The organism is Haemophilus sp. SZY H68 (genome assembly GCF_018829685.1).
GTDB lineage: Bacteria > Pseudomonadota > Gammaproteobacteria > Enterobacterales > Pasteurellaceae > Haemophilus > Haemophilus haemolyticus_K.
This window is the reverse complement of the sequence record NZ_JAHKKB010000001.1, coordinates 173,015-288,357: the sequence shown is the minus strand read 5'-3', so window position 1 is coordinate 288,357 and position 115,343 is coordinate 173,015. Positions and strand designations below refer to the sequence as shown.

Genomic DNA, 115,343 nt, shown 5'->3' with positions numbered 1-115,343 from the left:
GCGGCACATCCCGACATTGAACTTTACTGTGCTTCTATTGATAGCCACCTAAATGAACATGGTTACATTATTCCGGGTCTCGGTGACGCGGGTGATAAAATTTTTGGGACTAAATAATCCCAAAACAAAAGACGGTATTCATGCCGTCTTTTTTCGGTGCATGAAATATTAAAAATATATTGACCGCACTTTCAGTTAATTCAAACAGAGAGTTGAAACTAAATGACACATCAAAATTCTTCCGTGGTAGAAAACCAGAGTAAACTTAAACAATCTTTTGTTGGCCTACAAATGCTCTTCGTCGCATTTGGTGCGCTCGTTCTTGTACCATTAATTACTGGTCTTGATTCCAATACAGCATTATTAACTGCTGGCGTTGGCACCCTACTCTTCCAACTTTGCACTGGCAAACAAGTTCCTATTTTCTTAGCCTCATCTTTTGCCTTTATCGCACCGATTCAATATGGTATTCAAACATGGGGGATTGCAACCACTATGGGGGGATTAGCATCGGCGGGTCTTGTATATTTAGCACTAAGTATATTGGTAAAATTACGTGGAACTGAAGCATTACAACGCATTTTCCCACCGATTGTTGTAGGCCCAGTGATTATTATTATTGGGATGGGGCTTGCCCCTGTGGCAGTTGATATGTCATTAGGCAAAAACAGTGTTTATGCTTATAACGACGCTATATTAGTTTCAATGGTAACACTCCTCACTACTTTATCTGTAGCAGTCTTTGCCAAAGGATTGATGAAACTCATCCCAATTATGTTTGGTATTACTGCGGGCTATATTTTATGCTTATTCCTTGGTTTAATTAATTTCCAACCAGTGATTGATGCGCCTTGGTTTAGCTTACCAAAATTAACTGCGCCTGAATTTAACCTAGAAGCTATTCTTTATATGTTGCCAATTGCTATTGCACCGGCGGTAGAACACGTTGGCGGTATTATGGCGATCAGCTCAGTTACCGGTAAAGACTTTTTAAAAAAACCAGGATTACACCGCACTTTATTAGGCGATAGCTTAGCAACTGCAGCTGCATCTTTAGTGGGTGGCCCACCAAATACAACTTATTCTGAGGTAACTGGTGCCGTAATGTTAACCCGAAATTTCAATCCTAATATTATGACATGGGCTGCCGTTTGGGCTATTGCAATTTCATTCTGTGGAAAAGTAGGCGCCTTCCTATCAACAATTCCAACTATTGTAATGGGAGGAATTATGATGCTTGTTTTCGGTTCAATTGCAGTGGTGGGCATGAGCACTTTAATTCGTGGAAAAGTTGATGTTACCGAAGCACGTAATCTGTGTATTATTTCTGTCGTCATGACATTTGGTATCGGCAATATGTTTGTAGATGTGGGCAATGTATCACTAAAAGGTATCAGCTTATGCGCAGTTGTTGCTATCATCTTAAACCTTGTTTTACCGAAAGCAAAAAATGAAGTAGAATAAGAGTTATTTTAAAAGGGTTAAATCCCAATTTAGCCCTTTTCTTACTTATAATCTGTAATATATAAATATTTGAATAAGCAGCTTCCCTTACCTATTCATCAAATTGATGATGCCACATTAGAAAACTTTTACAGCGATAATAATCTTTTATTGCTCGATTCTTTACGCAAAAATTCATCTGAGTTAAAACAACAGTTTTTCTATATTTGGGGAAATAAAGGTTCTGGAAAAACTCATCTGCTTAGAGCATTCAGTAACGAATATTTAATCAATCAACGTACTGCTATTTATGTACCGCTCAGAAAATCTCAATATTTTTCTACCGCGGTTCTTGAAAATCTAGAACAGCAAGAATTAGTGTGTCTAGATGATATACAAGCCGTGATCGGCAATGACGAATGGGAATTAGCTCTTTTTGATCTATTCAATCGAATTAAAGCGAGCGGAAAAACGCTTTTGCTTATTAGTTCAGATAAATCGCCTTCTGCACTTTCTGTAAAATTGCCTGATTTGAACTCTCGCTTGACTTGGGGGGAAATTTATCAATTAAATTCCTTAACTGACGAGCAAAAAATTAGTGTGCTACAACATAACGCTTATCAACGAGGAATTCAATTACCCGATGAGACGGCTAATTTTTTACTTACACGATTAGCTCGAGATATGCACACATTATTTGAAGCACTTGATCTACTAGATAAAGCCTCGTTGCAAGCACAAAGAAATCTTACGATTCCTTTCGTTAAAGAAATTTTAAATCTTTAACAAAAAAGGCGCTAATGCGCCTTTTTAATCATCCACCTGATAATTTAACGGTAAACCCTTTTTGCTCTAACAATTGCTTGAGCAAATCACGCTTTTCGCCTTGAATCTCAATCATTCCATTTTTAACTGAGCCACCACATCCACAACGTTTTTTTAATTCAGCCGCTAATTTTTTCAATTCCTCATCAGATAAATCTAAACCAGTTATAACCGATACTCCAGCACCTTTTCTACCACTTGTTTGTTTTTGGATACGTACAACACCGTCTCCTTTTGGGCGCACTAAGGAAACCTTTTCCTCTTTAATTCGCCCCACATCAGTTGAATACACTAAAATAGAATCTGACATCATTCTCTTACCTAATAGACGCGTTAATAGAACGAAGAACCTCTACTGGATTATCAGCTTTAGTAATAGGACGCCCTATTACTAAATAATCTGAACCAGCACGAATCGCAGCAGTAGGAATCATCACTCGTCTCTGATCACCAAAATCAGCCCCAATTGGACGAATACCTGGGGTCACTAATTTAAAGTCTTCTCCACAAGCGTTACGTAAAATTTTAACCTCTTGCGGAGAACAAACTACCCCATCCAAGCCTGCGCGTTGGGTTAAATGAGCTAAGCGTAAAACTTGTTCCATTAGCGATGCATTAATCCCAATTTGTAATAAATCCAAATCTTCCATACTGGTTAATACCGTCACAGCAATAAGCAATGGCGCATCTTTCCCATAAGGTTCAAGAATTCTCTTAGCTTCTTCCATCATTCGTAGCCCACCGCTGGCGTGCAAATCGACCATCCATACCCCCAAATCAGCAGCAGATCGGACCGCTCTTGCTACCGTATTTGGAATATCATGATATTTAAGATCTAAGAAAACATCGAAATTACGTTGATGTAATTGTTTTACAAAATTAATACCAAGTGTAGTAAACATTTCTTTACCCACTTTTAATCGACACAAACTCGGATCAATTTGATCAACTAAAGCAAGAGCATCTGATTCTTTCTCATAATCCAATGCCACAATAATTTTGTTTGTCATAATGTTACCTCACAGAGTATCAATTAATTATGTTCTTGACTTGAAACTGGTTTAATACTTTCCCATTGACGGCAAGATGGACAATTCCACAACAACTTGTGAATTTGATAACCACAATTTGTACAACGATAAGCTGACGTTTGCTTAATTCGTTCCCCCACCATTTTATGTAATAAAATTAGACTTTCTTTTCCACGTCCGTCTTCTGCCTCATCAATTTGATACTGCATAAAACGATGGAAAATTAAAGTACTTGGCTTTTTCGTGAGTTGCTGATAAAGCTTAGCTTGAGCAGCAGGTTTTCCATCTTTTTCTTCAATTAATTTAACTAGGGCTAACTCTACCTCATCATTATTAGTAATTTGGCCAGCACGAATTAAGAATAACTCAAAGTTATCTAACTGATTTAATTCTTCATAACAATGTTTTAAAGGTGACAAAATTTCACCCGTATAATCTGGATTTTGCTCCAAAACATTTTCTAGTATTTTTGCTGCTTGTTGATATTGACCTTCAAGCATTTCTAAATTTGCGAGTAATAAAGAAGCACGGACACAAGAAGGAGAAACCAACAAAGCCTTTTGTAAAATACTGCATTTTTCGACCACACTTTCAGGCTCTAAACTTTGTGAATATTCACAATAACATTGCGCAAGTTCAATATTATTCTCTTGTGGTTTGATTTTTGCGAGTTTTTCAGCAATATTAACCGCTTTTTTCCATTCTTTAGTTTTCTGATAAATCACTAAAAGTTGCTGCAAAGCATTTTCTGCAAATTCAGGTTCATCCACTAGTAAAATATAAAGACTTTCAGCTCGGTCAAAAAAACCAACCGTCATAAAATCTCGAGCAAGCTGCTGCTTAGCGAGCAGTTTTTGTTCAAAAGTATAATTTTGGCTACGATCTAAAGCCTGATGAATGCGAAGAGCACGATCAACTTCGCCTCTAGAACGGAATAGATTGCCAAGAGTCAGTTCAGCTTCAAATTGGGAGTGGCTTTCGATTTCATTTTCGGCTTCTTGCTTTTGTAGCATATTCAAAAATAGATCTACAGCCTTATCAGTTTGATTGGAAAGTAAGAAGTTTACCCCCGTAACATAATCTCGGGAGAGTTTATTACTAATGTCATCTTGATCTTTCTTTACACTACGCTGCCCCATGTACCAACCATAGGCTGCAGCGATAGGCAATAGTAGAAAGAGTAATTCTAGCATTAGACAGCCTTATCGCGGGTAGTCGTTAATTCATGAAGTTGTAATGTTTGACGTTTAACTTGGCGCGCTAAAACTATATTCTTGAATTTTAATTTTAAATAGAAAAATCCACTAATTAACCAACCAAGAATTAACCCAAAACCAAATAAAATTGCGACAAGTGTAGAAAGTTGAAGCTGACTTTCTGCCACAATATAGTTAAAGATTATTATTTGATCGTTATTGGCTCCAACAGTAATCGCAACAAGTACAATAGCAATAACAATCACAAAACCTAAAATATACTTAATCATAATTCCCCTCTCAACTTACGCCACTATTATGCCAAACTTTCTAATAAAAAACGACACTTACGCGCCGTTTGTACTAATGAACTATAAACAATTTACTCGTTCTTTTAATTCTTTACCCGCCTTGAAATGTGGCACTGATTTCTCATCTAATTTTACTGAATCACCTGTTTTGGGATTACGTCCTAAACGAGGCTGACGATAATGTAACGAAAAACTACCAAACCCACGAATTTCAATACGATCACCATTTTCGAGAGACTGAGACATAAACTCAAGAATATCTTTTACAAAATTTTCAATCATTTTCAGAGGTAACATTGGATGCTTTTCTGATAATTTTTCGATAAGTTCTGATTTAGTCATCGTCTTTTCTCCCCTCATATTATTCAAATTAAGATCTATTGCTAATACATTATTTCAATACATTAGCAATAAGCCCTAACAAATAAGGCTGGACATGAGCCCAGCCTTATTATGTAAATTAATTATTCACCTTTAGCTGCTTTAAATGCTTCAGCCATTGCGTTTGGAATAGCAACTTCTTCTTGTTTGTTATTCACATTTGCAACTGCTGCAGCTTCTTCAGCTTGATCTTTTGCTTTCACTGATAAGTGAACGATACGAGATTTACGATCTACACCAGTGTATTTAGCTTCAACTACGTCACCTGCAGTAACTTCATTTGTTAAATCAGCTGCGCGAATATAACCTTCAACGCCGCCCGCTAATTCAACTTTAGCACCTTTTGCATCTGCTTCAACTACTGTTGCTGATACTACAGCACCTTTTTTGTTAATTGCTACGAAGTTATTGAATGGATCTTCTTCAAGTTGTTTGATACCTAAAGAGATGCGCTCTTTCACTGCATCAACTGCTAATACTACTGCAGAAACTTCGTCACCTTTTTTGTAGTTACGAACTGCTTCTTCACCTGATACATTCCAAGAAATATCAGATAAGTGAACTAAACCATCGATACCACCTTCAAGACCGATGAAGATACCGAAATCAGTGATAGACTTGATTTTACCAGTTACTTTATCGCCTTTATTGTGAGTTTCAGCAAATTGAGTCCATGGGTTAGCTTTGCATTGTTTTAAGCCTAAAGAAATACGACGACGTTCTTCATCAATTTCTAATACCATTACTTCTACAGTATCGCCTAAGCTAACAACTTTAGATGGATGGATATTTTTGTTAGTCCAATCCATTTCAGAAACGTGAACTAAACCTTCAACGCCATCTAAGATCTCAACGAAACAACCATAGTCTGTTAAGTTGGTCACTTTACCAGTCAATTTGCTGTTTACTGGGTGATTTTCAGCAATTGCGGCCCATGGATCTTGACCTAATTGTTTTAAGCCTAAAGATACACGAGTACGATCTTTATCAAATTTTAATACTTTAACAGTAACTTCATCGCCAACATTCACGATTTCGCTTGGATGTTTAACACGTTTCCAAGCCATATCTGTGATATGTAATAAACCGTCAACACCGCCAAGATCAACGAATGCACCGTACTCAGTTAAGTTTTTAACGATACCTTTAACTTCTGAACCTTCAACAAGGTTTTCTAATACTTGTTCACGTTCTTGGCTGTTTTCAGATTCAATCACTGCACGACGAGAAACAACAACGTTGTTACGTTTTTGATCTAATTTGATTACTTTGAATTCTAATTCTTTACCAAGTAAATGATCTGCTTCACGCGCTGGACGAGTATCAACTAAAGAACCTGGTAAGAATGCACGAACACCGTTTAACTCAACTGTGAAGCCACCTTTCACTTTGCCGTTGATTAAACCGATAACGGTCGCTTTTTCTTCGTAAGCTTTTTCTAATTCAATCCAAGATTCGTGACGAACAGCTTTCTCACGAGAAAGTTTAGTTTCGCCGAAACCATCTTCAACTGCATCTAATGCAACATTTACAGTATCGCCAACTTGGATTTCAAGTTCGCCTTGTGCATTTAAGAATTCAGCAACTGGGATTGCAGACTCAGATTTTAAACCTGCATCAACAAGCACAAAGCCTTTTTGGATAGCTACTACAGTACCGCTAACGATTGAACCTTGACGAGTTTCAAGGCCTTTTAATGATTCTTCAAAAAGTTGAGCAAAAGATTCTGACATATAAATAATCTTCTTAATTTAAGTTAATAACATCCACATTAAAATCCATAAAATGCGGGGTTGAGGATAAATGTTTATTCTTCCTTGAACAAACAGTTAAATCGAAACTGATACCTTTTCTTGAATATAAGCTAACGCCTGATCAATAACTTCACCAATACTCAACGTTGTGCTATCCAATAACAGAGCATCATAAGCCGGTTTTAGAGGCGCAACCTCTCGATTTCTATCACGAAAATCACGCTCTTTTATCTCGGCTAAAATCTGCTCAAAGTTACCATTTATTCCTTTATTTTGCAACTGTTTATAACGTCTTTTTGCACGTTCTTCAGCACTCGCATCTAAAAATAACTTCACTTGAGCATTTGGAAATACCACAGTGCCCATATCTCTACCATCAGCAATTAATCCATCATTTTTCGCAAAATCTTGCTGAAGTTGTAGCAAAGCTGACCGCACTTCTGGAAACACAGCGACTTTAGATGCGGCATCAGCGACTTCTTGAGTGCGAATTAAATGGCTTACATTCATGCCAGCAAGCAAAATATTCACCTCGCCATTTTGAGGAATAAATTGAATATCTAAGTGACGAGCTAATTCAGCTAGCGCCGACTCATTTGTTAAATCAGTTTTACGTTGTAATGCTGCTAATGCTGTAACACGATAAATCGCTCCACTATCCAACAACGCATAACCTAGCTTTTCAGCTAAAGCGTAACAAAGCGTCCCCTTCCCAGCACCGCTCGGACCATCAACAGTAATAATCGTTCCCATGCTACTTATCTCTTACTTAATTATGACAATTTATCGTATTATAGAGATAAACGAGTCATTTCGCTAAAAATTCTTTTGCTAACTCATATAAGTAATAAGCGGTTGGAAACAACACCCTATCATCTACACGGAATTTAGGGTGATGTAATGCATAAGGCCCACCTGAACCTATCATAACAAATACACCTGGCACTTCTACTTGATAAAAAGCAAAGTCTTCGCCAATGGGACTTGCTTCCACAATTTTAGTCTCAAATCCAATAGCACCTGCTACATTTAAAACAAAAGGAACCAACTGCTCATCATTATTTACAGAAGGCGGGCCAGCATGCCAATCTAGTTCTATTTCAACATCAAACGCAGTCGCAATGCCTTGCAATAACATACGTAAACGCTGTTCAATCTGAGTTCTTACATTCGCATTAAAACTTCGAACAGTTCCTTCTAAATAAGCATTGTCAGGGATGACGTTCCAAGTATTACCACTTTCAATATGAGTTATGGAAATAACCGCATTTTCATTAGCCGGAATATTTCGACTGATAATAGTTTGAACAACACTAATAATCTGAGCAAGTACTACTATGGGATCTTTACCATCCTCTGGGCGAGCCGCATGAGCTCCCTTTGCTAAAATACGAATTTCAAAACGATCCACTCCTGCTGTTAATGCATGTGACTTGGTACCTACTGTACCTACAGGCAACGTGGGATCATTATGTAAACCAAAAATAGCATCTACATTTTGTAAAGCACCAGACTTTAATACGTTCAATGCACCTAAACCTGTTTCTTCTGCAGCCTGAAACAATACTCTAACAGTCCCCTCTAATTCATTTTGATGCTGTTTTAATAAAATTGCAGCACCAAGTGCAGCTGACATATGAAAATCATGTCCACAGGCATGCATAATACCAACTTTTTTTGAGCTAAATTCAACACCTGATTCTTCCTCTATTGGTAATGCATCTATATCTGCACGCAGCATTACGGTTTTTCCAGCTTTAAGGCCTTTAATCTCTGCCACTAATCCTGTTTGAAGTGGAAATGGTAAAATATCAATATGATGTTTTTCTAAAACTTCCCTAATTTTCGCCGTTGTTTCAAATTCTTCATTGGAAAGCTCTGGATATTGATGGCGTTCTTGACGAAATTGACGTAAAAAATCTGCCAAGATTTGATATTGTTGTGTCAATTGATTTAATTTTTCCATATTACATCTCATAATATTGATTGATAAGCTTGAATAAAATCCTGAATATTAATTCCATTTTTTAAATTGCTAATATCTTGATAAAGTTGCTGAGATAAGGAATTATTACCTATAGCTAACTCAAGTTTCTCTTTTAATTGAGTATTGGAATAAGGGTTCATAGGACTTCCTTTTGGAAAATTAGAACTAGCCTCTAAAATAGCCCCATTTTTTAACTGTACTCTAATTTTCACTTTTTTAGGATTTACTTCATTATTTTGATAAGTTCGATGAATTTTAGACATAACCTCGCAAATACATGGTTCAACTTGAGACTGCTCAAAATGTTGAAAATCCAATTTTTTATTTAGCAAAATTGAAGCTAAAATATATTCTGCAGAAAATTTTCCCTGGCTAGCAATATCTACTTTTTGATAAATTAATGCAGCATCTGAGTTAACATAAAAACAAATCTCAATTTGAAGAATATCACTTATATTTGAAATCTTATTTCTTAACTTATAAGAAATATCAGCAATTCCTGCTGCGGCTGAACAATAAGGATAATTTTTAAACCAAAGCTGATGAATTTGCCAATTTTTCTCCCAATCATATCCCCAGTCTTCAACCGAACATTGGTCTCCAAATAACATAAAAAAACCAATTTTTTCATCAAATGGATTTTGTGGTAAAGACAAGCTTGTTTTAATCCAATCAATAGATTGAATCGCATTTTGTGCAGCAATTCCTGCATGTAAAGCCTTAATAGGAGAACCAAATACAAAACGCATTCCTGACGATTGTGTTGCAGCCAATGAGATAGCATCAGATAGAAAAAAATATTGGTGTAAATAGCCTATAGCACAAGTTGCGGCAATTCCTCCTAAAGTGATTGTGCTATGCCATCCCCTGATATAGAGTTTAGGATTTAGTATCTGCCCCAAACGAGCCATAACCTCTACACCAATAACATAAGCAGTTAAAAAACGCCTACTGTCAATTATCTGTATACTTTTATCAATGCTGGCAAAAAGCGCACTTAAAATCACAGATGAAGGGTGTCCACGTACAGTCGCATGCACATCATCATAATCTAAGTAATGTGCTTGAAAACCGTTAAATAAGGCCGCCTGTCTTGCGGTCACTAACTGTTTTTGTCCAATTAACCATGCCTTCTTATTTCCTCCCTCTAGCATAATCCAATCTTTAAATTGTTGTAATTCAACTTGATTTTTAGCTTGGAGTGAAGAGGCAAAATAATCTACAACCCCTCTTGTAGCCTGTTTTAATGTATCTTGTTCATTAATTAAGGGGGTATTTAGAATTTTATTTGCCAATTCTTGTGCATTCATTCCCCTCCCCCTAAATATAAAATTCAATGGGATCTGAAAATTGCTTTACAAAACGTTTTGTTTGTTCTTGCTTAGGAAAATCAATAAGCTGCTTAGCAGGTCCTTGTTCTATGATGTTTCCATCTGCCATAAAAATAATACGATCAGCCACATGTTTTGCGAATTCCATTTCATGAGTAACAATAACCATTGTAATTTTTTGTTTAGCTAACTGTTGTATCACTTGTAAAACTTCATTTACACGCTCTGGATCCAACGCAGATGTAGGCTCATCAAAAAGCAAAACTTTAGGTTTTACAGCCAAAGCACGAGCTATCGCAATACGTTGTTGCTGCCCTCCCGAAAGCGTAATAGGATACTGGTGGGCCTGCTCGGAAAGTCCGACCCGTTTTAGTAAATCCAAACCTAATTTTTGCGCTTCAATTTTACTCATTTTCTGATTAACCAACGGTGTTAGTGTAATGTTCTCAAGTGCAGTTTTATTTTTAAATAAATTATAACTTTGAAACACCATTGCTGATTGATGACGTAATGAGACTTCATCCTGACGAGAATGCCCTTTAACATCAAACTCTTTAGATGCTATTTTAATTTTCCCTTCATCAGGTTTTTCCAATAAATTTAAACACCGTAATAAAGTAGATTTCCCTGATCCTGAAGGTCCAATAATTGCGACAACCTCCCCTTTTTGAATAGATAAATCAATTGATTTTAATACTGTATTTTTTCCAAAGGATTTTGAAAGTTTTTCAACAGAAATCATTGTAGTCATAATACATCCTTAACGTTTATAAGGGGAAGATAAAGCCACTTCTAATCGTTTTTGGGCCCAAGAATAAAGAACAACCACAAGCCAATAAACAATACCTACAGCTAGATAGGTTTCAAAGAATTTATATGATTCTACCGTTAATAACTTACCTGCAGCTAATAATTCTGGCACCCCAACAAAGAATGCTACTGATGAATCCTTTAATAAAGAAATAAACATATTCCCTGTACTTGGTAAGGCATTAACAAAAGCCTGAGGTAAAATAATATGACGATAAACATTTATAAGAGATAATCCCATCGCCATACCTGCCTCTTTCTGACCATTGTCTACAGACTCTAAACCTGCTCGAAAAATTTCAGCCAAATAAGCTGAATATTTCAAACTAAAACAAAGTAGTGCAGCGTTCATTGCTGACATTTCTTTTAAACTAGGAAATAACTGTGGTGAACCATAATAAATGATAAATAACAACACTACCGTTGGCATCCCACGAAACAATGAAATATATAAAGCAAGTACCCCATCTATCATAAAACTTTTATTCACACGAATTAGAGCAATAAATAAACCAATAAAAATTGCTATAAAAATTGACACTACCGCAATAAATAATGTAGTTGGCAAATATGAAATAATATTAGGAAAAACTGAAATAAAATATACAAAATCAAAACTCATATATAATCCATTAGGTAAACCCAAGAAATATCCTATCAAAAACCGGGAGGTTGAACCTCCCAATTCTTATTTATCTGATGCAGTAATATCCTCGCCATAATATTTAATAGAAAGCTCTTTTAATTTCCCACTTTCTTTTAATTTTTTTATAGCTTGGTTAAATTCTTTACGTAGTTCTTCTCCTTTTTCATTTTTAGCAAATGGAAATGCTACTTCTTCAATTACTAATGGTTCTCCTACTAATTTAAATGGTAAATTACCGCGTTTAATCTCAGCCAATAAGATTGGTTTAGAATTTACATAACCATCAACACGTTTATATACCAAATCATACATTGCCCCATCGCGAGTTTCATAAGTTTTCACATTTACTTCATTATTAGGAAAGCGTTTCTGCAAATTTTTCAAATGATTAGAACCCAATACCCCTGAAATCGTTTTTCCTTTAAAATCATCCAAAATATTAATTGTGCTATTATCTTTATGAGCTACAAGTTGACTACCATAATAACTGTAAGGTTGTGTAAAATCATATTTAGTTTTACGCGCCTCAGTTACTGCGACTGCATTAGCAACAGTATCTAAACGGCCTGAATCAAGTTGGCCCATAAGTCCTGAAAATTCAGCTGTCGTCCATTCAATGGTATAGCCTAATTCTTTTGCTATTGCCTCAGTTGTCTCTACATCAAACCCAACTAATTTACCATTCTGTTTAAAACCATTTGGATAACTTTGTCCAGTAGATCCTATTTTTAATATCTTAGGTGAAACTATCTTTGAACTATCATTGTCCTTATCATTACAACCAGCTAAAACAACTGTTGTTGCTAAAATAGTGAAAAGTGCGGTATGTTTTAAAATCATTTTTAACTCCTTATTTAATTAATGATGATGTTTTTGATACTCTTGAAATAATGTTGTGTTTAAAATTTTTCGATAATAAATTGTCGTATGATCATCGGTTAAATTTGCTTTACCAATTTCTTCAAAACCTTGTTTTATATAAAAGGAATTTAACCAAGGATGATTTTCTGCCGTACCTAGTGTCACAAAAGGCACTTTAAGTTGCTTTAATAAAATATTCTCCTCTGTCCACTTTATAAGCTCTACCGCTAGACCTTGCTTTTTATAATCTGGATGAGTTGCCAACCAGCCAATATGAGGTACACCATAAGGTCCTGGATTATTCCCCCAAGGCAAACGTAAACTAATAGAACAAACAAGATTGCCATCAATAAATCCACCAAAGACTAAATTAGCGCATAAATGCTGCTCAATTTCAGACTTAGAAACCGTTGATGCAGAAAAATGAATTCCTAAAGCTAATATAGGTTGATAAGCACGATGTAATAAACTTTGATATGATTCAATATCAACAAGCGTTAGTGTTCTAATATCCATTAATCTAATAACCCCGATAGCTCTGCATAACGAATAACGATATCTACTTTATCTGGAGCACTTCCTAAATAATTTTGTGGAACAAGCCATTCTGTTATTTCAGACTCATTAAATTCTTTCTTAATAATAGGGTTTTCTAACAATACATCTTTAAATGATCGAGCTTCTTCAAAAGCTTTCATTGAACATTCATATACTAAGCTATGACTACTTTGTTTTCCTAAACGTTTACCTAATTCAAACATCACTTTTTCAGAAAGAAGTAGCCCATTCTGCAACTCCAAATTTTTTAACATTTGCTCAGCATTCACTTTCATTCCGCGTAAAATAGATAAACCAATTTGTAATTGAGCTGAAAGATAAATATTCATCTCAGGCAAAGCAATCCACTCTGCTCGCCAACTCATGGCATCACGTTCGTGCTCAACTCTCATTGATTCATGAATTAATGCAACACTTTTAAAAATAGGTGAGGTAAGGCTAGCCATTCCCTCTAATGCAGCAGGATTCCGTTTATGAGGCATTGTTGATGAACCAATTTTTCCACTAGAAAAAGGCTCCTCAATTTCATTAATCTCTGTACGCATTAAGTTGTAAAACTCATTAGCAATTTTACCCAACGTTCCACTGATTAAGGCTACAACCGAAGCATATTCAGAAAAGCGATCCCGTGCGGCTTGCCATCCGATATTCGGTGCATTTAATCCTAATAATGCTAATGCTCTCGCTTCCACTTCAGGACCTTTTTTACCAAATGATGCATAAGTACAGATCGCACCACTAATATTGCCGACCAACACACGATCACGAATCTCATTTAAACGTTGCAAATGGCGAACAAATTCATCTAACCACACCGCTAATTTAAAACCAAATGTTGTTGGTAAAGCTTGCATTCCATGAGTCCGCCCCACCATAGGTAAATATTGATATTTTTTAGCTAATGTCTTTAATTCTTGCGCAACAAGACGTGTATCACGTAGTACAATCTCAAAAGCTTCTTTTAACTGAAGCACTGTTGCCGTATCAACAATATCTTGTGTTGTCGCACCATAATGAATATATTCCCCAGCATCACCGGATTGACGCTGTAAAGCATTAATGGTCGCCATAAAAGTATGTCTTAAGCGAACAGCTTCCTCTGCAAGTTCATTAAAATTAAGCGCCTCAACCTTCACCAATTGAGCAATTTTATTTGCCGCTTCTGATGGAATAACCCCTAATTCCCCCTCAGCTTTTGCTAAAGCAATTTCGACTTCAATTTGCTTACGAAAACGATTTTCCTCTGACCATATAGATCTCATCTCAGGAGTACCAAAATTATTCCCCAATGTAAGAAAATCAATTACATGTGCTGCCATTTTGCTTCCCTTTTATAAAATAACTAATTTGGAATGACGATGATTCTATAAATCTTTTATCTCCCCATCTAATAATTAATCCCCACATCATATTCCATTTTAGTCTATTAAGATTTTAATCAGAGAAGATTGGTAATAAAAATGTAAAAAATGAAAATAAAATGTTAATTTTTATGAGATATTGATCACATTTTCCCCAAAGAGGTATATTCTTTTATGCCTAAATCCATACAATGCACAAGTCTTTTTTATTATAAATTTAAGGATATTTTCTAATGTCTTTTGTTCTGAGTATTTTTCCTATTGTTTTGCTGATTTATCTAATGGTAAAACGAAATGCCTTGCCTTCTTATGTCGCATTACCTTGGATTGCAACATTAGTAATGGGTGTCCATCTTCTTCACTTTAATACCGATATTGTCACAATTAGTGCCAATGTTGTTTCCGCTATTATTGCTGTACAAACCCCAATTACAGTTATTTTTGGCGCGATCTTATTTAATCGCTTTTCAGAAATTTCAGGTGCGACAGATACCATGCGTAAATGGCTAGGGAATATTAATCCCAATCCTGTAGCTCAATTAATGATTATCGGTTGGGCATTTGCTTTTATGATTGAAGGAGCAAGTGGTTTTGGTACACCTGCAGCCATTGCGGCACCTATTTTAGTCGGGCTAGGTTTTCATCCATTAAAAGTCGCCATGTTGGCACTAATCATGAACTCCGTCCCAGTCTCTTTTGGGGCTGTGGGAACGCCTACATGGTTTGGTTTCGGTCCACTAAAACTATCAGAAGATATAATTTTGGAAATTGGTTCTATTACAGCATTTATCCATTCTATTGCCGCATTTATTATTCCATTATTAGCATTACGAGTCTTAGTAAGTTGGAACGATATTCGTAAAAATATTCTATTTATCTATATCAGTGTCTTTGCCTGTGTCATTCCTTATTTCTTACTTGCCCAAGTTAATGATGAATTTCCATCATTAGTAGGCGGAGCAATTGGTTTATTTATTTCTGTATGGGCTGCAAATCGCAATATTGGCTTAACAAAAGTAGAAAATAGTCTGGATAATAATGCGGTAACAACTAAGCAAGTAATGAAAGCATTATTCCCAACAGGTTTATTGATTGCATTCCTAATCATTACACGTATCCATCAATTACCTTTCAAAGCAATGATGAATGACGCTACAATGTGGTTCTCAACAACCCTAGGATCATTAGGTACATTTGAAATTAGTAAAGGATTAATCTTTACCTTAAAAGATATTTTTGGTTCTGATGTATCATCAAGCTACAAATTGCTTTACGTACCAGCGTTAATTCCATTTGTAATTACAGTTTTAATTGCAATTCCTATATTTAACGTCTCAATTAGCAATGTTAAAAACGTTTTTACTTCAAGTTTACAACAATCAAAAAATCCATTTATAGCCTTAGTGGGAGCCTTGGTTATGGTGAACTTAATGTTAGTCGGAGGTGAACACTCCATGGTGAAAATTATTGGTCGCACCTTTGCAGAAATATCCGGCAGTAACTGGACAATTTTCTCCTCTTTCTTAGGGGCTATAGGGGCATTCTTCTCTGGATCAAACACCGTATCTAACCTAACATTTGGTAGTGTTCAACTTTCTACAGCGGAAACAACAGGAATTTCAGTAGCGCTAGTCCTAGCTTTACAATCTGTTGGAGGCGCAATGGGAAATATGGTATGTATTAATAATATCGTTGCTGTCAGTTCAGTATTAAATATTTCTAACCAAGAAGGTACCATTATTAAGAAAACCATTATCCCTATGATGATTTACGGTATTATTGCGGCACTCTGTGCGCTTTACTTAGTACCTTTACTTTATAATCTATAAATTTACTTGGAAAAATGACCGCACTTTTGCGGTCATTTATTACTTTTCTCTTATTGGAGTGATTAAAAATGAACGTAAATTTCTACGTAACCTGCATTGCAGACGTAGTAAAAAGTGATGTGGCCAAAAACACCGTTTTACTGCTTGAGAAACTTGGTTGCAATGTTACTTTCCTTGAAAAACAAGGTTGTTGTGGGCAGCCTGCATTAAATAGTGGCTATACAAAACAAGCTATCCCTGGCATGAAAAACTTAGTCGAAACCTTTGAAGTAAATGATTACCCAATCGTAGCACCTGCCGGTTCTTGTGTTTATGCGATCAAAAATTATCCCAACTACTTCACTAACGCAGGGGAATTAGACTGGGCTAAACGAGCCCAAAAAGTAGCTTCACGTTTCTGTGATTTAACCGATTTTATCGTGAATAAACTTGGAATAACTGATATTGGTGCCTATTTGCCAGGTAAAGCGGTTTATCACCCTTCTTGTAGTCTTACACGTAAACTGGGCATCGTAAATGAACCTATCGCACTGTTAAAAAATGTGAAAGGATTAGAACTACTTCCTATTCATAATCAACAAACCTGCTGTGGCTTCGGTGGGACTTTCTCTGTGAAAATGGCAGAGATTTCTGGCGAAATGGTGAAAGAAAAGGTTGAGCATATTGAAGAGGTTGAACCACAATATTTAATCGGTGCAGATGTAAGTTGTTTATTAAATATTGGTGGTCGTTTACAACGCGAAGGCAGCAAGATTAAAGTGATGCATATTGCGGAAGTATTAATGCAAGGGGAGAAATAAGATGTCATTAAAAACCAGTAATCTTCCTTTTAAAGCGCGTGTCGATCATGAAGTGCACAACACTATCATGCGTAAAGCGGTAGTGAAAGCCCAAGAAACTATTGGGGCTAACCGTCAAAAAATGGTGGACGAATTAGGTCATTGGGAAGAATGGCGTGATTTATCTAAACAGATTCGTAACCATGTTTTAGCTAATTTAGATGCTTATTTGTATCAATTGAGCGAAAAAGTGATGGAAAATGGCGGTAAAGTGTATTTTGCTGAAACGGCCGAAGAAGCGAGTGCTTATATTCGCAAAGTTGCATTAGAGAAAAATGCGAAGAAAATCGTAAAATCCAAATCCATGGTGACTGAAGAAATCGGTTTAAACGAAGTGCTTGAAAAAGAGGGCATGCAAGTGATCGAAACCGATTTGGGTGAATATCTATTACAAATTTCAGGTGATAAACCATCCCATATCGTTGTGCCTGCAATTCACAAAGATCGTCACCAAATCCGCAAAGATTTATCTGAAAAACTCGGCTATGAAGGTGAGGAAACGCCTGAAGATATGACGCGTTTCGTACGTGAAAAAATTCGTCAAGATTTTTTAGAGGCTGATATCGGTATCAGTGGTTGTAACTTTGCTGTAGCGGAAACCGGCTCAGTTTGTTTGGTGACAAACGAAGGTAACTTACGTTTAGCGACGACCTTACCAAAAACACATATTGCCGTGATGGGAATGGAGCGTTTAGCGCCAACTTTCCAAGAGGTGGATGTGTTAATTACGATGCTTGCTCGTAGTGCGGTAGGTGCAAAATTAACTGGTTATAACACTTGGTTAACTGGTCCTCGTCTTACTGGTGAAACTGACGGTCCTGAAGAATTCCATTTGGTTATTGTGGATAATGGCCGTTCAGATATTTTAGCGTCTGAATTCCAAGAAGTTTTACGTTGTATCCGCTGCGGTGCTTGTTTGAATACTTGTCCGGCATATCGTCAAATCGGTGGTCATGGGTATGGTTCTATTTACCCAGGTCCAATTGGTGCAGTAATTTCTCCATTACTAGGTGGCTATGATGAATTCAAAGAATTGCCGTATGCTTGTTCATTATGTAACGCGTGTAATTCTGTCTGCCCGGTGCGTATTCCATTAGCACAGTTAATCTTAAAACACCGTGAGAAAATGGTAGAGTTAGGTAAAACTCCTGCGATGGAACGTTTATCTATTTTTGGTTTCACCACAGCCAATGCTAACCCAACGCTATGGAAAACAGGTGTGAATATCGGTGCGAAATTAGCGGGTAAGCTGATCAAAAATGGGAAAGCACCAATTACATTTGGGGCATTGGGTGAATGGACAAAAGCACGAGATTTACCACAAGCAGATGGCGAAAGCTTCCGTCAATGGTTTAATAATAGAGAGAGAGGGTAATAAGCATGGATTTACAAAATCGCGAAAATTTTCTTAATAAATTAGCGGCGAAAATGGGTAAAGCCCGTGCTATCGTACCTGAACCGATGGAAGCACCTGTCAATACGTACCCTACTGAGCGTTTAACCCATTTAAGTGCGGTTGATTTAGCGAATGAATTTACCAATTCTGCTAAAACCATGATGGTGGACGTAAATGTGTGTAAAGAGTCTGATGCAGTGCAAACTTTACTTGCTCTTTGTGAAAAATATGGTGGCGGTGATGTTGTGCTTAATTCCGATGAAAGATTGAGTGCGCTTGGTATTCCTGCGGCGCTTGAAGCGAAATATACTTGTCATACATGGTCACCAGAAACGGCACAAGATAATATTAGTTTTTCTGAAAAAGCTAATCTTGGTGTGGTTTATGCAGAATATGGTTTGGCGGAAACTGGCGGAATCGTCTTATTCTCTAGCGCAGATCGTGGACGTTCAGTGAGTTTATTACCTGAAAAATCGATTGTTGTTGTACGTAAAAGCCAAGTACTTCCACGTGTTGCACAAGTGGCGAAGGTATTACACGATAAAGCACAACAAGGCGAGCGTATGCCATCTTGTATCAATATTATCTCAGGTCCAAGCTCAACGGCGGATATTGAATTGATTAAAGTGATTGGTGTCCATGGACCCGTAGCAAAAATCTATTTAATAATTGATGATCTATAATGCAGAAAGGGGTAAATGCCCCTTTTTCTTTCCCCTATCAAGACATTTTTCTACCTTCATCTGAAATTAGTTTTTTTCATTATTTTTTGTTATTTCATTAATTTTATTAAATTACCTCTTGAGTTTTTTAGTTAAAATGAAATAATGATAATCTTTCTCAATAAAAAAGGATATGATAATGAAGAAAGTTATTAAATTAAATTTAATCACACTCTGCTTAATCAATACCCTAAGTGTTTCTATCGTTGATGCAAAAGCTGAAGAAACATTAGATCAAATTGATGTAGTAGAAAAAAATGTCGCCAACGATAAAAAACCTTTTACGGAAGCGAAAGCAAAAAGCACCCGAGAGCATATTTTTAAAGAAACCCAAACTATCGATCAAGTTATTCGAAGTATCCCTGGTGCTTTTACTCAACAAGATAAAGGCTCTGGCGTAGTTTCTGTGAATATTCGTGGCGAAAATGGGTTAGGTCGTGTCAATACAATGGTCGATGGGGTTACACAAACCTTCTATTCCACCTCAATGGATTCAGGTCAATCAGGTGGTAATTCTCAATTCGGTGCATCGCTTGATCCTAACTTCATTGCTGGTGTCGATGTCAATAAAAGTAACTTTTCAGGTTCTAATGGCGTAAATACCTTATCTGGTAGTGCCAATTTTAGAACGCTAGGTGTTAATGATGTTATTACTGATGACAAACCATTTGGGCTTATCGTAAAAGGAATGACGGGGAGCAATGCAACTAAATCGAATTTTATGACAATGGCTGCAGGCAGAAAATGGCTTGATAATGGTGGTTATGTTGGTGTGGTATATGGTTACAGTCAACGTGAGGTGTCTCAAGATTATCGTATCGGTGGAGGAGAACGATTGTCTTCGCTAGGACAAGATATTCTTGCTAAAGAAAAAGAAGCCTATTTCCACAATGCAGGTTATGTTTTAAATTCAGCTGGACAGTGGACACCTGATTTAAACAAAAACCATTGGTCTTGCAATGCACCTAATCCAACATTTCATGGAAGTACAGAAAAAACGACAAGCTCTAATGATTTAACAGGAGAAACAGAAACAATATGGACCGATTCAAATTGTATTACTCATATTGAAAAATCCAATATATACGATCCTGAAGAAACAGAGACCAGTGTAAAAAATATTTATAAAAATCAAGCTAGAAAAAATATTCTACAACAATTAGGAGCAGGAAAAAAACCTGAGGATATTGAAGAGCTCCAAAAAGGTGATGATGGAATTGAAAAAACTGACAAATCATTTGAACGTAATAAAGATCAATATAGTGTCGCTCCTATTGAACCAGGCAGCTTACAATCTCGCTCACGTAGCCATTTGTTAAAATTTGAATATGGAGATGATCACCATACTCTAGGAGCTCAACTACGCACATTGGATAATAAAATTGGTTCTCGCAAAATTGAAAACCGTAATTACCAAGTCAATTATAACTTCAATAATAACAACTATCTTGATCTTAATTTAATGGCAGCACATAACATTGGCAAAACCATTTATCCTAAGGGTGGCTTTTTTGCTGGTTGGCAAGTTGCAGATAAACTTATCACAAAAAATGTGGCAAATATCATTGATATTAATAACAGCTATACCTTCTTATTGCCAAAAGAAATCGATTTAAAAACCACATTAGGGTTTAACTATTTTACTAACGAATACAGTAAAAACCGTTTTCCAGAAGAATTAAGTTTATTTTATAATGATGCTTCACATGATCAAGGTAACTACAGTAATTTAGGACGATTTAAAGGTAGTCGTAATTTACTGCCACAACGTTCAGTGATCTTACAACCTTCAGGTAAGCAGAAATTTAAAACAGTATATTTTGATACCGCACTTTCTAAAGGAATTTACCATTTAGACTATAGTGTCAATTTTACGCATTATGCATTTAACGGTGAGTATGTAGGTTACGAAAATACACCAACACAAATTAATGAGCCGATTTTGCATAAATCAGGTCATAAAAAAGCATTCAATCATTCTGCTACATTAAGTGCAGAACTGAGTGATTATTTTATGCCATTTTTTACTTATTCACGAACACACAGAATGCCGAATATTCAAGAGATGTTTTTCTCTCAAGTGTCTGATGCTGGAGTGAATACGGGATTAAAACCTGAGCGAGCTGAAACTTATCAACTTGGTTTTAATACCTATAAAAAAGGCGTTTTCACTAAAGAAGATGTATTAGGTTTAAAATTAGTGGGCTATCGTAGTTTTATCAAAAATTATATTCATAATGTATATGGTGTATGGTGGAGAGATGGCATTGTTCCTGACTGGGCTTCTGAGAATGGATTTAGATTTACCATTGCTCATCAAAATTATAAGCCAATTGTGAAAAAGAGCGGTGTTGAATTAGAAGTAAATTATGACATGGGACGTTTCTTTGCAAATCTGTCTTATGCATACCAACGAACAAATCAACCAACCAATTATGCAGATGCTAGTCCACGTCCTAACAATGCGTCAAAAGAGGATATTCTGAAACAAGGTTATGGTCTATCCCGTATCTCAATGCTACCTAAAGATTATGGAAGATTAGAACTTGGATCTCGCTGGTTTGATCAAAAATTAACTCTTGGTATCGCAGCACGTTACTATGGGAAAAGTAAACGAGCAACCATTCAAGAAGATTATATTAACGGTTCTCAATTTGAATTAAATACGAGCCATGAACGAACTTATTATGCAATCAAGAAAACAGAGGAAATTAATAAACAACCGATTATTTTAGATTTGCATGTAAGTTATGAACCTGTTAAAGATTTAATTATCAAAGCTGAAGTACAAAACCTACTAGATAAACGTTATGTTGATCCTTTAGACTCAGGCAATGATGCTGCTTCACAGCGCTATTATTCAAGCTTAAATGATTCAATTTGTAGTAAAAATAATACTTGTGAAGATGGAGGAAAAGATAAATCTGTACTTTATAACTTTGCACGTGGAAGAACTTATATTCTAAGTTTGAACTATAAATTCTAATTGGCTCATATAAAAAGGCATAGCTAATAAGCTATGCCTTTTAAATAATATTTATGATTTAATTGTAAAATTTATTATCTGATTAAAAGATTATTACTACAGTCTATCAATCATCCCTAATACTAATGATGAAGACTGTTTTGCAGCCAACGGTAAGAACTCTTCAAAAGACATACTTGCTTCACCATTGCCTGCATCAGAAATTGCTCGAACCACTACAAAAGGCACATTAAAAGCATAGCAAACTTGTGCAATCGCTGTGGCTTCCATTTCAACCCCCGTCACATTCGGGAAGTCAGCTTTTATTTGTGCAATTTTGTCTTCACTATTAATAAAACTATCGCCAGAGCAAATTAAACCACGTTTTACTGATTGTCCTTGCTTTTCTGCAATTTCTTGAGCGAGGTCAGCTAGTTTTTGGTCTGATAAAAATGCCGCGGGATTAGCGGGCAGCTGCCCTTTTTCATAGCCAAAAGCTGTCACATCCGCATCGTGGTAGCGTGTTTCATCAGAAATCACAATATCCCCCACTTTCAAGCCTTTTGCTACCCCACCCGCAGAACCAGTATTGATCACAAAATCTGGCTTGGCTAATTGCAACAATGCAGTCGTACCAATTGCGGCAGCCACTTTTCCAATACCTGATTGCAATAATGCAACATTTTTACCATTAATTTTGCCTTCAAAAATGACCGCACTTGCTACTCGAGTTTCAGTTCTCTCTGCCATTAAATTTTTTAAAATTTCTACTTCTTGCGCCATTGCGCCAACAATTCCGATTTTCATCACTTTTGTTCCTGTTCTATTTTATTTACCAAAAAATCTAACACCGCCACGCTATAATCATCGTTATAAAGGGTGCTCGCCGTGAGTACATATTTTCCCCCAATGACAACGTAAGGATAGGTAAACACACCATATTCTTCCGTCAATTCAATCGCATCTTGAATTTGCTCTTTTACTCTTTCTGAATTTTCAGCCTGAATAAATAACTGTTTATCTAGAGCTTGTTCTTCCGCCCATTGTTGAATTTTATTTGTCGCAGACAACTCTGCATAACGGGATTTTTCTGAAGTTTCAAATAATAAAACATTAGATAATTCACCCGCACTTAGTGCTTGCAAGGTATAAAAAACGCGTGCGCTAAACTGACTATCCGCAGTTGCAATAGGATATTGCTCCAACGCAACTTTATTTGTACGCATTTGACTATAAAGCTCTAAAATATCTTGCGCTGACGAACATACGCGGCAATCGTAATCAAAAAAGAATTGAATACGTATTTTTTTGTCTGCTCTAGGCGCTTGTTCAATAGGTTCTTGATAAGAAAAATAATCCCGCCCATCTTCAAAATGCATGACATCAGAAGATGGTAAGTGCGGTGGATTTTGAGTAGAAAATTCTTTTTGATTTACTTCAGCTAAAACCGATGATGTAAACCCAAATAAGCCTAATACGAATAATCCATAAAATTTCAAAACATTACTCATCAATCGCTTCAATATATTCTACTAAAAGCTGTACATTTCGGTTACCACGAAACTCATTAACATCCAATTTATATGCAAATCTTGCCTGTTTAATTGAAAGATCGGGATATAATCTTGTGTCAATATTAAACGCAACCGCATCTAATAAAGGGCCACCTTGTTTTGGCTCCACTAACATTTTGAGATGATTTTGATTTTGTCCAATTGCACGCTGATCTAAAATTTTGAATTCACCATCAAAACAAGGCTCTGGGAAAGCTTGTCCCCAAGGGCCTGCTGATTTTATCAATTCCGCCGTTTCAAGATTAAATTCATTTGAATTTAATTCGCCATCGGTCCAAATTACACCTTGTAAATGTTCTTCATCAAGCCAATCGGCAACAGTTTGATTAAAAATATGTTGGAAATCGTCAAAGTGTTCTTCTCGAAGGCTTAATCCTGCAGCCATCGCATGGCCACCAAATTTTAAAATCATATTAGGATGTTGCGAATGAATACGCTCCAAAACATCACGCATATGTAAGCCTTCAATAGAACGCGCGGAACCTTTCAAAACTCCCTCACCATCTTTCGCGAAGGCAATGACTGGACGGTGATATTGCTCTTTAATCCGAGAGGATACTATTCCCAACACACCTTGATGCCAATCGGGTTGATAAAGTGTAATCCCCGAAGGTAACTCTTTAAAAAGTGCGGTGAGATTTTGGCAAATTTCTAGCGCCTCAAGTTTCATGCCTGCTTCAATTTCTTTACGCGTTTGGTTAAGTTGGTCAAGCTCTAAAGCGAATTCTCTGGCTTTTAGCATATCGTCCGCCAGTAAAAGCTCTACCCCAATCGACATATTGTCTAAGCGCCCTGCTGCATTTAAACGAGGCCCGATACAAAAACCGAGATCACTTGAAGTAAACTGTTCAACATTACGGTTAGCCACTTCAGCCAACGCAACAATACCTGGACGGCAACGCCGTGCACGAATCCGCATTAAGCCTTGATAAGCAAGGATACGATTATTTTGATCTAAAGGCACCACATCTGCGACAGTACCCAATGCTACTAGATCGAGCAAATCAGTAAAATTAGGTTGTGTTTCTGCAGTAAAAATACCGAGCTCACGAAATTTTGCTCGTACGGCTAACATCAAATAAAACGCAACACCAACGCCCGCTAAGGATTTTGAAGGAAAACCACACTGGCTTAAATTAGGGTTAACAATAGCATCGGCTGGCGGCAAAGTTTCGGGTGGTAAATGGTGATCCGTCACTAAAACACGGATACCTTTCTCTTTCAAAAATGCAACGCCTTCAAAAGATGAAACGCCGTTATCCACCGTCATTAAAAGCTGTACACCCTTTTCAATCGCCATTTCAGCCATAGGAATACTCAAACCATAACCTTGTTCAAATCGATTTGGTACAAGATAATCCACGTCAGCAAAACCAAGTTGTTTTAAAGCCAGCACACTCAATGCTGTACTAGTTGCACCATCAGCATCAAAATCCCCAACAATCACTATTTTTTGCTGTTGTTGGTAAGCTTCCACTAATAAATTTACGGCTTGATCAATACCATATAGCTGATTTGGATTCAGAATTGATTTTAAAGTGCGGTCTAATTCTTCAGTGTTTTGAATATGGCGTGCGCGATAAAGGCGATCTAATAACGGATGGTTTGAAACAGAATTTCCAACTGGAATTTCACGGCGTTTGATAAGTTTTTTCACTGGATATTAATTCATATCTAAAAGCAAAAAGCTGTTGAAATCAACAGCTTTTTTATCTATACTTTTTCCTGTCGGTCAGGGCTTTTAACCCTGAATGCTGACAGGGGTTAAAAGCCCTACTGACCATTAGTCTAACTATTGTGTCAGCTAAGGATTTTAATAATGCCTAAATTATGTATCTATATCATAGTCTTAGTATTGTTAATGCTTTTAAGCTCCCCAGCATATTAAGCATAACCGACTAAATACAAGGGGTAGACATCTGCCCCTTGGTTTTCATTATAAAATTATTTCGCTGTTTCTTCAAGTGCGCTCAATAAATCAGCTGGTTTTAAATAACCGCCAATAAGCTCACCAGTTGAGGTAACAATACTTGGTGTACCATTTACGCCAAATTGCGCGCCTAATTCATAATGTTTTTTCACAACATTTGGGGTTTTAACTTCTTTCGGTAAATTGCCTTTTTCTGCTTCATTTAAAGCAAAAACAGGATCTTTTGCCGTCCAAATTGCTTCCATTTGTTTTGCAGTTTGGTTATTCATGCCCGCACGAGGGAAAGCTAAATAACGCACGGTAATACCAAGATCATTATATTCTTTTAATTGCTGATGTAATAAATGGCAATAATGGCAAGTAATATCCATAAATACCGTCACAACATGCTTTTCATTTTTTGCGGGATAAACAATCATCTCGTTTTTATAAGAATTAAGTTTATCCACTAAAATTTTACCCGCGACATCAACAGGGCCATTATTTGTGAGTTCGTAAAGTTTACCTTGGAAAGCATATTTTCCATCTTCCGTCACATAAAGTACGCCTTGATCTGTTACGGCAGTTTTGATGCCTGAAATTGGCGAGGATTTCACATCAATATTTGATGCGCCAAGAGACTGTAATTTGCTTTTAATCGTGGCATCGTTTGCCATTGCATTAGCCGCAGCCACGCACAAAAGTGCGGTAAGAATTTTCTTCATTTTTTGTTCCTAAATTAGCTTGAGTAAGAAAGTCTGAAATTATAGAGAGATTGCTAATTTCTGCAAGGTCAAACTATCCAAAAATCAGAAAATAGCATATAATTCCACACTTTATCACACAGTGAATTTATTATGTTTGAAATCAATCCTGTAAAAAATAAAATCACCGACTTAACCGACCGCACTTCGGTGCTTCGGGGGTATCTTTGACTTCGATGCCAAAGTTGAGCGTTTAGAAGAAGTCAATGCGGAATTAGAACAGCCTGATGTTTGGAATGATCCAGATAAAGCCCAAGCGCTTGGTAAAGAACGCGTTTCTTTAGAACAAGTTGTAAATACCATCAAAAATTTAGAACAAGGCTTAGAAGATGTTGATGGGTTGTTAGAACTTGCCATCGAAGCAGAAGACGAAGACACCTTCAATGAAGCAGTTGCTGAGTTAGCTGAACTCGAACAACAACTGGAAAAATTAGAGTTCCGTCGAATGTTTAGTGGAGAACATGATGCTTGCGATTGCTATGTCGACTTACAAGCTGGTTCTGGCGGCACGGAAGCTCAAGATTGGACAGAAATGTTACTGCGTATGTATCTCCGTTGGGCAGAAAGCAAAGGTTTTAAAACAGAACTGATGGAAGTATCTGACGGTGATGTAGCTGGATTGAAATCGGCAACGATTAAAGTGAGTGGTGAATATGCCTTTGGTTGGTTACGAACAGAAACTGGTATTCATCGTTTAGTGCGTAAAAGTCCATTTGATTCCAATAACCGTCGTCATACATCATTCAGCGCAGCATTTGTCTACCCTGAAATTGATGACGATATTGATATTGAAATCAATCCTGCTGATTTACGTATTGATGTTTATCGTGCATCGGGAGCAGGTGGTCAGCACGTAAACAAAACTGAAAGTGCGGTGCGAATTACCCATATGCCAAGTGGCATTGTTGTACAATGTCAGAACGATCGTTCACAGCACAAGAACAAAGATCAAGCGATGAAACAATTAAAAGCAAAATTGTATGAGCTTGAATTACAGAAGAAAAATGCGGATAAGCAAGCAATGGAAGATAATAAATCCGACATTGGTTGGGGAAGCCAAATTCGCTCTTACGTATTAGACGATTCACGCATTAAAGATTTGCGGACTGGCGTGGAAAACCGTAACACCCAAGCCGTATTAGACGGTGATTTAGATCGATTTATTGAAGCGAGTTTAAAAGCTGGGCTTTAAGCATGATTTGCTGGATAAGTAAAGACGCATTACTTATCCAATCATAAGAAATAACCCCAAAGTGCGGTTATTTTTGAAGGTATTTTTAAAGTTAAAATGAAAGGTAAAAAACATGTCAGAACAAGAAGTTAAAGAATTAGATCTCAATGGCGAAATGCTCGTTCGTCGTGAAAAATTAGCCGCATTGCGTGCAAAAGGTAATGCATTTCCAAACAAATTTCGTCGTGATGCTCTCGCACAAGATTTGCACAATCAATATGATGCAGAAGACGGTGAAATCTTAAAAGAGAAAGGCGTTGAAGTACAAGTTGCTGGCCGTATTATGACTCGCCGCGCAATGGGTAAAGCGACGTTTATCACCATTCAAGATATGAGCGGTAAAATCCAGCTTTATGTTGCACGCGACAATTTGCCTGAAGGAGTTTATAAAGATGACGTTGGTACTTGGGATTTAGGCGACATCATTGGCGTTAAAGGCACTTTATTTAAAACAAAAACAGATGAACTCACCGTTAAAATCACTGAAGTTCAACTTTTAACTAAAGCACTTCGCCCATTACCAGACAAATTCCATGGTTTAACCGACCAAGAAGTTCGTTATCGCCAACGTTATTTAGATTTAATTTCTAACGAAGAATCTCGCCGCACTTTTATTATTCGTTCTAAAGTTGTCGCGGGTATTCGTGAATATTTCATTTCTAAAGGCTTTATGGAAGTGGAAACACCAATGTTACAAGTCATTCCAGGCGGTGCATCTGCACGTCCTTTCGTGACTCATCACAATGCATTAGATGTGGATATGTATTTACGTATCGCACCTGAACTTTATTTAAAACGCTTAGTAGTGGGTGGCTTTGAACGAGTATTTGAATTAAACCGCAACTTCCGTAATGAAGGGGTTTCTGTTCGTCATAATCCAGAATTTACCATGCTTGAATACTACCAAGCTTATGCGGACTACCATGATTTAATGGATAACACCGAAGAACTTCTTCGTAAATTAGCAATTGATATTCTTGGTACCACTATTGTGAAATACGGCGAATACGAATTTGATTTTGGTAAACCATTCGAACGTATTACGTTACACGATGCAACGATTAAATATGGTGCAGACAAAGGTATCGTAAAAGAAGATTTATATGACTTTGATCGTGCAAAAGCCACGGCAGAACGCTTAGGTATTGAAGTACAAAAATCTTGGGGCTTAGGCAGCATTGTGAATGCAATCTTTGAAGAAGTAGCGGAACATCACCTAATTCAACCAACATTCTTAATGGCTCACCCAGCGGAAATTTCGCCTCTTGCACGTCGTAATGATGAAAACCCAGATGTAACAGATCGTTTTGAGCTATTTATCGGTGGTCGTGAAATCGGTAATGGTTTCTCAGAGTTAAATGACGCGGAAGACCAAAATGAACGTTTTGATGCACAAGTCGCTGCGAAAGAAGCGGGTGATGATGAAGCGATGTTTAAAGATGAAGACTTTGTTGTTGCGCTAGAACACGGCTTACCACCAACAGCTGGTGAAGGTTTAGGTATCGACCGTCTAGCAATGCTTTATGCAAATGCACCGTCAATTCGTGATGTTATCTTATTCCCTGCAATGCGTCAGAAATAATAAAGACACAAACAAAAGCCACCATTTGGTGGCTTTTTTATCGAAACATAAAAAAGGGAGCTAATGCTCCCCTCATTTTTTAATGATTAACCATTAATAAATTTTTCACCTAATTCAATATCTGCACGTAAAGTCGGCAACATATTTTCTAGAGCTTGTTGTTCAAAATTGCTTAATGGACCAATTGGTAAAATTTCTTCTACACCTTCTTTACCTAAACGAACTGGTTGAGAGAAGAAACGAGCATATTTGCCATCGCCTTCAACATAAGTACATTCAACAACTGTCTCGCCACTCAATCCTTTCACTAAAGAACGAGCAAAACGCGCTGCAGCTTGCGCCATTGAAAGAGTTGCAGAACCGCCACCCGCTTTTGCATTGACCACTTCTGTACCTGCATTTTGGATACGTTTTGTTAATGGTTCGATTTCATCTTCATTCCATTCAGCATATTGAACCTGAGAAAGTAATGGAAGAATAGTCACACCTGAGTGACCACCAATAACAGGAACGCTAGTACGAGAAACATTTAAACCTTTTAATTCAGCCACAAAAGTTTCAGAACGTAACACGTCTAAAGTTGTCACACCAAATAATTTACGTTTGTCGTAAACGCCTGCTTTTTTCAATACTTCAGCCGCAATCGCAACGGTAGTATTTACTGGGTTAGTGATGATACCAACACAAGCTTTCGGGCAAGTAACCGCGACTTTTTCAATTAAACCACAAACAATGCCTGCATTAATATTGAATAAATCAGAGCGGTCCATACCAGGTTTACGTGCAACACCAGCAGAAATTAATACAACATCCGCACCTTCAAGTGCTGGAGTTGGATCTTCACCAGAAAAACCTTTCACATTCACTGCGGTTGGAATATGGCTCACATCTACTGCAACACCTGGGGTAACAGGGGCAATATCATATAATGCTAAATCTGAACCAGCAGGCAACTGAAGTTTTAGTAATAACGCTAATGCTTGACCAATACCGCCTGCGGCGCCTAATACTGCAACTTTCATAAATACTCCTTATGTGTTAGTTAATTTAAGATAACCTGATTTTAAAATTTTCATCTCACAATTACAAACAGAGAAATATCATTCTATGATCTAGTTCACATTTCTTAGGTAATTTTTTCCTTCTCTTTGCTTTTATTCACATTCAAGTTGATGAAAATGAATTTTTATGCAATTCTTATGCAAATTTTTAACTATTGAAATATAAAATGGCTGATAATTTAACTCGCGCTTTTAAAGAATTACTCAATCAAGAACGCTTTGGCTCTCAAAGTGAGATTGTCGATGCCTTAAAAAAACAAGGCTTTACAGGCATTAATCAATCAAAAATATCAAGAATGCTCACCAAATTTGGCGCTGTTCGCACCCGTAATACCAAAATGGAAATGGTCTATTGCTTACCGGGTGAATTAAGTGTTCCTAATACTAGCAGTCCATTAAAAAATCTTGTATTAGACGTTGATTACAATGATATGTTAATTGTCATTAAGACTTCTCCAGGTGCGGCACAACTCATCGCTCGCTTACTCGATTCAATTGGAAAATCAGAAGGCATCTTAGGCACTATCGCAGGCGATGACACAATTTTTATCACACCAACGCGTGGCACAAAAATTGTCGATTTACTCAAAAATGTTCAACGTTTATTTGAAAATGCGTTGTAATGAACATTTTATTAACTGGAGGCACGGGGCTTATCGGTAAAGCACTTGTCGAACAACTCTGCTTACGCAATGAACAAGTGACGGTCTTAACCCGCTCAAGTACGCCGCCCACTATCTCAAAACAAAAAAACATCAAATTTATTACTGCACTTTCCCAACTCAATTTGCAGGAGCAGTTTGACGCGATCATCAATCTTGCTGGCGAGCCTATTTTTCACAAAGCTTGGACGACAAACCAAAAATCGATTTTACGAGAAAGTCGTTTAAGCCTCACTACTCAACTGGTTGAATTCATTAATCAATATCAGCAACACCCTATTTTTATTTCAGGTTCAGCGAGTGGAATTTACGGCGATCAAGACGAACAAATAATTACCGAAGCAAGCAAAACAGCAAAAACCTTCACCGCACAATTATGCCAAGATTGGGAAGATATTGCGCGACAAGCTAATGCGAGGGTTTGTTTGATTCGAACAGGCATGGTCTTTTCTAAGAAAGGAGGCGCACTAGCTCAAATGTTGCCTCTATACAAATGGGGACTTGGCGGCAAACTGGGCAATGGAGAGCAATATTTTCCCTGGATTGCTTTGGAAGATATGGTAAATGGCATTTTATTTTTACTCGATCATTCAGAGTACCAAGGCTCATTTAACTTCACCGCCCCGAATCCCATAGAACAACATAAATTTAACCGCACTTTGGCTCGAATATTAAAACGTCCTGCCTTTGCAACCATTCCCAAATGGATATTACATTTCATTCTTGGCGAACGAGCGAATCTATTACTAGAAAGCCAAAATGTTGTGCCTGAAAAATTACTCAACGCAGGATTCCAATTTCAATATTCTGATTGCGAAAACTATCTAAAAGATATCCTAAAAAACAAATAAAAAAATCACCGCACTTTTTTAATGTAGTGATTTTTATCGGACTAAATATCTCGCCTTATCGCAATTTATTGTTCATTATAAATTTCAAGATTAGATGCTTGTTTTTCACGTTTTTTCTTTGCACTGTCGTTCCGTTGACTTGCAATTTTGTCTAAATATTCTGGCGTGATGTCACCTGTAATATATTCGCCTGTGAACACTGAACAATCAAATCCTCGAATAGCCGGATTTTCTAATTGAACAGATTCGGTAAGTGCGGTCAAATCTTGGAAAATTAGTTTATCTACACCAATCAAATGTGCAATTTCATCAACATCTCGACCGTAAGCGATCAGTTCATCGCGACTCGGCATATCAATACCATATACATTCGGATAACGAATTTCTGGAGCAGCCGAGGCAAAGTAAATTTTCTTCGCGCCAGCTGAGCGAGCCATTTCAACAATTTGCTCAGAGGTTGTGCCGCGAACAATAGAATCGTCCACCAATAAGACGTTTTTATCTTTAAATTCAGCTTTAATGGTATTCAATTTGCGACGAACAGAACTAATACGCTGTGCTTGTCCTGGCATAATAAACGTACGACCAACATAGCGATTTTTCACAAATCCTTGGCGATAAGGTTTCCCTAGTACACGAGCTATTTGTAACGCAATATCTGTGGAGGTTTCAGGAACGGGAATCACCACGTCAATATTATCACTTTCATCCGCCCATTGTTTTGCAATTTTTTGTCCGAGTTTTTCCCCCATGTGAACACGTGCAGCATAAACAGAGACACCATCAATTGTTGAATCTGGGCGTGCAAAATAAACATACTCAAAAATACAAGGATTTAACACCGCACTTTCGGCACATTGCTGCGAATAAAGCTCGCCATCAAAAGTGACATAAACGGCTTCACCAGGGGCAATATCACGAACAAAGTCAAAACCCACAATATCTAAGGCTACTGTTTCAGAGGCAAACATATACTCAGTTTTGCCATTTTCTTCGCGTTTACCCAACACCAAAGGACGAATACCAAAAGGATCACGAAACGCAATCATGCCATGTCCAATAATCATCGCTAAACAAGCATAAGCACCACGAACATCGTTGTGAGTTTGACGAACAGCATTAAAAATATCTTTTGGATCAAGTTTCTCTTGAGGAATGTGATCAAGGTGATTTGCAAGAATATTTAGAAGAAGTTCGGAATCTGAATTGGTGTTTACATGGCGGCGGGCAGTTTTAAAGACTTTTTCTTTTAACTCGACTGAGTTGGTTAAATTGCCGTTATGCACCAAAGTGACACCATAGGGAGAGTTCACATAAAAAGGCTGCGCTTCTGAGACGCTAGAACTCCCCGCTGTAGGATAGCGAACATGCCCCAATCCAGCATTTCCTTGCAACCGTAGCATATGCTCTTGATGGAACACATCACTCACTAAACCATTAGCTTTGCGTAAGCGGAAACGATTTTCATCGTCAACCGTCACAATGCCCGCAGCATCTTGCCCACGATGTTGCAAAAGCGTCAATGCCGCATAAATAGATTCATTAACCGGACTTTGACTAACAATACCGACAATACCACACATTTTGTGTCCCTTATTGATTAAGCGTTGGATTTAAAAAACTTGAACTAGCCTGAAGTTGTTGAAAGAACCATTCAATAATAAAACCAAAGTGCGGTATTAATTGAGATTCTTTCCACCAATCAGTTTGTTCAAAATTGGTGAAAGTATCCATGAAAAATAATAATGCAGCGACAATCAGTGCACCGCGTACTAAACCAAAAATCGCACCTAAAACACGATCAGTGCCGCTTAAACCAGTTTTATCTACTAATTGGCTAATCACATAATTTACTATGGCACCCACGATTAAAGTCAGTACAAATAAAATCCCGATTGCGGTTCCATTACGAATATACATTGATTCAATTTGCGTAAGATAAGCGGCAAGATAAGGATAGAACTGGCTTGCTACAATAAATGCTACAACCCAGCTACCGAGTGAAAGCACTTCGCGAACAAAACCGCGTAATAAACTGACAAGAATAGAAAAAGCGATAATGCCAATAATAATGTAATCGATCATTAAAAAATCTCTCAATGAAAAACGGCCGTTTAAAACGACCGAGGTATTCTACAAAAATAAAGCCAAAAAGAAAACGTTTGCGTAAACTAAATTTCCTGCCAAAAAGCACGTTCAAATTTGCTTTGAGCTTTCTTTAAAACTTCTGCTAAATGTTGGTATGTCGGTTGATCTTGCACAAAAGGCAAGGGCTCATGTAGTTGTTTTAAGCGTTCACAAATATCATAAAACCATACCGCACTTTGATTTTCTAATGGCGAACTCGCACGCTTACCAAGCCAATAAAGACCTTGAAAAGGAATAAGCAAGGCAAAAAGTGCGGTCAAAATTGCAATAGAAAACGCCATCAAATCATTTTTTGCATAAACCTGTTGCCACACCACTGCAAATACAGCAACAAAGGGCATGAGTTTTTGTGCAAAACTCGTGGCTTTCATAATACGGTTTTCAGGGAAAATCATGCCTAACTTAGCCTCTAGCGGCCAAGTATTAAGATAAATTTGTCCCTGTTTTAAAATGGAAAAAAATGCCATAAAAATGCTCGTTAAAATAACCGCACTTATCATACCCCACTTTATATTCTTTTGTCACCTTACCCAAAAAGTTTAAATTTTCAAAAAATTTAATAACCTGATGAATTTTTATGCATAGACGAATTTATTTTATTTACCAAAAAGTGTATCCTATGTTCAATTTTTTCAGTCCATTCAACTGAGTGGATTTTCATTAACTTTAATCAAATATAGGGTTCCTATGTCAAAACTTGTTCTAATCCTTAACTGTGGTAGTTCTTCATTAAAATTTGCAATCCTTGATCCAGCAACAGGTGAAGAAAAATTATCTGGTTTAGCTGAAGCATTTTTCCTTCCAGAAGCTCGCATTAAATGGAAACTTAACGGTGAGAAAGGGAGCGCAGATTTAGGTGCAGGTGCAGCACATACTGAAGCACTTGACTTCATTGCATCAAACATTATGACTGATGAGCTTAAAAACTCAATCACATCGATTGGTCACCGTATCGTTCACGGTGGTGAAAAATACACTCAATCCGTTGTAATCACAGATGAAGTGGTTAAAGGTATTGAAGATGCAGCACAATTTGCCCCACTTCACAACCCTGCTCACCTAATCGGTATTCGTGAAGCCTTTAAAACCTTCCCACATTTAAAAGATAAGAACGTTGCCGTATTTGATACTGCTTTCCACCAAACTATGCCTGAAGAAGCATTCTTATATGCGCTTCCATATTCACTTTATAAAGAGCACGCTGTTCGTCGCTATGGTGCTCACGGTACAAGCCACTACTTCGTTTCTCGTGAAGTCGCTGAATATGTCGGTAAGCCTGCAGACCAAGTCAATACGATTATTTGTCACTTAGGTAATGGGGGTTCTGTTTCTGTTGTTCGTAACGGTAAATGTATCGATACATCAATGGGCTTAACTCCGTTAGAAGGTTTAGTCATGGGTACGCGTTGTGGTGATATCGACCCTGCAATCGTATTCTACCTATACAAAAACTTAGGTATGTCAATGGAACAAATTGAAGAGACTTTAGTGAAAAAATCCGGTCTTTTAGGTTTAACTGAGGTAACCAGTGACTGTCGTTATGCAGAAGATAACTACGACGATCTGTCTAAGCCTGAAGCAAAACGTGCATTAGACGTCTATAGTTACCGTTTAGCAAAATACATCGGTGCTTATATGGCGGTATTAGGTGATGATCACTTAGATGCCATTGCATTTACTGGTGGTATCGGTGAAAACTCCGCTCATGTTCGTGAATTAGCATTAAATCACTTAAAATTATTTGGTATTAAAGTGGATAACGAACGCAATCTTGCAGCACGCTTCGGTAAAGATGGCGTAATCACTACTGATGATTCTGCATTTAAAGCGATTGTACTTCCAACTAATGAAGAGTTAGTCATCGCTCAAGATACCGCACGTTTAGCGGGCTAATCAACTTCCATCAAACCTGCTGAAAAATCAGCAGGTTTTTTTCATTTATTAAAAGGTATATCAAAATGACTAAAGCAGTTATTCTTATTCCAACTAGCACAGAAGCCAATTTAGCATCAGCATTAGAAATTGCTAAAACAACAAATGCGGTTATATTCAATGCAATAGAAGATGTAAAAGCCGCTCAAGCATTCATCGCAAATAATCAAAAAGACGTGTTGTTAGAAAAAATCGTTGCTGATTTCCAAGCATTAAATGCAAATCTAGTGGTTGTTAAAGGTGTTCAACCTTCAGCTCAAGCGCCTTTTGCAAACAGCTTAAACTTCTCGATTGCACAAACCTTAGATGCACAAATCATCTTAGTAGCAAACAATGAAGAAGGCACATTAGTAGAAGCCATTGCTTCAGAATTTGGTGGTGTGAACAACGCTGATATATTAGGTGTATTTGGTGCACAAGCAGGAAAAATTAAAACCTTCGATGCACAAGCATTAGTTGCGGCAATCTCTGCACCACTTACTCGTGAAGCACGTATTTCTCCAGCTGCATTCCGTTTCAAATTAACTGATTTAGCACGCAAAGCAGGCAAAACTATCGTATTACCAGAAGGTGACGAACCTCGAACTGTTAAAGCAGCTGCAATCTGTGCTGAACGAGGTATCGCAAAATCAGTATTATTAGCGGATCCTGAATCAGTGAAAAAAGTCGCCGCAGAACAAGGCGTGACTTTAAGTGCTGACGTAACAATCATCAATCCAGCTGACGTACGCGAAAACTACGTTGCTCGTTTAGTTGAATTACGTAAATCTAAAGGCTTAACTGAAGAACAAGCTCGCGCACAATTAGAAGACACCGTTGTATTAGGCACCATGATGTTAGAAGCTGGCGAAGTTGATGGTTTAGTTTCTGGTGCCGTTCATACAACGGCAAACACTATTCGCCCACCGATGCAAATCATCAAAACAGCGCCTGGCAGTTCAATTATCTCATCTGTATTCTTTATGTTATTACCAGACCAAGTATTAGTCTATGGCGACTGCGCGGTAAATCCAGAACCTACAGCGGAACAATTAGCTGAAATCGCAATCCAATCAGCCGAATCTGCAAAAGCATTTGGTTTAGAACCAAAAGTGGCAATGCTTTCTTATTCAACTGGTACTTCTGGTGCGGGTCAATCAGTCGAGAAAGTAAAAGAGGCAACCCGTATTGCACAAGAAAAACGCCCTGATTTATTAATTGATGGTCCATTGCAATACGATGCAGCTGTGATGAAAGATGTGGCAGCTTCTAAAGCACCAAATTCTAAAGTAGCGGGTCAAGCAAATGTATTTGTATTCCCTGATATCAACGCGGGTAATATCGGCTATAAAGCAGTTCAACGCTCTGCTGATTTAGTTGCGGTGGGTCCAATGCTTCAAGGTATGCGAAAACCAGTTAATGACTTATCTCGTGGCGCATTAGTCGATGACATTGTTTACACTATTGCATTAACTGTAATTCAAGCAACACAATAGTCTAGACAAGCTAAAAAAATCCCGCACTTTTAAAAGAATGCGGGATTTTTTATTGATTAATCAATTATGCATGTTTTGCAGAAACTTCATTTAATAAAGTTTGCAACTCCCCAGATTGATACATTTCCAAAATAATATCACACCCACCAATTAACTCTCCCTCGACCCATAGTTGTGGGAAAGTAGGCCAATTCGCATAAACAGGCAATTCAGCACGAATATCAGCATGTTGTAAGATATCAACATAACCAAAAGGTACTTTACAATTCATCAGTGCTTCTACTGCTCGCGCCGAAAAACCACAAGATGGTAATTTAGGTGACCCTTTCATATAGATAAGAATTGGATTTTCACTAATTTGTTTTTTAATTTTGTCTAAGGTTTCCATAATGTTCCCCACGAATAAAAGAGGATTGAATTCTACCACAAGTTAAAACTTGAGTGAAATTCTAGGATTATTATCTTAATAAAACAAAAGGCCTAAACCGAAGTTTAAGCCTTTTTTTCTGTATTTAATCTTTCGTTAAACGAATACTAAAATTATTTAGTACCGTTAACTGCGATTTCAACACGACGGTCTGGTGCTAAACAAGCGATAAGCGCTTTACGACCTTTAACTTGGTCACAAGTTGCGCCAGTCACTGGGTTTGCTTTACCGTAACCAGTTGCAGAGATTGCGTTAGTTGCTACACCTTTTTGTACTAAGTAGTTAGCTACTGTGTCTGCGCGGCGTTGAGAAAGTTTTAAGTTACCAGCATCAGAACCGATACGGTCAGTATAACCAGCAACAGCTACTTTAGCGCTATGAACTTGTGCGATTTCACCGTAGATACCATCTAAAGTTGCTTGAGCTTGTGGTTTTAAGTTTGCTTTACCAAAAGCGAAAGTTACATCAGAGTTTAAGTTGAAAGTTTTGCTTACAACTTCAGGAGCCATAGCTGGTGCAGCCACTGCGCCTTGACCGAAACGGTAAGAAACGCCAGCGTTGATAGAACCAATCCATGGGTTATAATCTACAGAGCTGTTGTTAGTTGTTTGAGTACGGTATTTACCTACACGAGTTAACCATTGATATTCTAAACGAACTGCTAATTCTGGTAATACTGCATATTCTGCACCGACTGCGAATAAACCAGAGGTACGTAAGCTGTGACGACCTGCTTTGTGATCACGAGCGCCATTTGTCTTATCGTAGAATTTATAGTCAGAACGTACTAAAGCCACACCTGCTTTACCGTAAACATCTAAACCATTTAACACTTCGTAGCTACCTTTAAAGCTTAAGTGAGTACCGTGGTTAGTGTGTTTAGCAACAGTTTTACCAGCTTCACGCGCTTTTGCACGACCAAAATCATCGTAACCTAATTCCACTGCTAAACCTAAGTTATCACGATTTAAGATTTGGTAACCACCAAATACACCATAAGTGAAAGAATTACGGTTATAACCATAATCATTAACACTTAATTTGTTAGCAATAACACTGTTTTTGTTAATACCATCGTGGAAAGATGCTTGACCTGCTTTAACACCTGCATAGAAAGTGTTTTCTTGTGGTGCAGCTTGAGCTACTGAAGCCGCTGCTAAACCAGCAACTACTAATGCGATTGCAGTTTTTTTCATTTTGATGTCCTCTATTTAGTCATCGTTTATTAATAAGAAAAGTTTCCTTGCTTATAATGGAACTTTTAGGGAAAGTTACACTCAAAGCATTTGCTTAACTAGGGTTTTGAATTTGCCCTATTGTTACCTTTTGACAAATTCAATTCCTTTGTTTACGCCAAAGGAACGTTCAAAAGTGCGATTATTATCCTATAAAAATTCAAAAGATCAAATTTTTTTTGAACTTTTTGTTTATTTTTTATCCAAAAATACACTATTCTTGACTAATTTACTCCACAAAACGCTTCTTCAAAACGCTCAAAATCTAATTCGACATTGTGCGCTCCTTAAGATATTATCGAGAACACCCTGTATTTATAGCTTTAAATGAGTTAAATGCTATGTTGCCAAGTCTAAATCGCACTCCACAAATTGAACAAGATGTCCTTAACTATCTCCAAGCACTAAAAAAACAACATTTTGAAGGGGATATCGCTACAAATTATGCAGATAGATTAAGTCTTGCTACGGATAACAGCGTTTACCAACAGCTTCCTCAAGCGATTCTTTTTCCGAAAACTGTTGCTGATATAGTACGTATAACCAAATTGGCAAATTTACCTGAATATCAATTCCTCACCTTTACTCCTCGTGGTGGAGGCACTGGCACAAATGGACAATCCATCAATAACAATATAATAGTGGATCTTTCTCGCCATATGACTGCTATTTTAGAACTCAATGTCAAAGAACGTTGGGTTCGTGTACAAGCAGGCGTAGTAAAAGATCAACTTAATCAATTTTTAAAACCACATGGTTTATTCTTTGCCCCAGAGCTATCCACCAGCAATCGAGCAACGTTAGGTGGAATGATTAATACGGATGCCTCTGGGCAAGGTTCATTGCAATATGGTAAAACCTCTAATCATGTTTTGGCATTACGCGCAGTATTAATGAACGGTGAGATTTTAGATACCAGTGCTGTCAATTCTGTTGATGTTTTAGAAAACATCGATACGCTTGAATTAAGTGATAGTAGCAAAAGACTCCATCAAACCATTGCACAACACTGTAAAGAAAAAAGAGCGGCAATCATTAAAGATCTGCCACAACTTAACCGTTTTTTAACGGGATACGATCTGAAAAATGTATTTAATGAAGATGAAAGTGAATTTAATCTCACCAGAATTCTCACTGGTTCTGAAGGTTCTCTCGCATTTATTTGTGAAGCCAAACTCAATCTTCTGCCTATTCCGCAGTATCGCACGCTCATCAATATTAAATATCGTTCTTTTGATGCAGCATTACGCAATGCACCTTTTATGGTGAAAGCCAATGCGCTTTCTGTGGAAACCGTTGATTCCAAAGTCTTAAATCTCGCTAAACAAGATATTATTTGGCACTCGGTGAATGAACTTCTTACAGAAGATGAAGAAGATCCAATTCTTGGTTTAAATATTGTGGAATTTGCTGGTAATAATAAAGAAAAAATAGACCGCCAAGTCACCGCACTTTGTCGCTCACTTGATGAAAAAATCGAACACAACCAAGATCACATTATTGGCTATCAAGTTTACTCAGATTTACCTTCTATTGAACGTATTTATGCAATGCGCAAAAAAGCAGTAGGCTTACTTGGTAACGCAAAAGGCGCAGCCAAACCGATTCCGTTTGTAGAAGATACTTGTGTCCCCCCAGAAAATCTTGCGGATTACATTAGTGAATTTCGCACTTTATTAGACAAGCACCATTTACAATATGGCATGTTTGGTCACGTGGATGCGGGCGTATTACACGTTCGCCCAGCGCTTGATTTATGCGATAAAGAACAAGTGAAATTATTCAAACAAATTTCAGATGAAGTCGCCGAACTTACGATTAAATATGGTGGATTACTCTGGGGAGAGCACGGAAAAGGCGTGCGTTCCCATTACGGCGAAAAATTCTTTACCCCAGAACTCTGGCACGAACTTCGTTATATCAAAACCTTATTCGATCCAAACAATCGTTTAAATCCCGGCAAAATCTGTACGCCTTTGGATTCCGAAGAGGAACTTTATTCTATTCTTTCGCCAATGCGGGCTGATAAGGATCGCCAAATTCCTATCCAAATACGAGATGAATTTAAGGGGGCGATGAACTGCAATGGAAACGGTTTATGTTTCAATTTTGATGAACACAGCATCATGTGCCCATCGATGAAAGTCAGTAAAAATCGTGTATTTTCGCCGAAAGGTCGCGCAGCTATGGTTCGAGAATGGCTTCGATTGATGGCAAATGAAAATGTTTCGCCCGAACAATTAGACTTCTGTAAAACAGAAATAAAATTAACCGCACTTGTGAAAAGACTAAGCAATACGGTTCAAAAATGGCGAGGGGATTATGATTTTTCTCACGAAGTGAAAGCTGCAATGGATACTTGTCTTGCTTGTAAAGCCTGTGCTAGTCAATGCCCGATTAAAATTGATGTACCAAGTTTCCGTGCGAAATTCTTTCATTTTTATCACAGCCGCTACTTACGCCCAGTAAAAGATCACGTTGTGGCAAATTTAGAAATCGCTGCGCCTTATATGGCAAAGCAGGCAAAATTCTTTAATTATTTTACCAAGCTAAAAGTCACGCAAACATTAGTGGAAAAAACACTAGGCATGACTGATTTGCCCTTGCTTTCTGAACCCAATTTGCAACAACAGCTGGTGGAAATTCATTATCAAGGCAAATCCTTGGAAGAATTGGAAGGTCTAAGTGCGGTAGAAAAAAACGATATTTTATTTATTGTGCAAGATCCTTACACATCTTACTATGATGCGAAAGTGGTACGCGATTTTGTTATGCTTACGCAGAAATTAGGCTTCACACCAATTCTGTTGCCATTTAAACCAAACGGCAAAGCAATGCACATTAAAGGTTTCTTAAAACGCTTTAGCAAAACAGCACAAAACCAAGCCGAGTTTTTAAATCGAATGGCAAAATTAGGCATTCCACTTGTAGGCGTTGATCCAGCCATCGTGCTGTCTTATCGAGATGAATACAAGGAAGCACTACAAGAAAAACGTGGCGATTTCCACGTTCTCACTGCTCACGAATGGTTAAAACAACGCTTACAAAATACGACATTACAAGATAAACTGAAAAACATCGCAAAAACTGACCGCACTTCCGATTGGTATTTATTCCCGCATTGTACGGAATCTACCTTTATGCCGAACAGCCCAAAAGAATGGCAAGAAATTTTTGGAAGATTTGGGCAACAACTGAATGTAGAAAAAGTAGGATGTTGCGGTATGGCAGGTGTATTTGGACATGAAGTGCAAAATCAAAAAATGAGCCGAGAAATCTACGATGTATCGTGGCATAAAAAACTGCACGGAAAAGATCCGCACTTTTGTTTAGCAACCGGTTATTCTTGCCGCAGTCAGGTAAAACGTTATGAACATGTGGTGCTAAAACACCCTGTGCAGGCATTATTAGAAATTTTAGCGTAATGAAAGGAATATCATGATTTGGCAAAAAAACTTCACGCTCGAAAACTTAAATCAACTTTGCTCCAACAGTGCCGTTAGCCATCTTGGCATTGAAATTTCTGCTTTTGGCGAAGATTGGATTGAAGCGACAATGCCTGTGGATCATCGTACAACCCAACCTTTTGGTCTATTACATGGCGGAATATCTGTTGCATTAGCAGAAACGATAGGTTCATTGGCTGGATACCTTGCAATAGAAGAAAATAAAATTGCAGTGGGACTTGATATTAATGCCCATCACCTACGTTCAGTAAAGCAAGGCATTGTTACAGCAAAGGCTACGCCTATTAGTTTAAATAGAAATATCCACGTATGGCAAATTGACATTCGTGATGAACAAGATAAACTTTGCTGCGTTTCTCGACTTACACTTTCTATTCTAAACTTATGATAGCAAATCAAAAAATAGGGATTATTTTAGCCAATTTAGGGACACCCGATGCGCCCACCTCATCTGCTATATCCCGTTATTTATGGAAATTTTTAACCGACCCAAGAGTAGTCGATTTATCTCCTTACAAATGGTATCCATTACTCAAGGCTGTTATTTTGCCATTACGTTCAAAACGTATCGCTAAAAATTACCAAGCAATTTGGACAGAGCAAGGTTCGCCTTTACTTGCCATTTCACGACAACAAAAAGATGCATTACAAGCCTATTTAAATAAGCAAAATATTGATGCTCAAGTAGAAATTGCGATGACATACGGCAACCCATCAATGCAAAGTGCGGTGAAAAATTTACTTAAAAATAAAGTTGAACGAATTATTGTACTCCCCCTTTACCCACAATATTCTAGTACAACAACAGGCGCGCTATTTGATGCCTTTGCCCATGCCCTTAAAGAAGAGCGGGGAATGGTACCGTTCGATTTTATTCATTCTTATCATGTTGATGAAAATTACATTAACGCCTTAGCCAATTCCATAAAAGCGCGGTTAAAACCCGATGAGTTTTTGCTATTTTCTTATCATGGTATCCCATTACGTTATGAAAATATGGGTGATTACTACCGTGAACACTGCAAACAGACAACGCTTGCTATTGTAGATAAGTTGGGATTGACCGAAAACCAATGGGGAATAACCTTCCAATCACGTTTTGGGCGAGAAGAATGGTTACAACCTTACACGGATAAATTTCTCCAAAATGCAGCATCACAAGGTATTCATAAAATAGCCGTCATTTGCCCAGGTTTTTCGGTTGATTGTTTAGAAACTATTGAAGAAATTGATGAGGAAAACCGCGAGAATTTTCTCACTAATGGCGGACAATTTTACCAATATATTCCGGCACTCAATGCAGAACCACAACATATTGAAATGATGGGAAAACTGCTCCTGGCAAAAATCTTTCCCTCATTGAAAGAGTAAAACATTTCTAAAATCGACCGCACTTTGTTAAAATCAGCCATTATTTTTTCACAAGGATAAAACATGGCTGATTTTCCTTTTATCGTTGACATCAACGAACAAAATCTTACTGAAATACTGCAACAATCCTTAGAAAAACCACTTGTCATCAATTTTTATGCTCCAACGCATAAAGAATCATCAGATTTCTTGACTTTACTTGAGCAAGTTGCAGAACAATATCAAGGACAATTTGTTCTTGGAAAAGTAAATTGTGAAAAAGAGCAAATGATTGCCGCACAATTCCGCATCCAAGCATTGTCAACCACCTATTTGTTTAAAGAAGCACAGGCATTAGATGCATTTCCAGGTGCGCTTGATAAAGCGTCATTAATCCAACGATTAAGCATTATTTTACCGAAAGAAGAAGATTTAAAATTCCAACAAGCATTAGATTTCTTGCAAGTAGAAAATTATGAGGCTGCATTGCCATTATTGAAAGACGCATGGGAACTTTCAGATAAGAAAAATAGTGATGTCGCCCTGCTCTACGCTGAAACCTATATTGCAATGAAAAAAACGGAGCCAGCACAAGAAATTCTAAAACAAATTCCGTTGCAAGATCGTGATAGTCGTTGGCACGGATTACAGGCACAAATTGAGCTACAAATTCAAGCTGCCGACACACCTGAAATCCAACAATTACAGGCCGATTATGCTAAAAACCCAACAGCTGAAATTGCAATAAAACTTGCTATACAACTTCATCAAGCTGGACGAAATGAAGAAGCGTTGACACTACTTTTCGATATTTTAAAAACCGACTTAGGTGCGCAGAATGGTGAAGTTAAACAACAATTTTTATCCATTTTAAGTGCAATGGGCAATGCTGATCCGTTAACAAATAAGTTTCGCCGATTGCTTTATTCACTGCTCTATTAATCGAAAGGTTTATAATTGATAAGGTGTATGGAACAATTTCATACATAGCAATCATCAGAATAAACTTAAATTCAATTAATTCTCTCTTTACAAAAAACAAGGATTCTTTATGTCAGATATCAAACACGCAAAACTTTTAATTTTAGGCTCAGGCCCTGCTGGTTATACAGCTGCCATTTATGCAGCACGTGCAAACTTAAAACCAGTATTGGTGACGGGTTTGCAACAAGGCGGCCAGCTTACCACCACAGATGAAATCGAAAACTGGCCAGGTGATTTTGAGATGACTACTGGTTCAGGTTTAATGCAACGTATGTTGCAACATGCAGAAAAATTTGAAACAGAAATCGTCTTCGATCATATCAATCGAGTCGATTTATCCTCTCGTCCATTCAAACTTTTTGGCGATGTGCAAAATTTTACTTGTGATGCGTTAATTATCGCAACAGGCGCTTCTGCACGCTATATTGGCTTACCGTCAGAAGAAAACTACAAAGGTCGTGGAGTTTCTGCTTGTGCAACCTGTGATGGTTTCTTTTATCGTAATAAACCAGTCGGTGTAATTGGTGGTGGAAATACTGCGGTGGAAGAAGCGCTTTACTTAGCCAATATCGCAAGTACAGTGCATTTAATCCACCGTCGCGATAGCTTCCGTGCGGAAAAAATTCTTATCGACCGTTTGTACAAAAAAGTGGAAGAAGGAAAAATCGTTCTGCATACTGATCGCACTTTAGATGAAGTGTTAGGTGACAACATGGGCGTAACCGGATTACGTTTAGCCGACACTAAAACTGGAGAGAAAGAAGAACTCAAATTAGATGGTTTATTCGTAGCCATTGGTCACTCGCCAAATACGGACATTTTCCAAGGGCAACTAGAATTGAATAATGGCTATATCGTTGTAAAATCTGGTCTTGAAGGAAATGCAACAGCCACCTCTGTGGAAGGCGTATTCGCAGCAGGCGATGTAATGGATCACAATTATCGACAAGCCATTACCTCTGCAGGAACTGGTTGTATGGCGGCATTGGATGCAGAACGCTATTTAGATGCTCAAGAAGCATAAATTCTCTAACTCATTCCCCTCTTTTTTTAAAAGAGGGGAACTTTTTCTATATCACGATAAAACTATGAACAAACTTCGCCAAAAATATTTACAAAAATGGCTTCGCGCACAACAAGAACCTATCAAAAAATTAATGCGCGCAAACATTGTCTTAGCTACGCTTTCTGCACTCATTTTAGTCGCGCAAACTTATTTTCTTGCGACGTTGCTTGATAAACTGATTATACAAAAAGTGCCTCGTGATGAACTTATTCCTTATTTTCTTGGGTTGATTATCGGGTTCGGATTGCGTGCAATTATTTTATGGGCACGCGAAAAAATAGGTTTCCAAAGCGGACAATTATTACGCAATCATATTCGTCAAAAAATTCTGGATAAAATCCATCTTGTTGGCCCTGCGACAATCAATCAAAAACCAGCTGGAAGTTGGGCAAGCATTATGTTGGAACAAGTTGAAAACTTACATAATTTCTATGCCCGTTTTCTGCCTCAACAAAGTCTTTCAGCCATTGTTCCTGTCGTTATTTTAATTGCTGTATTTCCGTTGAACTGGGCTGCAGGTTTAATTTTAATGATCACCGCGCCACTTGTTCCCGTTTTTATGATCCTTGTTGGTATCGCTGCAGCAGACAGTAGCCAAAAAAATATGGAAACACTGGCTCGTTTAAGCGCACAATTTCTAGATCGATTACGTGGTCTTGAAACCTTACGTCTTTTTAACCGCACTTCTGAACAAACTGAGCATATTGAAAATGCCACTGAAGATTTCCGTGAAACCACGATGGATGTGCTAAAACTCGCTTTTCTCTCTTCTGCCGTATTGGAATTTTTTACCTCTATTTCCATTGCCCTCATGGCGGTCTATTTTGGTTTTAGCTACTTAGGTCAAATTGAATTTGGTACCTATAATGCACCACTTACACTTTTCACAGGTTTCTTTTGTTTAATTCTTGCACCTGAATTTTATCAACCCTTACGTGATCTAGGCGCTTATTACCACGACCGCGCAGCGGGTATTGGTGCAGCAGATGCCATTGTTAATTTCTTAGAATCCGATTATTTAACCGTTCATCAAAATGAAAAAACAATTTCTTTGGAAAGTGCGGTTGAAATTTCTGCCGAAAATTTAGTGGTACTTTCGACACAGGGTTCAGCATTAACCAAGCCGTTAAATTTCCAAATTCCAGCAAATTACAATGTTGCGCTTGTAGGACAAAGTGGCGCAGGGAAAACCTCATTAATGAATGTAATTTTAGGCTTTTTACCTTATGAGGGTTCTCTCAAAATTAATGGACAAGAACTTCGCGAAAGCAATCTAGCTGACTGGCGCAAACATATTGCCTGGGTAGGACAAAATCCATTGTTATTACAAGGCACAATTAAAGAAAATCTTCTGCTTGGTGATATTCAAACAAGCGATGAGAAAATTCACCATGCTTTAAGCCAAGCCCAAGCCACCGAATTTATAGATAAACTCGGTTTAGATTATGAAATTAAAGATGGAGGATTAGGCGTTTCTGTGGGACAAGCGCAACGTCTTGCTATTGCACGTGCATTATTACGCAAGGGGAGCCTACTATTACTTGATGAGCCAACAGCCAGTCTCGATGCCCAATCTGAAAGTCTCGTCCTTCAAGCATTAAATGAAATGAGTTGCTACCAAACAACATTAATGATTACACACCGCATTGAAGATTTAAAACAATGTGATCAAATTTTTGTCATGCAGCAGGGCGAAATTGTCCAACAGGGGATTTTTGCTGAATTACAAAATGAAGGTTTCTTTGGAGAACTTCTTGCACAACGAAAACAGGATATCCAATAATGCGCACATTACTTCCGTTTATACGTTTATTTAAATTCGCCAAATTTCCTCTTATTTTAGGCTTGGTGCTGATGATTTTAGGATTGGGATCCAGCATGAGCTTACTTACCGTTTCAGGCTGGTTTTTAGCCGCTACAGCCATTGCAGGACTAGGCACTCTATTTAACTTTTTCTACCCTTCAGCCAGTGTGCGAGGTTTAGCTATCGGACGAACCGTCATGCGCTATTTTGAAAAAATAGTGACGCATGATGCAACATTCCGCATTTTGTCAAAATTACGCGTACAAGTATTTGAAAAAATCATTCCTTTAAGCCCAGGGGTATTAAATCGTTATCGTAACAGCGATTTGTTAAATCGTTTAGTATCCGATGTGGATACACTTGATAGCCTATATTTACGTTTACTTGCGCCATTTTTCACTGCTGCATTTGTAATCATTGCCATGACGATTGGACTTAGCTTTGTCAATATTCCACTCGCACTTGGTTTAGGCTTATTTTTGTTAATTTTATTAATAATTATCCCAACTGTTTTCTATCGACTAGGTCAGGAATTTGGCGAACGCTTAATCCAAGCACGCGCGACCTATCGAACCCAGTTTTTAGAATTTATCCAAGCACAAGCCGAGCTTTTATTATTTAATGCAGAAGATAAATTAAAAGAGAAAATGACAGCCACAGAAAAAACATGGCAGGAAGATCAAGCCAAAGAAGCAAAATTAAGTGGATTTTCTACCGCGCTTGTTCTGTTTCTAAATGGTTTGTTGATTTCTGGCATGCTATGGTTTGCAAGTAACGCCGATTTTGGCACAGATGAATACCGCACGGCTTATATTGCACTGTTCACTTTTGCTGCGCTTGCCGCCTTTGAGATCATCATGCCATTGGGTGCTGCATTTTTACATATAGGTCAAGTGATTGCTGCAGCAGAGCGTGTAACCGAAATCATTGAGCAAAAACCGCTTGTTAAGTTTAATGGTAATGAGGAATTTGAAACAAAAGTGCGGTTGATTTCTACGAAGGATTTAAGTTTTTCCTATCCAGGGCAAGAAACGCTTGTATTAAAAAATCTTACATTAGATTTAGAACAAAGCCAAAAAATTGCTATTTTAGGCAAAACTGGAAGTGGGAAATCTTCACTCCTTCAACTTTTAGTGCGCAATTATGATGCGAATCAAGGTAAGCTTTTATTAGCAGAAAAACCAATTTCAGCCTATTCAGAAGAGACATTACGCCGCCAAATTTGTTTTTTAACTCAACGTGTTCACGTATTCAGCGATACACTTCGTCAAAATTTACAATTTGCAAGTGCGGATAAAATTTCTGATGAAAAAATGATTGAAGTGCTACATCAAGTTGGTTTAAGCAAATTACTTGAGCAAGAAGGAAAAGGTTTAAATCTTTGGCTTGGTGATGGTGGTCGTCCTCTTTCTGGTGGGGAACAACGCCGTTTAGGTTTAGCACGTATTTTACTCAATAATGCGCCAATTTTATTATTGGATGAACCGACAGAAGGCTTAGATCGCGAAACTGAACGTCAAATTTTACGTTTAATTCTGCAACATGCCGAAAATAAAACCCTAATTATGGTCACTCACCGTCTAAGTTCAATTGAACAATTCGATAAAATTTGTGTAATTGATAACGGAAGATTAATCGAAGAAGGAGATTACAATAGCTTAATCAAAAAAGAAAATGGTTTCTTTAAAAGATTGATTGAGAGGGTATAAGAAAAGGAAGTTGGGCGGAAACCTTCCCAGCTTCTTCTCGGCACACAGTAATTCCGACTTTGGCTGCTTCCTTCCGGACCTGACCGAGTAAACCAGACACCGTTGCGAGAGACCGAGAAGGTTTCCATTGATATCGCAGAGCGACTGCGGACTATTATGCAAGAATTACCATATTATTGCAAAGATTAATTCTCTTTAATTACAAAAGTGCGGTTAATTTGCTGAGAATTTACACCATATTCCAGGAGTTTAATAATATGAACTATCTTCAATACTATCCCACTGATGTCATTAATGGCGAAGGTACACGTTGTACTTTATTTGTCAGTGGCTGTACCCATGGTTGTAAAGGTTGCTACAACCAAAAAAGCTGGTCATTTTCAGCAGGTGTATTATTTGATGAAGCGATGGAACAACAAATTATTAATGATTTAAAAGACACTCGCATTAAACGCCAAGGGTTGACGCTTTCAGGTGGCGATCCACTTCATCCCCTCAACGTAGAAACATTATTGCCATTTGTGCAACGCGTAAAACGAGAATGTCCCGATAAAGACATTTGGGTTTGGACGGGTTATAAGCTGGATGAACTAGACGAACAACAACGTGCTATGTTGCCTTATATTGATGTGTTAATTGATGGGAAATTTATTCAAGAACAGGCTGACCCAAGTTTAGTTTGGCGGGGTTCAGCAAATCAGGTTATTCATCGATTTAAACTATAATATTACCGATACGCCATTATTGCGTCTTTTTATTTCGCTCTAAAGATTTATGCTGAATCTGCACTATTTTTCCTTTTGCCTGAAAATATTCTCCAAGTTGTTGTGCTATATAAACAGAGCGATGTTTCCCACCAGTGCATCCAATAGCAATAGTTAAGTAACTTCTATTATTTTTTTCTAAAAGCGGCAACCATGTTTCTATATAATTTCGTGTAAGATAAATAAATTCATTCACTTCTGTATGACTATTTAAAAATGCCGCCACAGGCGCATCTAATCCTGTCATTGGGCGAAGTGCCGGATCCCAATGTGGATTGGGTAAGAATCGCACATCAAAAACATAATCTGCATCAAGCGGAATACCATATTTAAACCCAAAAGATTCTATAATAATTTTAAGTTCTTTTTCGCCATACCCACAAATAAACTCTCGTAATTTTTCTGCAAGCGTATGTGTCGAAAGATGTGTCGTATCAAGAATGAAATTAGCATGTTGGATTAGTGGCTCTAAATATTGATATTCTGCATCAATCGCAACTTCAAGGGACAGATCTTGAACAGAAAGTGGGTGTAAACGCCGAGAATCACTATATCGACGAATCAACGTACTGCGATCCGCCTCTAAGAAAATAATCCTAACCTGATGATGATTTTGTAATGTTGAAAGTGTTTGCTCTAACGTCGTCGCAGAATTTGGAATATTACGAATATCTAGACTAATCGCTACTGAAGATTGTGACTGAGAAAGAATCTGAGTTAATTGAGGTAGTAAATCAAAAGGGATATTATCCACACAATAATAGCCCATATCCTCCAAAGCGCGTAGTGCCACAGACTTTCCCGCACCAGAACGTCCGCTAATAATGATAATATCCATATGCCCTCCCACTCTTTATTTCTTATTCATTATTCTCAAAAGAGATATTTTCTGAGCTATCTGAAATTTCAAAAACCTGCCAAATTTCCTCTGCACTTTTTGCTGAACGTAACTGCTTCAAAAGATTTTTATCCGTTAGTCTTTCAGTTAAGAAAGATAAAATTGGCATATAGGTTGCGCACTGATTTTCAGGTACCAATACCGCAAATACAAGATCAACAAATTTACCATCTGATGAATCGTAATCAATCGGTGTATCTAATTGCATAAATACAGCTATTGCTTTGTCTGATAATGTTACAGGAATTTTAGCTTTAGGCATGGCGATACCATTTCCTAAACCTGAATTACCTAATTTTTCCCGTTCAAAAAGACATTCCAAACAAACTTGTTCACCTTTCTCATCATTAACTTGCTCAATGACAAAATGCGCAATAGATTCAAATAATCGTTTTTTACTGGAAAAACTTACCCCCTGACGAATATTCTCAGGGCTTAATAACTCGGTAACGTTCATCTTTATAACTTAAACTGATCACCAAGATAAACACGTTTAACATGCTCATCATTCATAACAGCCTCAGGCGTACCTGTCGCAATAATTTTACCTTCTCCAACAATATAAGCGCGTTCACACACATCTAAAGTTTCACGTACATTATGATCAGTAATTAGCACACCTAATCCGCGATTACGTAAATCAGTAATAATTTTCTTAATATCAGATACTGAAATAGGGTCAACACCAGCAAAAGGTTCATCTAATAAAATAAATTTAGGATTAGCGGCTAATGCTCGAGCAATTTCTACACGACGACGTTCCCCACCAGATAAAGATTGGCCGAGACTATCTCTAATATGACTAATATTAAATTCTTCGATTAATTCATCCGCTCTTTCACGGCGTTGCTCAGCGGTTAAATCTTTACGAATTTCTAAAATAGCCATCAAATTTTCATAGACGGTTAAACGACGAAAAATAGACGCCTCTTGGGGTAAATACCCAATACCTCGCTGGGCGCGATTATGCATTGGAAGTAAACTAATATCCTCACCATCAATCACAATCTTACCTTGATCTTGGCGAACGAGTCCCACCACCATGTAAAAAGTCGTCGTTTTTCCCGCACCATTCGGCCCAAGTAATCCCACAATTTCATTTGAATTAACTTGAAGACTAACATCAGATACCACTTTACGGCTTTTATAGCTTTTCGCTAAATTCTCAGCAATCAAAACTGACATGATTACTTCCCTTTCGCTTTTTGTAATTGAGACGGAATTAACACAGTAGTCACTCGTGATTTCGCACCACCATTGGCTCTAAGTTGCTGTTTCTTCACATCATAAGTGATAAGTTCACCATTAATTTTACTATCTAATTGTTTCAACTCAGCATTACCTGTCAATGTTAAAAACTCCGTACCAAGATCATAGTGCACCTTATTAGCCTTCCCATCAACAGGTTTCCCATCGTCAAGTAATTGATGAAATGTAACAGGGCTACCAAAAGCATCAACAGTTTCTTTTTTACCTGAGTTTTCTGGTGGACGTGTAATCACAACCTTACTTGCTTTAATTAAAATCGACCCTTGAGTTATCACAACATTATCCGTAAAAGTCACTACACTCTTTTCCATATCCAACGCTTGATTATCCGAAACGATATTAATCGGTTGATTGGTATCATCTTTAAGCGCAAAAGCCGATATGGATGTCATCATTAACGTTGTGAGTAAAAATATTTTATTATTTACGAACTTCATAATATGTTTTCACCTGTTCTTTTAAAGTAGCAACTTGTTGACGTAAATTGCCAACCATTTTTAATCCTGTTGAACTAAAATTTTGTCCATTAATCTTGACCATTGAGTCTGATGTCATATCCTGTGTTTTCAAATTGACAATTGCCATCTGAGTTTCTACACGCTGCAAATGAGAAGTTGGTTCCAAACTTTCCGCCACAACATCTCCCTCTAAATACAGCATTTCATCTTTTGTGAGCTTGGCTTTTTTAGCACTCAATTTCCAACTCTGTGATGCCAAAGCATGAGCAACATCCTTTGCTTGACTAGTATTAGATGAATTAACATCGAATAAATAGACTAATGGCATCTCAAAATCAGTATGTCCATCTACAGTATAATGTTTCACATTATCCGCAAGAGAAACATATTGTTTTTTCCCTTCTGGTGAAAACACTGTTGTTTCCATTTTATTGCCAATATAATCGGGGCTATCTGGCTTTTTCACCAAATTTGATAAATCAGGTGCATCCCGATTCAGTGAATAAAACCAACCTAGTAAACCAAAAGCAATAATACTTAAAATTACATTCCAACGAATATTCATTTTTTCTACTTTATTATCTGGATAAGTGCGGTTAAAAATATTGATAGCACTTGATTAAGTGCTCACAAAGCTAATCTTCCAGCATCAATGATTTCAGCATTTGATAAATATCTCGATATGCTTTTGAAGGTTTATTTTGTTCCCGCTCTTTCTGTGCAGAACGAATCAAATTACGTAATTTCTGGCGATCAGCTTCTGGATAATTATTTAATAAATTCGTCAATGCTATATCACCATTTTCGATCAACTCATCACGAATTTTTTCAATTTTATGTAACATCGCTTGCTGCTGATTATGCTTATTTTCGATTTTATCTAACGCTTCACGAATTGGGGCAACATCAATACCACGAAATAATTTTCCAATATATTGCAATTGACGACGGCGAGCCTCTTTTTGTAAACGCTGGGCAAGCTCAATGGCATCAAGCAAAGATTCATCAAGGGGAATTTTAGCTAAATTTGCTTTGGTTAAATTCACAATTTTTTCGCCAAGTTGCTTTAAATCTTCCGCATCTCGCTTAATTTCACTTTTACTTACCCAAATAATTTCTTCTTGCGCCTCATCTTCCCAATCAAAAGCTTCTTTTTTCTTACGTTTCGCCATTTTTTGTCCTTTATAAAAATTGGGGCGCATTTTACCATAAACTTTGAAAATAAGATAAAATGTTGCAAATTTTTAACAGGAAAAAACAATGAAAGCACCCGAAAATCAAACCGCACTTTTAAAAGCGCAGGAGCAAGAATTACGTCACGCTGTTAGTTTTGCAGTTGAATTAGCCCAAAAAGCTGGAGCCAGTGCAGAGGTGGCTGTAACCAAAGTAAGCGGCTTATCTGTTTCAACACGATTGCAGGATATTGAAAATGTGGAATTTACCAATGATGGCGCACTAGGTATTTCCGTTTATTTGGGACAACAAAAAGGTAATGCTTCTACCTCTGATTTAAGTGAAAATGCCATTAAAAATACTGTAGAAGCGGCACTTTCTATCGCAAAATATACATCACCCGATGATTGTACAGGACTTGCTGATGAGCAATTAATGGCCTTTGATGCGCCTGACTTAGCACTTTACCATCCTGCTAATATTGATGTAGAAAAAGCAACAGAACTTGCTCTCCGTACAGAAAAATCTGCTCTTGAAGCAGATAAACGAATCGTAAATAGCAATGGTGCAAGCTTTAATTCTCACACGGGTGTAAAAGTATATGGTAATACCTACGGTATGTTACAAAGCTATTTATCCAGTCGCTATTCATTATCTTGCTCAGTCATTGGGGGTGTAGAAGGTGCATTAGAAAATGACTACGAATATACAATTTCCCGTGAGTTTGATCGACTTCAATCACCGACTAGGGTCGGTGAAACTTGTGCGAGAAAAGTAGTTTCACGCCTAAATCCACAAAAGCTTAATACATGTGAAGTACCCGTCATTTTTTTAAATGATGTTGCAACTAGTATTATTTCGCATTTAGCGGCATCAATAAGTGGCGGTAGTTTATACCGAAAATCAAGTTTTTTACTTGATCGACTAGGAACATCCATCTTACCTGAATGGTTTAATATTAGCGAACGCCCCCATTTATTACGTGCACTGGCTTCAACGCCTTTTGATAGTGAAGGAGTCCGCACACAAAATCGTGAAATTATTGAGAATGGTATATTAAAAACCTATTTATTGACCAGTTACAGTGGAAAAAAACTCGGAATGCCAAGCACAGGTCATGCTGGTGGGATTCACAATTGGCTTATCCAACCAAATTTAACCGGAGGATTAACCGCACTCTTACATAAAATGGACAGAGGTCTATTAGTAACGGATGTTATGGGACAAGGAGTAAACCTTGTGACAGGTGATTATTCTCGAGGTGCATCAGGATTCTGGATTGAAAACGGTGAAATTCAATACCCTGTCGCTGAAATTACAATTGCAGGTCAATTACAGGATATGTTGAAAAACATTGTTGCCGTATCAGATGATATAGAACATCGTTCAAACATACAAACTGGCTCAATTTTATTAGAAAAGCTGAAAATTTCTGGAAACTAAAAAATATTTAATATTGATAATTATTCTTATTGACAGAGGTTAAAATTCTGATAAGATACCCACCATCTGTTAAGCGATTGCAGGTTGCTCCAACAGGTAGAGTAGAAAGTAAATTCGTTAGGGTTCAAAAGGCTGAAGATTAATCTTCAGCCTTTTTTATATTTCATCTTCCATCTCTAAATCTATCTTAAAAGAATCCAAGTTATTTATATTGAAATATGGAATAACACTCAGCGAGAAATTCTGATACACATGGCATAACGATCAATTTTTTTGTAGAATAGCAAACGATTACATTCCTTTTAAATTCACAAGGACATTTTATGAAAAAACACCATGTTGATGTTTTAATTGCAGAAAGCGATGTTCACTCTCGTATTGCAGAGCTTGGGGCCGAAATAACAAAACATTATCAAGAAAAACAAGTCAATAACCTTGTTGTTATCGGACTTTTACGTGGCTCATTTATGTTTATGGCTGATATTGTACGCCACATTCATTTACCTATAGAAATTGAGTTTATGACTACTTCCAGTTATGGAACAGGGATGACAACAAATCATGATGTGCGTATCACAAAAGATCTTGATGGCGATATTAAAGGTAAACACGTATTAATCGTAGAAGATATTATTGACACGGGTTACACACTTGAAAAAGTACGTGATATTTTGAATTTACGTGATCCTGCAAGTCTTGCTATCTGTACCTTGCTTGATAAACCCTCTCGTCGCGAGGTTGAAGTGCTGGTAGAATGGATAGGTTTTGAAATTCCGGATGAATTTGTGGTGGGATATGGTATCGATTATGCACAACGTCACCGTAATTTAGGCTATATTGGCAAAGTGGTTTTAGAAGAATAATGCTCATCAAGCAAGTGCGGTCAAAATTTATAATGAATTTTGACCGCACTTATTTTTTAACGTTTCGCTTTCTTAATAAACTTCATCAAACGTTTACGCTTACGCAATTGGTTCGGGGTAAGTTTATTTTTACGCCCCGCAAATGGATTCGAACCTTCTTGGAAAAGAAGACGAATTGGCGAGCCAATAATTTTCAAACTCTTACGATAATAATTAGATAAATAACGTTTATAAGAATCCGGTAATTTATCCATTTGGTTACCGTGAACCACTATAATCGGCGGATTATAACCGCCTGGGTGAGCATATTTTAATTTAATTCGACGACCGCCAATCATCGGTGGTTGGTGTTCATCCGTTGCCATTTGCAAAATACGAGTTAAAAGCGAGGTCGTCATTTTTTGAGTCGCACAAGCATACGCTTCTTTAATCGAATCAAAAAGATTACCCACACCACTTCCGTGCAATGCGGAAATAAAATGCACGCGAGCAAAATCAATAAAATCTAAACGACGATCAAGCTCAGATTTAACGCGGTCTTTCACATCTTGATCTAAACCATCCCATTTATTCACAACGATCACTAAAGAACGACCTGCATTTAAAATAAAGCCGAGCAAAGATAAATCCTGATCAGAAATGTTTTCTCTCGCATCAATAGTCAGTAATACAACATTAGCATCCTGAATCGCTTGCAAGGTTTTTATCACGGAGAATTTTTCAACAGCCAAATGCACCTTACCGCGCTTACGCACACCCGCCGTATCAATCAACGTATATTGCTGCCCATCACGCTCCATTGGAATATAAATACTATCGCGTGTCGTGCCTGGCATATCGTAAACCACCACACGATCTTCACCTAAAATACGATTGGTTAAAGTGGATTTACCCACGTTTGGACGACCAACAATGGCAATCTTAATATTTTTATCTTGCTCTTCTTCTGATTCTTCTAACGCCTCATCAAGCAATGCCGTATCTTCTTCTGAATCAAAATCGAATTCTTGTTCCCATTCGTCTTGTTCTTCCTCAGAAGTGCGGTCATTTTCATCGGAGTTTTCCATTTGCTCCGCAAAAGGCGCAAGTACTTGTTCCATTAACTGAGTGACACCACGGCCTTGTGAGGCTGCGATTTGCTCAATTTCTCCTAAACCTAACTGATAAAATTCAGCACAATGAGAATCCGCATCGATACCATCGGTTTTATTTGCCACCACAATCGTCGTTTTGTTTTGACGTTGACGTAAGTAATTAGCGATACCAATATCCGCTGCAGTTAAACCCGCTCTAGCATCCACAAGGAAAAGAACAATATCGGCTTCATCAATAGCAAGCAAAGATTGCTCCGCCATTTTTTCTTCTACGCCCTCTTCGGTTCCATCAATACCGCCAGTATCAATAACAATAAACTCATAACCAGCAATATGAGCATGGCCGTATTTTCTATCACGAGTTAAACCAGGAAAATCAGCGACTAACGCATCTCGTGTACGAGTAAGGCGATTAAATAATGTGGATTTTCCCACATTCGGGCGACCAACAAGGGCCACAACTGGAGTTGCCATAAAAAATCTCTTATTTTGTCAAAAATGGCGGCCATTATATCGGAAGTTAAAGGATTGGTAAAAAATGATTTCATAAAGAAAATAAAAAGCCACAGGATACAATCCTATGGCTTTCTAAACACTGTTTATTTATCTATAACCTAACGTTATAATAATGTCGCTTTCAAGTCATCACCTTGAAAGCGAGTGTTGCGCTTTTTCGCAACGTTTGAAGAGGATAAGAAAATGATTAAAGTCATTATCCTTGTCGTACTACTATTATTAGTGAGTTTACCGACTTACTAATAACACGACATACTAGGGAGTAGCAGCTCCCTAGTTCTTCAAATCTTAAAAGATTACTTTATTTTTGTCAAGGATGAAGCAAATTTCAGATACAAAAAAAGCACCGTTAGGTGCTATCTTTATTTATCTTAATTGGCGGAATGGACGGGACTCGAACCCGCGACCCCCTGCGTGACAGGCAGGTATTCTAACCAGCTGAACTACCACTCCGAGATAAGATATTAATTTTAAATTGGCGGAATGGACGGGACTCGAACCCGCGACCCCCTGCGTGACAGGCAGGTATTCTAACCAGCTGAACTACCACTCCGCTAAGTGGTGCGTATCATAATGACGAACATAAATCTCGTCAATCTTTTTTTATGATTTTTTTATTGTATGATTAAATCCTAAACGATTAGTGAATAACCTCTTTGTCTAAACGTTTATCCCATAAACAATTATCACCGCTTTTTTTATTAATCATTTTAATAAATTCTAAATGCGCCAATAATTCATCTTCACTCGGTTGTAATACTTTCAAATTATGCGAAATATTCACCGCACTTCGTAAAGCTGCATTTTTATTACCTGACATGGTTCGAATAAAATGTGATTCATTCACATCATTTTCATCAAACAAACTAGTTTGGCCGCCTGTCATTGCCAAATAAACATCAGCTAAAATTTCAGCATCTAGCAACGCCCCGTGTAGCGTACGTTTACTATTATCAATATTCAAACGGTCACAAAGTGCATCTAAGCTATTACGCTTGCCTGGATACATTTGACGCGCCATCTGTAGCGTATCTGTAACTAAGCAAATTTCATCAGTTTTCACATTAAGATTCAACTTACGAAACTCATAATCCATAAACCCCACATCGAAGGGCGCATTATGAATCAATAATTCTGCGCCTTTAATATAATCCAAAAATGGCTGTGCAATCTCATTAAATGAGGGTTTATCTGCCAACATTTCATCTGTAATGCCATGAATTTTAATTGCTTCAGGATCAACAGGACGATCAGGCTTAATATAAAAGTGAAAATTATTGCCAGTATAACGACGATTAATCATTTCTACCGCACCAATTTCAATAATACAATGTCCTTCATAATGCGCCCCTAATTGATTCATCCCCGTTGTCTCGGTATCCAGTACAATTTGGCGATTTGGATTAACCATTTGTTCAACCTATTTCTTTCCTTTAAAATGAGGGCCATTTTACACAACAACCCTTTTGTTATGCAAAAACAGATTGAAATTTTTACTGACGGCTCCTGCTTGGGCAATCCTGGCCCGGGAGGAATTGGCATTGTCTTACGCTATAAGCAACATGAAAAAACCATTTCCAAAGGCTACTTCAAAACTACAAATAATCGTATGGAACTTCGTGCTGTCATTGAAGCATTGAATATTTTAAAAGAGCCCTGCCAAATCACACTTTACAGTGATAGCCAATATATGAAAAACGGGATCACAAAATGGATTTTCAATTGGAAAAAAAATAATTGGAAATCAAGTCAAGGCAAGCCTGTAAAAAATCAAGATTTATGGCAAGCGCTGAACGAAGCCATTCAACATCATCAAATCAATTGGCAATGGGTAAAAGGCCATGCAGGACATCGTGAAAATGAAATCTGTGATGAATTAGCCAAAAAAGGGGCTGAGAACCCAATATTGGAAGATGAAGGATATTTTGAGACCTCAATATAAATACACAATAAATACACAGCTTCGATGTATTTTTATACCACTTCACTTAAGCAAACGATCACTAAAGCATTCATTTGAATACAAAATAAACAAAAATAGATAAAAAATGTGATCTTGATCAGATTTTTGGAAATTAAGCCTATAGGAGTGATTGACACAAAAAAAGGAATTTGGAATGATTTGCACGTCTATTTAGGCGGTTGGACTGCCATATAGGGAAAAAGTTCAATCATAGATAGTAAAACAACCATAAGGAATACAAATTATGAAAAAAACACTTGCAGCATTAATCATTGGTGCATTTGCAGCTTCAGCGGCGAACGCGGCAGTAATCTATAATAATGAAGGTACTAAAGTTGAATTAAACGGTTCTTTACGTATCAACTTAGAAAAATCTAACCAAGATGGTATTAATAAATCAGGGAACTTAAAACGTCATACTCATTCAGGATTGAAAAATGATGGTTCTCGTTTTGAAATTAAAGTACGTCATGATTTAGGTGATGGCTATTACGCATTAGCACGTACTGAAGTACGTTTTGATGGTGATGAAAAAGGTCTTAAAAAGAAAGACAACGATGGTTTTGGTAATTTAACTACGAAACGTGCTTATGTTGGTTTAGGCCACAAAGAATTTGGTCAAGTAACTTTTGGTCGTCAAGTAACTATTGTTGATGACGTAGTAACAGCAGAAGACAAAACATACGGTCTAATTGAACCAGATGATTACGTATCAAAAGCAGGAAAATCTGTTGTTCGTTACGACTACTATGGTATTGAAGGTTTACAATTAGGGGTTGGTTACCAATTTGCAGAACAACGCAAAGATAATAATGAAGTACTTGAAGGTTCTGTTCAAAACTCAAACCAATTTGGTGCTTTATATGAAAAAGATGGCATAATTGCTAAAACTGTGTTTGGTAGAACAAATTACAAAACTGGCAATACAGAAACTAAAGAACATAGAGATGGCGTTGTTGCTAGCTTAGGTTACGAGTTCAATGGTGTAACTCTTTCTGTGGATAGTGGTTACGCAAAAACCAAATTTAAAGATACCGATAAAAAAGAAACTCGTTTCTTTGTATCACCAGGTTTCCAATATCAAATTACTGACTTAAGTAAAGTATATGGTAACTATAAATATGAACAAGTTAAAAACACAGATAGTTCTAAAGATAAACAACACGGTTTCTTACTAGGTATTGACTATAAACTTCATAAACAAGTAGTAACCTACTTAGAAGGTAAATATCAAGTTACTAAATCTTATGACAAAGATGGTAAATACGTAGACGATAGCAAAGTTAAAGATAAAGCTATTGGCGTAGGTATCCGTGTATACTTCTAATTAGTTGATTAAAAACTACTGTATAAAAGGCGAATCAAATGATTCGCCTTTTTTATGTAATAAAAAATCTATTTATAACGAAAGTGCGGTAATAAAATAGTATTTTATTACCGCACTTTTTCCTATATTTTCACAGGCTTAACAATTTCGCTCGGATAGCACCCTAAAATCTTTAAATAATTACTATAATTTTTCAGCTCTTCCAAGGCTTGTTGCGTATCAGGATGATGAATATTCGCCTCAATTTCTAAATAGAACATTTCTTCCCATGGTTTACCATAGATTGGGCGAGATTCTAATTTTGTCATATTAATGTGGTGTTTTTTAAATACCAATAAAGCATCAACTAATGAGCCCACCTGTTGTGAAGTCGTCATCAACAATAGGGTTTTTGTTGGGATCTGAGAAGAAACCTCTCGAGGTGTCTTAGCAACCACAATAAAACGTGTAATATTATTTTCTTGATTAGCAATATTCGTTTTCAGAACATTCAAACCATATAATTTTCCACCGTCTTCATTACCCAATGCCGCAATATTAGGTTTATTCAAACTTGAAACTAATTGCATCGCATGGGAACTACTTTCGCAATATTCAATATGAACACGCTCAAGACTGTGAATAAATTGGCTACATTGTTGAATAACTTGAGGATGGCTATATAAGGTATCAATTTGGCTTAAATCTGTCATATCATTGACTAATACGCAATGTTTAATTGGATAAGCCAACTCTCCCACTAATGAAAGCTCCGTATGTTGAAGTAAATCATAAACTTCATTAATCGCACCCGAAGTAGTATTTTCTAAAGGAAGGATACCAAAATCAGCCTCACCATTTTGTACTTTTTCAAATACTTGCTCAAAAGATTGACAGCCTAATTCAATAAATTGTTTTTGGTAACGTGCCGCATAATTCCTTGCCGCAAGATTAGAATAAGACCCACGTTTCCCTAAAAATGCAATATGTAAATTTTGGCTACGCTGTTCATTTAATTTATTTTGTAGGTAAACTTGCTGCGTTAATACTGAATCTTCAATGATTTTTTGAAAAATTGATGTGATATATTGAGCCTCAAGTTGATAGTTCTCATTTTCAGCAAATTGAATCAATTCTTGCAAAAGTGCTTGTTCACGCTCAACATCTCGTAAAGCCTTTTGAGTGACTTCTTTGCTTCTTACAACATCAAAAGCTAAGCGATGACGTTCTGACAGCAACTTCAACAAACTACGATCAATTTGTGTAATTTGTTGCCGAATTTCTGATAATTCTAATGCCATAATGTTTTCCTATAAAATCTTCCCGAAATTAACCGCACTTTTTCGCTTTACAATTAAAATGCGTACTAAATAAAAAAGCTATACTTCTTATCAGAAATATAGCTTTTTCAACAAAAAAAGAACTAAATCAATACTTGAACAGGCGCTACATACCCTTGCGGTACTTGAGCTTTATCTTCAAAGGTGACAAATTCCCACGCTTCTTGATTAGCTAAAACGGCGCGAAGCAATTTATTATTCAAACCATGTCCTGATTTATAAGCTTTGAAATCACCAATGATGTTATAGCCTGCCATGTAAAGATCGCCGATCGCATCTAACATTTTATGGCGTACTAATTCATCTTTGAAACGTAATCCATCCTCGTTAAGAATACGATAATCATCTAATACGATGGCATTATCAAGGCTACCACCTAATGCCAAACCTTGAGATTGAAGATATTCAATATCCTTCATAAAACCAAAGGTTCTTGCTCGGCTTATTTGATGAACAAATGCTTGAGCCGAAAATTCCATATCATAATTACGTACGTTTTTACCAATCGCAGGATGATCAAAATCAATAGTGAAATTTAAACGAAAACCATTATAAGGCTTAAATTCAGCCCACTTATCACCGTCTTCTACACGTACATATTCTTTAATACGAATAAACTTCTTCGCTGCGTTTTGTTCTTCAATACCCGCATCCAATAACAAATAAATAAATGGGCTCGCACTCCCATCCATAATAGGAATTTCTGGAGCATCGACTTCAATAATAATATTATCAATACCAAGGCCTGCTAACGCAGCATTTAAATGCTCAACTGTTGAAATACGCACACCTTGCTCATTTATTAAGGCAGTACAAAGCATAGTATCACGCACAGAATTAGGATCAGCTGGAAATGCCACAGCTGGATTTAAATCTGTACGGTAATATACAACCCCTGTATTTGGCATTGCAGGGCGTAAAGTTAATGTTACCTTTTTGCCACTATGCAAGCCTACACCAGTGACCTTAATGCTTTGTTTTAATGTTCTTTGTTTAATCATATTATTTACCCTTAATTTCAGGCAATACTACATCAATTTGATGAATTTTCATCACGTTGTGCTGCAGGGTTAAAGAAAGCATTGTTTTTAAACATATCTAAACGATCTGTAATAGGTTTATCAAGCGGACGATGATATTCCTCTTCTACTGTTTTAGTTTCTTCAACCGGTTCCGGACGACGAATATCTGGCACAATATTTACATCTTGTGGCTGGCGCACTGGGCGAACAACTTGAATTGGCTCATTAACTGAGATATCTCCTAATCCTGTTGCAACAATAGTCACTCGGATTTCGTCCGTCATTTCAGGCACTAAGCTGGTACCAATCACGACAGTAGCATCTTCAGAAGCAAAACTACCCACCGTTTCACCGACAATATTAAATTCTTCGAAAGAAAGATCCATACCAGCAGTGATATTCACCAAAATACCTTTTGCATTTGAAAGATCGATTTTCTCTAATAAATCATTACGTACGGCAATACGAGCGGCTTCTTCAGCACGCCCTTCACCCGCAGAACCAACAGCAGAACCAAAGCCAATCATTGCTTGTCCCATTTCTGACATAACAGTTCTTACATCAGCAAAGTCTACGTTGATTAAACCTGGTGAGGTAATCATATCTGAAATACCCATTACAGAATTACGTAATACATCGTTTGCTGCAGCAAATGCATCAATTAATTTAGCGTTTTTAGGGAGAACTTTTTGAATTTGTTGATTTGGGATAATAATCATTGAATCAACATATTGTGCTAAATCTTTAATACCCAATTCAGCAAATTGCATACGTTTTTTGCCTTCAAAAGCAAACGGCTTAGTAACAACCGCTACAGTTAAAATACCTAATTCTTTTGCAATTCTCGCTACAACAGGCGCAGCCCCCGTACCTGTACCGCCCCCCATACCAGCTGCAATAAAGACCATATCTGCACCTTCAAGCATTTTACGGATTTCTTCTTGATCATCTTCCGCTGCTTTACGGCCAATATTTGGATTTGCCCCTGCACCTAAACCTTTAGTCGTCTCTCCACCAATTTGTACAGTTTGTTGAACATGGCTTTTACGTAGAGCTTGTGCATCAGTATTTACTGCATAGAAAATAATGCGGCCATGCTCTTCCGATGTTAATGTGCTTTCCCCTAAGTAGGTACCACCCATTTCTTGTTTCACCATATTCATAACCATATGGTTAACGGCATTACCGCCACCGCCTCCCACACCTACGACTTTAATCAGTGCGCCGGACTCGTTAAAATTGTCGTACTCAGGGTACTCAGGGTATAGCATTGATGTTCTCCGTTATGATCAGACAAACTGACCCAATATATAAAACCTAAATTCTCTTTATTGTAGATGAAAAATCAAAATAATCAAAATTCTGACCGCACTTTATTGACAATTTTTTTAATTCCTTGCCAAATTGGCTGCCAAACACCACTCTCTGAATCATCACTACCCGAAATTAAATCATCATCACTATTGCTTTGATTATATTGTAATAATCCTACTACTGTAGAATATTGTGGACGACTCACATAATCCGTTAAACCAGTAATATTTAACGGGCTACCAATACGTACTTGGCAATTAAATACATCTGAAGCACATTCTTTTAAATCTTCAATTTGTGCGCCACCACCGGTAATCACAACACCTGCAATTAATTCAAATTTAATATGTTTTGCTTCTAATTCTTTCTTTAATTTATCTAATTCATCTTTTACTACACCTAAAAGTTCAGTATAACGAGCAGATGTAATTAAGGATAAATCACTTTTAGTTAAAGAACGAGGTGCTCGACCACCAATACTTGCCACTTCAATTTTTTTATCGCCATGTAAACGTGCTGGATAAAATGCACTTGCATAATTAACTTTAACACGCTCAGCTTCTGCACGTGAAATGGTACAAGCGTGTGCAATATCATTTGTCACAATATTCCCAGCATAAGGAATTACCTTACTAAAACGCAAAGCACCATTAGTGTAAACCATGACATTCATTGTACCTGCGCCAAAGTCAATTAAGCATACCCCTAAATCTTTTTCATCTTCAGTTAATACTGAATGGGTAGCAGCAAAACCAGAAAATACAACTTTATCAACCTGTAAACCACAACGTTCAACAGCTTTTTTTAAGTTATTTTGCCAATCTTGATGGCAAGCAATTAAGTGCACTTGAGCTTTTAATCGAACACCTTGTAAACCAAGAGGATTCTTGATATTAAATTGACGATCTACTGCATATTCTTGTGGAATAATATGTAATAAAGATAATCCTTCTGGCAATTTAATCGAACTTGCAGTGTGAAGTGCCGCATCAATTTCATCTTGTGTTACTTCGCGATCAGAAATAGGTACAAAGCCGCTTTCATTTAAGCTTTGAATATGCTCACCTGTAATTGCTAAAGTCACACTCATAATTTGGCAGTCTGCCATGGATTCAGCGCCTTCAATCGCACGTTGAATCGAATTGACGACAGCATCAAGATCAGTAATACTGCCACGATCAATACCTTTTGATGGGCAACTTCCCATCCCAAGAACATTTACCACGCCATCAGGGAAAACTTCCCCAACAACTGCGACAACTTTTGACGTGCCAACTTCTAATCCTACAATCGTTTTTGCTTCCACACCTTTAACCATTTTTGCACCTAGTTATTTTTATTTATCTGCCATACCTACAGCAGCACCTGCCGTATATCGTAAATCTACATAATCTATTTTTTTATTTTCAGGTACATCAATTTGTGGATAAATCGTTACAAAGCGCTCCAGTTTCGATTTCCACTCACCTCTGCCTAATCTTAACACAATATCATTATCAAGCGTAACCTGCCATGCACCACGCTCATCAATTGTCATGCCTTTTGCCATTAAATTCTTGGCTTTAAAATCAGCATAAATTTGATTCCATGCCTCCAAAACTTTTAAGCTTTGATAATCTGGCCCTCCTAAATAAGGTAACGTTTGCTTATTCAACCTTTCAAAAGGAAGCTGAAATACAACACCATCTTGTGTGACTAACTGGTTATGATTCCAAAATGCTACAGGCTGATATTCAGTTACCCAAATGCTTAAACGATTTGGCCATATTTTCCGAACAACTGCATTCTTAACCCAAGGCAAAGCTTCTATTTGAGCCTGAATAGGCTCAACATCCTGTCCCCAGAAGCCTTTTAACGATCCCATTTTTAATAGGCTTTCTTTTATATCTGCATCTGTCGTAAATGTTTTCTGCCCCATAAGTGCAAATGCCCCCATGGGTTTGTCATCCATTTTTTCTAAAAGTGTTTGCCAATTAATATATACGCTAAACACAAGCAAAGCGCCTAACAAAGCAAAGAAAGCCCGGATGTGAAAATAATACTTGGACTTTTTTTCGCCAAAACGAATATTCTGTGGTGTATTCCCTTTCAGAATGTTCATATTATGCACTTAACTCCAAAATTTTCACGACAAGTTGCTCAAAAGAAATCCCGACTGTCGCAGCTGATTTAGGAAATAAACTATGACTAGTCATACCTGGGTTTGTATTCACTTCCACTAAACGGAAATTGCCTTTTGAATCACACATGACATCAATACGGCTCCAACCACGACAACCTACTGCATCATAAGCACGTTTCACTAATAACGCTAGTTCTTGTTCACGTTCAGGCGTTAAACCTGCAGGACAAAAATATTGTGTATTATCTGAAATGTATTTTGCCTCATAATCATAAAACTCGCCTTCAGGTACAATACGAATAGCAGGTAAAACCTTTCCATCTAATACCGGTACAGTTAACTCATCTCCAGCAAGCCACTCTTCAATCAAAATTGTATTATCAAATTTAAGGGCAAATTCTACCGCACTTTTTAGAGCTTCTACGGTTTTCACTTTTGTTAATCCCACACTAGATCCTTCTAAAGAGGGTTTTACCATTAATGGTAAGCCCAGTCTTGCCACAACCTCTTCAGAATTAAGATTATTAAAAGTTTCACGCGTAACCACTTCCATTTCAGCGACAGGTAAACCAAACGCCTTCCATAGCATTTTTGTACGCATTTTATCCATCGTCAACGCAGAAGCCATCACGCCACAACCAGTATAAGGCAAACCAATTTGCTCTAATAAACCTTGCATTGTGCCATCTTCACCACCACGACCGTGTAAAATATTAAATACTCGATCAAAACCATCATTTTTAAGGTTTGCAACAGGGTATTCTTTAGGATCTACTGGATGAGCGTTATACCCCTGATTCAACAAAGCTTCTAATACGGCTTTCCCTGATTGAAGAGACACTTCTCGCTCAGCAGATGTACCGCCTAGTAATACAGCAATTTTTTCTTTTTTTAAGTTCATTTTTTATCCTGTTCGTCATTACCTAGGGAAAATATATCCTAGATTTCTTTCTATTCTATTTCATGGGAAATATAGCTGTTCCTCAACAGAGGATGATTATAAATAACCAAGAGCCTATATTAATTTTTCCAAGATTCAGCCAAACCACGAGAAATTTTACTCACACTTCCCGCACCTTGCGCTAGAATTAAATCACCGTCTTGAATAATTTGATCAAGCACATCACCTAATTGTGATGTATCAGAAACTAAAATTGGATCAACTTTTCCCAAATTACGAATAGAACGGCAAAGTGATTTACTATCCGCACCGACAATTGCGGCTTCTCCTGCAGCATAAACATCAAGCATAATTAACGCATCAACTTGAGAAAGTACTTGAACGAAATCATCAAATAAATCTCGAGTACGAGAATAACGATGAGGTTGGAAAATCATCACAATCCGTTTATCGCCCCATCCTTCTCGTGCAGCTTTAATGGTTACACCAACTTCTGTTGGGTGATGGCCATAATCATCTACTAAACGTACTTTTCCATTAGGACGAATAAATTCACCTAATTGATCGAATCGGCGACCAGCCCCTTGGAAATCAGCTAATGCTTCTAAGATAGCTTCATTATCAATACCTTCTTCTTTTGCTACCGCCAATGCTGCCGTTGCATTTAAGGCATTATGTTTACCTGGCACATTTAATAATACATTGATACGTTCACCATTTGGACAAATCACTACATAATGCCCTTGGAAACCAGTCTGTTCATAATCCTCAATGCGATAATCCGCATTTTCACTGAATCCATAGGTAATTACTTGACGGCCAACTTTTGGTACAAGTTCCATTAATACAGGATCATCTGCACACATCACGGCTAAACCATAGAATGGTAAATTATGTAGAAACTTGACATAGGTCGCTTTCATTTTCTCAAAATCACCTTCATACGTATCCATATGATCGGGTTCCATATTAGTCACCACTGAAACCATAGGTTGCAAATGTAAAAATGAAGCATCACTTTCATCCGCCTCCGCAACTAAATAGCGACTCGCACCAAGATGCGCATTTTTACCCGCAGATTTTACCAATCCTCCATTTACAAAGGTTGGATCAAGTTTTGCCTGGGTATAAATCATGGAAATCATAGCAGTGGTAGTCGTCTTCCCGTGTGTTCCTGCAACAGCAATACCATGACGAAAACGCATAATTTCAGCTAGCATTTGTGCGCGTTGAATAACTGGGATACGTTTCTCCTTAGCAGCAATAAGCTCAGGATTATCTTCATGAATCGCACTTGACACAACAACAACACTTGCGCCTTCTATATTCTCTGTGGCATGACCAATATAAATTTTCGCCCCAGCCTGCACTAAACGTTGAGTAACAACGCTATCGGCAATATCTGAACCAGAGATTTGATAGCCCTCATTTAATAAAATCTCAGCGATACCACTCATTCCCGCACCACCAATACCAATAAAATGGATTTGTTGTACACGGCGCATTTCAGGAATAATTTTTCTAATTTCTTCGTGGGAATGTTTCATTTATATTTCCTTTTTGACCTATTGGCAAAATACTAAAGTGCGGTTAAAAACTCACAATATTTTTGTTATTACTTTGAATTTTCAATGATTACATCTGCAACTCGTTGCGCTGATAATGGTGTTGCCATTTCTTTTGCTTTGATTGCCATTTGCAATAAATTTTCACGTGAGAAATTTTTTAAATAGTTCACCAAAATATCAGGCGTTAAATCAACTTGCTCCACAATTTTTGCGGCACCAACATCAGCCAAATATTTAGCATTCAAATATTGCTGGCGATCTTTATGTTGGAAAGGTACAAAAATAGCTGCTGCACCAACTGCAGCAATTTCGCAAACCGTTAATGCACCTGAACGACAAATCACCACATCTGCCCAAGAATAAGCTTCTGCCATATCATCAATAAACTCTGTTATTTTAACTCGATGAGCATTTTCTGCATAAAGTGCTTTCACTTCATCTACTGCACCCTTCCCTACTTGATGGCGAATATCTAATTTATTCTCGAGTTTAGAGAAAACTTTTGGTAACGTATGATTCAATACTCTCGCCCCTTGGCTTCCCCCTACCACTAAAACACGTAATTTATCTCCACGTTCAGAAAAACGAATTTCAGGATTAGACATCTGAAATAAATCTTGTCTAACAGGATTCCCAACAACCTCTGCATTTGGAAAAGCCGTTGGAAAAGCCTGCAATACCCGCTTCGCAATTTTAGCTAACCATTTATTCGTTAAACCCGCTATCGCATTTTGTTCATGCAAAATTATCGGTACACCACAAAGTTTTGCAGCAATACCGCCAGGACCTGACACATACCCTCCCATGCCAAGCACGGCATCAGGTTTCTCATGTTGAATAATTTTTTTTGCTTGTAGGATTGCGCGTAAAATAGCAAAAGGTGCAGTAAGTAAGGCTTTTAAGCCTTTACCACGCAATCCTGAAATTTGAATAAAATAAATTGGAATACCGTACTTAGGTACAAGCTGGGCTTCCATCCTATCTTTTGTACCTAACCAACAAATATCCCATCCTTGTTTCTGTAAAGTTTGTGCGACAGCTATTGCTGGAAAAACATGTCCGCCAGTCCCACCGGCCATTACTAATAATTTTTTATTTTTCATCTTTATGTCTCTAATCATCACGCAAACGTGCCTGGCCAGCTCGGAGTAGGCGATTTTCATGATCTATACGTAATAAAATACCAATCGTTGCTGACATAATAATAATACTAGAGCCACCATAGCTGACAAGAGGGAAAGTTAAACCTTTAGTTGGTAACATACCAAGAGCCATACCTAAATTGACAAATCCTTGGAAAAAAATCCAAAAGCCAATTCCTAATGCAAAAAAACCTCGAAAACGTTGCTCTAATATCAAAGACTCTTTACCAATTTTCAAAGCGCGAAATATAAGTAATCCCAATAAAGTGACAACAATAATAATACCAATCAAGCCAAACTCTTCGCCAATAATCGCCATGATAAAGTCTGTATGCGCTTCGGGTAAATAATCTAGTTTTTGAATTGAATTACCCAGTCCCTCACCAGTAATCTCACCTCGACCAAATGCCATAAGAGAATTAGTTAATTGGAAACCTGTACCGTATGGATCTTTAAAAGGATCTAAAAAACCTGTAAATCGTTTCAAACGATAAGATGCTGAAATAATCAACCATGCACCTAGTACCCCCCCTGTAGCCACTAATAAAACAAATTGAAAAAAGTGTGCGCCAACAATAAATAGCATACAGAAAGTTATTACAAAGAGCACCACGGTACTTCCCATATCTGGCTGAACCAACAGGAACATCCCCATTACACCCATAACAATAAATGGCTTCACCGCACTAAATTTACGACCACGTACTTCATCATAACGACGAGTAAAATAGCTTGCTAAAAAACAAGTTAGGGCTAATTTTGCAAATTCTGCAGGCTGAAAATTCAAAATACCTAAAGAAATCCAACGTTTAGCACCGTTTACCGAAGTGCCAATAAATAACACAGCTACGAGCAATACTACCGCAACCCAGAAAATTTTTGCATGCCATCTTTCTAACCTTTCAGAAGGTAAATACAACATGCTGTAGCAAGTTGCTAAAGATAAGCAGACATAGAGTGCATCACGTTTGGCAAAGTAAAACGGATCATTGAATAGTCTTGAGCTATAAGGAATGGAAGCGGATGTCACTGCAATAAGACCAATCAAAAGCAAAATTACAAATAGCCAGAATAGAGCACGATCATATAATAGTCCTTGTGGGGTAATACGAGTCCACTCATCGTAATTTTTTTTGAGCTTTTGTAATAATTCCATATATTCTATACGTTATTAAGTTGAGCCAAACGTGTAAATTCTTCACCACGTTTTTCAAAAGAGGTAAACTGATCTAAACTTGCACAAGCAGGAGACAATAATACCATATCACCTACACACAATATAGGGCGTAAAAATTCAATTGCCTGCCCCATTGTTTCAAATAAGTGACTTTGTGGAGAAAGTTTCGCTAATTGTGAACCATCTCGACCAAAACAATAACAAATAATGTGTGGTTGATTAATTAATTCAGCTAATTCTGAAAAATCAGCTCCTTTTCCATCACCGCCTAACAACAAATGCAATTTGCCTTCCACATAAAGGCCAGCTAATGCGGCAACTGTACTCCCCACATTTGTTGCTTTAGAATCATTAATCCAACGAATGCCATTAGCCTGATACGCTAATTGAAAACGATGGTCTAGCCCTTTGAAATGACGAAGTGCGGTACGAATTGAATCTAAATTAATACCAACAGCTTGTGCCAATGCCGTTGCCGCCAAAATATTCATATAATTATGGCGACCGACTAATGTTGCTTCTTCACAAGGCAAAATTACTTCATCTTTTGCCATTAAGTATTGCTTGCCGTTTTCCGTTTTTAGCCAATAATCTGCTGACTTTTCCGCAAAAGAAATGGTTTGTTTCGCTTGATTTTCATCTTCACCAAAAGTCAGCTTATCCTCATTATTCAAAACGCCGACCTCAGCATTATGATAAATGCGTAATTTTGCTTGGCGATAATCTTCTAAATCCACATAACGATCCATATGATCTTCAGTCACGTTTAAGACAGTTGCAGCCGCAGATTTTAAGCTGTAAGTTGTTTCAAGCTGAAAACTAGACAGCTCTAATACATAAAGTTCACAATCTTCATTCAACAATGACAAAGCGGGAATCCCAATATTTCCCCCCATACCAACTTTCACACCAGCAGCTTTCGCCATTTCATAAACCAAGGTAGTCACAGTACTTTTTCCATTTGAACCGGTAATCCCGACAATTGGCTTCGTCGCCGCACGGCAGAATAATTCAATATCACCAATTACTTCTACGCCAGCTTTAAGTGCGGTTTGAATTTCAGGTGTTTTTACCGCAAGCCCTGGGCTGATAACGATCATATCGCTTTCCAGTAACCATTCCTGATTTAAACTACCAGTATGAAGAGGGATATTTTGAGGAAATTTATCAACACCAGTAGGATTTTTTCGGGTATCAATCACTCGAATATTAGCCTGTTGGGATAAGAGATAATCCACGCAAGAAAGACCTGTTTTGCCAAGCCCGATGATAGTAATATTTTTGTTTTGATAGGCGTTCATTTTCTTTCTTCTTAATTGCTATAAATTCTAAAATTATATTATGGATGGAAATATAAATTTCCTTTACTAACGTAAAAAGGTCGCCCTTTCAAAAACTGAAAGAGCGAACCTAGCTATATTTATTAACGTAACTTCAAGGTTACCAATCCCATCAACACCAACATTAAGGAAATAATCCAAAACCGAATAATGACTCTTGGCTCTGGCCATCCCTTCAATTCAAAATGATGGTGAATCGGTGCCATTCTAAAAATGCGTTGTTTGCGTAACTTATAAGATCCCACTTGCAAAATAACAGAGAGCGCTTCAACAACAAACACCCCGCCCATTATCACAAGCAAAAATTCCTGACGAACTAGGATTGCCACGACACCAAGCGCGCCGCCTAATGCAAGGGAACCTACATCGCCCATAAAGACTTGTGCTGGATAAGTATTGAACCATAAGAATCCTAGCCCTGCACCAACAATGGCTGTACAAAATACAACCACCTCAGAACTATATTTAATGTATGGGATGTGCAAGTATTCTGCGAAATTCACGTTACCCGTCGCCCATGCAATTAACGCAAACGCACCTGCGACAAGCGCGGTTGGCATTATCGCCAATCCATCCAAACCATCTGTTAAATTCACCGCATTACCGGTTCCAACAATCACAAAGTAAGACAACACAATATAGAACAAACCTAATTGAGGCATAATGTCTTTAAAGAATGGAATCACTAAACGGGTTGCATCAGTATCGTGTCCAAGCCAATAAAGCCAAAAGATTGCCACTAATGCCACAACAGACATCCAGAAATATTTCCAACGAGCAATCAAACCATCCGTGTTTTTACGAGTAATTTTGCGGAAATCATCCACGAAACCAATTGCACCGTATCCAAATAATACAAATAAGCAAACCCAAATATAAGGATTAGCAAGATTTGCCCATAATAACGTACTTACGCCAATAGAAAATAAAATCATCACACCGCCCATAGTGGGTGTGCCTTTTTTTGCAAAGTGGCTTTCAGGACCATCATTTCGCACTTCTTGGCCAAACTTTAAGATCTGTAAACGTTTGATCACTTTTGGGCCAATCCAAAGTGAGATAAAAAGTGCAGTTAATAATGCAAGAATTGCACGGACGGTAATATAAGAAATCGCATTAAAGACGGTTTCATAACGAACAAGATATTCAGCAAGCCAAACTAACATTTAATTTTATCCTTTAATGAATAGATCACATCTTCCATTTTCATTGAGCGCGAGCCTTTTCCTAGCAACACGACTTTGTTATTTTGTTGTAATTGGGTTTCAATCAATGGTACAAGAAAATCAACCATCTCCACCTTATCAGTAAAATGCTTACCCGAAACAGCCTCAGAAATAACCGCACTTTCGTTGCCATAAGAACAAACTAAATCTAAATTTGCCGAGTTGACATGTTGTCCTACTTCGTGGTGAATAGCGAGAGAGTTTTCACCTAACTCTTTCATATCACCAACACACAAAATACGGAAAGCATCATAACTTTTTAAAACATCAATCGCTGCACACAGAGAATCTTTATTCGCATTATAAGTATCATCTAATAGCAATAAGTTAGAGGTTACTTGAATTGGGAATAAACGCCCTTTCACTTGTGAACGTTGTTCTAATCCGGCTTTTACATCTGCAAGAGTGGCACCAACATTCATCGCAAGTGCGGTAGCAGCCAAGGCATTTTTTACATTATGTTCACCAAGGTAGGGTAAGTTAATCTCAATTTCACCTTGTGGGGAAATAAGTGTAAAAGTAGAGCCTTGAGCAGTATGATGAATATTTTTTGCAGAATAATCTTTACCGTTGAAATATTGAATCTCATGTTCACCGATTTCTTTTTGCCAAACATTTAAATGATCATGTTCTGCGTTAATAATCGCCACACCATTCGATGTTAAACCTCGATAAATCTCACCTTTAGCTTGTGCTACGCCCTCTAAAGAACCAAATCCCTCTAAATGCGCTGGCGCAATATTATTAATCAATGCTGCATCAGGTTGAGCTAACTTTGTGGTGTAATCAATTTCACCTTGATGATTTGCACCAAGTTCAATCACAGCAAAACGATGTTTTTCTGTTAAGCGAAGAAGAGTTAAAGGCACACCAATATCGTTATTAAAATTGCCATTGGTAAAAAGTACCGCGTCAGAATCACCGGCAGTATGTTGCAAAATACTTGCAGTCATTTCTTTTACCGTGGTTTTACCAGAAGACCCTGTCATCGCGACAGTATGCGGATTAATTTTCTCGCGTAACCATTTTGCAAGTTCACCCAAGGCAATACGAGTATCTTTAACCACAAGTTGTGGAACAGAAATGGAAGAATTTTCTTGCTGAACAACAACAGCTACCGCACCTTGTGCTACCGCTTGTTCAAGATATTGGTGGGCATCAAACTTTTCGCCCTTCAAAGCAAAAAATAAACTATTTGATACACTTTTTCGGGTATCTGTATTAATTTCTTCAACTTGCACATTTTTATCGCCAATTAATTTAGCTTGAAGAATCTGTGCTAGCTGTTCAGTAGAGAGTTTAATCATAATTTAATTGTTATTATTTTAAAAAATCATGTGCTACATCTTGATCAGAAAATGAAATCACTTCATTACCAATAATTTGATAATGCTCATGACCTTTACCCGCAATTAAAATCACATCATTTTCAATAGTACTTTCAATTGCAAATTGGATAGCTTGTTCTCTATCAGGAATAATACCCACTTTATCCATATTAATAAAACCAGAAACAATATCATCCTCAATTTGTTTATAAGGCTCTGATCGAGGGTTATCTTTTGTCACGATAACTTTATCAGCAAATTGTTCTGCCACTTTTGCCATTAATGGACGTTTACCTCGATCGCGATCACCGCCACAGCCAAAAATGCACCATAATTCACCTTGACAGTGCTCCCGTGCTGCAATTAATGCCTTCTCTAATGCATCGGGGGTGTGAGCGTAATCAACGATGACCGTTGGCTTGTTTGGATACTGAATCATTTCCATTCTTCCACATACTCCTTTCAAAGATTTCGCCGTAGCGAGTAAATTTTCCAATGGGTAACCAAATGATAATAACGTAGTCATCACTAATAACAAATTGCTTACATTGAAAGCACCGATTAATGGACTATTCAATACGCCATTCCCCCAGCTAGATTCAAAAGTAATCTCTGCGCCTTGAGCATGATAGTGGATATTTGTTGCCTTCATCCATTGATGTGAGTTTGCTTGGAAATCGATGCCAGTACTAACCGCAATCGCATCAGGCAATTCACTTAACCATTGGCTGCCAATCTCATCATCAGCATTAATCACTTTAATTTGCGTATCTAATTCGGTGAATAAGCGTTTTTTAGCGGAAGCATAATTTTCCATTGTTTGGTGATAATCAAGATGATCACGAGTTAGATTCGTAAAAATAGCTGCCTTAAAATGTAATGCTTCTACTCGATATTGGGCTAAACCATGTGATGAAACCTCAATTGCAGCGAAATCGGCTCCATCTTGTCTAAATTTGGCAAGAGAAGACTGAAGTTCTACCGCAGACCCTGTCGTATTCTTAGCCTCAACTACGGCACCTAAAAGTCCATTACCAATTGTTCCCATTACTGCTGCACGATGGCCTAATAGCTCCGCCCATTGTGCTAATAATTGAGAAATAGTAGTCTTGCCATTTGTCCCTGTTACACCAACAAGCGTTAATTTCTTAGAAGGCGAATCATAGAAAATATCTGCCAACGACGAAAGATGGCGTGCAAGTTGATAAAACTTAACTACTGGCACATTCCCAATAAATGTTACTGTTAAATGCTCGCTAGATAATTCTGTCTCAGAAATCACCGCACTTGCACCAGAGTGAATAGCCGAATCAATAAATTGATTTCCATCGACCTGATGACCTTTTATCGCCACAAAAAGATCCCCTGTTTTAACTTTACGGCTATCCAATACCATATTATGGAGTTCTATCTCATCCTTTAATTCAGGTAAATTAAAAAGTGCGGTGAGTTTTTTCATTATTTTTCCCTAATTCATTTTTTCATTCTTACGCTCACCAACATATACAATGCGTTTCGCACTTTTCATTGTTTTTTCTGTTGGTTCCGCATCTTGTGGAATTCCGTTAGCACGTAATGCATAACCCATAATACTAGAGAACACAGGAGCTGAAACCGCACCACCATAATATTCCCCAGCTTTTGGATCGTTAATCAAAATTACTAAGGCATAACGTGGATCACTAATTGGTGCAATCCCCGCTGTGAATGCAACGTATTTATTCACATAATGACCATTCTCTAATTTACGTGCTGTACCCGTTTTTACACCAACACGATATCCTTCAACCATCGCTCGCTTATTTTTAATCGCTACTTTTTCTAAAATACCGACAATATCCTTCGTGATTTTTTCAGAAAAAACTCGTTTCCCAATTACAGGTGGATCAACTTTTGTAATAGAGAGTGGACGATAAATACCGAAGCTACCAAGCGTTGCATAAGCTCTAGCTATTTGGAGTGGTGTTGCAGTAATACCATAACCATAAGAAACCGTTGCACGTTCAATATCCGCCCAACGTTTACGATTGGCATTTAAAATCCCAGCCTGTTCACCAATCAATCCCAAATCTGTCGACTTACCTAAACCTGCATTTTGATAGGTTTCCATCAAGGCACTTGGGGGCATACGTAACGCAAGGCGACTTACACCACGGTTACTTGAATTAATTAATATTTCATCTAATGTTTGTTGCGCACGTGGTGCTACGTCTACAATTTCTTTTCCACTTACTGTAAAAGACCCTGTATTAATAACCTCATCGCGACGAACTACACCACGTTGAAGTGCAGTTAACACAACTAAAGGTTTTACAGTAGAACCCGGCTCAAAGGTATCCGTAATAGCACGATTACGCATTAATTCTGATTTCACGCCAACACGATTATTCGGGTTATACGATGGCGCAGTAGCCATGGCTAATACTTCTCCTGTACGAACATCAACTAATACAGCCGTACCCGATTCAGCATTATTTTCTGATACCGCTTTTTTAATTTCACGATACACCATAGATTGTAATTTTTCATCAATACTTAACGTAACATCTTGCGCATCATATTTTTTTTCATCAGAAATGTGTTCAACAATGTTACCTCGCTTATCTTTACGTACTGTGCGTGAACCATCTTTCCCCACAAGCATGGTATTAAAACTTTTCTCTATCCCTTCTATACCATTCCCATCAATATCAGTATAACCGACTAAATGTGCAGCTTCTTCTACACGTGGATAAAAACGACGATGTTCAGTTTCTAAGAAAACGCCTTTAACGTTTAATTTTTTAATATAATCTGCTTTATTTGACTCTACTTGACGGGCCAAATACAAATAACCTGATTTTGAATTTTTCTCAATTTTTTTAATCAAGTCATTGCTACTCATTCCTATCTCTTGCGCTAATGCATTAATACGCTCTTTATCCGCTAAAGCATCTTCTTTTAACATCGTTTTAGGATCAGCTACTATTGCACTCATCGGGACACTTACTGATAATAATTGCCCATTACGATCTAAAATTGAACCACGCACAGAAAGAATTTCATCTTTACGTAACGAGCGTTTGTCAGCCTCGCCAGATAAGGTATCAGCATTAATAGATTGGACATAACCAGCACGAGCTACCAATGCACACAAACCAAGAAAAACAAAAAATACCGAAATAATATAACGTCCACGCATAAAACATTTATCAAACACCATTTTCGGTTTATTATGTTTCACGGCTTCAGGTGCGGTTAATTTTCTAATTGTTTTTTTAGACTTATTTGATTTACGAGAAGAATTGAATTTAACCATCTTTTTACCTATTATTCTCTAATCTCAACTTCTTGTTCTGTCGTTAAAGGTTTCATTTTTAAAGTACCTACAGCAATAGATTCTACTCTTGTGCTATCCCCTTCAGTCGCTTCCTGCACCTGTAAATTTCGATATTCATTTTCAAGCGCTTGCCGTTGTAAAATAAGTGCACCATTTTCAGAAATTAACTGACGTGTTTTATGCGTCACCCAAATAGCGCCCATTGCGGATACCAAAATTGCTATTAATAAGAAAACAATTAACTTATTTGAAGAAAATAAATCTTCAACTAAAATCTGCTGTAACGGATAACGAGGTTTATTATTTTCAGACATCACTAAATTCTCTCCGCTACACGCAATACTGCACTTCTTGAACGAGGATTTGCTTGAATTTCCTCCTCACTTGGTTGAATTGCTTTACCAATTACTTTTAATTTCTGATTACGTTGAATTTGGTCTTCTCGCAATGGTAAACCTTTAGGGATATCCTCACCTTTACTTTGTTTTTTCATAAAATGTTTCACCATTCTATCTTCCAAAGAATGGAAACTAATAATTGATAAACGCCCTTCTGGCGCTAACATGTCTAAAGCAGAATTGAGTACACTTTCCAATTCGTCTAGTTCTGAATTGATGAAAATACGAATGGCCTGGAAACTACGAGTCGCAGGATGTTTATGTTTATCTTTGAAAGGTACCGCTTGTGAAATAAGCTCAGCTAATTGACTAGTACGTGATAAAAATTCTGTGCCATTTTTGGCCGCACTTTTGTTGTAATCAACAATAGCAGTGGCAATACGTTTAGCAAAACGCTCCTCGCCAAAAGTTTTCAAAACCCAAGTTAAATCCTCAACCGATACTTGTTTTAACCATTCTGCTGCTGATAAACCTTGAGTCGTGTCCATACGCATATCAAGCGGGCCATCTTTCATAAAACTAAAACCACGCTCTGCTTCATCAAGCTGAGGAGATGACACGCCAAGATCAAGCAAAACACCATCAATTTTGCCAACCAAATTTAATTTTTCACAAATTCCAGGAATATGAGAAAAGCTGTTATGTTCAATCTGAAAACGTGAATCTTGAATTTTTTGAGCTTCAGCAATGGCTCTAGGATCGCGGTCAACGCCAATGAGACGACCATTTGGAGATAATTTAGAAAGGATTAAGCGAGAATGTCCACCACGGCCAAAAGTACCGTCAATATAAATTCCATTTTCCTTCAATGCCAAGCCATTCACGGCCTCGTGAAGTAAAACTGTGATATGTTCAGGTGAAGAAAAGGAATTTTCGGTATCCATAAATACAATATAAAAGTAAAAAACGGTGAATCATTTTCTATAATGAGAAATCTTTCAAAGCCTCAGACGCAAAGTCTGCACTTGAACCAATTTCCATATCTTCTTCAATTTGAGCATGCCATTCTACAGCACTCCAAATTTCAAATTTATTAAGTTGTCCTACTAACATTAAACCTTTTTCTAATTTTGCATGTTGGCGTAATGGTCCACTAAGCAAAATACGGCCCTGAGCATCCATCTCACATTCAGTGGCATGACCAAGCATTACTCGTTGCAAACGGCGTTGGGTAGGATCAAAATTAGAAAGTGCGAGAAGTTTTTGTTCGATTTTTTCCCATTCATCAAGGGGATAAAGTAAAAGACAAGGTTGGCGAATATCGACGGTACAAACCATTTGCCCTTGGTTCTTTTCAAGAATTTCAGAGCGATAGCGGGTTGGGATCGCTACGCGTCCCTTAGAATCTAAATTAACCGCTGTTGCACCACGAAACATATTACGCCTTCAAAATTAAACTTATTTCGAGAAATTTTTCTAAAAATCTCCACAAAACACCACTTTTCTCCACATCTACGTAAGTTTATAATTTGTTTGCTTAAGTTGCAAGCGATTATCCCTGATATAACCCTATTTTTTATCAAAATAAAAAGCCGTTTGAGAAAATATCCCAAACGGCTTTTTTCAACCAGATGTTCTTAATTAATTATTCACATAAGCTTCTTCGTCACGATCACCGAATGGTTTAAGTAACGTAAAGAATAATATGATACATACTACTGTTGTTGCCAAACCTAAATATACTGACAATTGATAATCTAAGTGGAAACCAATTGGATTGTAATATAAATAAGTTGCACACACTGTGGTAATAAACCAAGCAGGAATAGACGCAACCCAATGGAATTTATGATAACGATATAAATATGCAGCTGCTGTCCATAACATTACCATTGCTGTCATTTGGTTTGCCCAAGTGAAATAACGCCATAATACGCTAAAGTCAATGGTTGAAACAAAATAGCCTAATACGAATAGTGGTACAGCAATTAATAAGCGTTTAGATAATGAACGTTGGTCAATATGGAAAATTTCCGCTAATTGTAAACGAGCAGCACGGAATGCGGTATCACCAGAAGTGATAGGTAAAACAACCACACCTAACACAGCAAAAATACCACCAACAAAACCTAAGAAATGTAATGAACTGTCATATACAACTTTAGATGGTGATCCTGCAGAAATTGCATCTTGTAATGCTTGTGGATTTTCATAGAATGCGAGACCAACCATACACCAGATTAGCGCAATTACACCTTCAGCAATCATTGCACCGTAAAAGATAAAACGACCTTCTTTTTCATTTTCAGCACAACGCGCCATTAAAGGAGTTTGAGTTGCATGGAAACCAGATAATGCACCACAAGAAATAGTTAAGAACAACAATGGCCAAATTGGAACATCACCCTTCACTTGGAAGTTTTGTGTGAATTTCTCTAAAGTTAAACCTTGACCATCTGCATTGATAGTACGGAAGAACTCAATAGGATCAACAGCACTAAAGTGTGCAGAAACTAAGCCATACACCATACCCACAGACATAAATAGCAATAATGCGCCAAAGAGCGGATAGATTCGACCGATAATTTTGTCGATCGGTAATAAAGTCGCAAGAATATAGTAAGCAAAGATAATAATCGTCCAAACTGCAACAACAGTTGCTTTATCCATTCCCCATACTTTGATACCACCGGCTTCAACTGCATGATGAACAGCTTCAGCATCACCTAATTGTAACGCTCCTTGAGATGCGCCCAATAAGTCCATGGTAATCGTACCCATTAATTGAGCTGGGCTTGATACAAACACAACACCTACTAATAATAAAAGTACAAGTGCTAATGTGTTAATAAATACTTTTACAGGGCGACCTAAGAATTTACCGGCTAAATATGGCATTGTTGCACCACCATGACGGATACTCAACATACCGCAGAAATAATCATGTACTGCCCCAGCAAAAATACAGCCTAGTACAATCCATAACATCGCGACAGGTCCGTATAATGCACCAAGAATAGGGCCAAAAATTGGGCCAGTACCAGCAATATTCAACAATTGAATTAACCAAATCTTAGTTTTTGACATTGGCATATAATCCACACCATCATTTATTTGATAGGCTGGTGTTTGACGTTTTGAATTAATGACAAAGATTTTTTCGATAATTTTTCCATAAATAAAGTAACCAAGAATAAGAATGGCTACACAAAAGAAAAACCACAACATAGAAATACTCCTCAAAAGATGGGTAATAATATTTAGATATACTCTAAATTAGCGGCCGTATTCTATGTCAAATTGATAGAAATCAAAAATTGAATTTAAGAGTTTTTTTAAAATTTGTGACTTTTATCACATTTATTAATAACACTATTTACATTAAAAGAATAAAACAGATTGATACTCTCAAAGTTAAATACATCCTCCACAGCTCCCGCAGCGCCAATCGGACTGATTTACTGCTTGATAAAATGCTCTCATTATATTTTCCTCTAAAGGAATATTATGCTCAATAAATACATCAGAAAGCCATTCAATATTTTCAACAATCCAATCATCCTCACCCAATCCCTCGCGATAAAGCTCATCTTCAGGATCCATAAAATTATAAATATTTTCTGTTCCCATATCTTTATCTTGACGCTCTCGAGGTAACACGACGGGTAAACCAAGATATTTAATTTCCCAATGTCCTAAACATAATGTATGTCCCTTAGATGACCAGTTAACTTGGAATGGATTATTATTCATGTTGAATTTTTATAAAAAAAGTTGAAATGTGTAATGAGTATAGAATGAAGTAAAGAATATTCCCATACTAAGTATCGGGTATTATTTCAACTAAAATTCACTTATAAATGACACTTAGACTAATATTTTGCTCAAAACAAAGTGCGGTTAAAAATATGTCTTTTTTAACCGCACTTTTATTCTTCTGAAATTATCGTTTAAACATTCCGCCTAAACCACCAAGACCGCCTAAGCCTCCGCCCATTAAGCCTTGCATTCCACGCATCATTTTAGCCATACCGCCTTTACGCATTTTCTTCATCATACGTTGCATTTCGTCGAATTGTTTAAGTAATTTATTAACATCTTGCACTTGAGTGCCAGAACCTAATGCAATACGACGACGGCGAGATCCTTTGATAATATCTGGGTTGGCACGTTCTTTTAAGGTCATGGAGTTAATGATCGCTTCCATTTTGACAAACATTTTGTCATCCACTTGATTTTTAACATGATCAGGCAAATTTTTTGCACCGGGTAATTTCTCAAGCATAGACATCATGCCACCCATTTTTTTCATCTCGATAAGCTGTTCTCTGAAATCATCTAAAGTGAAATCATCGCCTTTCTTGAATTTCTGCGCCATTTTTTCTGCTTTTTCACGGTCAACAGAACGTTCAAGATCTTCAATCAGTGAAAGCACATCGCCCATACCCAAAATACGGGAAGCAACACGGTCTGGATGGAACGGCTCAAGCGCTTCTGTTTTCTCGCCCACACCCAAGAATTTGATTGGTTTACCAGTGATTTGACGAATTGATAACGCCGCACCACCGCGCGCATCACCGTCCACTTTTGTCAAAATAACACCTGTAAGCGACAATGCTTCATTAAAGGCTTTTGCCGTATTGGCTGCATCTTGACCAGTCATCGCATCTACGGTGAAAAGGGTTTCGATTGGATTTAATGCCGCATGGACTTGCTTGATTTCGTCCATCATTTCCGTATCAACGTGCAAACGCCCTGCCGTATCCACAATCAATACATCGTAGAATTTCAGTTTTGCATCAGCAAGTGCCGATTTAGCAATATCAACTGGGTTTTGTTTAACATCCGATGGGAAAAAATCCACGCCAACGGACTGAGCCAAAGTTTCAAGCTGCTTAATCGCAGCTGGGCGATATACGTCGGCAGAAACTACTAACACTTTCTTTTTATGGCGTTCACGCAAGAATTTTGCTAATTTACCCACGCTGGTGGTTTTACCCGCACCTTGTAAACCCGCCATTAAGATAACTGCTGGTGGTTGGGTTGCAAGATTTAAACTCTCATTTGCTTCGCCCATGGCTTTTTCAAGCTCACGCTGAACGATTTTTAAGAACTCTTGCCCCGGCGTTAAGCTTTTATTGACTTCTTCCCCAAGCGCGCTTTCTTTTACTTTTGCGATAAATTCACGCACCACAGGTAAAGCAACATCTGCTTCAAGTAATGCCATACGCACTTCGCGCAAGGTTTCTTTAATATTATCTTCCGTTAAACGGCCTTTTCCCGTGATATTGCGTAAAGTTTTAGAAAGGCGATCCGATAAATTATCAAACATGACTCGTAATCCTGTTTTTTTCTAAAAAAATTGGCTTGATTATACCGAAATTTAGGCGTTTTTCATCATTTCAAATAAATTTATAGCGAATTGTGTGTGAGAACGATAAAATACGAACCATTCCCAAACAGAGGAAAGAAATTATGTGGTTTGCTATTTTTTCGATTTTATTTTATCTAATTAGTGTGTTGATGATCGCTCCTTTACTTACGTCCGTAGAAAACACACAACATTCTCCGAAAAAAACACCGTTGTTTTTTACCGCACTTTTTGCGATAGCACTACACGTTATTACGCTTTGTCCTTCCTTGAAGGAATTAGCTGAAGAGCATACATTCACATTAATTCAAATTAGTTCATTAATGAGTGTTAGCATCTCTGCCCTTGCCGTATTTGCTATTTTATCAGTGAATTCTATCTGGTTCGTTTTACCTATCGTCTTTGCCTTTTCAATTTTTAACTTAATTTTGGCAACATTTATACCAAGTCATTTTATTCAATTACTGAATCAAGATTCTGCGATGTTATTTCATATAGGCTTATCAATATTTACTTATGCGGTATGCTTTATTGCCATGCTTTATGCAATCCAACTCAATTGGATTGATCGTTCATTAAAAGCCAAAAAAACCAACTTTTCTCCGATTATACCTTCTTTAATGACCGTAGAACGTCATTTTGCAAGGGTATTTGCTTTTGGTGAATTATTATTAACACTGACATTAATTTCAGGTATTTATCATTCTATCAATGCATTAACTGCGGAAAATATTCACAAAGCACTATTTTCATTTTTTGCTTGGATTGTCTTTGGCATCGCACTTTTTGGTCATTGGAAAAAAGGATGGCATGGAAAAAGGATGATAATTTATGCAATTTCAGGTATTATCTTACTCACGATTGCTTATTTTGGCAGTCGGCTGATTTAAAAATAAGGGCGAATTCAAGTTCGCCTTTATTATTCCATAGGGCATAACTTATTACATAAACTTAATTAGCTCGACTAATTTATGCTTCAATAAATTACACCCTATGATGTGATTAAACGAACAAAAGGATTTTCCCTTGGACAGTATTCCCCTTAGTACTTTATTTATTATTCTCATTATCTGTTTAGTGTTATCTGCGTATTTTTCTGGTTCAGAAACCGGGCTACTCTCTCTCAATAAATATCGTCTTCGTTTTCTATCTGAACAAGGCAATAAAGGCGCACAAAAAGCAGAAAAACTGCTAGAAAAGCCAGATACCTTGTTAAGCTTTATTCTTATTTTTAATAACCTTGTTAATATCAGCGCATCAGCGATTGCGACCATGATTGGTATGCGTTTATACGGAGATGCTGGTGTGGCGATTGCAACGGGTTTACTCACTTTCGTGATGCTTGTCTTTTCTGAAATTTTCCCTAAAACGGTGGCAGCGATGCACGCGGAAAAAGTCGGTTTCATTTCCAGCCATATTTTGACGGTATTACTTAAAATCTTCTATCCGTTAGTTTGGCTGATGAATATTTTTACCAAATTATTAATGCATTTAGTGGGATTAAAACCCGATATGCAAAAACAAGTAATTAGCCGTGAGGAACTTCGTAGTATCGTTTCAGAAGCGGGCGAAGCCACACCTGATGAACAACATCCACAAATGTTGCTTTCTATTTTAGATATGGAAACCGTCACCGTTGATGACATTATGGTTCCACGTAACGAAATTGGCGGCATTGATATTGATGATGACTGGAAAGCCATTATGCGCCAGCTCAATCACGCAGCACACAACCGCGTTGTGCTTTACAAAAGCAGCCTTGATGAACAAGTGCTTGGTATTTTGCGCGTGCGTGAAGCATTCCGCTTACTGCTTGAAAAAAATGAATTTACCAAAGAAACCTTAATTCGTGCCGCTGATGAAGTGTATTTCATTCCTGAAAGCACGCCATTAAAAACTCAACTTGCGAACTTCCGCGCAAATAAAGAACGCATTGGCTTAGTGGTGGATGAATACGGAGATATTAAAGGTCTTGTGACTTTGGAAGATATTTTGGAAGAAATCGTGGGTGATTTTACCACTTCCACCGCGCCAAGCATTGATGAAGAAGTAACGCAACAATCTGATGGTTCCATTATTATCGATGGCTCTGCCAACCTACGCGATCTCAACAAAATGTTTAACTGGGAATTGGATACAGAAGATGCCCGTACATTTAATGGCTTAATCCTAGAACACTTAGAGGAAATTCCCGATGAAGGCACGGTTTGTGAAATTGATGGCTTGCAAATTACCATTCTTGAAGTGGGTGATAATATGATTAAACAAGCGAAAGTCGTCAAACTTTAATCATAAAAACTCAGACAAATTGAACCGCACTTTTGACTTAAATCATAAGTGCGGTTCTTTTTTGGCGCATTTTTCAGAAAAGATTTTTATAATTATTTATAGGTGTATTTTGATAGAAGAAAGATATGGAACATGAATATCAACGGGCGGTGACTCGATTGTGCGTACAAACGGCACTGCTCTTGTTACAACATGGGGCAGAAAGTACCGTGGTGGTGCAAATGGCACAGCGTTTAGGCATAGCACTTGGCGTAGAAAGTGTAGAATGTGCGCTCACGGCAAATGCGGTGGTGCTGACGACCTTATCCGATAATCATTGCATTACTACCGCACGAAAAAATACAGATAAAGGCATTAATATGCAAATGGTCACTGATGTTCAGCGCATTGTGATTGCCGTTGAACATCATTTGTATGACTTAGAAATCGCTCAAAGAAAACTGGATCAATTAAAACCGCTTAAATATAACCGATGGTTAGTTGTATTCATGATTGGCTTATCTTGTGCAGCATTCGCCCATTTATCTGGCGGAGACTGGGTGATCTGTGGTATCACCTTTGTGGCGGCAGCCATCGCCATGTTTGTGCGACAAGAATTTTCTAAACGGCACTATAATCCTCTTATCGTCTTTTCCATCACCTCTTTCGTCGCCTCGCTGATTTCTGGCGTGAGCTTAAAATATAACTTAGGTAATGATCCTCAAATTGCTTTAGCGTCTAGTGTGTTATTACTTGTGCCGGGGTTTCCTCTGATTAATTCTTTGGCGGATATATTAAAAGGTTATGTGAATATGGGATTAGGCCGTTGGACGATTGCAACTATTCTCACTTTTGGCGCATGTCTTGGCATTGTATTCGCTTTAAGCGTATTACATATTACAACTTGGGGGCATTAAAATGTTATTAGATATAACAATATTTATATTGAAATTATTCGATGATATGTTATTTGCCGCAATTCCAGCCGTGGGCTTTGCTTTAGTATTTAATGTACCGCCCAAGGCCTTAAAATATTGCGCAATTTTAGCCGCACTTGGTCATGTGACACGCACATTATTACTGCATATTAATATGCCTATTGTATTTGCCACATTCTTTGCAACTTGCGTAATTGGTTTTTTAGGCGTGCATCTTTCCCATCGTTATTTAGCCCATCCTAAAGCCTTCACCGTTGCCGCAATTATCCCGATGATCCCTGGTGTTCAGGCCTATAAAGCAATGATTTCAATGGTACAAATTCATCATTTCGGCTTTTCTGATGCGTTATTTGAGCAAATGATTAGCTCCTTTATTAATACCAGTTTTATCCTAGGCGCAATAGTATTTGGATTGGCTTTACCGGGCTTATTGTTTTATCGACAAAAACCTGTGGTATAACACTAAAATAGTTCAACAAAAAAACCGGCATCAGCCGGTTTTTGTACTATTCTTGTGATTTTTTCTTGAGGTATTCATAAAGCTCATCTTTAATCCGTAATTTTTCTTTTTTCAAAGCCTCAATTTCCATATGAGTGGCGAGCTGAATGTTTTCCTGCATATTCTTAATTTCATGATCTAATTCGTTATGCTTTTCAAAAAGACGATCGAAATAAACATCATTACTTTTAAGTTTAGTGATTAATTCTCGGTATTCGGGAAACATAGCATTGCTCCTATAGTGGTTTTAACTGGTTTCAGTTTACTACACTCGGCCCAAATAAACAGAAAACAATCTTAAAAATTTGACAGCGATCACAAAATTTATTTCTCTCAAACAATCCTTACTCTTTTGCTTTTTTATTTCTTCCAGCACCTAAAATCAGCATCGCTAACAAACTAAGAATAATTCCAAAACCAGCACCAATACCCGTTGAAATAACATAAGGTTTCTCTGTCATCACAAGATTAGGCTGTTGAACAAAATGAAATACCACCAAATTATTATCTAACGGTTGAACAGATTGCATCATTTTCAATTTGTTTTCCCAAGAAACGTCAATTTTAGCATCTGCAGCATTTTTCACTTGTTCGAATAACGATTTCCATTTTGTAATCAATTCATTATTTAATGTTTGGCGCGCTTGATTATTCACATAACGAATGTATTCCACAAAAAGTTGATCCACTTCTTCACGATCAAAAGAAGACAGGGTTAATTGCTCAAAATTATTTTCTTGGGAAAATTTAAAATGTGAGGCGATTTGCTGAATGGTTTGATTTTCAACTTTAGCTCTCGCTTTCACAAAATCAGATTGATTTAAAAACGCCATTAATTGAGCGGGAGAACTCAGAATTTTTGTAAATTCATGATAGGCAGAATTGGTCGCCTTACGTTCAATCTTTGTGGCATCCACTGCATCCGCATCACCGCTAACTAAACTGTATGTAGAAAAAAGAGAAAAATAATTACCTAGCTCACTCAGTTTTGGCGTTTCAAATTGCGCACTAACCTGCCATTTTGTCGGATGAAAATGAGCCCCGGCAAAACCAAGCCCACCGCCGATAATCATAAATAGAAAAGAAAGAATAAATTTTCTCATAACCCACCTAAAAATTTGATTAAATCGGCGCAAATTTTAACACAAAGTGCGGTGTATTTTTCTTTATTTTCAGAATCTCGCTTTTCACTAGGCTTTTAACTGGTTTATTTCAACAACGTGCGATAGAATAAAACCGTTTTCATTTCAACGAAAAAAGTAAGGAAATACCATGATCGATCCAAATTTACTCCGTAATAATTTAGCGGAAGTCGCAGAAAAATTAAAAGTAAAACGTAACTTTATTCTTGATACAGAAAAACTCACCTCATTAGAAGAACAACGCAAGAACTTACAAGTGACCACTGAAAATTTACAAGCTGAACGTAATACTCGTTCAAAAGCTATTGGTGCTGCGAAAGCACGTGGTGAAGATATCGCGCCATTATTGGCTGAAGTGGATAATATGGGCAATCAATTGACTGAAGCAAAAGCACAATTAGATGCGGTACTTGCGGAAATTAATCAAATTGCATTAAGTATTCCAAATCTACCTGCAGACGAAGTGCCATTAGGCAAAGATGATACAGAAAATAAAGAAATCTTACGTTGGGGTACACCGCGTACATTTGATTTTGAAGTGAAAGATCATGTCTCATTAGGTGAAGATGCCAATGGCTTAGATTTTGCCGCTGGGGCTAAATTAGCTGGTGCTCGTTTCGCTGTGATGAAAGGTCAAATCGCCAAAATGCACCGTGCATTAGCGCAATTTATGTTAGATCTTCATACTGAACAACACGGCTATTTAGAAACCTATGTGCCTTATTTAGTCAATCACGCCACACTTTATGGCACAGGTCAATTACCAAAATTTGGGGAAGATTTATTCCATACTTTAGCCTTAGAAGGCGAACAACCTTACGCATTAATTCCAACCGCAGAAGTGCCCGTCACTAATTTAGTGCGTGACGTGATTATTGATGAAACAGAATTACCAATAAAAATGACCGCACATACGCCATGTTTCCGTTCTGAAGCGGGTTCTTACGGTCGTGATACTCGCGGTTTAATTCGTATGCACCAATTTGATAAAGTGGAAATGGTACAAATCGTTGATCCAGATAAATCAATGGAAGCACTCGAAGAATTAACCAGTCATGCGGAAAAAGTATTGCAATTATTAAATCTTCCGTATCGTAAAGTTTTACTTTGCACAGGCGATATGGGCTTTGGTTCTTGCAAAACTTACGATTTAGAAGTTTGGGTGCCTGCACAAAATACTTATCGCGAAATTTCTTCTTGCTCAAATATGTGGGATTTCCAAGCCCGCCGTATGCAAGCACGTTGTAAAGCAAAAGGCGATAAGAAAACGCGCTTAGTGCATACCTTAAATGGTTCTGGTTTGGCTGTTGGTCGTACTTTAGTAGCTGTGCTTGAAAACTATCAAAATGCAGATGGTTCAATCACCGTGCCAGAAGTGCTACGTCCATATATGGGCGGATTAGACGTTATCGGAAAATAATCCTTCTATAAAATAAAAAAGCGTGGATTTTAAAATTTCCACGCTTTTTTATTAAGCTATTTCAACGACAACATCGAGTTCTGATTTAGGTTTTAATTCACCCACTTTATATAAATCAATGCCCGCATCTTTGGCTATTTCAATGACCGTTTGAACGCTATTAGGCTCAACTGCCACTAATAAACCACCTGATGTTTGAGGATCACACAGAATCGCTTTTTGTTCTTCCGTCAACATCCCTACTTTATATCCATAACTTTCAAAATTACGCCCCGTTCCACCTGGTACGCAACCTTGAGCAATATAATCTTTAACACCGTCCAAGGTTTTAATTTTGTCCGCAAAAACTACCGCACTTAAATTTGAACCTTCACAGATTTCAATTAAATGACCAAGTAAACCAAATCCGGTGACATCCGTCATTGCGGTGACGCCCTCCACTTGGGAAAATTGGCTGCCAATAGAATTCATTTGGCACATGGCGGCAGTAGCTAAACCTTGATGTTCTGGTTTAAGTTTTCCTTTTTTCTCCGCCGTCGTCAAAATACCAATACCAAGCGGTTTCGTCATATAAAGCTTACAACCTGATTTTGCAGAAGCATTACGTTTCACTTTTTCAGTGTCAATCACGCCTGTCACGGCTAACCCAAAAATAGGTTCAGGCGAGTCAATGGAATGTCCTCCCGCCAAAGCAATACCCGCTTGATGGCAAGCAAAGCGACCACCATCAACGATTTTCTGTGCAACTTCTGCAGGCAATACATTGGTTGGAAAACCTAAAATGGCGATGCCCATAATCGGCTTACCTCCCATAGCAAAAATGTCACTAATGGCATTGGTTGCGGCAATTCGTCCAAAATCAAAAGGATCATCCACAATCGGCATGAAAAAGTCTGTGGTACTGATAATTGCAGTTCCATTACCAAGATCATACACCGCTGCATCGTCAGCAGTTTCATTGCCGACGAGCAAATTTGGATCATAAAATTTTTCCAGTTCTGAATGTAAAATTGTCCCTAACACCTTAGGCGAAATTTTACAACCTCAACCCGCACCATGGCTGTATTGCGTAAGCCGAATTTTTTCTTCCATTTCTTATTTACCTTGTTGAATATCCGTTTTCGAGAATATGACGTTTAAACTTATTCTTAATCATAAAGATCTTCGCCATCTTTCCTTGTACGCAATAATTGCAAAATCCAAACATATTGCTCTGGCGCTGGCGTAACAAAAGATTCTATTTCTTCGTTCATTGCTCGAGCTGATTGTTCAGGATCATCACTTAAATTCATTGCGGGATGAATTTCCATTTCATATTTGCCAGCCTCAGCGTTATAACGAGGAAACATTGGAATGACAACAGCTTTAGAAAGTTTTGCCATTTTATTTAATCCTGGCAATGTCGCTTTATAAGTTCCAAAGAAATCAACAAATACACTTTGCTCGGCTCCAAAATCTTCATCTGGTAAGTAATAACCCATTTCGCCTTTACGAACATGATTTAAAAAAGGTTTAATACCATTTTGGCGAGCATGCATTTTTCCACCGAAACGTTGGCGTGTAATCGTCCAAAGCCAATCCACCAATGGATTTCTGTGTGGATTATACATAGAAGTCATTGGCATGCCTTGAGTATGCAAAATAATGCCTGACGCATCAATCGCCCAGCCATGTGGCACCATAAGAATAATATTCTTGCCCTCAGCTTTTGCCTGTTCAATATGTTCAAGACCGATAAATTTACTGCGTTTTTGCAAATGTTTCTTTGAACGGATAGCAATCTCACCAATACCAAACATAACTTGTGCAACAACCGCAAACATTTTATCAATGACTTGCTCACGTTGTTGTTCAGTCCAATGAGGGAAACAATATTGCAAGTTAGTTTGCGCACGGGTACGCTGTTTCTTTGCTTTATGCCCAATCCAAACACCTAATTTTCCCGCCAATTTATCGCGCAGACGAAAAGGCACAAATGCTAACAACAATAAAAAGAAAATACCGAGCCAAATTCCCCAATATTGAGGCTTTAAATACGACCATGAAAAGTGTGCTTCATAGCCCACTCTCGCCGTCAAACGTAAATTTTGTTGATTATCCGACATAATAAAATTAATTTTAACCGCACTTTTGCGCGCTTTCCGAACTAAAAATGAAACCAGCCCTGATCGTAAACCATTTTAGCCGTCATTATAAAAGACATGATAACAACCATCGGTCGAATCAAGGTTTTACCTTTCGTCATCACCATTTTGGCACCTAAATTTGCGCCTAAAATGCTCCCAGCCATCATCACGAAACCCACTTTCCAAAGAATTTGTCCACCCAATAAGAAAAGCGCAAAAGAAGCAAGATTCGAAGTAAAGTTCATCACTTTTGCATGTGCTGTCGCTTTCGGGAGATTAAATCCTAGCAAAGTAACACAGGCTAAACTCATGATTGAGCCGGTCCCCGGCCCAAAGAAGCCATCATAAAAACCTAAAAATGGGCTAACTAAAAGACCAAATAACAGATAACTTAATCGTTGTTTCCGATCTTCATCACCTAATTTAGGGGTAAACAAAAAATATAGACCAATGGCTAAAATCAAAAAAGGCAGAATTTTTTTGAAAATCGCCACATCAATTGATTGAATTAATAATGTACCTAGGGAAGAACCTAAGAAAACCCAAATCAAAATAAACCAAATATCGCGTAAATTAACCGCTCTTTTTCGCAAGAAATAAAGGCTTGCTGATAATGCGCCCCCCATAGCTTGCAATTTGTTGGTGCCTAACGCCATTGCAGGTGGCATACCTGTCATGAGCAACGCTGGAATAGTGATTAATCCACCACCGCCAGCAATTGCATCGATAAATGATGCGACAAAACCAACACAAAACAATATTGCTAAAAGATCAATTCCGATATCCATATTGATTTACCTTAATGCTATTCTAACCATTCACTCCGGTTCGGTGAGTTCAAAATTTGTTGGCACAAAAACGGCTCTGGTGGTGTAACTTTAGGTTTGCTCACTGAAGCGCCTGGTTTTGGCGGTTCAAACCAAGAATATAATTCGTCTCCACAACCATCACCGGCAGGAACAGGGGCTTGATTTTCACAATAAGGCGCATCTGCTGGGCAAGTTAAACGAACATGAAAATGAGAGTCGTGGCCATACCAAGGGCGAACTTTGTGTAGCCAACCGCGATCATTGCCAGCGGTTTGGCATAATTTTACCTTAATCGCAGGATTAACAAAAATACGTGTCACATTTGGATCTTGCGCGGCTAACTTGATTAACGTCGCATGATTGCTATTCCATACGCGTTCATCCACTCGTTGCGCCTTTCTATCCACAACTAATAAACCTTTACCATCAGAATTCAGTGCATCGGCGTCTGACATTTCACCCATTCTTAACCAAATATCTGCATCTAATCCCATCTGATGGCTAGCATGGCCAGTTAAAAATCGTCCGCCACCAGGCATGGCAATATCGCCTACTAACATCGTTGGCAACCCAGCAGCTTTAGCGCGTTGTCCCAAACGTTTAAGATACTGAATCATATTTGGGTGGCCATAATAGCGATTGCGATTCATACGAATCACTTGGTAACCTTCCCCTTTCGGCGGTAATGCTTGCGCCCCAATAATACACCCATTGGTATAACTACCAATAGGTTTTGCTTTCCCATCGTCACTTGGAATGGGACGTTTCACTTTTTGCCAATCTAGAGGAGAGGCAACAACGTTAATAGAGAAAAGTGCGGTAAAAATTATGGATGTTTTTAATAAAATTTTATTCATTCTAATATTATCATCAATAGTTTCATCGTCGATAAATATACCCACGATAAAAAATAACTCCCCTTTGAGGAACATTCATTGCTCAAAGGGGTAACATCAAAGCTTATCTATGAGATAGCGACCTAGCCTTAAATATCACATTAAGATCACTTACACTGCGCCTTAAAACGTAATAAATGATCTAATAAGACAATCGCCATCATGGCTTCTGCGATGGGTACAGCACGAATACCCACACAAGGATCGTGTCGACCTTTTGTTACAACCTCTACGGCTTCACCATTAAGATTGATTGAACGACCAGGAATAGTAATACTTGAAGTCGGTTTTAGTGCAATCGTGGCGATTATCGGTTGACCAGAACTAATTCCCCCTAAAATGCCACCTGCATGATTGCTTTCAAATCCATCGGGGGTCATTTCATCACGATGTTCACTTCCACGTTGCTCAACCACCGCAAAACCATCACCAATTTCGACGCCTTTTACTGCATTAATTCCCATTAATGCATGGGCAAGATCCGCATCTAAACGGTCAAATACTGGCTCACCTAATCCGACTGGAACATTTTCAGCGATAACGGTAAGTTTAGCGCCAATAGAATCCCCTTCTTTTTTAAGTTCACGGATCAATTCATCGAATTTTTCTACCGCACTTTCATCAGGACAAAAGAATGGATTGCTGTTTACCTTTTCCCAATCAATGTCTCCGATGGTCTGCGGAGCAATTTTCACATGACCAATTTGACTTAAAAAACCCCGCACTTCAATACCAAAATGTTCGCGTAAATATTTTTTCGCAATCGCTCCCGCTGCAACCCTCATCGCTGTTTCACGTGCTGACGAACGCCCACCGCCACGGTAATCACGGATTCCATACTTTTGCTGATAGGTAAAATCTGCATGACCTGGGCGGAAACGATCTTTAATATCACCATAATCTTGCGAACGCTGATCACCATTTTTAATGATCATCCCAATACTTGTGCCTGTCGTTTTTCCCTCAAACACACCAGATAAAATTTGAACTTCATCATCCTCACGACGCGGCGTAGTATATCGAGATGTCCCTGGTTTACGACGATCTAAATCTGGTTGAATATCTTTCTCAGATAATTCGAGATTTGGCGGTATCCCATCAACGATACAGCCTAATGCAATACCATGTGACTCCCCAAAGGTTGTCACACGAAAAAGTTGTCCGATTGTGTTACCTGCCATATTATTTCTCTTTAATTAGTTTTAGTTAATTTTTCCATATTAATAAATGGAATCTCTTCACCCGTGTCGTTATTTTTAATAAAGATATCCAATTGATTGAAAGCAATGTCTATATTATTTTCTTTAAATAATTGATTTACACGGCGATTTAATAAATCTAGCGTATCATTACGATCTGAAACCTGTCCGACATAAACTCGTAACTCATGGTCTAAAGTGCTTGCACCAAAATTTAAAAACAACGCTCTTGGCTCAGGCTCTTTTAAAACGCTCGGCAATTCATTAGCAGCTTGTAACAACAAACGTTTTACTAATTCTAAATCGGAGTTATAAGCAACCCCCACAGATATAACTAAACGAGTAATGGTATTTGATAATGCCCAGTTCGTCACTTGCCCTGTTACAAACGATTTATTCGGCACAATCACTTCTTTTCTATCAGGATCAATCATTGTAATTGCACGAATACGGATTTTCGCTACCGTACCGGTGACACCATTTATGGTAACGGTATCGCCCACTCGAATTGGGCGTTCAAACAATAAAATAATCCCAGATACAAAGTTTGCAAAGATTTCTTGCATACCAAAGCCCAAACCAACTGAAAGGGCTGCAAACAACCATTGCAATTTAGACCACGACATGCCTAATGTAGCAAATGCCCACGCCCCGCCAACCGCAACTAAAACATAAGTTAATAATGTAGTAATAGTATAAGGCGTGCCTTGTGAAAGTTTAACCCGTGAGAAAATTAGTACTTCTAAAATACCTGAGATATTGCGTACTAACACATAAGTAATCCCTACAATAACCAAGGCAACGAGAAGATTAAATAAAGTGATACTTTCCATCACTGTGCCAGCTTCAGTAGTTGTTGTTTGCTGCCATAAGGTAACTTCACGCAAATAACTTGCCACCGTTACAAGATCTGACCAAACATAGTAGAAAATGCCAAACAAAGCAGTCCAAATGAAAAGATCCGCAAAACGCAATAATTGGCTACGCACTTCATTCAGCGCTAAGCCTTCTTCTTTTTCATTAAGAACAAGCTCATCGGATGTTGATCCTTCATTGATGCTTGCCCGTTTCTGATTACGTTTTTCTTCTAAACGGCGATGAGCCAAGCGACGAGAGGATACAGTAATACCACGATAAATCACTTGACGAATTAACCACCACACACACCATGCGATATAAGAATTAATCAGATGCTGTATTAAATTCAACGCAGTGTAATAGTATCCCAAGGCAACTAATATCACTAAGCCAACAGGAATAATCTGTAAACCGAATTGAACGATTTTGACAATAATGTGGTTATGGCTTTTTTTCTCATCTTCGTAAGAACGTAGCACATTTTTGAAACGTGGGGCGATGATAATAATGCAGAACAGCAATGAAACTATTGTATTCACCTGTCCAATCACATCATTTGCTAACCCATAATCGGTCACGTTACTAAATACTGATGTATTCAGTAACAACACAACCGCTACAACAATACGTTTAATTACACTTTGAAAACGCACCGCACTTTGTTGAGAAAATTCAAAGTGATGGACAAAAATCCCATTTGGGCGGAATAAAGAAAGCCAAAACGTGAAGAACCACCAATAGCCCGCCATACTAAACGACCAATCCCAAAACTCAGTTGGATTTTTCACAAAAAAGAAACCAATCATTTGACAAATGGCTAAAAACCATAATGTCCCTGAAAGAGTTAAAAATGCAGTCAATAATATAGCTAATGGAGTATTCCATTGATTGTCATATTTCAAACGATTAATTTCACTATTAATTTTGGCTAAACGCTGTTTAATACGTTCTTTAAAGCGAAAAATCGCACCGCCTACAACAAACAGAGCAAAGAAATACATCAGCAAATAAGGTAAATTACTATAGTTGGTTGGAAAACCAATTTTCTTCACAATACCATCTACTTGAGCAACAAATATATGTGGTAATTCACTAAACCAATCTAAATTAATAGGATTATTACTTTTAACCCAAAAACTTTGTTGATCTAATTTAGCTTGGACTTGATCACTTATTTGAGTAATTTGCTGCTGAGTAAGCTCTAATGAAATAGCTAAATTAAGCTGGCTATTCAATGATTTAATTAAGTCAGATAAAACTTTCCGACGCTCAGTTAATAAATTCGTTAATTGAATCTTCTCTGTATTACTAAATTTTTCGCCTTCATCTGATTCTACTTTAAGAATATAAGCATCTAAATCGTAAAGCTCATTACGTTTTTGAGTAATATCAAAAATCTGAACCCTCAAATCCGCAATTTGTTTTGATAAACCTTGAATATTTAAATTAGTTGGTAATTTTTGTTTTTGTTGCTGAATAATACGAGAAAGTACCAATGTACCTTGTAAAGCGCTAATTTGTTCATCAATCGTATGTTGAGTTTGAGTAAGACTCTCCAACACATTACGCATTCTCAAGTCATCTTGCGTCAAGATATTAGTTTTCTCAGTTTGTTGTAGCAAATATTGACTCAAGTCCGCATTACGCGCCAATTCTTTCTGAATATAGGCATTTTTTGCACTATTTAGTTGCTGTTGCTGAACTTGTTCCACTTGGTTTTGAGTTTGCGCTAAGTTTTTCTGATTAATCACTTCTTGGATCGCCACAATTTGTTGCTGTAGCACCTGTAAACGAGCATTTAACAAATCATAGCGACTTTGATAAAGCAATGTCAGCTGATCACTATTTTTCAATAAATCTTGGTTGTAAGCGTTTTTTAAATCAATCAGCTGTAATTCTATTTGATTTTTTTGACGTAAAGTTTTTGTAAGATTGCTATCGGCTAATTGTTGATTAATTTCTTGTGTACGTTTCAAATTCTCAGTAAGACTGGTTTGTGCACGCTCAGATACAGAACTTTGCCCCGCTAATTGAGTATTCGCTTTACTTAGTGCTGTTTGCGTTTCCTGCTGTTGAGCACTAAGTTTGCTTAATGCAGCCTGTAAATCTGCTAAATTTTGTGCTTGATAATCGACTGATTTAGATTGTTCTAACTGCTTCTTAAACGCTAATAAATCCGCATTATTTTTTTTAATTTCACTGTCAGCATGGGCTAAAACATCATGTAAATCTTCATTATTTTTTTGTTGAGTTTGAATGAGTTGCAATAAATCTAAAGAGGTTTGCAATTCATTAATAAGTGCTGTTTTTGCACCACCATCAGCCATTTTTTGCACATCAGCCAAATCTGCGGTGAGCTCTTGCTCCGTAGGTAATAATATATTGCTTTTATTTGCAGCCAATGCTGGATGCACCATCGCCCAACCAATTAAAGCTGTAGCTAAAAGTGCGGTGAAAAAACGTGATGTTTTCATAATTTACCTGTATTTTTTATTGTTCGTTTATTTGTTTTGCTAACCAATCGGCAAGCACTTTACGTGATATTTTTATTGCGCCAGCAGATAGATCTACTGGCAATTCATAATAAGCTATTGGCTGTTTAAAACGAGCCAATTTATCTTGTAAAAATTCAGTGAGTTTTTCGACCGCACTTTGATTAAAGGGTTCATTCAAAGCAACAATCGCAACTGGGCGATAGCCAAATTCATGATCGGCTTTAGGTAAAACAAAAACTTGTTTCACCATAGAATTTTTCAGCATCACTTGCTCTATTTCTTCTGGCTGAATATTTTCACCGCCAGAAATAAACATATTATCAAGTCGTCCGATAATAACCAGCTCGCCCTCTTGCAAAATACCTTTATCTTTTGTCTGAAGCCAGCCGTCACTACTCGTTAATGGAAAAATTTGTCGTTCTTTCCAATACCCCATTGCCAAACCCGCGCCTTTTAGCCAAACTTCATCGTGCACCAAACGATATTCTCGACCTAATAACGGTTGGCCTACGCCTTGTTTTTCATCAGATTTTTTGGCAAAAACCGTAGACGCCATTTCTGTCATGCCATAACCAGAATACGTTTCGATACCATATTTCACCATTTTTTGTGTAAGTTCTGTCGGAATATGCGCACCGCCCAGTAAAATATGGCGTGTAGCAAATGAAATGCTCGGATTTTTCTGTAAATAATCTAATAAACGCTGTAATTGTGTTGGTACAAGAGAAACGTGAGTCGCCTCCAATAATGAAGCGTAAAAATCCGTTTTCGGAAAATGCAATTCAGCACCACAACTCAACCAACGCCAAACAATACCTTGTCCTGAAACATGATATAACGGCAAGGAAAGTAGCCAAGAATGTTCGCTATCAAACTTCATCAATTCGCATACGCCCTTCGCATTATCTAAATGCGCTTGAACATTATGTACTACCGCTTTTGGCAAACCTGTAGAGCCAGACGTGAGCGTCATTGTCGCAGGGCGAAAGAAATCAGCTTTTTGGATTACAACATCGGCTTTTGGCAAATCCCTCAAATCTTCATCATAAAAACAAAAATCGATGTGATGAACTTCACACAACTCAGCAATTTTTTCTTGAGGGAAAGCCGGATTAATACCTAGAATTTTTGCACCAAATTGGATTGTGGCAAGATATAAAAATAAAATGTTTTCTGTATTTTTTCCAATAAAAGCAACCGCACTTTCAGGATTTACACCTTTATTTTGTAAAAAGGAAACAGTTTGGTTCACTTTCTCGGCTACTTGCGCCCAATTAAAAATATCGCCCTGTGCAGTGCGCAAGGCGATTTTATGAGAAAACTTAGGTTGGATAGCAAATGCTTGCCAAGGATACATCATTAATTTACCGTGAAATATGCCCGCACTTCGTCAATTAAACTTTCAGGCAAATCCATTGATTGCATTGCGCCTTCCAACATCAGCATTTTACGACCACTGTTTGTATTAGTAATAACCCAATAAGGCGTATCTGGAATTTGTTTGGGTTTTGTATGATTACCGGTCATTAACAATGTCGCTTCATCACGCGCAAAATAAACTCGAGTACGGCCTTGTAAAGATTCTGTGGCTTGTGCAAAACTCTCAGGATTAGTGCGATAAAGCACGCGTAGAATAGCTAAGAAACGCGTAACAGCTTTGCCTTCTTCTTGAAATTCTGTCGAGTTCAACAACGTTTGAACTTTTTCTACGATCTGATTAATCGCAGTTATCGGCTGTTTTTTGGTCGGTTTTACACTTTCTGACTTAGCAGGTTCAGTCAGTACTTCCACTTTTGATTCTGTTTTTTCGTTATTTTCAGCCGGAACAAATGTTAAGTCATCGGCGAAAACACTCGCATGTGCCGGTAAATTAAGCAAACGGCGTAAAATATCCGAAGCACTTTCCCCAATAGAGCGGGTTTGGCTCGCAATGTATTGGTATAATTCTTCATCAACTTCAATGATCTTCATTTTTTTCTCTCTGTTTGCTAGAATTTTTTTAATTATAGCGACTTCTTTACAAATTCTCACGCAAAAATTATGGCAAATTCATTGCTCAATTATCAATTTAATCAAGTAAAACAAACGATTAATTCTCCAACTTTAGTTTTTATTCATGGTTTGTTCGGGGATATGAATAACCTTGGCATCATCGCCAGAGCTTTTAGCGAAAATTACAATATTTTACGCGTAGATCTGCGCAATCACGGACATAGTTTTCATTCGGAAAAAATGACTTATCAACTTATGGCTGAAGATGTTATTGCAGTCATTCGCCACTTAAATTTACCCAAAGTGATATTAATTGGCCATTCTATGGGGGGAAAAACCGCCATGAGAATCACCGCACTTTGCCCTGAATTAGTCGAAAAATTAATTGTAATTGATATGTCTCCCCTGCCTTACGAAGGATTTGGACATAAAGATGTGTTTAATGGCTTATTCGCTGTAAAAAATGCAGCCCCTCAAACTCGTCAAGAGGCAAAACCACTCTTAGAAAAGGAAATTGACGATCAGGATGTTGTGCAATTTATGCTGAAATCTTTTGAGCCCAGTTCACCTAATTATTTTCGCTTTAATCTCACCGCACTTTTCAATAATTACGCTAACATTATGGATTGGGAAAAGGTACATGTACTCACGCCGACGCTGTTTATTAAAGGCGGAAATTCTTCTTATATAAAAATAGAGAATAGCGACAAAATTTTAGAACAATTTCCTCATGCAACATCTTTTACTATTAGTGGTTGTGGGCATTGGGTGCATGCTGAAAAACCTGAATTTGTTATACGTACGATAGAGCGATTTGTAAATAAGAATTAATTAATTTAAATGAGAATACTTTTGTAGTATACTCCCACATAATTTAGGGTATATCCCCTATTTATAATCAATACGTTAAATTTTAAAAGGAAAGAAAAATGGCAGTTGTTGGTCTATTTTATGGCAGTGACACAGGCAATACCGAAAACATCGCGAAAATGATCCAAAAACAATTAGGTAATGACTTAATCGATATTCGTGATATTGCAAAAAGTAGCAAAGAAGATATTGAAGCATACGATTTCTTACTTTTCGGTATTCCGACTTGGTATTACGGTGAAGCACAAGCTGACTGGGATGATTTTTTCCCAACACTAGAAGAAATTGATTTTAAAGATAAACTCGTAGGTATTTTCGGCTGTGGCGATCAAGAGGACTATGCTGATTATTTCTGTGATGCTATCGGCACCGTGCGTGACATCGTAGAACCACACGGCGCAATCATTGTGGGGAACTGGCCAACTGAAGGCTATACTTTTGAAGCATCAAAAGCATTATTGGAAGATGGAACTTTCATTGGGTTGTGTATTGATGAAGATCGTCAACCTGAGCTCACGGCAGAACGTGTAGAAAAATGGTGTAAACAAATTTACGATGAAATGTGTTTAGCTGAGCTTGCTTAGCATTTCGCTCACAAAAGTAAGGGAACATTATGTCTGAAGAAAACATTAAATTACTTAAAAAAGCTGGATTAAAAATCACTGAACCTCGTTTAACCATTCTTGCTTTAATGCAAAATCACAAAAATGAGCATTTTTCTGCAGAAGATGTATATAAGATTTTACTTGAACAAGGTAGTGAAATTGGGCTTGCAACGGTTTATCGTGTACTTAATCAATTTGACGAAGCACACATTTTAATCCGTCATAATTTTGAAGGAAATAAATCAGTATTTGAATTAGCTCCGGTCGAGCACCACGATCACATTATCTGCGAGGATTGCGGAAAAGTATTTGAATTCACTGATAATATTATTGAGCAACGCCAACGCGAAATTAGCGAACAATATGGTATTAAATTAAAAGCTCACAGTTTATACCTTTACGGTAAGTGTAGTGACATCAATAAATGTGATGAAAACTCAAATAAATAATCTCAGCAAGGCGACTAAAAGTCGCCTTTATTTTTTCCATTTATCAATTTCAATAAAAATACCCAATCACTTCTCTAACCAACTTCATTGGTCAGTTTTTGAATCTAAATGTGATTCTATAGGCAATAAACTTGTTATTGCTTACGCCAAATTGTTCCATTCGCACCATCTTCTAATACGATGCCCATAGCGGTAAGCTCATTACGCGCAGCATCTGCAGCTGCCCAATCTTTAGCTGCACGAGCTTCGTTGCGTTGTTTAATCAGTGCTTCAATTTTTGCTACTTCATCATCGTTAGAACCTGCTTGTAAGAATTTCTCTGGTTCTTGTTGAAGTAATCCTAAAATCGCCCCCAATTCACGCAAACGAGCGGCAAGTCCATTGGCTTTCTCAGAATCCTCTGTTTTTAACTTGTTAATTTCACGCGCCATTTCGAATAAAACAGAAAGTGCATTTGGCGTATTAAAATCATCATCCATTGCTTCACGGAAAGTTTCTACAAAATGTTCTCCGCCAAAAGCAACCGCACTTTGATCCGTTCCGCGTAAAGCCGTGTATAAACGTTCCAACGCACCTTGCGCTAAATTCAAGTTTTCTTCGCTGTAATTGAGCTGGCTACGATAATGTGCCGTTAATAAGAAATAACGTACAGCCTCTGCATTATAGTGATTTAATACATCACGAATAGTGAAGAAATTGCCGAGGGATTTCGACATTTTTTCTTTATCCACCATAATCATGCCGGAATGGATCCAATAATTCACATATTGACCACCATGCGCACAGCAAGATTGTGCGATTTCATTTTCGTGGTGAGGAAACATTAAATCAGAGCCACCACCGTGAATATCAAAATGTTCACCAAGTTGTTTGCAGTTCATTGCAGAACATTCAATGTGCCAACCTGGACGCCCTGCCCCCCAAGGAGAAGACCAACTTGGTTCGTTTTCTTTCGACATTTTCCAAAGCACGAAATCCATTGGATTTTTCTTGATTTCATTGATTTCAATACGTGCACCAGCTTGTAATTGCTCAAGATCTTGACGAGATAATTTGCCGTATTCTTTAAAACTTTCCACATCAAACATCACATCGCCATTATCCGCAACATAAGCATGTCCGCGTTTAATTAATTTTTCCACAATTTCAATGATTTCAGGAATATGATGAGTCGCGCGAGGTTCAAAATCAGGACGTAATACATTAAGTGCATCAAAATCTTTATACATTTCTTGCACCATGCGATCCACTAGCTGATCACAGGTTTCTTTGTTTTCTAACGCACGTTTAATAATTTTGTCATCTACGTCCGTAATATTGCGCACATAAGTTAAATCGTAACCCAAAGAACGCAAATAACGGGCAATCACATCAAAACACACAAAAGTGCGTCCATGACCGATATGGCACAAATCATAAACAGTAACGCCACAAACATACATTCCCACTTTATTTTCGTGGATAGGTTTAAAGATTTCTTTTTCTCTCGTTAAGGTATTGAAAATTTTTAGCATTTTTAAGCTCGTAAAATGAAATAAAAACAAACCGCACTTTTATAGCACTTTTACCTCGATTGTGGAATAATACGACCCTTAATTTTTCAGAAGGAAAACAAAATGGTTACGTTACACACAAACTTTGGCGACATTAAAATTAAATTGGATTTTGATAAAGCTCCAGTTACAGCAGAAAACTTCTTAAATTACTGTAAAGACGGTTTTTATAATAACACAATTTTTCACCGTGTTATTGATGGCTTTATGATTCAAGGCGGCGGTATGGAAAGCGGTATGCGCGAAAAAGCAACCAAAGCACCAATCCAAAATGAAGCGAACAATCGTTTAAGTAACAAACGTGGAACCATTGCAATGGCTCGCACTTCAGATCCACATTCAGCGACAGCACAATTTTTCATTAACGTGGCAGACAATGATTTCTTAAATTATCGTTCAAAAGAAATGTTTGGTCGCGAAGTCGTTCAAGAATGGGGCTATGCGGTATTTGGTGAAGTGGTTGAAGGGATGGATGTTGTTGATAAAATCAAAAAAGTGAAAACAGGCAACAAAGGCTTTCATCAAGATGTTCCAACTGAAGATGTAGTGATTACATCGGTTTCAGTAGAATAATGGTGAATGGCGGATGAATTCCGCCATTTTTTATCGACCTAAAGGAAAATGCTCATGCCTTTCTTCGACACTCACACGCATCTTGATTATCTCCAACAATTTACTGGGGAGCCTTTATCACAGCTTGTTGATAATGCTAAGCAAGCCGATGTGCAAAAAATACTGATTGTGGCAGTGAAAGAAGCTGATTTTAAAACAATCCAAAATATGACCGCACTTTTTCCTGATAATTTGCGCTATGGGCTTGGGTTACATCCTCTTTATATTCAAGAACACGCCGAAAATGATTTGATTCTGTTAGAACAAGCCTTAAAAAATCGTGATGCAAATTGCACGGCGGTGGCAGAAATTGGTTTGGAACGCGCGATTCCCGATTTGCTCACCGATGAACTTTGGGCAAAACAATGTCATTTTTTTGAAAGCCAACTTTATTTGGCAAAGCAATTTAATTTACCCGTCAATATTCACAGTCGAAAAACCCATGATCAAATTTTTACTTTTTTAAAACGTATTCCATTATCTAAACTTGGCGTGGTACACGGTTTTTCAGGAAGCTACGATCAAGCAAAACGCTTTGTTGATTTAGGTTATAAAATCGGGGTTGGCGGTACTATCACTTATGAACGCGCCAATAAAACTCGTCAAGCGATTGCAAAACTACCACTTGATGCCTTAGTGTTGGAAACAGACAGTCCAGATATGCCTGTATTTGGTTTTCAAGGCCAACCTAATCGACCAGAACGTATTGTGGAAAGTTTCAAAGCCCTTTGTACCTTAAGAAATGAACCTGCTGAATTGATTAAAAAAGTCACATGGGAAAATGCTTGCCAGATTTTTTCTTGATCCACGTCACATTACTGAAATTATTTTGAATTAAATACTGGAAAAAAGAAACCGAGCATAATAATATCCGCCTCGTAGAAAGTTTTTCTCAATACACAATAAGGATATATTATGTCGCAAATCTATACTCAGGTGAGAAAGTTAGCGGAACAGTTTATTGAGCCTTACGCCAACGAACTCGATCAAAAAAAAGAATTTCCTGTTCAGGCATTTAAGGAATTAGGTAAAGCCGGTTGGTTTTCACTTTTAATTCCAAAAGAATACGGCGGAATGGGATTAACCCTAAAAGAACACGCTGAAGTCTGTATGGCCTTAGCTGAAAGTTCAGCCTCTGCTGGTCTCTGTTACATGATGAGTAACGTTGCAGTGAATTGTTTAAATCTATTCGGCAGCGATCAACTCAAACAAAAAATCTTTTCTGACATTGTTCAAAATCAAACCTTCGCCGCACTCGCCTATAGTGAATTAGGCACAGGTACTCACTTCTATATTACCGATGCAACCGCACAATTTAATGCTGAACATGCAGTATTCAATGGCTTAAAATCCATGGTGACATCTGGCAATTATGCTTCTTATTATTTAGCGCTTTTGCCTTCCGAAAATGGTGAAACTATTGATAACTGGGTGCTTCCACTTGGTACTCAAGGATTAACTTTTGAATCCGATAGCTGGAATGGCTTAGGTATGCGTAGCAATGTCTCTTGCTTTATGCGAATGACCGATATGCCATTAGATCGTGGCTGGCGTATTGGCGAAGTTGGCGCAGGCGCAGAACAAGTATTTGGTGGAATTGCACCTGCCTTTATTTGTGGTTTGGCGGCTGTCTATAGCGGCGTATGTAAAGCCGTGCTTACTGAGGCAATTAAACATTCAACTCACCGTAAATACACATCTGGTACTGCATTAGCTGAAATCGAAACCGTGCAAATTCACTTAGCGAAAATCTATGCAAATACGAATGCGGCTGTATGTGCTACGCGAGATGCGGCTCGAGCAGCCACAGAAGGTGATGCAGATGCATTAGCTAAATTATTAGCTGCCCGAATTCTTGCGAGCGAAAACGCAATTACTCTTGCACAAATTGGTATGCGTATTGGCGGTGGCAAGGCTTATAACAAAATGGGACCTATGGAACGCTATTTACGCGATGCATTAGCAAGTCAAGTGATGGCGCCAAGTGTCGATGTGCTAAATATTTGGTTAGGTAAAGCCATTACAGGTCAACAAATTCCATAAAGTGCGGTGAAAAATGAGTGAGAAATTAAAAATTGGGGCGGTAATCTACGCCCCACAAGTGACAGTGATTTGGGGCATTATTGCAGACTTTTTCGAAAAAGAAGGCTTCCCTATTGAACCCGTGTATTTCAAAGACTACAAAGGACAAGTTGATGCGTTACTCAATAATGAAATTGATATAGCGTGGAACTCTCCCCTAGCTTGGTTAGATGGTTACTTACGTAGTGGTGGTAAAACCTTAAATGGTGCCATGCGTGATACAGACCAAGATCGTCAAAGCTATTTAGTTGTTAATGATCCAAACATTCAATCTATTGAAGATTTAAAAAATAAAACTATAGCTTTTGGTGCAATTGATTCCCCACAAGCGCGGTTAATTCCTATCGAGTTTTTACATCAACATGGCTTGGAGTTTGGTCAAGATTATGTAGAAAAACGCTTTGATGTGGGTGTTGGTTTGCACGGCGATCATGTAGGCGGTGAATTAGATGCCGCCAATGCATTAAAAGATCGCCAAGTTGCGGCAACATGGATGTTAGATTTCAACTTTGAACGTTGGACAAAAGATGGCACACTCGATCCAGCAACAGTTCAAGTACTTGCAAAAACACCATTATTTGACCATTGTATTTTCAGTGGGCGCGTGGGATTAGATGAAACCAAATTCAATGCATTCACCGAAACCTTGTTCAAAATGGATTACAACAATCCAGAACATAAAGAAATGATGGATTTGGAAGGATTAAAACGTTGGGTTGCGGGTAGAACAAAAGGTTTTGCTCAATTACAAGCTGCCAATGAATATTTAAAATTCTTTTAATATCAATATGTCATGATGGGCGTGTAATAAACGCCCATCATTGTGGATTTTCTATGAAACCTTTCACTACTTCCCTTTTAGGCTCAATGCCTCGCAGCCAAGCACTTTTAATGGCACGTAAAAAACATGCACTCGGAAAAATAACCACAGCAGAACTTAATCAACTGGTTATTCAAGAAACAAAACAAATTGTCGAACTTCAACAACGAACTGGCATTGATATTATCACGAGTGGTGAATTACTTCGCGACAATTACCTTTCTTTTATTGCACAAAAAATTCAAGGCGCGACCTTAATGAGCATGAGTGAAATGCTCGATCACATTAAAGAAAAGCAAATTTTTGAGTCAATGCTAGAAACCTTGGATGTTCCCGCACTCTCCATAAAAAATGCGATTTGCGTAGGAAAAATTAGCTACAAACAATCTTTAGTAGCAGATGAAATGCTACTACTGAAAAATCTAACCAAGCAACCAATTAAAGCAACCTTGCCAGGGCCTTACTTAATGGCTCGCTCCATGTGGCTTTCGCCTGTGTCTGGGCAACATTATTCATCAAAAGAAGAAATGGCAAAAGATGTTGTTGCTATCTTAAAGCAAGAAATTGATCATTTATGTGAGCTAGGCGTAAGTGTAGTTCAATTTGATGAGCCTGTTTTGACAGAAGTTATTTTTAGCCATCATCAAACACGTTCATTTATGTGTGCGGCGTTAAGCGAAAAACAAGATTTTGCTTCGGAACTACAGTTTGCAAAAAGTTTAATTACTCAAATCTTTGAGTATGCAAGAAATAAAAATATCAAAACCGCATTACATGTATGCCGTGGTAACTGGAGCAAAGATGAAAGCGTATTACTGCGCGGGCCTTATACATCATTAGTGGATTTATTTGAATCGGCATTACCCGATATTTTAATGCTCGAATTTTCTACGCCAAGAGCGGGAGAATTAAGTTCGTTATTAGAAAGTAAAATCCTAAGACAAAAATGTATTTTAGGCTTAGGCGTCATCAATCCTCGTTCTGATGAAGTGGAAACCGTAGATCAGATTGTTCAACGAGCAGAAAAAGCCCTAAATTTCCTTCCACCAGAGCAAATTTGGCTAAATCCAGATTGTGGATTTGCTACTTTTTCTAACCGCCCTTTAAATGGATTGGACATTATTGAAGCCAAACTTAAGGTATTAAATGATGCAAAATCAATATTGAGGGAACGTTATGTATAACGTACCTGAAAGTGAATGTTTTACTGCTAAATATCGAGCCGTATTACGCGGAGAAGAAATTAAATTATTCACACCGAATGACAGTATTTCGCTCTATTCACAAGTCAATTTCGATAACCAATCATTACAAAAAAGTGCGGTGGATTATTTCGCTGTTTCTATTTTAGGGGGCATTTTGAGCAGTGTAAAAGCGCATTTTGTTCAACAACGTGCCGATATTGTAGAAATGGAAGGAAAAATTTGGCTCAACCTCGCCAATCCTTTAACCTTACTTGGCGTCCGAGGTTATAATGACCCCCCCCAAATAACTGATTGTAAAATCAAGATTTTTATTTCATCTGATTTAAATGATCAAACATTTGCTCACCTCACTCAAACTGCATTAAGAAATTGTTTTATCTATAACACATTAAATAAAACGTTTTCTTTTACCGTCTTGTTTGAGCAAGTGTTGTGATTCATTATATTAATCAAAAATACAACTTAAACACCATCGATATTTTTATAAATTGAAATAATTATTACTTTTTGATATAATAAACGAAATTTTGGAAACAATCCTTCATATTCTACTGAGCGTTTCCTTCAAAATCGCACTTCTCCGTGCTACCATTTGCGATGGTTCCATCTCACCATTTAGGGCTTAAGGCCTTATTTTATTTAATCTGATTTTATTTTTATTCACTTAATTTTAAGGGGGAAGCGTTGTCTTTATCTAAATTTATGGAAAAGCAAACGTCGTTCAATCCTTTAGTGATTGGTGCAACGTTATTTTTTGTGGTGTTACTCGTTGCGATGATTTTAATCGCTCCGGAACAAACGCAAACTTTATTAAATGCCGCCAAATCGGGCATTTTTGCCAACTTTAGCTGGTTTTACGTATTAGCATTCTCAGTATTTTTGGGCTTTTTAGTCATTTTATCGGTCAGTAGCCTAGGTAATATCAAATTAGGCAATGATGAAGAAGAGCCTGAATTCGGTTTTCTCTCTTGGTTGGCAATGTTATTTGCTGCCGGCATGGGTGTAGGGTTGATGTTCTTTGGTGTAGCCGAACCCTTAACGCATTATTTATCTGATATTACCGCGGGTACAGCAGAACAAAAACAACAAGAGGCCTTGTTACACACCTTATTCCACTGGGGAATTCATGCGTGGGCGGTGTATGGCACGATTGCGTTGGCATTGGCTTACTTTGGATTCCGTTACAAATTACCTTTGGCATTACGTTCTTGTTTCTATCCGTTATTGAAAGAGCGTATTAATGGCAAGTTAGGCGATCTTATCGACATTATGGCGTTACTTGCCACCTTATTTGGTGTTATCACGACATTAGGTTTTGGAGCATCACAATTGGGTGCAGGCTTACATCAATTAGGCTGGATTAGTGAAAATAACTTCAGCTTGCAAATTATTGTGATTGCTGTGGTGATGACTTTGGCGACATTTTCCGCGATTTCTGGCGTAGGAAAAGGGGTAAAAATCTTAAGTGAGCTGAATTTAACACTAGCTTTCTGTTTGTTGATTTTCGTGTTAGTGGCGGGACCGACACTTTATTTATTATCTGCTTTTAGCGACAACATCGGAACTTATCTCAGCAATTTAGTACAATTAAGCTTCAAAACCTATGTGTATGAACAAGAACATACTGACTGGTTTAGCGGTTGGACAATTCTATATTGGGCATGGTGGTGTTCTTGGGCGCCATTTGTAGGTTTATTTATTGCGCGTATCTCGAAAGGACGTACCATTCGCGAATTTATTTTTGGCGTGCTGGTAATTCCTAGCATGTTCGGTATCTTGTGGTTTACCGTATTTGGTAATACGGCCATTTGGTTGAATGATGGTGAAGCTGCAGGTACGTTAGGACAAATGATTTCCTCACCTGAAACGTTGCTTTTTAAATTCTTAGATTATTTACCGCTTTCTAGTGTGACCGGTTTAGTGAGTTTGGTGGTGATTTCTTTATTCTTTATCACCTCGGCAGACTCCGGTATTTATGTATTAAATAACATTGCATCACGCGATAAAAGCCTTGCAGCACCTCGTTGGCAGGCCGTGATGTGGGGTGTATTAATGTCAGTCGTCGCAATTGTTTTAATGCAATCAGGTGGCTTAGCTAATCTACAGGCAATGACCTTGTTAGTGGCGTTACCTTTCGCAACGTTGATGTTATTGATGTGTTTTAGTTTATGGAAAGGCTTGAATGCGGACAAAAAATATTTTGATACCAAAGTTAATCCAACCAGTATTTTCTGGACGGGAGATAAGTGGAAAGAACGCTTGGAACAAATGATGAACCAAACACAAGAAAAAGATATTTTACATTTCCTTAAACATACGGTATTACCGGCTATGCGAGAATTACGTCAAGAGTTGATTGGCAAATATGACTTGAGCGTGCAAATTAACACGTTATTTGATCAAGATGAACCTGCAGTCGAGTTAGTCATTCAGAAAGAGTTGATGCGAGACTTTATGTACGGGGTAAAATCTATTGGTCGCGAGGTATCAGAGCAATTAATCAATGATGATAACTTGCCACATATCCAACATAGCATGACCTATGAGCCATACACCTATTTCTTTGATGGTCGAGTGGGTTATGATGTGCAATATATGGATCAAGACGAATTGATTGCTGATATGTTGAAACATTATGAACGCTACTTAAGTTTGTTAGATGATGTGGGGCAAGAATTGATGGCGCACGAGCAAACAGAACTGGCTGAATAATAAGACTAAAGTGCGGTTGAAAATAACCTTCTTTTTGACCGCACTTTTAAAATTACCTCTTGAGGCCAATGCATAAAAAGAGTATATTCAAGCCCAAATTTTCAATTTAATTCTAACGGAGTTTTTCTATGTTTGGTTTATCCCCAGCACAAATGATTATTTTATTAGTCGTGATTTTATTAGTATTTGGTACTAAAAAGTTACGCAATGCGGGCTCTGATCTTGGTGCAGCAGTAAAAGGTTTTAAAAAAGCAATGTCTGATGACGAGCCTAAAAAAGATGCTGAGTTTACCCAAATTAAAGACGCTACGACAACCTCTGAAAAAACTGAAACTGTAAAAAATAAAGAACAGGCATAACCGTGTTTGATATTGGTTTTTCCGAACTTGTTTTATTGATGCTGGTGGGCTTAGTGGTGCTAGGCCCTAAGCGTTTGCCCGTGGCTATTCGTACAGTTATGGGTTGGGTAAAAACCATTCGCGGCTTAGCTGCCAATGTGCAAAACGAATTAAAACAAGAACTAAAATTACAAGAATTACAAGATAGCATTAAAAAAGCTGAATCTTTAAATTTACAAACACTTTCTCCAGAATTAAGTAAAACGGTAGAAGAATTAAAAGCACAAGCAGATAAAATGAAATCCGAGCTGGAAGCCAAAGCTGCTGAAGCAGGCACGACAGTAGAAGAACAAATCAAAGAAATTAAAAATGCGGCAGAAAATGGGGACAAATCCAAAGATGCTGTAGTAGCACTGGATTCATCAGAAATTTTGCCGAAAGAAGAAAATCAACTTACTGATTTAACCACGCTTGATGCTCACGAGCAGGCAGAACTCACAGAACGCCTATCTGATTACTATCCTCCAGATGATATTGAAGTCATACCTGTATCGAAATCTCAATCGAAAAAATCTGAATTATAGGGAATTTGTATGAGTAATGTGGATGAATCTCAACCCCTAATTACACACCTTGTTGAATTAAGAAACCGTCTTTTACGCAGTGTGATTTGCGTTGCATTGGTATTTGTTGCGCTCGTTTATTTTTCAAATGATATTTATCATTTTGTTGCAGCTCCCTTAACTAACGTTATGCCAAAAGGCGCAACAATGATCGCAACAAATATTCAAACGCCCTTCTTTACGCCTATTAAATTAACGGCAATCGTCGCAGTATTTATTTCCGTTCCTTATTTGCTCTACCAGGTTTGGGCATTTGTTGCACCAGCTCTATACCAACATGAAAAAAGAATGATTTACCCATTGTTATTTTCAAGCACTATTCTTTTTTATTGTGGGGTGGCTTTTGCTTATTATGTAGTGTTTCCTTTTGTATTTAGCTTTTTTACCCAAACTGCACCTGAAGGTGTCGCAATTGCCACAGATATTAGTAGTTATTTAGATTTCGCATTGGCATTATTTTTAGCTTTTGGCGTCTGTTTTGAAGTCCCAATTGCTATTATTTTACTTTGTTGGACAGGTGTAACAACGGTAAAAGCCCTTTCTGAAAAACGCCCTTATATCATTGTCGGTGCATTTTTTATTGGAATGATTCTAACCCCACCCGATGTATTTTCACAAACGCTACTTGCTGTACCAATGATTCTTCTATTTGAATTAGGTTTATTAGTTGCTCGTTTTTATCAGCCAAAAGAAGATGAAAGTGCAGTTGAAAATACTGAAGAACCAAATAAAATGGAATAATAAATTGGGGGGCATCGCCCCCTTTCTCATTATATAAGAAAAAGGACTATAATATGACTCAACAAATTTTTACAGGATTTCCTACCCGCCGCCTACGTCGTTTACGTAAACATGATTTTAGTCGTCGTTTAATGGCTGAAAATAAACTCACCGTAGACGATCTTATTTATCCGGTATTTATTCTTGAAGGTGAAAACTATCGTGAGGCTGTTCCCTCTATGCCAGGTGTTGAACGTCTAACTATCGATCAACTTCTTATTGAAGCAGGTTTACTAGTTAAATATGGTGTTCCTGTCATTTCATTATTTCCTGTAATTGAACAAGATAAAAAATCTCTAATGGCAGAAGAAGCCTATAATTCAAGCGGTCTAGTACAACGCGCAGTTCGAGCATTAAAAAATGCTTATCCAGAATTAGGGGTATTAACAGATGTTGCACTTGACCCTTATACAAGCCATGGACAAGATGGAATTATTGATGAAGACGGCTATGTTCTTAACGACATCACCTCTGATATTCTCATCAAACAAGCTATTTCTCATGCTGAAGCAGGCGCTGATATTGTTGCGCCAAGTGATATGATGGATGGTCGTATTGGCCGTATTCGACAAGCATTAGAAGAAAAAGGATTTATTAACACACAAATTATGGCATATTCTGCCAAATATGCTTCTAATTATTATGGACCATTTCGTGATGCTGTCGGCTCATCAGGTAATTTAAAAGGCGGTGATAAAAAAACTTATCAACTTGATCCTGCAAATGGAGATGAGGGTTTACAAGAAGTCGCATTAGATCTACAAGAAGGCGCTGACATGGTCATGGTAAAACCAGGTATGCCATACTTAGATATGGTGTATCGCGTAAAAACACATTTTGGCGTACCTACTTTCGCTTATCAAGTTTCAGGTGAATACGCAATGCATATGGCAGCCATTCAAAATGGCTGGCTAAAAGAAAAAGAATGTATTATGGAATCACTACTTTGCTTCAAACGAGCTGGTGCCGACGGAATTTTGACTTATTTTGCAAAACAAGTCGCAGAATGGCTTTATTTAGAAGGGAAAAATAAGTAAAACCATAATATTATGATTAATAATTTAGATTTCATCTAAAAAAAAGCAAGAAAATTTAATTTTCTTGCTTTTTTTATTCTCTTTTTATCTTTTTATCACAATAAATATTGCAATATTAAGTCTCTCGTTACATATTGTCACTAAGCCCCATCTAGAGGGTGATTCAAATACATACAGAAAAATACAACATCAATAGAGGAAACACATTATGACAATAATTACATCATTAGACGAATTTCTTGGGAAAATCGCTCAAAGAGATGCTCACCAACCTGAATTTTTA

At 37.7% G+C, this 115,343-nt stretch carries 110 protein-coding genes, 2 tRNA genes, 1 other RNA gene and 1 pseudogene (2 of these 114 running past the window's edge); 48 read left to right on the top strand and 66 right to left on the bottom strand.

Going from position 1 to position 115,343, the window contains the following annotated elements:
• The 3 genes from upp to hda form a co-directional block, all read left to right on the top strand.
• Window positions 1-117 carry the 3' portion of a uracil phosphoribosyltransferase gene (gene upp / locus KP712_RS01385; RefSeq protein WP_215770476.1) on the top strand. 510 nt of this gene lie to the left of the window's left edge, so only the last 117 of its 627 coding nucleotides appear in the window; its start codon lies off the left edge, out of view; the stop codon is at window positions 115-117.
• A gap of 105 nt (window positions 118-222) precedes the next feature.
• Entirely contained in the window at window positions 223-1,464 is a 1,242-nt protein-coding gene (locus KP712_RS01380) for an NCS2 family protein (RefSeq protein ID WP_140449797.1), read from the top strand.
• Window positions 1,465-1,533: 69 nt separating this feature from the next.
• Window positions 1,534-2,229, top strand: coding sequence for a DnaA regulatory inactivator Hda (gene hda / locus KP712_RS01375; RefSeq protein ID WP_048954064.1), 696 nt, complete (start codon window positions 1,534-1,536; stop codon window positions 2,227-2,229).
• 28 nt (window positions 2,230-2,257) lie between these two features.
• On the opposite strand, the gene yciH is transcribed toward hda, so the two are convergent.
• From yciH to purB, 14 genes are all read right to left on the bottom strand, one after another.
• Window positions 2,258-2,578, bottom strand: a complete 321-nt coding sequence (gene yciH, locus KP712_RS01370; RefSeq protein WP_048954308.1) for a stress response translation initiation inhibitor YciH — start codon at window positions 2,576-2,578, stop codon at window positions 2,258-2,260.
• A 7-nt stretch (window positions 2,579-2,585) separates the two neighbouring features.
• Complete coding sequence (pyrF, locus tag KP712_RS01365) at window positions 2,586-3,278, bottom strand: orotidine-5'-phosphate decarboxylase (protein ID WP_048954065.1); 693 nt, start codon at window positions 3,276-3,278, stop codon at window positions 2,586-2,588.
• Window positions 3,279-3,301: 23 nt separating this feature from the next.
• A complete protein-coding gene (gene lapB / locus KP712_RS01360; protein WP_048954066.1) occupies window positions 3,302-4,492 on the bottom strand; it encodes a lipopolysaccharide assembly protein LapB in 1,191 nt (396 codons plus the stop codon).
• Complete coding sequence (locus KP712_RS01355; RefSeq protein WP_048954067.1) at window positions 4,492-4,785, bottom strand: LapA family protein; 294 nt, start codon at window positions 4,783-4,785, stop codon at window positions 4,492-4,494. Before KP712_RS01355 ends, lapB begins: the two co-directional genes overlap by 1 nt.
• Window positions 4,786-4,866: 81 nt before the next feature.
• Window positions 4,867-5,148, bottom strand: a complete 282-nt coding sequence (locus tag KP712_RS01350; protein ID WP_048954068.1) for an integration host factor subunit beta — start codon at window positions 5,146-5,148, stop codon at window positions 4,867-4,869.
• 122 nt (window positions 5,149-5,270) lie between these two features.
• Window positions 5,271-6,920, bottom strand: coding sequence for a 30S ribosomal protein S1 (rpsA, locus tag KP712_RS01345; RefSeq protein WP_048954069.1), 1,650 nt, complete (start codon window positions 6,918-6,920; stop codon window positions 5,271-5,273).
• A 96-nt stretch (window positions 6,921-7,016) separates the two neighbouring features.
• Window positions 7,017-7,694 carry a (d)CMP kinase gene (gene cmk, locus KP712_RS01340; protein ID WP_048954070.1) on the bottom strand — a complete coding sequence of 226 codons (678 nt, stop codon included), beginning with the start codon at window positions 7,692-7,694 and terminating at the stop codon, window positions 7,017-7,019.
• A gap of 55 nt (window positions 7,695-7,749) precedes the next feature.
• Entirely contained in the window at window positions 7,750-8,907 is a 1,158-nt protein-coding gene (locus KP712_RS01335) for an amidohydrolase (RefSeq protein WP_048954071.1), read from the bottom strand.
• 8 nt (window positions 8,908-8,915) lie between these two features.
• Window positions 8,916-10,238 carry an MmgE/PrpD family protein gene (locus KP712_RS01330; protein WP_048954072.1) on the bottom strand — a complete coding sequence of 441 codons (1,323 nt, stop codon included), beginning with the start codon at window positions 10,236-10,238 and terminating at the stop codon, window positions 8,916-8,918.
• A 10-nt stretch (window positions 10,239-10,248) separates the two neighbouring features.
• Entirely contained in the window at window positions 10,249-11,001 is a 753-nt protein-coding gene (locus KP712_RS01325; RefSeq protein WP_048954310.1) for an amino acid ABC transporter ATP-binding protein, read from the bottom strand.
• 18 nt (window positions 11,002-11,019) lie between these two features.
• Entirely contained in the window at window positions 11,020-11,691 is a 672-nt protein-coding gene (locus KP712_RS01320; RefSeq protein WP_048954073.1) for an amino acid ABC transporter permease, read from the bottom strand.
• 66 nt (window positions 11,692-11,757) lie between these two features.
• Window positions 11,758-12,555, bottom strand: a complete 798-nt coding sequence (locus KP712_RS01315) for an amino acid ABC transporter substrate-binding protein (RefSeq protein ID WP_048954074.1) — start codon at window positions 12,553-12,555, stop codon at window positions 11,758-11,760.
• Window positions 12,556-12,573: 18 nt separating this feature from the next.
• Window positions 12,574-13,092, bottom strand: a complete 519-nt coding sequence (locus KP712_RS01310) for a GNAT family N-acetyltransferase (protein ID WP_048954075.1) — start codon at window positions 13,090-13,092, stop codon at window positions 12,574-12,576.
• Window positions 13,092-14,453 carry an adenylosuccinate lyase gene (gene purB / locus KP712_RS01305; protein ID WP_048954076.1) on the bottom strand — a complete coding sequence of 454 codons (1,362 nt, stop codon included), beginning with the start codon at window positions 14,451-14,453 and terminating at the stop codon, window positions 13,092-13,094. The genes KP712_RS01310 and purB overlap by 1 nt, the downstream gene beginning before the upstream one ends.
• 275 nt (window positions 14,454-14,728) lie before the next feature.
• Here purB and KP712_RS01300 point away from each other — a divergent pair, with 275 nt between their 5' ends.
• From KP712_RS01300 to KP712_RS01280, 5 genes are all read left to right on the top strand, one after another.
• Window positions 14,729-16,324, top strand: a complete 1,596-nt coding sequence (locus KP712_RS01300; protein WP_048954077.1) for a lactate permease LctP family transporter — start codon at window positions 14,729-14,731, stop codon at window positions 16,322-16,324.
• A 68-nt stretch (window positions 16,325-16,392) separates the two neighbouring features.
• On the top strand, window positions 16,393-17,124 hold the full coding sequence (locus KP712_RS01295) for a (Fe-S)-binding protein (RefSeq protein WP_048954078.1): 732 nt from the start codon (window positions 16,393-16,395) through the stop codon (window positions 17,122-17,124).
• A gap of 1 nt (window position 17,125) precedes the next feature.
• A complete protein-coding gene (locus KP712_RS01290) occupies window positions 17,126-18,538 on the top strand; it encodes a LutB/LldF family L-lactate oxidation iron-sulfur protein (RefSeq protein ID WP_048954079.1) in 1,413 nt (470 codons plus the stop codon).
• Between the two features lie 5 nt (window positions 18,539-18,543).
• On the top strand, window positions 18,544-19,242 hold the full coding sequence (locus KP712_RS01285; RefSeq protein WP_048954080.1) for a lactate utilization protein C: 699 nt from the start codon (window positions 18,544-18,546) through the stop codon (window positions 19,240-19,242).
• Window positions 19,243-19,420: 178 nt separating this feature from the next.
• Window positions 19,421-22,267 (top strand): TonB-dependent receptor domain-containing protein, encoded by a 2,847-nt coding sequence (locus KP712_RS01280; RefSeq protein WP_048954081.1) that lies wholly within the window; start codon window positions 19,421-19,423, stop codon window positions 22,265-22,267.
• Between the two features lie 96 nt (window positions 22,268-22,363).
• Here KP712_RS01280 and mtnN read toward each other — a convergent pair whose 3' ends face one another.
• From mtnN to dsbC, 4 genes are all read right to left on the bottom strand, one after another.
• Window positions 22,364-23,053, bottom strand: a complete 690-nt coding sequence (gene mtnN, locus KP712_RS01275; RefSeq protein WP_048954082.1) for a 5'-methylthioadenosine/S-adenosylhomocysteine nucleosidase — start codon at window positions 23,051-23,053, stop codon at window positions 22,364-22,366.
• On the bottom strand, window positions 23,053-23,757 hold the full coding sequence (locus KP712_RS01270; protein ID WP_048954083.1) for a thiol:disulfide interchange protein DsbA/DsbL: 705 nt from the start codon (window positions 23,755-23,757) through the stop codon (window positions 23,053-23,055). The genes mtnN and KP712_RS01270 overlap by 1 nt, the downstream gene beginning before the upstream one ends.
• The gene (gene recJ, locus KP712_RS01265) at window positions 23,750-25,477 is read right to left on the bottom strand and encodes a single-stranded-DNA-specific exonuclease RecJ (RefSeq protein ID WP_048954084.1); all 1,728 of its coding nucleotides are present in this window, start codon (window positions 25,475-25,477) and stop codon (window positions 23,750-23,752) included. Before recJ ends, KP712_RS01270 begins: the two co-directional genes overlap by 8 nt.
• Window positions 25,478-25,764: 287 nt before the next feature.
• Window positions 25,765-26,454 (bottom strand): bifunctional protein-disulfide isomerase/oxidoreductase DsbC, encoded by a 690-nt coding sequence (gene dsbC, locus KP712_RS01260; RefSeq protein ID WP_046952992.1) that lies wholly within the window; start codon window positions 26,452-26,454, stop codon window positions 25,765-25,767.
• Between the two features lie 132 nt (window positions 26,455-26,586).
• Between dsbC and prfB the strand changes: the two genes are divergently transcribed.
• Together prfB and lysS are read left to right on the top strand one after the other, a co-directional pair.
• A protein-coding gene (gene prfB / locus KP712_RS01255) for a peptide chain release factor 2 (protein ID WP_111407231.1) occupies window positions 26,587-27,685 on the top strand; the annotation gives its coding sequence in 2 pieces (ribosomal slippage) (window positions 26,587-26,661 and window positions 26,663-27,685; 1,098 coding nt in all).
• Between the two features lie 112 nt (window positions 27,686-27,797).
• A complete protein-coding gene (gene lysS, locus KP712_RS01250) occupies window positions 27,798-29,306 on the top strand; it encodes a lysine--tRNA ligase (RefSeq protein WP_111407230.1) in 1,509 nt (502 codons plus the stop codon).
• An 86-nt stretch (window positions 29,307-29,392) separates the two neighbouring features.
• On the opposite strand, the gene mdh is transcribed toward lysS, so the two are convergent.
• A complete protein-coding gene (gene mdh, locus KP712_RS01245) occupies window positions 29,393-30,328 on the bottom strand; it encodes a malate dehydrogenase (RefSeq protein WP_111407229.1) in 936 nt (311 codons plus the stop codon).
• A gap of 206 nt (window positions 30,329-30,534) precedes the next feature.
• On the opposite strand from mdh, the gene argR reads away from it, so the two are divergent.
• A complete protein-coding gene (gene argR, locus KP712_RS01240) occupies window positions 30,535-30,990 on the top strand; it encodes a transcriptional regulator ArgR (protein WP_111407228.1) in 456 nt (151 codons plus the stop codon).
• Complete coding sequence (locus tag KP712_RS01235) at window positions 30,990-31,880, top strand: TIGR01777 family oxidoreductase (protein WP_111407227.1); 891 nt, start codon at window positions 30,990-30,992, stop codon at window positions 31,878-31,880. The genes argR and KP712_RS01235 overlap by 1 nt, the downstream gene beginning before the upstream one ends.
• Window positions 31,881-31,945: 65 nt before the next feature.
• Here the strand turns inward: KP712_RS01235 and purF are convergent, their stop codons facing one another.
• The 3 genes from purF to yfbV form a co-directional block, all read right to left on the bottom strand.
• Entirely contained in the window at window positions 31,946-33,463 is a 1,518-nt protein-coding gene (purF, locus tag KP712_RS01230) for an amidophosphoribosyltransferase (RefSeq protein WP_111407226.1), read from the bottom strand.
• A gap of 10 nt (window positions 33,464-33,473) precedes the next feature.
• Window positions 33,474-33,965 (bottom strand): CvpA family protein, encoded by a 492-nt coding sequence (locus KP712_RS01225; protein ID WP_005626270.1) that lies wholly within the window; start codon window positions 33,963-33,965, stop codon window positions 33,474-33,476.
• An 86-nt stretch (window positions 33,966-34,051) separates the two neighbouring features.
• On the bottom strand, window positions 34,052-34,495 hold the full coding sequence (gene yfbV / locus KP712_RS01220) for a terminus macrodomain insulation protein YfbV (RefSeq protein ID WP_111407225.1): 444 nt from the start codon (window positions 34,493-34,495) through the stop codon (window positions 34,052-34,054).
• Between the two features lie 220 nt (window positions 34,496-34,715).
• Between yfbV and KP712_RS01215 the strand changes: the two genes are divergently transcribed.
• From KP712_RS01215 to pta, 3 genes and pseudogenes are all read left to right on the top strand, one after another.
• Window positions 34,716-35,921 (top strand): acetate kinase, encoded by a 1,206-nt coding sequence (locus tag KP712_RS01215; protein ID WP_048954092.1) that lies wholly within the window; start codon window positions 34,716-34,718, stop codon window positions 35,919-35,921.
• A gap of 65 nt (window positions 35,922-35,986) precedes the next feature.
• Window positions 35,987-36,310: pseudogene (locus KP712_RS09205) on the top strand (AAA family ATPase); the annotation flags it as partial.
• Window positions 36,311-36,340: 30 nt separating this feature from the next.
• Entirely contained in the window at window positions 36,341-37,435 is a 1,095-nt protein-coding gene (gene pta, locus KP712_RS01210) for a phosphate acetyltransferase (RefSeq protein ID WP_373455172.1), read from the top strand.
• A 64-nt stretch (window positions 37,436-37,499) separates the two neighbouring features.
• Here pta and grxD read toward each other — a convergent pair whose 3' ends face one another.
• Entirely contained in the window at window positions 37,500-37,823 is a 324-nt protein-coding gene (gene grxD, locus KP712_RS01205; RefSeq protein ID WP_111407223.1) for a Grx4 family monothiol glutaredoxin, read from the bottom strand.
• A 152-nt stretch (window positions 37,824-37,975) separates the two neighbouring features.
• Complete coding sequence (gene ompA, locus KP712_RS01200) at window positions 37,976-39,058, bottom strand: porin OmpA (RefSeq protein ID WP_215770475.1); 1,083 nt, start codon at window positions 39,056-39,058, stop codon at window positions 37,976-37,978.
• A gap of 380 nt (window positions 39,059-39,438) precedes the next feature.
• On the opposite strand from ompA, the gene KP712_RS01195 reads away from it, so the two are divergent.
• The 7 genes from KP712_RS01195 to cydC all read left to right on the top strand — a co-directional run bounded on the left by KP712_RS01195 (window position 39,439) and on the right by cydC (window position 49,477).
• The gene (locus KP712_RS01195; protein ID WP_140523123.1) at window positions 39,439-42,522 is read left to right on the top strand and encodes an FAD-binding and (Fe-S)-binding domain-containing protein; all 3,084 of its coding nucleotides are present in this window, start codon (window positions 39,439-39,441) and stop codon (window positions 42,520-42,522) included.
• A 13-nt stretch (window positions 42,523-42,535) separates the two neighbouring features.
• Entirely contained in the window at window positions 42,536-42,952 is a 417-nt protein-coding gene (locus KP712_RS01190; RefSeq protein WP_048954097.1) for a hotdog fold thioesterase, read from the top strand.
• On the top strand, window positions 42,949-43,935 hold the full coding sequence (hemH, locus tag KP712_RS01185; protein WP_139990276.1) for a ferrochelatase: 987 nt from the start codon (window positions 42,949-42,951) through the stop codon (window positions 43,933-43,935). The genes KP712_RS01190 and hemH overlap by 4 nt, the downstream gene beginning before the upstream one ends.
• A 63-nt stretch (window positions 43,936-43,998) precedes the next feature.
• Window positions 43,999-44,856, top strand: coding sequence for a co-chaperone YbbN (locus tag KP712_RS01180; protein ID WP_139990275.1), 858 nt, complete (start codon window positions 43,999-44,001; stop codon window positions 44,854-44,856).
• Between the two features lie 109 nt (window positions 44,857-44,965).
• Complete coding sequence (gene trxB, locus KP712_RS01175) at window positions 44,966-45,922, top strand: thioredoxin-disulfide reductase (RefSeq protein ID WP_065264588.1); 957 nt, start codon at window positions 44,966-44,968, stop codon at window positions 45,920-45,922.
• 64 nt (window positions 45,923-45,986) lie between these two features.
• Window positions 45,987-47,747, top strand: a complete 1,761-nt coding sequence (cydD, locus tag KP712_RS01170; RefSeq protein WP_139990274.1) for a cysteine/glutathione ABC transporter permease/ATP-binding protein CydD — start codon at window positions 45,987-45,989, stop codon at window positions 47,745-47,747.
• Complete coding sequence (gene cydC / locus KP712_RS01165) at window positions 47,747-49,477, top strand: cysteine/glutathione ABC transporter ATP-binding protein/permease CydC (RefSeq protein WP_140523119.1); 1,731 nt, start codon at window positions 47,747-47,749, stop codon at window positions 49,475-49,477. Before cydD ends, cydC begins: the two co-directional genes overlap by 1 nt.
• A gap of 20 nt (window positions 49,478-49,497) precedes the next feature.
• Here cydC and ffs read toward each other — a convergent pair.
• Window positions 49,498-49,596: signal recognition particle sRNA small type (gene ffs / locus KP712_RS01160), an RNA gene on the bottom strand.
• Between the two features lie 138 nt (window positions 49,597-49,734).
• On the opposite strand from ffs, the gene nrdG reads away from it, so the two are divergent.
• The gene (gene nrdG / locus KP712_RS01155) at window positions 49,735-50,202 is read left to right on the top strand and encodes an anaerobic ribonucleoside-triphosphate reductase-activating protein (protein WP_048954103.1); all 468 of its coding nucleotides are present in this window, start codon (window positions 49,735-49,737) and stop codon (window positions 50,200-50,202) included.
• Between the two features lie 16 nt (window positions 50,203-50,218).
• Here nrdG and rapZ read toward each other — a convergent pair whose 3' ends face one another.
• The 6 genes from rapZ to yjgA all read right to left on the bottom strand — a co-directional run bounded on the left by rapZ (window position 50,219) and on the right by yjgA (window position 54,038).
• Window positions 50,219-51,079 carry an RNase adapter RapZ gene (gene rapZ / locus KP712_RS01150; RefSeq protein ID WP_048954104.1) on the bottom strand — a complete coding sequence of 287 codons (861 nt, stop codon included), beginning with the start codon at window positions 51,077-51,079 and terminating at the stop codon, window positions 50,219-50,221.
• Between the two features lie 22 nt (window positions 51,080-51,101).
• Window positions 51,102-51,596, bottom strand: a complete 495-nt coding sequence (gene ptsN / locus KP712_RS01145) for a PTS IIA-like nitrogen regulatory protein PtsN (RefSeq protein WP_048954105.1) — start codon at window positions 51,594-51,596, stop codon at window positions 51,102-51,104.
• A gap of 2 nt (window positions 51,597-51,598) precedes the next feature.
• Window positions 51,599-52,324 carry an LPS export ABC transporter ATP-binding protein gene (gene lptB, locus KP712_RS01140; protein ID WP_048954106.1) on the bottom strand — a complete coding sequence of 242 codons (726 nt, stop codon included), beginning with the start codon at window positions 52,322-52,324 and terminating at the stop codon, window positions 51,599-51,601.
• A gap of 2 nt (window positions 52,325-52,326) precedes the next feature.
• A complete protein-coding gene (lptA, locus tag KP712_RS01135; protein WP_048954107.1) occupies window positions 52,327-52,845 on the bottom strand; it encodes a lipopolysaccharide transport periplasmic protein LptA in 519 nt (172 codons plus the stop codon).
• Window positions 52,829-53,431 carry an LPS export ABC transporter periplasmic protein LptC gene (gene lptC / locus KP712_RS01130; RefSeq protein ID WP_048954108.1) on the bottom strand — a complete coding sequence of 201 codons (603 nt, stop codon included), beginning with the start codon at window positions 53,429-53,431 and terminating at the stop codon, window positions 52,829-52,831. Before lptC ends, lptA begins: the two co-directional genes overlap by 17 nt.
• Window positions 53,432-53,501: 70 nt before the next feature.
• Window positions 53,502-54,038 (bottom strand): ribosome biogenesis factor YjgA, encoded by a 537-nt coding sequence (yjgA, locus tag KP712_RS01125; protein ID WP_048954109.1) that lies wholly within the window; start codon window positions 54,036-54,038, stop codon window positions 53,502-53,504.
• Between the two features lie 88 nt (window positions 54,039-54,126).
• On the opposite strand from yjgA, the gene pmbA reads away from it, so the two are divergent.
• Both pmbA and hpt read left to right on the top strand, forming a co-directional pair.
• Window positions 54,127-55,482, top strand: a complete 1,356-nt coding sequence (gene pmbA, locus KP712_RS01120; protein ID WP_048954110.1) for a metalloprotease PmbA — start codon at window positions 54,127-54,129, stop codon at window positions 55,480-55,482.
• Between the two features lie 323 nt (window positions 55,483-55,805).
• Entirely contained in the window at window positions 55,806-56,345 is a 540-nt protein-coding gene (gene hpt, locus KP712_RS01115) for a hypoxanthine phosphoribosyltransferase (RefSeq protein WP_048954111.1), read from the top strand.
• A 56-nt stretch (window positions 56,346-56,401) separates the two neighbouring features.
• Here the strand turns inward: hpt and der are convergent, their stop codons facing one another.
• Window positions 56,402-57,913: a ribosome biogenesis GTPase Der gene (der, locus tag KP712_RS01110; RefSeq protein ID WP_005630139.1), complete on the bottom strand. Its 1,512-nt coding sequence runs from the start codon at window positions 57,911-57,913 to the stop codon at window positions 56,402-56,404.
• 225 nt (window positions 57,914-58,138) lie between these two features.
• On the opposite strand from der, the gene KP712_RS09200 reads away from it, so the two are divergent.
• The gene (locus KP712_RS09200) at window positions 58,139-58,198 is read left to right on the top strand and encodes a hypothetical protein (protein WP_371316032.1); all 60 of its coding nucleotides are present in this window, start codon (window positions 58,139-58,141) and stop codon (window positions 58,196-58,198) included.
• A 133-nt stretch (window positions 58,199-58,331) separates the two neighbouring features.
• Here KP712_RS09200 and KP712_RS01105 read toward each other — a convergent pair.
• The 3 genes from KP712_RS01105 to dnaQ all read right to left on the bottom strand — a co-directional run bounded on the left by KP712_RS01105 (window position 58,332) and on the right by dnaQ (window position 59,366).
• Window positions 58,332-58,408 (bottom strand) — tRNA-Asp (locus KP712_RS01105).
• Window positions 58,409-58,431: 23 nt separating this feature from the next.
• Window positions 58,432-58,508 (bottom strand) — tRNA-Asp (locus KP712_RS01100).
• 87 nt (window positions 58,509-58,595) lie between these two features.
• The gene (gene dnaQ / locus KP712_RS01095; RefSeq protein WP_048954112.1) at window positions 58,596-59,366 is read right to left on the bottom strand and encodes a DNA polymerase III subunit epsilon; all 771 of its coding nucleotides are present in this window, start codon (window positions 59,364-59,366) and stop codon (window positions 58,596-58,598) included.
• Between the two features lie 60 nt (window positions 59,367-59,426).
• Between dnaQ and rnhA the strand changes: the two genes are divergently transcribed.
• Window positions 59,427-59,897 carry a ribonuclease HI gene (gene rnhA, locus KP712_RS01090; RefSeq protein WP_048954113.1) on the top strand — a complete coding sequence of 157 codons (471 nt, stop codon included), beginning with the start codon at window positions 59,427-59,429 and terminating at the stop codon, window positions 59,895-59,897.
• Between the two features lie 265 nt (window positions 59,898-60,162).
• On the top strand, window positions 60,163-61,245 hold the full coding sequence (locus KP712_RS01085; RefSeq protein WP_048954114.1) for a porin: 1,083 nt from the start codon (window positions 60,163-60,165) through the stop codon (window positions 61,243-61,245).
• A 122-nt stretch (window positions 61,246-61,367) separates the two neighbouring features.
• Here KP712_RS01085 and KP712_RS01080 read toward each other — a convergent pair whose 3' ends face one another.
• The 20 genes from KP712_RS01080 to ffh form a co-directional block, all read right to left on the bottom strand.
• Window positions 61,368-62,525 carry a chorismate mutase gene (locus KP712_RS01080; protein WP_048954115.1) on the bottom strand — a complete coding sequence of 386 codons (1,158 nt, stop codon included), beginning with the start codon at window positions 62,523-62,525 and terminating at the stop codon, window positions 61,368-61,370.
• A gap of 122 nt (window positions 62,526-62,647) precedes the next feature.
• On the bottom strand, window positions 62,648-63,565 hold the full coding sequence (lpxC, locus tag KP712_RS01075; RefSeq protein ID WP_048954116.1) for a UDP-3-O-acyl-N-acetylglucosamine deacetylase: 918 nt from the start codon (window positions 63,563-63,565) through the stop codon (window positions 62,648-62,650).
• Window positions 63,566-63,597: 32 nt separating this feature from the next.
• Complete coding sequence (gene ftsZ, locus KP712_RS01070) at window positions 63,598-64,857, bottom strand: cell division protein FtsZ (protein ID WP_048954117.1); 1,260 nt, start codon at window positions 64,855-64,857, stop codon at window positions 63,598-63,600.
• Window positions 64,858-64,940: 83 nt separating this feature from the next.
• A complete protein-coding gene (ftsA, locus tag KP712_RS01065; RefSeq protein ID WP_048954118.1) occupies window positions 64,941-66,218 on the bottom strand; it encodes a cell division protein FtsA in 1,278 nt (425 codons plus the stop codon).
• Between the two features lie 18 nt (window positions 66,219-66,236).
• Complete coding sequence (locus KP712_RS01060) at window positions 66,237-67,001, bottom strand: cell division protein FtsQ/DivIB (protein WP_048954119.1); 765 nt, start codon at window positions 66,999-67,001, stop codon at window positions 66,237-66,239.
• A 1-nt stretch (window position 67,002) separates the two neighbouring features.
• The gene (locus KP712_RS01055; RefSeq protein WP_106013400.1) at window positions 67,003-67,923 is read right to left on the bottom strand and encodes a D-alanine--D-alanine ligase; all 921 of its coding nucleotides are present in this window, start codon (window positions 67,921-67,923) and stop codon (window positions 67,003-67,005) included.
• A 119-nt stretch (window positions 67,924-68,042) separates the two neighbouring features.
• Complete coding sequence (gene murC / locus KP712_RS01050; protein ID WP_215770474.1) at window positions 68,043-69,470, bottom strand: UDP-N-acetylmuramate--L-alanine ligase; 1,428 nt, start codon at window positions 69,468-69,470, stop codon at window positions 68,043-68,045.
• A 68-nt stretch (window positions 69,471-69,538) separates the two neighbouring features.
• Window positions 69,539-70,594 carry an undecaprenyldiphospho-muramoylpentapeptide beta-N-acetylglucosaminyltransferase gene (gene murG, locus KP712_RS01045; RefSeq protein ID WP_048954122.1) on the bottom strand — a complete coding sequence of 352 codons (1,056 nt, stop codon included), beginning with the start codon at window positions 70,592-70,594 and terminating at the stop codon, window positions 69,539-69,541.
• 10 nt (window positions 70,595-70,604) lie between these two features.
• Window positions 70,605-71,789, bottom strand: coding sequence for a putative lipid II flippase FtsW (gene ftsW, locus KP712_RS01040; RefSeq protein ID WP_048954123.1), 1,185 nt, complete (start codon window positions 71,787-71,789; stop codon window positions 70,605-70,607).
• 5 nt (window positions 71,790-71,794) lie between these two features.
• Entirely contained in the window at window positions 71,795-73,111 is a 1,317-nt protein-coding gene (gene murD / locus KP712_RS01035; RefSeq protein WP_215770473.1) for a UDP-N-acetylmuramoyl-L-alanine--D-glutamate ligase, read from the bottom strand.
• Window positions 73,112-73,233: 122 nt separating this feature from the next.
• A complete protein-coding gene (mraY, locus tag KP712_RS01030; protein WP_140527223.1) occupies window positions 73,234-74,316 on the bottom strand; it encodes a phospho-N-acetylmuramoyl-pentapeptide-transferase in 1,083 nt (360 codons plus the stop codon).
• The gene (gene murF / locus KP712_RS01025) at window positions 74,310-75,683 is read right to left on the bottom strand and encodes a UDP-N-acetylmuramoyl-tripeptide--D-alanyl-D-alanine ligase (protein WP_215770472.1); all 1,374 of its coding nucleotides are present in this window, start codon (window positions 75,681-75,683) and stop codon (window positions 74,310-74,312) included. The genes mraY and murF overlap by 7 nt, the downstream gene beginning before the upstream one ends.
• Before the next feature lie 13 nt (window positions 75,684-75,696).
• Window positions 75,697-77,163 carry a UDP-N-acetylmuramoyl-L-alanyl-D-glutamate--2,6-diaminopimelate ligase gene (gene murE / locus KP712_RS01020; RefSeq protein ID WP_215770471.1) on the bottom strand — a complete coding sequence of 489 codons (1,467 nt, stop codon included), beginning with the start codon at window positions 77,161-77,163 and terminating at the stop codon, window positions 75,697-75,699.
• 9 nt (window positions 77,164-77,172) lie between these two features.
• Window positions 77,173-79,002, bottom strand: a complete 1,830-nt coding sequence (locus KP712_RS01015) for a penicillin-binding transpeptidase domain-containing protein (RefSeq protein ID WP_048954128.1) — start codon at window positions 79,000-79,002, stop codon at window positions 77,173-77,175.
• Window positions 79,003-79,013: 11 nt separating this feature from the next.
• Window positions 79,014-79,337, bottom strand: coding sequence for a cell division protein FtsL (ftsL, locus tag KP712_RS01010; RefSeq protein ID WP_048954129.1), 324 nt, complete (start codon window positions 79,335-79,337; stop codon window positions 79,014-79,016).
• Window positions 79,338-79,339: 2 nt separating this feature from the next.
• Window positions 79,340-80,305, bottom strand: a complete 966-nt coding sequence (gene rsmH, locus KP712_RS01005; protein ID WP_111407199.1) for a 16S rRNA (cytosine(1402)-N(4))-methyltransferase RsmH — start codon at window positions 80,303-80,305, stop codon at window positions 79,340-79,342.
• A 37-nt stretch (window positions 80,306-80,342) separates the two neighbouring features.
• Window positions 80,343-80,798 carry a division/cell wall cluster transcriptional repressor MraZ gene (gene mraZ, locus KP712_RS01000; RefSeq protein WP_005628276.1) on the bottom strand — a complete coding sequence of 152 codons (456 nt, stop codon included), beginning with the start codon at window positions 80,796-80,798 and terminating at the stop codon, window positions 80,343-80,345.
• A gap of 204 nt (window positions 80,799-81,002) precedes the next feature.
• Window positions 81,003-82,589, bottom strand: coding sequence for a carbon starvation protein A (locus KP712_RS00995; protein ID WP_111407198.1), 1,587 nt, complete (start codon window positions 82,587-82,589; stop codon window positions 81,003-81,005).
• A gap of 186 nt (window positions 82,590-82,775) precedes the next feature.
• Entirely contained in the window at window positions 82,776-83,114 is a 339-nt protein-coding gene (locus KP712_RS00990) for a hypothetical protein (protein WP_111407197.1), read from the bottom strand.
• A gap of 190 nt (window positions 83,115-83,304) precedes the next feature.
• Window positions 83,305-84,693, bottom strand: coding sequence for a signal recognition particle protein (gene ffh / locus KP712_RS00985; protein ID WP_111407196.1), 1,389 nt, complete (start codon window positions 84,691-84,693; stop codon window positions 83,305-83,307).
• Between the two features lie 143 nt (window positions 84,694-84,836).
• Between ffh and KP712_RS00980 the strand changes: the two genes are divergently transcribed.
• From KP712_RS00980 to KP712_RS00965, 4 genes are all read left to right on the top strand, one after another.
• The gene (locus tag KP712_RS00980; RefSeq protein ID WP_111407195.1) at window positions 84,837-85,622 is read left to right on the top strand and encodes an inner membrane protein YpjD; all 786 of its coding nucleotides are present in this window, start codon (window positions 84,837-84,839) and stop codon (window positions 85,620-85,622) included.
• A 136-nt stretch (window positions 85,623-85,758) separates the two neighbouring features.
• Window positions 85,759-87,021, top strand: a complete 1,263-nt coding sequence (locus KP712_RS00975) for an HlyC/CorC family transporter (protein WP_111407194.1) — start codon at window positions 85,759-85,761, stop codon at window positions 87,019-87,021.
• Window positions 87,022-87,146: 125 nt separating this feature from the next.
• Window positions 87,147-87,917 carry a threonine/serine exporter ThrE family protein gene (locus KP712_RS00970; protein ID WP_111407193.1) on the top strand — a complete coding sequence of 257 codons (771 nt, stop codon included), beginning with the start codon at window positions 87,147-87,149 and terminating at the stop codon, window positions 87,915-87,917.
• A gap of 1 nt (window position 87,918) precedes the next feature.
• Window positions 87,919-88,398, top strand: a complete 480-nt coding sequence (locus KP712_RS00965; RefSeq protein ID WP_065264557.1) for a threonine/serine exporter family protein — start codon at window positions 87,919-87,921, stop codon at window positions 88,396-88,398.
• A 46-nt stretch (window positions 88,399-88,444) separates the two neighbouring features.
• Here the strand turns inward: KP712_RS00965 and KP712_RS00960 are convergent, their stop codons facing one another.
• Both KP712_RS00960 and KP712_RS00955 read right to left on the bottom strand, forming a co-directional pair.
• Window positions 88,445-88,663, bottom strand: coding sequence for a YdcH family protein (locus KP712_RS00960; RefSeq protein WP_111407192.1), 219 nt, complete (start codon window positions 88,661-88,663; stop codon window positions 88,445-88,447).
• Between the two features lie 118 nt (window positions 88,664-88,781).
• Window positions 88,782-89,540 (bottom strand): hypothetical protein, encoded by a 759-nt coding sequence (locus KP712_RS00955; RefSeq protein ID WP_111407191.1) that lies wholly within the window; start codon window positions 89,538-89,540, stop codon window positions 88,782-88,784.
• Window positions 89,541-89,709: 169 nt separating this feature from the next.
• On the opposite strand from KP712_RS00955, the gene serS reads away from it, so the two are divergent.
• A complete protein-coding gene (gene serS / locus KP712_RS00950) occupies window positions 89,710-90,999 on the top strand; it encodes a serine--tRNA ligase (RefSeq protein WP_111407190.1) in 1,290 nt (429 codons plus the stop codon).
• A gap of 51 nt (window positions 91,000-91,050) precedes the next feature.
• Here serS and selD read toward each other — a convergent pair whose 3' ends face one another.
• The 8 genes from selD to seqA form a co-directional block, all read right to left on the bottom strand.
• Window positions 91,051-92,091 carry a selenide, water dikinase SelD gene (gene selD, locus KP712_RS00945; protein ID WP_111407189.1) on the bottom strand — a complete coding sequence of 347 codons (1,041 nt, stop codon included), beginning with the start codon at window positions 92,089-92,091 and terminating at the stop codon, window positions 91,051-91,053.
• Window positions 92,092-92,147: 56 nt separating this feature from the next.
• Window positions 92,148-93,104: a lauroyl-Kdo(2)-lipid IV(A) myristoyltransferase gene (gene lpxM / locus KP712_RS00940; RefSeq protein ID WP_065264553.1), complete on the bottom strand. Its 957-nt coding sequence runs from the start codon at window positions 93,102-93,104 to the stop codon at window positions 92,148-92,150.
• Between the two features lie 41 nt (window positions 93,105-93,145).
• The gene (locus KP712_RS00935) at window positions 93,146-93,913 is read right to left on the bottom strand and encodes a TSUP family transporter (protein WP_111407188.1); all 768 of its coding nucleotides are present in this window, start codon (window positions 93,911-93,913) and stop codon (window positions 93,146-93,148) included.
• Window positions 93,914-93,930: 17 nt separating this feature from the next.
• Window positions 93,931-94,791: a penicillin-insensitive murein endopeptidase gene (gene mepA, locus KP712_RS00930; protein ID WP_111407451.1), complete on the bottom strand. Its 861-nt coding sequence runs from the start codon at window positions 94,789-94,791 to the stop codon at window positions 93,931-93,933.
• A gap of 146 nt (window positions 94,792-94,937) precedes the next feature.
• A complete protein-coding gene (gene aroC, locus KP712_RS00925; protein WP_005638748.1) occupies window positions 94,938-96,011 on the bottom strand; it encodes a chorismate synthase in 1,074 nt (357 codons plus the stop codon).
• An 11-nt stretch (window positions 96,012-96,022) separates the two neighbouring features.
• Window positions 96,023-99,361: a mechanosensitive channel MscK gene (gene mscK, locus KP712_RS00920; protein WP_048954143.1), complete on the bottom strand. Its 3,339-nt coding sequence runs from the start codon at window positions 99,359-99,361 to the stop codon at window positions 96,023-96,025.
• A 16-nt stretch (window positions 99,362-99,377) separates the two neighbouring features.
• Window positions 99,378-100,739: an o-succinylbenzoate--CoA ligase gene (menE, locus tag KP712_RS00915; protein WP_048954312.1), complete on the bottom strand. Its 1,362-nt coding sequence runs from the start codon at window positions 100,737-100,739 to the stop codon at window positions 99,378-99,380.
• Between the two features lie 2 nt (window positions 100,740-100,741).
• Window positions 100,742-101,353 carry a replication initiation negative regulator SeqA gene (gene seqA / locus KP712_RS00910; protein ID WP_048954144.1) on the bottom strand — a complete coding sequence of 204 codons (612 nt, stop codon included), beginning with the start codon at window positions 101,351-101,353 and terminating at the stop codon, window positions 100,742-100,744.
• A gap of 69 nt (window positions 101,354-101,422) precedes the next feature.
• Between seqA and KP712_RS00905 the strand changes: the two genes are divergently transcribed.
• From KP712_RS00905 to fur, 3 genes are all read left to right on the top strand, one after another.
• Entirely contained in the window at window positions 101,423-102,205 is a 783-nt protein-coding gene (locus KP712_RS00905) for an alpha/beta fold hydrolase (protein WP_111407187.1), read from the top strand.
• A 98-nt stretch (window positions 102,206-102,303) separates the two neighbouring features.
• On the top strand, window positions 102,304-102,828 hold the full coding sequence (gene fldA / locus KP712_RS00900; RefSeq protein ID WP_111407186.1) for a flavodoxin FldA: 525 nt from the start codon (window positions 102,304-102,306) through the stop codon (window positions 102,826-102,828).
• A gap of 29 nt (window positions 102,829-102,857) precedes the next feature.
• Window positions 102,858-103,298 (top strand): ferric iron uptake transcriptional regulator, encoded by a 441-nt coding sequence (fur, locus tag KP712_RS00895; RefSeq protein WP_048954146.1) that lies wholly within the window; start codon window positions 102,858-102,860, stop codon window positions 103,296-103,298.
• Between the two features lie 134 nt (window positions 103,299-103,432).
• Here fur and cysS read toward each other — a convergent pair whose 3' ends face one another.
• On the bottom strand, window positions 103,433-104,812 hold the full coding sequence (gene cysS / locus KP712_RS00890) for a cysteine--tRNA ligase (protein WP_111407185.1): 1,380 nt from the start codon (window positions 104,810-104,812) through the stop codon (window positions 103,433-103,435).
• Between the two features lie 102 nt (window positions 104,813-104,914).
• On the opposite strand from cysS, the gene KP712_RS00885 reads away from it, so the two are divergent.
• The 12 genes from KP712_RS00885 to gdhA form a co-directional block, all read left to right on the top strand.
• A complete protein-coding gene (locus tag KP712_RS00885; RefSeq protein WP_005634038.1) occupies window positions 104,915-105,424 on the top strand; it encodes a peptidylprolyl isomerase in 510 nt (169 codons plus the stop codon).
• Between the two features lie 54 nt (window positions 105,425-105,478).
• Window positions 105,479-106,267, top strand: a complete 789-nt coding sequence (locus tag KP712_RS00880; protein ID WP_215770579.1) for a TatD family hydrolase — start codon at window positions 105,479-105,481, stop codon at window positions 106,265-106,267.
• 111 nt (window positions 106,268-106,378) lie between these two features.
• A complete protein-coding gene (locus KP712_RS00875; RefSeq protein WP_215770470.1) occupies window positions 106,379-107,506 on the top strand; it encodes an acyl-CoA dehydrogenase family protein in 1,128 nt (375 codons plus the stop codon).
• 13 nt (window positions 107,507-107,519) lie between these two features.
• Complete coding sequence (locus tag KP712_RS00870; RefSeq protein ID WP_134079936.1) at window positions 107,520-108,326, top strand: phosphate/phosphite/phosphonate ABC transporter substrate-binding protein; 807 nt, start codon at window positions 107,520-107,522, stop codon at window positions 108,324-108,326.
• 53 nt (window positions 108,327-108,379) lie between these two features.
• Window positions 108,380-109,549: a cobalamin-independent methionine synthase II family protein gene (locus KP712_RS00865; RefSeq protein ID WP_215767878.1), complete on the top strand. Its 1,170-nt coding sequence runs from the start codon at window positions 108,380-108,382 to the stop codon at window positions 109,547-109,549.
• The gene (locus KP712_RS00860) at window positions 109,542-110,006 is read left to right on the top strand and encodes an OsmC family protein (RefSeq protein ID WP_140450196.1); all 465 of its coding nucleotides are present in this window, start codon (window positions 109,542-109,544) and stop codon (window positions 110,004-110,006) included. Before KP712_RS00865 ends, KP712_RS00860 begins: the two co-directional genes overlap by 8 nt.
• A gap of 248 nt (window positions 110,007-110,254) precedes the next feature.
• Complete coding sequence (locus KP712_RS00855) at window positions 110,255-112,282, top strand: BCCT family transporter (RefSeq protein ID WP_164994207.1); 2,028 nt, start codon at window positions 110,255-110,257, stop codon at window positions 112,280-112,282.
• A 128-nt stretch (window positions 112,283-112,410) separates the two neighbouring features.
• Complete coding sequence (gene tatA, locus KP712_RS00850; protein ID WP_048954155.1) at window positions 112,411-112,641, top strand: twin-arginine translocase TatA/TatE family subunit; 231 nt, start codon at window positions 112,411-112,413, stop codon at window positions 112,639-112,641.
• Window positions 112,642-112,643: 2 nt separating this feature from the next.
• Window positions 112,644-113,204, top strand: a complete 561-nt coding sequence (gene tatB, locus KP712_RS00845) for a Sec-independent protein translocase protein TatB (RefSeq protein WP_065264539.1) — start codon at window positions 112,644-112,646, stop codon at window positions 113,202-113,204.
• Window positions 113,205-113,213: 9 nt separating this feature from the next.
• On the top strand, window positions 113,214-113,984 hold the full coding sequence (gene tatC, locus KP712_RS00840; RefSeq protein WP_048954157.1) for a twin-arginine translocase subunit TatC: 771 nt from the start codon (window positions 113,214-113,216) through the stop codon (window positions 113,982-113,984).
• Between the two features lie 53 nt (window positions 113,985-114,037).
• Entirely contained in the window at window positions 114,038-115,060 is a 1,023-nt protein-coding gene (gene hemB / locus KP712_RS00835; protein ID WP_111407178.1) for a porphobilinogen synthase, read from the top strand.
• 208 nt (window positions 115,061-115,268) lie between these two features.
• Window positions 115,269-115,343: the 5' end (the start) of an NADP-specific glutamate dehydrogenase gene (gene gdhA, locus KP712_RS00830; RefSeq protein WP_111407177.1), read on the top strand. 1,275 nt of this gene lie beyond the right edge of the window; the window shows 75 of its 1,350 coding nt (coding positions 1-75); its start codon is at window positions 115,269-115,271; the stop codon falls past the right edge of the window.

Excerpts from the sequence above, each read along its gene's own strand:
- ptsN (WP_048954105.1), bottom strand. The coding sequence starts at position 51,596 with ATGAACGTTACCGAGTTATTAAGCCCTGAGAATATTCGTCAGGGGGTA.
- KP712_RS01080 (WP_048954115.1), bottom strand. The coding sequence starts at position 62,525 with ATGGCATTAGAATTATCAGAAATTCGGCAACAAATTACACAAATTGAT.
- KP712_RS00880 (WP_215770579.1), top strand. The coding sequence starts at position 105,479 with ATGCCTTTCTTCGACACTCACACGCATCTTGATTATCTCCAACAATTT.
- purB (WP_048954076.1), bottom strand. The coding sequence starts at position 14,453 with ATGGCAGCACATGTAATTGATTTTCTTACATTGGGGAATAATTTTGGT.
- KP712_RS01195 (WP_140523123.1), top strand. The coding sequence starts at position 39,439 with ATGTTGCCAAGTCTAAATCGCACTCCACAAATTGAACAAGATGTCCTT.
- mscK (WP_048954143.1), bottom strand. The coding sequence starts at position 99,361 with ATGAAAACATCACGTTTTTTCACCGCACTTTTAGCTACAGCTTTAATT.
- fldA (WP_111407186.1), top strand. The coding sequence starts at position 102,304 with ATGGCAGTTGTTGGTCTATTTTATGGCAGTGACACAGGCAATACCGAA.
- KP712_RS00905 (WP_111407187.1), top strand. The coding sequence starts at position 101,423 with ATGGCAAATTCATTGCTCAATTATCAATTTAATCAAGTAAAACAAACG.
- cmk (WP_048954070.1), bottom strand. The coding sequence starts at position 7,694 with ATGGGAACGATTATTACTGTTGATGGTCCGAGCGGTGCTGGGAAGGGG.
- murG (WP_048954122.1), bottom strand. The coding sequence starts at position 70,594 with ATGAAAAATAAAAAATTATTAGTAATGGCCGGTGGGACTGGCGGACAT.
- KP712_RS01380 (WP_140449797.1), top strand. The coding sequence starts at position 223 with ATGACACATCAAAATTCTTCCGTGGTAGAAAACCAGAGTAAACTTAAA.
- lysS (WP_111407230.1), top strand. The coding sequence starts at position 27,798 with ATGTCAGAACAAGAAGTTAAAGAATTAGATCTCAATGGCGAAATGCTC.
- tatC (WP_048954157.1), top strand. The coding sequence starts at position 113,214 with ATGAGTAATGTGGATGAATCTCAACCCCTAATTACACACCTTGTTGAA.
- hemB (WP_111407178.1), top strand. The coding sequence starts at position 114,038 with ATGACTCAACAAATTTTTACAGGATTTCCTACCCGCCGCCTACGTCGT.
- ftsZ (WP_048954117.1), bottom strand. The coding sequence starts at position 64,857 with ATGCTATACCCTGAGTACCCTGAGTACGACAATTTTAACGAGTCCGGC.
- yjgA (WP_048954109.1), bottom strand. The coding sequence starts at position 54,038 with ATGGCGAAACGTAAGAAAAAAGAAGCTTTTGATTGGGAAGATGAGGCG.
- ftsW (WP_048954123.1), bottom strand. The coding sequence starts at position 71,789 with ATGGAATTATTACAAAAGCTCAAAAAAAATTACGATGAGTGGACTCGT.
- KP712_RS01280 (WP_048954081.1), top strand. The coding sequence starts at position 19,421 with ATGAAGAAAGTTATTAAATTAAATTTAATCACACTCTGCTTAATCAAT.
- hpt (WP_048954111.1), top strand. The coding sequence starts at position 55,806 with ATGAAAAAACACCATGTTGATGTTTTAATTGCAGAAAGCGATGTTCAC.
- aroC (WP_005638748.1), bottom strand. The coding sequence starts at position 96,011 with ATGGCAGGTAACACAATCGGACAACTTTTTCGTGTGACAACCTTTGGG.
- KP712_RS01015 (WP_048954128.1), bottom strand. The coding sequence starts at position 79,002 with ATGGTTAAATTCAATTCTTCTCGTAAATCAAATAAGTCTAAAAAAACA.
- cydC (WP_140523119.1), top strand. The coding sequence starts at position 47,747 with ATGCGCACATTACTTCCGTTTATACGTTTATTTAAATTCGCCAAATTT.
- mtnN (WP_048954082.1), bottom strand. The coding sequence starts at position 23,053 with ATGAAAATCGGAATTGTTGGCGCAATGGCGCAAGAAGTAGAAATTTTA.
- lptB (WP_048954106.1), bottom strand. The coding sequence starts at position 52,324 with ATGTCAGTTTTGATTGCTGAGAATTTAGCGAAAAGCTATAAAAGCCGT.
- mepA (WP_111407451.1), bottom strand. The coding sequence starts at position 94,791 with ATGAATAAAATTTTATTAAAAACATCCATAATTTTTACCGCACTTTTC.
- KP712_RS00995 (WP_111407198.1), bottom strand. The coding sequence starts at position 82,589 with ATGTTGTGGTTTTTCTTTTGTGTAGCCATTCTTATTCTTGGTTACTTT.
- pyrF (WP_048954065.1), bottom strand. The coding sequence starts at position 3,278 with ATGACAAACAAAATTATTGTGGCATTGGATTATGAGAAAGAATCAGAT.
- nrdG (WP_048954103.1), top strand. The coding sequence starts at position 49,735 with ATGAACTATCTTCAATACTATCCCACTGATGTCATTAATGGCGAAGGT.
- fur (WP_048954146.1), top strand. The coding sequence starts at position 102,858 with ATGTCTGAAGAAAACATTAAATTACTTAAAAAAGCTGGATTAAAAATC.
- grxD (WP_111407223.1), bottom strand. The coding sequence starts at position 37,823 with ATGGAAACCTTAGACAAAATTAAAAAACAAATTAGTGAAAATCCAATT.
- ompA (WP_215770475.1), bottom strand. The coding sequence starts at position 39,058 with ATGAAAAAAACTGCAATCGCATTAGTAGTTGCTGGTTTAGCAGCGGCT.
- argR (WP_111407228.1), top strand. The coding sequence starts at position 30,535 with ATGGCTGATAATTTAACTCGCGCTTTTAAAGAATTACTCAATCAAGAA.
- dnaQ (WP_048954112.1), bottom strand. The coding sequence starts at position 59,366 with ATGGTTAATCCAAATCGCCAAATTGTACTGGATACCGAGACAACGGGG.
- murC (WP_215770474.1), bottom strand. The coding sequence starts at position 69,470 with ATGAAACATTCCCACGAAGAAATTAGAAAAATTATTCCTGAAATGCGC.
- lpxM (WP_065264553.1), bottom strand. The coding sequence starts at position 93,104 with ATGTCGGATAATCAACAAAATTTACGTTTGACGGCGAGAGTGGGCTAT.
- KP712_RS01180 (WP_139990275.1), top strand. The coding sequence starts at position 43,999 with ATGGCTGATTTTCCTTTTATCGTTGACATCAACGAACAAAATCTTACT.
- KP712_RS00860 (WP_140450196.1), top strand. The coding sequence starts at position 109,542 with ATGTATAACGTACCTGAAAGTGAATGTTTTACTGCTAAATATCGAGCC.
- purF (WP_111407226.1), bottom strand. The coding sequence starts at position 33,463 with ATGTGTGGTATTGTCGGTATTGTTAGTCAAAGTCCGGTTAATGAATCT.
- rpsA (WP_048954069.1), bottom strand. The coding sequence starts at position 6,920 with ATGTCAGAATCTTTTGCTCAACTTTTTGAAGAATCATTAAAAGGCCTT.
- der (WP_005630139.1), bottom strand. The coding sequence starts at position 57,913 with ATGGCAACTCCAGTTGTGGCCCTTGTTGGTCGCCCGAATGTGGGAAAA.
- seqA (WP_048954144.1), bottom strand. The coding sequence starts at position 101,353 with ATGAAGATCATTGAAGTTGATGAAGAATTATACCAATACATTGCGAGC.
- KP712_RS01235 (WP_111407227.1), top strand. The coding sequence starts at position 30,990 with ATGAACATTTTATTAACTGGAGGCACGGGGCTTATCGGTAAAGCACTT.
- ftsA (WP_048954118.1), bottom strand. The coding sequence starts at position 66,218 with ATGGTTAAAGGTGTGGAAGCAAAAACGATTGTAGGATTAGAAGTTGGC.
- cysS (WP_111407185.1), bottom strand. The coding sequence starts at position 104,812 with ATGCTAAAAATTTTCAATACCTTAACGAGAGAAAAAGAAATCTTTAAA.
- rnhA (WP_048954113.1), top strand. The coding sequence starts at position 59,427 with ATGCAAAAACAGATTGAAATTTTTACTGACGGCTCCTGCTTGGGCAAT.
- KP712_RS01295 (WP_048954078.1), top strand. The coding sequence starts at position 16,393 with ATGAACGTAAATTTCTACGTAACCTGCATTGCAGACGTAGTAAAAAGT.
- KP712_RS01300 (WP_048954077.1), top strand. The coding sequence starts at position 14,729 with ATGTCTTTTGTTCTGAGTATTTTTCCTATTGTTTTGCTGATTTATCTA.
- yfbV (WP_111407225.1), bottom strand. The coding sequence starts at position 34,495 with ATGGCATTTTTTTCCATTTTAAAACAGGGACAAATTTATCTTAATACT.
- serS (WP_111407190.1), top strand. The coding sequence starts at position 89,710 with ATGATCGATCCAAATTTACTCCGTAATAATTTAGCGGAAGTCGCAGAA.
- KP712_RS01290 (WP_048954079.1), top strand. The coding sequence starts at position 17,126 with ATGTCATTAAAAACCAGTAATCTTCCTTTTAAAGCGCGTGTCGATCAT.
- KP712_RS01320 (WP_048954073.1), bottom strand. The coding sequence starts at position 11,691 with ATGAGTTTTGATTTTGTATATTTTATTTCAGTTTTTCCTAATATTATT.
- mdh (WP_111407229.1), bottom strand. The coding sequence starts at position 30,328 with ATGAAAGTTGCAGTATTAGGCGCCGCAGGCGGTATTGGTCAAGCATTA.
- hemH (WP_139990276.1), top strand. The coding sequence starts at position 42,949 with ATGATAGCAAATCAAAAAATAGGGATTATTTTAGCCAATTTAGGGACA.
- rapZ (WP_048954104.1), bottom strand. The coding sequence starts at position 51,079 with ATGGATATTATCATTATTAGCGGACGTTCTGGTGCGGGAAAGTCTGTG.
- murE (WP_215770471.1), bottom strand. The coding sequence starts at position 77,163 with ATGAAAAAACTCACCGCACTTTTTAATTTACCTGAATTAAAGGATGAG.
- mraY (WP_140527223.1), bottom strand. The coding sequence starts at position 74,316 with ATGTTAGTTTGGCTTGCTGAATATCTTGTTCGTTATGAAACCGTCTTT.
- KP712_RS00990 (WP_111407197.1), bottom strand. The coding sequence starts at position 83,114 with ATGAATAATAATCCATTCCAAGTTAACTGGTCATCTAAGGGACATACA.
- lpxC (WP_048954116.1), bottom strand. The coding sequence starts at position 63,565 with ATGATTAAACAAAGAACATTAAAACAAAGCATTAAGGTCACTGGTGTA.
- KP712_RS01325 (WP_048954310.1), bottom strand. The coding sequence starts at position 11,001 with ATGATTTCTGTTGAAAAACTTTCAAAATCCTTTGGAAAAAATACAGTA.
- KP712_RS00960 (WP_111407192.1), bottom strand. The coding sequence starts at position 88,663 with ATGTTTCCCGAATACCGAGAATTAATCACTAAACTTAAAAGTAATGAT.
- KP712_RS01085 (WP_048954114.1), top strand. The coding sequence starts at position 60,163 with ATGAAAAAAACACTTGCAGCATTAATCATTGGTGCATTTGCAGCTTCA.
- rsmH (WP_111407199.1), bottom strand. The coding sequence starts at position 80,305 with ATGGATACCGAAAATTCCTTTTCTTCACCTGAACATATCACAGTTTTA.
- KP712_RS01190 (WP_048954097.1), top strand. The coding sequence starts at position 42,536 with ATGATTTGGCAAAAAAACTTCACGCTCGAAAACTTAAATCAACTTTGC.
- KP712_RS01225 (WP_005626270.1), bottom strand. The coding sequence starts at position 33,965 with ATGATCGATTACATTATTATTGGCATTATCGCTTTTTCTATTCTTGTC.
- KP712_RS01350 (WP_048954068.1), bottom strand. The coding sequence starts at position 5,148 with ATGACTAAATCAGAACTTATCGAAAAATTATCAGAAAAGCATCCAATG.
- KP712_RS00870 (WP_134079936.1), top strand. The coding sequence starts at position 107,520 with ATGAGTGAGAAATTAAAAATTGGGGCGGTAATCTACGCCCCACAAGTG.
- KP712_RS01330 (WP_048954072.1), bottom strand. The coding sequence starts at position 10,238 with ATGAATGCACAAGAATTGGCAAATAAAATTCTAAATACCCCCTTAATT.
- KP712_RS00935 (WP_111407188.1), bottom strand. The coding sequence starts at position 93,913 with ATGGATATCGGAATTGATCTTTTAGCAATATTGTTTTGTGTTGGTTTT.
- KP712_RS00885 (WP_005634038.1), top strand. The coding sequence starts at position 104,915 with ATGGTTACGTTACACACAAACTTTGGCGACATTAAAATTAAATTGGAT.
- KP712_RS01335 (WP_048954071.1), bottom strand. The coding sequence starts at position 8,907 with ATGGAAAAATTAAATCAATTGACACAACAATATCAAATCTTGGCAGAT.
- KP712_RS00970 (WP_111407193.1), top strand. The coding sequence starts at position 87,147 with ATGGAACATGAATATCAACGGGCGGTGACTCGATTGTGCGTACAAACG.
- murF (WP_215770472.1), bottom strand. The coding sequence starts at position 75,683 with ATGATTAAACTCTCTACTGAACAGCTAGCACAGATTCTTCAAGCTAAA.
- KP712_RS01310 (WP_048954075.1), bottom strand. The coding sequence starts at position 13,092 with ATGGATATTAGAACACTAACGCTTGTTGATATTGAATCATATCAAAGT.
- dsbC (WP_046952992.1), bottom strand. The coding sequence starts at position 26,454 with ATGAAGAAAATTCTTACCGCACTTTTGTGCGTGGCTGCGGCTAATGCA.
- KP712_RS01355 (WP_048954067.1), bottom strand. The coding sequence starts at position 4,785 with ATGATTAAGTATATTTTAGGTTTTGTGATTGTTATTGCTATTGTACTT.
- lptC (WP_048954108.1), bottom strand. The coding sequence starts at position 53,431 with ATGAATATTCGTTGGAATGTAATTTTAAGTATTATTGCTTTTGGTTTA.
- yciH (WP_048954308.1), bottom strand. The coding sequence starts at position 2,578 with ATGTCAGATTCTATTTTAGTGTATTCAACTGATGTGGGGCGAATTAAA.
- KP712_RS01055 (WP_106013400.1), bottom strand. The coding sequence starts at position 67,923 with ATGAACTTAAAAAAAGAAAAAATTGCTGTATTACTAGGCGGTACATCT.
- KP712_RS00865 (WP_215767878.1), top strand. The coding sequence starts at position 108,380 with ATGAAACCTTTCACTACTTCCCTTTTAGGCTCAATGCCTCGCAGCCAA.
- ffh (WP_111407196.1), bottom strand. The coding sequence starts at position 84,693 with ATGTTTGATAATTTATCGGATCGCCTTTCTAAAACTTTACGCAATATC.
- KP712_RS01215 (WP_048954092.1), top strand. The coding sequence starts at position 34,716 with ATGTCAAAACTTGTTCTAATCCTTAACTGTGGTAGTTCTTCATTAAAA.
- trxB (WP_065264588.1), top strand. The coding sequence starts at position 44,966 with ATGTCAGATATCAAACACGCAAAACTTTTAATTTTAGGCTCAGGCCCT.
- mraZ (WP_005628276.1), bottom strand. The coding sequence starts at position 80,798 with ATGTTTCGTGGTGCAACAGCGGTTAATTTAGATTCTAAGGGACGCGTA.
- tatA (WP_048954155.1), top strand. The coding sequence starts at position 112,411 with ATGTTTGGTTTATCCCCAGCACAAATGATTATTTTATTAGTCGTGATT.
- murD (WP_215770473.1), bottom strand. The coding sequence starts at position 73,111 with ATGAACGCCTATCAAAACAAAAATATTACTATCATCGGGCTTGGCAAA.
- pmbA (WP_048954110.1), top strand. The coding sequence starts at position 54,127 with ATGAAAGCACCCGAAAATCAAACCGCACTTTTAAAAGCGCAGGAGCAA.
- KP712_RS00980 (WP_111407195.1), top strand. The coding sequence starts at position 84,837 with ATGTGGTTTGCTATTTTTTCGATTTTATTTTATCTAATTAGTGTGTTG.
- KP712_RS01285 (WP_048954080.1), top strand. The coding sequence starts at position 18,544 with ATGGATTTACAAAATCGCGAAAATTTTCTTAATAAATTAGCGGCGAAA.
- cydD (WP_139990274.1), top strand. The coding sequence starts at position 45,987 with ATGAACAAACTTCGCCAAAAATATTTACAAAAATGGCTTCGCGCACAA.
- KP712_RS01060 (WP_048954119.1), bottom strand. The coding sequence starts at position 67,001 with ATGAACATTCTGAAAGGGAATACACCACAGAATATTCGTTTTGGCGAA.
- KP712_RS00965 (WP_065264557.1), top strand. The coding sequence starts at position 87,919 with ATGTTATTAGATATAACAATATTTATATTGAAATTATTCGATGATATG.
- KP712_RS00875 (WP_215770470.1), top strand. The coding sequence starts at position 106,379 with ATGTCGCAAATCTATACTCAGGTGAGAAAGTTAGCGGAACAGTTTATT.
- lapB (WP_048954066.1), bottom strand. The coding sequence starts at position 4,492 with ATGCTAGAATTACTCTTTCTACTATTGCCTATCGCTGCAGCCTATGGT.
- KP712_RS01270 (WP_048954083.1), bottom strand. The coding sequence starts at position 23,757 with ATGAGTAATGTTTTGAAATTTTATGGATTATTCGTATTAGGCTTATTT.
- lptA (WP_048954107.1), bottom strand. The coding sequence starts at position 52,845 with ATGAAGTTCGTAAATAATAAAATATTTTTACTCACAACGTTAATGATG.
- ftsL (WP_048954129.1), bottom strand. The coding sequence starts at position 79,337 with ATGTCTGAAAATAATAAACCTCGTTATCCGTTACAGCAGATTTTAGTT.
- KP712_RS00955 (WP_111407191.1), bottom strand. The coding sequence starts at position 89,540 with ATGAGAAAATTTATTCTTTCTTTTCTATTTATGATTATCGGCGGTGGG.
- KP712_RS01315 (WP_048954074.1), bottom strand. The coding sequence starts at position 12,555 with ATGATTTTAAAACATACCGCACTTTTCACTATTTTAGCAACAACAGTT.
- menE (WP_048954312.1), bottom strand. The coding sequence starts at position 100,739 with ATGTATCCTTGGCAAGCATTTGCTATCCAACCTAAGTTTTCTCATAAA.